This is a genomic window from Brevundimonas sp. (assembly GCF_041648115.1).
Taxonomy (GTDB): domain Bacteria; phylum Pseudomonadota; class Alphaproteobacteria; order Caulobacterales; family Caulobacteraceae; genus Brevundimonas.
This window is the reverse complement of record NZ_JBAZPR010000002.1, coordinates 56,882-171,664: the sequence shown is the minus strand read 5'-3', so window position 1 is coordinate 171,664 and position 114,783 is coordinate 56,882. Positions and strand designations below refer to the sequence as shown.

General features: G+C 64.9%; 99 protein-coding genes, 1 tRNA gene and 1 pseudogene (2 of these 101 only partly in view). 50 read left to right on the top strand and 51 right to left on the bottom strand.

What is annotated here, in order from left to right:
- Positions 1–472: the 3' portion of a DUF1223 domain-containing protein gene (locus tag WC597_RS02315; RefSeq protein ID WP_372691579.1), read on the top strand. 284 nt of this gene lie to the left of the window's left edge; only the last 472 of its 756 coding nucleotides appear in the window; its start codon lies beyond the left edge, outside the window; it ends in the stop codon at positions 470–472.
- Here WC597_RS02315 and WC597_RS02310 read toward each other — a convergent pair.
- On the bottom strand, positions 469–1,545 hold the full coding sequence (locus WC597_RS02310; protein WP_372691578.1) for a phosphotransferase family protein: 1,077 nt from the start codon (positions 1,543–1,545) through the stop codon (positions 469–471). The genes WC597_RS02315 and WC597_RS02310 overlap by 4 nt on opposite strands.
- Before the next feature lie 47 nt (positions 1,546–1,592).
- Positions 1,593–3,116 (bottom strand): glycerol kinase GlpK, encoded by a 1,524-nt coding sequence (gene glpK / locus WC597_RS02305; protein ID WP_372691741.1) that lies wholly within the window; start codon positions 3,114–3,116, stop codon positions 1,593–1,595.
- Between the two features lie 63 nt (positions 3,117–3,179).
- On the opposite strand from glpK, the gene WC597_RS02300 reads away from it, so the two are divergent.
- From WC597_RS02300 to WC597_RS02290, 3 genes are all read left to right on the top strand, one after another.
- Positions 3,180–4,160, top strand: coding sequence for a threonine/serine dehydratase (locus WC597_RS02300; protein WP_372691577.1), 981 nt, complete (start codon positions 3,180–3,182; stop codon positions 4,158–4,160).
- Between the two features lie 62 nt (positions 4,161–4,222).
- Positions 4,223–4,678: a MaoC family dehydratase gene (locus tag WC597_RS02295; RefSeq protein WP_372691576.1), complete on the top strand. Its 456-nt coding sequence runs from the start codon at positions 4,223–4,225 to the stop codon at positions 4,676–4,678.
- 263 nt (positions 4,679–4,941) lie between these two features.
- A complete protein-coding gene (locus WC597_RS02290) occupies positions 4,942–6,099 on the top strand; it encodes an outer membrane beta-barrel protein (protein ID WP_372691739.1) in 1,158 nt (385 codons plus the stop codon).
- Positions 6,100–6,237: 138 nt separating this feature from the next.
- Here the strand turns inward: WC597_RS02290 and WC597_RS02285 are convergent, their stop codons facing one another.
- Entirely contained in the window at positions 6,238–6,411 is a 174-nt protein-coding gene (locus tag WC597_RS02285; protein WP_372691575.1) for a hypothetical protein, read from the bottom strand.
- Between the two features lie 138 nt (positions 6,412–6,549).
- Positions 6,550–7,224 (bottom strand): OmpA family protein, encoded by a 675-nt coding sequence (locus WC597_RS02280; protein WP_372691574.1) that lies wholly within the window; start codon positions 7,222–7,224, stop codon positions 6,550–6,552.
- Between the two features lie 223 nt (positions 7,225–7,447).
- On the opposite strand from WC597_RS02280, the gene WC597_RS02275 reads away from it, so the two are divergent.
- Positions 7,448–8,359, top strand: coding sequence for an isopenicillin N synthase family dioxygenase (locus tag WC597_RS02275; protein WP_372691738.1), 912 nt, complete (start codon positions 7,448–7,450; stop codon positions 8,357–8,359).
- Between the two features lie 4 nt (positions 8,360–8,363).
- On the opposite strand, the gene WC597_RS02270 is transcribed toward WC597_RS02275, so the two are convergent.
- From WC597_RS02270 to WC597_RS02250, 5 genes are all read right to left on the bottom strand, one after another.
- Positions 8,364–10,304 carry a ubiquitin-activating E1 FCCH domain-containing protein gene (locus WC597_RS02270; RefSeq protein WP_372691573.1) on the bottom strand — a complete coding sequence of 647 codons (1,941 nt, stop codon included), beginning with the start codon at positions 10,302–10,304 and terminating at the stop codon, positions 8,364–8,366.
- A gap of 100 nt (positions 10,305–10,404) precedes the next feature.
- Complete coding sequence (mtgA, locus tag WC597_RS02265; RefSeq protein ID WP_372691571.1) at positions 10,405–11,100, bottom strand: monofunctional biosynthetic peptidoglycan transglycosylase; 696 nt, start codon at positions 11,098–11,100, stop codon at positions 10,405–10,407.
- Positions 11,100–12,065: a WD40 repeat domain-containing protein gene (locus WC597_RS02260; RefSeq protein ID WP_372691570.1), complete on the bottom strand. Its 966-nt coding sequence runs from the start codon at positions 12,063–12,065 to the stop codon at positions 11,100–11,102. Before WC597_RS02260 ends, mtgA begins: the two co-directional genes overlap by 1 nt.
- A 240-nt stretch (positions 12,066–12,305) precedes the next feature.
- Complete coding sequence (locus tag WC597_RS02255) at positions 12,306–13,244, bottom strand: pirin family protein (protein WP_372691569.1); 939 nt, start codon at positions 13,242–13,244, stop codon at positions 12,306–12,308.
- 40 nt (positions 13,245–13,284) lie between these two features.
- Entirely contained in the window at positions 13,285–13,773 is a 489-nt protein-coding gene (locus WC597_RS02250) for an Lrp/AsnC family transcriptional regulator (RefSeq protein ID WP_135194232.1), read from the bottom strand.
- A gap of 148 nt (positions 13,774–13,921) precedes the next feature.
- On the opposite strand from WC597_RS02250, the gene WC597_RS02245 reads away from it, so the two are divergent.
- Genes WC597_RS02245 through lpdA form a run of 6 tightly spaced genes read left to right on the top strand, consistent with a single transcriptional unit; the run spans position 13,922 to position 20,032 of the window.
- Positions 13,922–15,169 carry a thiamine pyrophosphate-dependent enzyme gene (locus WC597_RS02245; protein WP_372691568.1) on the top strand — a complete coding sequence of 416 codons (1,248 nt, stop codon included), beginning with the start codon at positions 13,922–13,924 and terminating at the stop codon, positions 15,167–15,169.
- A gap of 59 nt (positions 15,170–15,228) precedes the next feature.
- A complete protein-coding gene (locus tag WC597_RS02240; protein ID WP_372691737.1) occupies positions 15,229–16,296 on the top strand; it encodes an alpha-ketoacid dehydrogenase subunit beta in 1,068 nt (355 codons plus the stop codon).
- 1 nt (position 16,297) lies between these two features.
- Positions 16,298–18,010 (top strand): 2-oxo acid dehydrogenase subunit E2, encoded by a 1,713-nt coding sequence (locus WC597_RS02235; protein ID WP_372691567.1) that lies wholly within the window; start codon positions 16,298–16,300, stop codon positions 18,008–18,010.
- Between the two features lie 44 nt (positions 18,011–18,054).
- Positions 18,055–18,267, top strand: coding sequence for a ribbon-helix-helix protein, CopG family (locus tag WC597_RS02230; RefSeq protein ID WP_135194230.1), 213 nt, complete (start codon positions 18,055–18,057; stop codon positions 18,265–18,267).
- Entirely contained in the window at positions 18,261–18,626 is a 366-nt protein-coding gene (locus tag WC597_RS02225) for a type II toxin-antitoxin system VapC family toxin (RefSeq protein ID WP_372691566.1), read from the top strand. Before WC597_RS02230 ends, WC597_RS02225 begins: the two co-directional genes overlap by 7 nt.
- Before the next feature lie 11 nt (positions 18,627–18,637).
- Positions 18,638–20,032 (top strand): dihydrolipoyl dehydrogenase, encoded by a 1,395-nt coding sequence (gene lpdA / locus WC597_RS02220; RefSeq protein WP_372691565.1) that lies wholly within the window; start codon positions 18,638–18,640, stop codon positions 20,030–20,032.
- 144 nt (positions 20,033–20,176) lie between these two features.
- Here the strand turns inward: lpdA and WC597_RS02215 are convergent, their stop codons facing one another.
- Positions 20,177–20,974: an SDR family NAD(P)-dependent oxidoreductase gene (locus WC597_RS02215; protein WP_372691564.1), complete on the bottom strand. Its 798-nt coding sequence runs from the start codon at positions 20,972–20,974 to the stop codon at positions 20,177–20,179.
- Between the two features lie 7 nt (positions 20,975–20,981).
- A complete protein-coding gene (locus WC597_RS02210; RefSeq protein WP_372691563.1) occupies positions 20,982–21,452 on the bottom strand; it encodes an Rrf2 family transcriptional regulator in 471 nt (156 codons plus the stop codon).
- Between the two features lie 168 nt (positions 21,453–21,620).
- On the opposite strand from WC597_RS02210, the gene WC597_RS02205 reads away from it, so the two are divergent.
- Both WC597_RS02205 and WC597_RS02200 read left to right on the top strand, forming a co-directional pair.
- Positions 21,621–23,597, top strand: coding sequence for a potassium transporter Kup (locus WC597_RS02205; protein WP_372691562.1), 1,977 nt, complete (start codon positions 21,621–21,623; stop codon positions 23,595–23,597).
- Between the two features lie 47 nt (positions 23,598–23,644).
- Complete coding sequence (locus WC597_RS02200; RefSeq protein WP_372691561.1) at positions 23,645–24,994, top strand: RsmB/NOP family class I SAM-dependent RNA methyltransferase; 1,350 nt, start codon at positions 23,645–23,647, stop codon at positions 24,992–24,994.
- Here WC597_RS02200 and rhuM read toward each other — a convergent pair.
- Entirely contained in the window at positions 24,991–26,043 is a 1,053-nt protein-coding gene (rhuM, locus tag WC597_RS02195) for a RhuM family protein (RefSeq protein WP_372691560.1), read from the bottom strand. The two genes, WC597_RS02200 and rhuM, sit on opposite strands and share 4 nt — an antisense overlap.
- Before the next feature lie 102 nt (positions 26,044–26,145).
- On the opposite strand from rhuM, the gene rpe reads away from it, so the two are divergent.
- The 5 genes from rpe to WC597_RS02170 all read left to right on the top strand — a co-directional run bounded on the left by rpe (position 26,146) and on the right by WC597_RS02170 (position 33,734).
- Entirely contained in the window at positions 26,146–26,811 is a 666-nt protein-coding gene (gene rpe, locus WC597_RS02190; protein ID WP_372691558.1) for a ribulose-phosphate 3-epimerase, read from the top strand.
- Positions 26,808–28,646: a heparinase II/III family protein gene (locus WC597_RS02185; RefSeq protein WP_372691556.1), complete on the top strand. Its 1,839-nt coding sequence runs from the start codon at positions 26,808–26,810 to the stop codon at positions 28,644–28,646. The genes rpe and WC597_RS02185 overlap by 4 nt, the downstream gene beginning before the upstream one ends.
- A gap of 80 nt (positions 28,647–28,726) precedes the next feature.
- Positions 28,727–30,331 (top strand): bifunctional phosphoribosylaminoimidazolecarboxamide formyltransferase/IMP cyclohydrolase, encoded by a 1,605-nt coding sequence (gene purH, locus WC597_RS02180; RefSeq protein WP_372691555.1) that lies wholly within the window; start codon positions 28,727–28,729, stop codon positions 30,329–30,331.
- Positions 30,332–30,497: 166 nt separating this feature from the next.
- Positions 30,498–31,397, top strand: coding sequence for a dienelactone hydrolase family protein (locus WC597_RS02175; protein WP_372691554.1), 900 nt, complete (start codon positions 30,498–30,500; stop codon positions 31,395–31,397).
- Positions 31,398–31,649: 252 nt separating this feature from the next.
- Positions 31,650–33,734, top strand: a complete 2,085-nt coding sequence (locus WC597_RS02170) for a S8 family peptidase (protein ID WP_372691552.1) — start codon at positions 31,650–31,652, stop codon at positions 33,732–33,734.
- A 24-nt stretch (positions 33,735–33,758) separates the two neighbouring features.
- On the opposite strand, the gene grpE is transcribed toward WC597_RS02170, so the two are convergent.
- Positions 33,759–34,331, bottom strand: a complete 573-nt coding sequence (grpE, locus tag WC597_RS02165; protein WP_372691736.1) for a nucleotide exchange factor GrpE — start codon at positions 34,329–34,331, stop codon at positions 33,759–33,761.
- Between the two features lie 65 nt (positions 34,332–34,396).
- Positions 34,397–35,491: a heat-inducible transcriptional repressor HrcA gene (gene hrcA, locus WC597_RS02160; RefSeq protein WP_372691735.1), complete on the bottom strand. Its 1,095-nt coding sequence runs from the start codon at positions 35,489–35,491 to the stop codon at positions 34,397–34,399.
- 53 nt (positions 35,492–35,544) lie between these two features.
- On the opposite strand from hrcA, the gene rph reads away from it, so the two are divergent.
- Together rph and WC597_RS02150 are read left to right on the top strand one after the other, a co-directional pair.
- A complete protein-coding gene (rph, locus tag WC597_RS02155; RefSeq protein WP_372691551.1) occupies positions 35,545–36,270 on the top strand; it encodes a ribonuclease PH in 726 nt (241 codons plus the stop codon).
- A 64-nt stretch (positions 36,271–36,334) separates the two neighbouring features.
- The gene (locus WC597_RS02150) at positions 36,335–36,796 is read left to right on the top strand and encodes a hypothetical protein (protein WP_372691549.1); all 462 of its coding nucleotides are present in this window, start codon (positions 36,335–36,337) and stop codon (positions 36,794–36,796) included.
- 10 nt (positions 36,797–36,806) lie between these two features.
- On the opposite strand, the pseudogene WC597_RS02145 reads toward WC597_RS02150, so the two are convergent.
- Positions 36,807–37,046 (bottom strand): annotated as a pseudogene (locus WC597_RS02145) (phosphoglucosamine mutase); the annotation flags it as partial.
- A 224-nt stretch (positions 37,047–37,270) separates the two neighbouring features.
- Between WC597_RS02145 and WC597_RS02140 the strand changes: the two are divergent.
- Complete coding sequence (locus WC597_RS02140) at positions 37,271–39,226, top strand: DUF3363 domain-containing protein (RefSeq protein WP_372691548.1); 1,956 nt, start codon at positions 37,271–37,273, stop codon at positions 39,224–39,226.
- Between the two features lie 102 nt (positions 39,227–39,328).
- Here the strand turns inward: WC597_RS02140 and WC597_RS02135 are convergent, their stop codons facing one another.
- The 3 genes from WC597_RS02135 to glmM form a co-directional block, all read right to left on the bottom strand.
- Positions 39,329–39,805, bottom strand: coding sequence for an RNA polymerase sigma factor (locus tag WC597_RS02135; RefSeq protein WP_372691547.1), 477 nt, complete (start codon positions 39,803–39,805; stop codon positions 39,329–39,331).
- Between the two features lie 859 nt (positions 39,806–40,664).
- Positions 40,665–41,600, bottom strand: a complete 936-nt coding sequence (locus tag WC597_RS02130) for a HEPN domain-containing protein (protein ID WP_372691546.1) — start codon at positions 41,598–41,600, stop codon at positions 40,665–40,667.
- Positions 41,601–41,686: 86 nt separating this feature from the next.
- The gene (gene glmM, locus WC597_RS02125; protein ID WP_372691545.1) at positions 41,687–43,036 is read right to left on the bottom strand and encodes a phosphoglucosamine mutase; all 1,350 of its coding nucleotides are present in this window, start codon (positions 43,034–43,036) and stop codon (positions 41,687–41,689) included.
- Positions 43,037–43,198: 162 nt separating this feature from the next.
- On the opposite strand from glmM, the gene glmS reads away from it, so the two are divergent.
- Complete coding sequence (gene glmS, locus WC597_RS02120; RefSeq protein WP_372691544.1) at positions 43,199–45,013, top strand: glutamine--fructose-6-phosphate transaminase (isomerizing); 1,815 nt, start codon at positions 43,199–43,201, stop codon at positions 45,011–45,013.
- Here glmS and WC597_RS02115 read toward each other — a convergent pair.
- From WC597_RS02115 to WC597_RS02085, 7 genes are all read right to left on the bottom strand, one after another.
- On the bottom strand, positions 44,974–45,642 hold the full coding sequence (locus WC597_RS02115) for a Crp/Fnr family transcriptional regulator (protein ID WP_372691542.1): 669 nt from the start codon (positions 45,640–45,642) through the stop codon (positions 44,974–44,976). The two genes, glmS and WC597_RS02115, sit on opposite strands and share 40 nt — an antisense overlap.
- Positions 45,643–45,694: 52 nt before the next feature.
- Positions 45,695–46,438, bottom strand: a complete 744-nt coding sequence (locus tag WC597_RS02110) for a Crp/Fnr family transcriptional regulator (protein WP_314123269.1) — start codon at positions 46,436–46,438, stop codon at positions 45,695–45,697.
- Positions 46,435–46,698: a hypothetical protein gene (locus WC597_RS02105; RefSeq protein WP_346495564.1), complete on the bottom strand. Its 264-nt coding sequence runs from the start codon at positions 46,696–46,698 to the stop codon at positions 46,435–46,437. The genes WC597_RS02110 and WC597_RS02105 overlap by 4 nt, the downstream gene beginning before the upstream one ends.
- Positions 46,699–46,768: 70 nt before the next feature.
- Positions 46,769–48,268 carry a phosphomannomutase/phosphoglucomutase gene (locus WC597_RS02100; RefSeq protein WP_372691540.1) on the bottom strand — a complete coding sequence of 500 codons (1,500 nt, stop codon included), beginning with the start codon at positions 48,266–48,268 and terminating at the stop codon, positions 46,769–46,771.
- Between the two features lie 38 nt (positions 48,269–48,306).
- The gene (locus WC597_RS02095; protein ID WP_372691539.1) at positions 48,307–49,392 is read right to left on the bottom strand and encodes a glycosyltransferase family 4 protein; all 1,086 of its coding nucleotides are present in this window, start codon (positions 49,390–49,392) and stop codon (positions 48,307–48,309) included.
- A gap of 108 nt (positions 49,393–49,500) precedes the next feature.
- The gene (locus WC597_RS02090; protein ID WP_372691538.1) at positions 49,501–51,567 is read right to left on the bottom strand and encodes a sugar phosphate nucleotidyltransferase; all 2,067 of its coding nucleotides are present in this window, start codon (positions 51,565–51,567) and stop codon (positions 49,501–49,503) included.
- 123 nt (positions 51,568–51,690) lie between these two features.
- Entirely contained in the window at positions 51,691–52,152 is a 462-nt protein-coding gene (locus tag WC597_RS02085) for an Lrp/AsnC ligand binding domain-containing protein (protein WP_372691537.1), read from the bottom strand.
- 109 nt (positions 52,153–52,261) lie between these two features.
- Between WC597_RS02085 and putA the strand changes: the two genes are divergently transcribed.
- Entirely contained in the window at positions 52,262–55,393 is a 3,132-nt protein-coding gene (gene putA, locus WC597_RS02080) for a bifunctional proline dehydrogenase/L-glutamate gamma-semialdehyde dehydrogenase PutA (protein WP_372691536.1), read from the top strand.
- Between the two features lie 228 nt (positions 55,394–55,621).
- Positions 55,622–56,860, top strand: coding sequence for a class I SAM-dependent methyltransferase (locus tag WC597_RS02075; RefSeq protein WP_372691535.1), 1,239 nt, complete (start codon positions 55,622–55,624; stop codon positions 56,858–56,860).
- 15 nt (positions 56,861–56,875) lie between these two features.
- Here WC597_RS02075 and WC597_RS02070 read toward each other — a convergent pair whose 3' ends face one another.
- The gene (locus tag WC597_RS02070; protein WP_372691534.1) at positions 56,876–58,225 is read right to left on the bottom strand and encodes a hypothetical protein; all 1,350 of its coding nucleotides are present in this window, start codon (positions 58,223–58,225) and stop codon (positions 56,876–56,878) included.
- 613 nt (positions 58,226–58,838) lie between these two features.
- Positions 58,839–59,006, bottom strand: a complete 168-nt coding sequence (locus WC597_RS02065) for a hypothetical protein (protein WP_372691533.1) — start codon at positions 59,004–59,006, stop codon at positions 58,839–58,841.
- Between the two features lie 249 nt (positions 59,007–59,255).
- On the opposite strand from WC597_RS02065, the gene WC597_RS02060 reads away from it, so the two are divergent.
- From WC597_RS02060 to WC597_RS02045, 4 genes are read left to right on the top strand one after another with little or no spacing between them, the layout of a single operon-like run.
- The gene (locus WC597_RS02060) at positions 59,256–59,999 is read left to right on the top strand and encodes an ABC transporter permease (protein WP_372691532.1); all 744 of its coding nucleotides are present in this window, start codon (positions 59,256–59,258) and stop codon (positions 59,997–59,999) included.
- 23 nt (positions 60,000–60,022) lie between these two features.
- Positions 60,023–61,186, top strand: coding sequence for a chain-length determining protein (locus tag WC597_RS02055; protein WP_372691531.1), 1,164 nt, complete (start codon positions 60,023–60,025; stop codon positions 61,184–61,186).
- Positions 61,183–61,863: an ABC transporter ATP-binding protein gene (locus WC597_RS02050; RefSeq protein ID WP_313454191.1), complete on the top strand. Its 681-nt coding sequence runs from the start codon at positions 61,183–61,185 to the stop codon at positions 61,861–61,863. The genes WC597_RS02055 and WC597_RS02050 overlap by 4 nt, the downstream gene beginning before the upstream one ends.
- Positions 61,863–62,708: a hypothetical protein gene (locus tag WC597_RS02045; RefSeq protein WP_372691529.1), complete on the top strand. Its 846-nt coding sequence runs from the start codon at positions 61,863–61,865 to the stop codon at positions 62,706–62,708. Before WC597_RS02050 ends, WC597_RS02045 begins: the two co-directional genes overlap by 1 nt.
- A 268-nt stretch (positions 62,709–62,976) precedes the next feature.
- On the opposite strand, the gene WC597_RS02040 is transcribed toward WC597_RS02045, so the two are convergent.
- Positions 62,977–67,272 carry a glycosyltransferase gene (locus tag WC597_RS02040; RefSeq protein ID WP_372691527.1) on the bottom strand — a complete coding sequence of 1,432 codons (4,296 nt, stop codon included), beginning with the start codon at positions 67,270–67,272 and terminating at the stop codon, positions 62,977–62,979.
- Between the two features lie 199 nt (positions 67,273–67,471).
- Here WC597_RS02040 and WC597_RS02035 point away from each other — a divergent pair, with 199 nt between their 5' ends.
- Genes WC597_RS02035 through WC597_RS02020 form a run of 4 tightly spaced genes read left to right on the top strand, consistent with a single transcriptional unit; the run spans position 67,472 to position 71,418 of the window.
- Positions 67,472–68,470, top strand: a complete 999-nt coding sequence (locus tag WC597_RS02035) for an SDR family NAD(P)-dependent oxidoreductase (protein ID WP_372691526.1) — start codon at positions 67,472–67,474, stop codon at positions 68,468–68,470.
- A complete protein-coding gene (locus WC597_RS02030) occupies positions 68,470–69,801 on the top strand; it encodes an HAD-IIIA family hydrolase (protein ID WP_372691525.1) in 1,332 nt (443 codons plus the stop codon). Before WC597_RS02035 ends, WC597_RS02030 begins: the two co-directional genes overlap by 1 nt.
- Positions 69,798–70,781 carry a hypothetical protein gene (locus WC597_RS02025; RefSeq protein WP_372691524.1) on the top strand — a complete coding sequence of 328 codons (984 nt, stop codon included), beginning with the start codon at positions 69,798–69,800 and terminating at the stop codon, positions 70,779–70,781. The genes WC597_RS02030 and WC597_RS02025 overlap by 4 nt, the downstream gene beginning before the upstream one ends.
- Before the next feature lie 10 nt (positions 70,782–70,791).
- On the top strand, positions 70,792–71,418 hold the full coding sequence (locus WC597_RS02020; protein ID WP_035305843.1) for an SIS domain-containing protein: 627 nt from the start codon (positions 70,792–70,794) through the stop codon (positions 71,416–71,418).
- Between the two features lie 98 nt (positions 71,419–71,516).
- Here the strand turns inward: WC597_RS02020 and rfbA are convergent, their stop codons facing one another.
- The 4 genes from rfbA to rfbC are packed head-to-tail and all read right to left on the bottom strand — an operon-like array spanning position 71,517 to position 74,953.
- The gene (gene rfbA / locus WC597_RS02015) at positions 71,517–72,386 is read right to left on the bottom strand and encodes a glucose-1-phosphate thymidylyltransferase RfbA (RefSeq protein ID WP_372691523.1); all 870 of its coding nucleotides are present in this window, start codon (positions 72,384–72,386) and stop codon (positions 71,517–71,519) included.
- Positions 72,383–73,285: a dTDP-4-dehydrorhamnose reductase gene (gene rfbD / locus WC597_RS02010; protein ID WP_372691521.1), complete on the bottom strand. Its 903-nt coding sequence runs from the start codon at positions 73,283–73,285 to the stop codon at positions 72,383–72,385. Before rfbD ends, rfbA begins: the two co-directional genes overlap by 4 nt.
- Positions 73,278–74,333, bottom strand: a complete 1,056-nt coding sequence (rfbB, locus tag WC597_RS02005) for a dTDP-glucose 4,6-dehydratase (RefSeq protein WP_372691520.1) — start codon at positions 74,331–74,333, stop codon at positions 73,278–73,280. Before rfbB ends, rfbD begins: the two co-directional genes overlap by 8 nt.
- A 26-nt stretch (positions 74,334–74,359) precedes the next feature.
- Positions 74,360–74,953, bottom strand: coding sequence for a dTDP-4-dehydrorhamnose 3,5-epimerase (gene rfbC, locus WC597_RS02000; protein WP_372691518.1), 594 nt, complete (start codon positions 74,951–74,953; stop codon positions 74,360–74,362).
- A 386-nt stretch (positions 74,954–75,339) separates the two neighbouring features.
- Between rfbC and WC597_RS01995 the strand changes: the two genes are divergently transcribed.
- Positions 75,340–76,965, top strand: a complete 1,626-nt coding sequence (locus WC597_RS01995; protein ID WP_372691517.1) for a glycosyltransferase family 2 protein — start codon at positions 75,340–75,342, stop codon at positions 76,963–76,965.
- Here the strand turns inward: WC597_RS01995 and WC597_RS01990 are convergent.
- Positions 76,938–78,284 (bottom strand): glycosyltransferase family 4 protein, encoded by a 1,347-nt coding sequence (locus WC597_RS01990; RefSeq protein ID WP_372691516.1) that lies wholly within the window; start codon positions 78,282–78,284, stop codon positions 76,938–76,940. The genes WC597_RS01995 and WC597_RS01990 overlap by 28 nt on opposite strands.
- Positions 78,285–78,439: 155 nt before the next feature.
- Here WC597_RS01990 and argB point away from each other — a divergent pair, with 155 nt between their 5' ends.
- The 3 genes from argB to dapD are packed head-to-tail and all read left to right on the top strand — an operon-like array spanning position 78,440 to position 80,894.
- Positions 78,440–79,369: an acetylglutamate kinase gene (gene argB, locus WC597_RS01985; protein ID WP_135194182.1), complete on the top strand. Its 930-nt coding sequence runs from the start codon at positions 78,440–78,442 to the stop codon at positions 79,367–79,369.
- On the top strand, positions 79,366–80,040 hold the full coding sequence (locus WC597_RS01980) for a pyrimidine 5'-nucleotidase (RefSeq protein WP_372691515.1): 675 nt from the start codon (positions 79,366–79,368) through the stop codon (positions 80,038–80,040). Before argB ends, WC597_RS01980 begins: the two co-directional genes overlap by 4 nt.
- Positions 80,037–80,894 carry a 2,3,4,5-tetrahydropyridine-2,6-dicarboxylate N-succinyltransferase gene (dapD, locus tag WC597_RS01975; RefSeq protein ID WP_372691514.1) on the top strand — a complete coding sequence of 286 codons (858 nt, stop codon included), beginning with the start codon at positions 80,037–80,039 and terminating at the stop codon, positions 80,892–80,894. The genes WC597_RS01980 and dapD overlap by 4 nt, the downstream gene beginning before the upstream one ends.
- Here the strand turns inward: dapD and WC597_RS01970 are convergent, their stop codons facing one another.
- From WC597_RS01970 to WC597_RS01935, 8 genes are all read right to left on the bottom strand, one after another.
- Positions 80,895–82,232, bottom strand: coding sequence for a sensor histidine kinase (locus WC597_RS01970; protein ID WP_372691513.1), 1,338 nt, complete (start codon positions 82,230–82,232; stop codon positions 80,895–80,897).
- A gap of 152 nt (positions 82,233–82,384) precedes the next feature.
- Positions 82,385–82,882: a ferritin-like domain-containing protein gene (locus WC597_RS01965; protein WP_372691512.1), complete on the bottom strand. Its 498-nt coding sequence runs from the start codon at positions 82,880–82,882 to the stop codon at positions 82,385–82,387.
- A gap of 105 nt (positions 82,883–82,987) precedes the next feature.
- Positions 82,988–83,977, bottom strand: a complete 990-nt coding sequence (galE, locus tag WC597_RS01960) for a UDP-glucose 4-epimerase GalE (protein ID WP_372691511.1) — start codon at positions 83,975–83,977, stop codon at positions 82,988–82,990.
- A 96-nt stretch (positions 83,978–84,073) separates the two neighbouring features.
- A complete protein-coding gene (thrS, locus tag WC597_RS01955) occupies positions 84,074–86,011 on the bottom strand; it encodes a threonine--tRNA ligase (protein WP_372691510.1) in 1,938 nt (645 codons plus the stop codon).
- A complete protein-coding gene (gene yidD, locus WC597_RS01950; protein ID WP_372691509.1) occupies positions 86,008–86,259 on the bottom strand; it encodes a membrane protein insertion efficiency factor YidD in 252 nt (83 codons plus the stop codon). Before yidD ends, thrS begins: the two co-directional genes overlap by 4 nt.
- Before the next feature lie 78 nt (positions 86,260–86,337).
- Positions 86,338–86,793, bottom strand: coding sequence for an iron-sulfur cluster assembly scaffold protein (locus tag WC597_RS01945; protein ID WP_372691508.1), 456 nt, complete (start codon positions 86,791–86,793; stop codon positions 86,338–86,340).
- A gap of 83 nt (positions 86,794–86,876) precedes the next feature.
- Positions 86,877–87,536 carry an HAD-IA family hydrolase gene (locus tag WC597_RS01940; protein ID WP_372691507.1) on the bottom strand — a complete coding sequence of 220 codons (660 nt, stop codon included), beginning with the start codon at positions 87,534–87,536 and terminating at the stop codon, positions 86,877–86,879.
- A gap of 42 nt (positions 87,537–87,578) precedes the next feature.
- Positions 87,579–88,415: a tetratricopeptide repeat protein gene (locus WC597_RS01935; protein ID WP_372691506.1), complete on the bottom strand. Its 837-nt coding sequence runs from the start codon at positions 88,413–88,415 to the stop codon at positions 87,579–87,581.
- A gap of 85 nt (positions 88,416–88,500) precedes the next feature.
- Between WC597_RS01935 and WC597_RS01930 the strand changes: the two genes are divergently transcribed.
- Complete coding sequence (locus tag WC597_RS01930; RefSeq protein ID WP_372691505.1) at positions 88,501–89,883, top strand: M17 family metallopeptidase; 1,383 nt, start codon at positions 88,501–88,503, stop codon at positions 89,881–89,883.
- Positions 89,884–89,966: 83 nt separating this feature from the next.
- Positions 89,967–90,752, top strand: a complete 786-nt coding sequence (locus tag WC597_RS01925; protein WP_372691504.1) for an NlpC/P60 family protein — start codon at positions 89,967–89,969, stop codon at positions 90,750–90,752.
- Here WC597_RS01925 and mmcB read toward each other — a convergent pair.
- The 4 genes from mmcB to thpR are packed head-to-tail and all read right to left on the bottom strand — an operon-like array spanning position 90,749 to position 92,953.
- Complete coding sequence (gene mmcB / locus WC597_RS01920; RefSeq protein WP_372691503.1) at positions 90,749–91,192, bottom strand: DNA repair putative endonuclease MmcB; 444 nt, start codon at positions 91,190–91,192, stop codon at positions 90,749–90,751. The genes WC597_RS01925 and mmcB overlap by 4 nt on opposite strands.
- Before the next feature lie 46 nt (positions 91,193–91,238).
- On the bottom strand, positions 91,239–91,763 hold the full coding sequence (locus WC597_RS01915) for a lipocalin family protein (RefSeq protein ID WP_372691502.1): 525 nt from the start codon (positions 91,761–91,763) through the stop codon (positions 91,239–91,241).
- 57 nt (positions 91,764–91,820) lie between these two features.
- Complete coding sequence (locus tag WC597_RS01910; RefSeq protein ID WP_372691501.1) at positions 91,821–92,417, bottom strand: GNAT family N-acetyltransferase; 597 nt, start codon at positions 92,415–92,417, stop codon at positions 91,821–91,823.
- Positions 92,414–92,953, bottom strand: coding sequence for an RNA 2',3'-cyclic phosphodiesterase (thpR, locus tag WC597_RS01905; RefSeq protein ID WP_372691733.1), 540 nt, complete (start codon positions 92,951–92,953; stop codon positions 92,414–92,416). The genes WC597_RS01910 and thpR overlap by 4 nt, the downstream gene beginning before the upstream one ends.
- Before the next feature lie 130 nt (positions 92,954–93,083).
- On the opposite strand from thpR, the gene WC597_RS01900 reads away from it, so the two are divergent.
- The gene (locus WC597_RS01900) at positions 93,084–93,833 is read left to right on the top strand and encodes a Bax inhibitor-1/YccA family protein (RefSeq protein WP_372691500.1); all 750 of its coding nucleotides are present in this window, start codon (positions 93,084–93,086) and stop codon (positions 93,831–93,833) included.
- Positions 93,834–93,888: 55 nt separating this feature from the next.
- Here the strand turns inward: WC597_RS01900 and WC597_RS01895 are convergent, their stop codons facing one another.
- Positions 93,889–94,224 carry a DUF2794 domain-containing protein gene (locus tag WC597_RS01895; protein ID WP_372691499.1) on the bottom strand — a complete coding sequence of 112 codons (336 nt, stop codon included), beginning with the start codon at positions 94,222–94,224 and terminating at the stop codon, positions 93,889–93,891.
- A gap of 333 nt (positions 94,225–94,557) precedes the next feature.
- Positions 94,558–95,907, bottom strand: coding sequence for a trypsin-like peptidase domain-containing protein (locus tag WC597_RS01890; RefSeq protein ID WP_372691498.1), 1,350 nt, complete (start codon positions 95,905–95,907; stop codon positions 94,558–94,560).
- Between the two features lie 171 nt (positions 95,908–96,078).
- Between WC597_RS01890 and WC597_RS01885 the strand changes: the two genes are divergently transcribed.
- The 4 genes from WC597_RS01885 to WC597_RS01870 all read left to right on the top strand — a co-directional run bounded on the left by WC597_RS01885 (position 96,079) and on the right by WC597_RS01870 (position 99,148).
- Positions 96,079–96,378 (top strand): DUF6356 family protein, encoded by a 300-nt coding sequence (locus tag WC597_RS01885; RefSeq protein WP_372691497.1) that lies wholly within the window; start codon positions 96,079–96,081, stop codon positions 96,376–96,378.
- Between the two features lie 81 nt (positions 96,379–96,459).
- Positions 96,460–97,632 (top strand): 23S rRNA (adenine(2503)-C(2))-methyltransferase RlmN, encoded by a 1,173-nt coding sequence (rlmN, locus tag WC597_RS01880; RefSeq protein ID WP_372691496.1) that lies wholly within the window; start codon positions 96,460–96,462, stop codon positions 97,630–97,632.
- 231 nt (positions 97,633–97,863) lie between these two features.
- Positions 97,864–98,304: a DUF350 domain-containing protein gene (locus WC597_RS01875; protein WP_372691495.1), complete on the top strand. Its 441-nt coding sequence runs from the start codon at positions 97,864–97,866 to the stop codon at positions 98,302–98,304.
- Positions 98,305–98,317: 13 nt separating this feature from the next.
- Positions 98,318–99,148 carry a serine protease gene (locus tag WC597_RS01870; RefSeq protein WP_372691494.1) on the top strand — a complete coding sequence of 277 codons (831 nt, stop codon included), beginning with the start codon at positions 98,318–98,320 and terminating at the stop codon, positions 99,146–99,148.
- 365 nt (positions 99,149–99,513) lie between these two features.
- Here WC597_RS01870 and WC597_RS01865 read toward each other — a convergent pair whose 3' ends face one another.
- Entirely contained in the window at positions 99,514–102,375 is a 2,862-nt protein-coding gene (locus WC597_RS01865; RefSeq protein WP_372691493.1) for a M16 family metallopeptidase, read from the bottom strand.
- Positions 102,376–102,623: 248 nt separating this feature from the next.
- On the opposite strand from WC597_RS01865, the gene WC597_RS01860 reads away from it, so the two are divergent.
- Entirely contained in the window at positions 102,624–104,345 is a 1,722-nt protein-coding gene (locus WC597_RS01860; RefSeq protein ID WP_372691492.1) for an ATP-binding protein, read from the top strand.
- A 274-nt stretch (positions 104,346–104,619) separates the two neighbouring features.
- On the opposite strand, the gene WC597_RS01855 is transcribed toward WC597_RS01860, so the two are convergent.
- Positions 104,620–105,489, bottom strand: a complete 870-nt coding sequence (locus WC597_RS01855) for an isoaspartyl peptidase/L-asparaginase family protein (RefSeq protein WP_372691491.1) — start codon at positions 105,487–105,489, stop codon at positions 104,620–104,622.
- A 144-nt stretch (positions 105,490–105,633) separates the two neighbouring features.
- On the opposite strand from WC597_RS01855, the gene WC597_RS01850 reads away from it, so the two are divergent.
- The gene (locus WC597_RS01850; RefSeq protein ID WP_372691490.1) at positions 105,634–106,635 is read left to right on the top strand and encodes an NADPH:quinone oxidoreductase family protein; all 1,002 of its coding nucleotides are present in this window, start codon (positions 105,634–105,636) and stop codon (positions 106,633–106,635) included.
- A gap of 159 nt (positions 106,636–106,794) precedes the next feature.
- On the opposite strand, the gene WC597_RS01845 is transcribed toward WC597_RS01850, so the two are convergent.
- A complete protein-coding gene (locus WC597_RS01845) occupies positions 106,795–107,205 on the bottom strand; it encodes a YkvA family protein (protein ID WP_372691489.1) in 411 nt (136 codons plus the stop codon).
- 56 nt (positions 107,206–107,261) lie between these two features.
- Here WC597_RS01845 and WC597_RS01840 point away from each other — a divergent pair, with 56 nt between their 5' ends.
- Together WC597_RS01840 and WC597_RS01835 are read left to right on the top strand one after the other, a co-directional pair.
- Positions 107,262–108,044: an SDR family NAD(P)-dependent oxidoreductase gene (locus WC597_RS01840; protein WP_372691488.1), complete on the top strand. Its 783-nt coding sequence runs from the start codon at positions 107,262–107,264 to the stop codon at positions 108,042–108,044.
- 198 nt (positions 108,045–108,242) lie between these two features.
- Positions 108,243–108,317, top strand: a tRNA-Gly gene (locus tag WC597_RS01835).
- A gap of 625 nt (positions 108,318–108,942) precedes the next feature.
- Here the strand turns inward: WC597_RS01835 and WC597_RS01830 are convergent.
- On the bottom strand, positions 108,943–109,656 hold the full coding sequence (locus WC597_RS01830) for a TetR/AcrR family transcriptional regulator (protein WP_372691487.1): 714 nt from the start codon (positions 109,654–109,656) through the stop codon (positions 108,943–108,945).
- 215 nt (positions 109,657–109,871) lie between these two features.
- On the opposite strand from WC597_RS01830, the gene WC597_RS01825 reads away from it, so the two are divergent.
- The 3 genes in view from WC597_RS01825 to WC597_RS01815 are tightly spaced (at most 16 nt apart) and all read left to right on the top strand, a layout consistent with a single transcriptional unit that may run on beyond the window.
- Positions 109,872–112,109, top strand: coding sequence for a TonB-dependent receptor (locus WC597_RS01825; protein WP_372691486.1), 2,238 nt, complete (start codon positions 109,872–109,874; stop codon positions 112,107–112,109).
- 16 nt (positions 112,110–112,125) lie between these two features.
- Complete coding sequence (locus WC597_RS01820; RefSeq protein ID WP_372691485.1) at positions 112,126–113,502, top strand: hypothetical protein; 1,377 nt, start codon at positions 112,126–112,128, stop codon at positions 113,500–113,502.
- A 3-nt stretch (positions 113,503–113,505) separates the two neighbouring features.
- On the top strand, positions 113,506–114,783 hold the 5' portion of the coding sequence (locus WC597_RS01815; protein ID WP_372691484.1) for a long-chain-fatty-acid--CoA ligase. Its footprint extends 378 nt past the window's final position; 1,278 of the gene's 1,656 nt are visible here — the first part of the coding sequence; the start codon lies at positions 113,506–113,508; the stop codon falls past the right edge of the window.

Here is a 114,783-nt window from a genome sequence, read left to right as displayed (position 1 = left end):
CCCGGAGTTCGTTCAGCGCCAGCGCGCCTATCGCGCCGCCCTGCGCCAGCGCGGCGTCTCGACGCCCCAGGTGGTGATCGACGGCCGTCGTCAGATGTCGGGCGCCCGCAGCTTTGAGCTTGAAACCGCTATCGGCCAGGAAGCCGTGCGCCAGGCCTGGCCGCCCCAGATCGAGTTCCGCGAGAACGGAAACGGCGTCGGCGTCGGCTCGGGCCGCGCCCCCGTCGGCGGCGCCGAGGTGGTGGCGGTGACCTATACGCCCGGCCCTCAGGTGGTCGAGGTCCGCCAAGGCGAAAATCGCGGCCAGTCGATGCGGCACATGAACGTCGTGCGCGGTGTCACCCGCCTGGGCGAATGGCGCGGCCGACCCATGCTCTATACCCTGCCCCCCTCTCGCTCCGGCGAGGCGGTTGCGGTGCTGGTCCAGGGCAAGACCGACAAGCGCATCCTGGGCGCCGCCGTCAGGGATTAGGCGCCGGCCTTCTTCGCGAAACCCCAGGCCGCGTCGCTGAGCGGACCGACCTGGGCGGCCATGGTCTTGGCGTGGGCGCTGGCGGCAGTGCCGTCGCGGACTCGGCCGGCGATGCCCTGGCAGATGGCCGCCAGGCGGAACAGGTTGTAGGCGTAAAGCCATTCCAGATTGGCGGGCCGCATCCCCGTGGCGGCGGCGTAGCGTTCGACCGTCTCCTCGACAGAGGGGATGCCCAAGGCCTCCAGATCGGCGCCGGCCAGGCCGTTGCGCAAGCTGGCCGGAATGGCCCAGGCGATCAGCAGATAGGAAAAATCGGCCATCGGATCGCCCAGGGTCGACAGCTCCCAGTCCAGCACGGCCCGCACTTCCGCGCGCTCGGGCGCCAGGATCATGTTGTCGAGGCGGAAGTCCCCGTGGACGATGCGGCTCGGCCCCTCGGGCGGCAGGCTGTCGGGCAGGAAGGCGATCAGCCGGTCCATGGCCGGAACAGGCTTGGTTTCCGAGGCGTGATATTGTTTGGTCCAGCGCCCGACCTGGCGGGCGAAATAGTTGCCGGCCTTGCCATAGTCGCCCAGGCCGATGGCGGCGGGGTCGAAGGCGTGCAGACGGGCCAGGGTATCCGTCTGGGCCTCGTAGACGGCGCGGCGTTCTGCGGGCGTCAGGCCGGGCAGTTTCAGGTCCCAGAAGATCCGCCCCTCGACCTTGTCCATCACATAAAAGATCGAGCCGATAACGGCTTCGTCCAGGCACAGGGCGTGGGGTTTCGCCACCGGGAAGCCTTGGGCGGCGAGGGCGGAGATGACCTGGAACTCGCGGTCCACGGCGTGGGCGCTGGGCAACAGGACGCCCGGCGGTTTGCGCCGCAGGACATAGCTCTTGGCGGGCGTGGTCAGCTCATAGGTCGGGTTCGACTGGCCGCCCTTGAACTGGCGCACCGCCAGCGGGCCTGCGTAGCCCGCGACGTGGGCGGCCATCCAGGCGTCCAGCGCCGCCTCGTCCAGCCGGTAGCGGGGATCGACCTCGCGCGTGCCGGAAAAGGCAGTCTGAGCGTCGAGGGAAGAGGCGTCGGTCATGGGCGGCCCGGTCCGTTCTTTGGTGTTTCCTTTGAGCCGCCCGGATCTTAGGCCCGGTCCGGCGCGGCGATGATGGCGGCCTTCACCGCGCGGCGCCAGCCGGAAAGCAGACGCTCGCGCTCGTCAGTCTTCATGCGCGGTTTCCAGCAGGCGGGCGCCTCCGCCGGGCGCGCCTCCAGATCGGGCAGCAGGTCGACGCCCAATGCCGCCAGGCGCGCCGCGCCCAGAGCCGTCATCTCCTGAAACGCCGGCCGCTCGACCTCGACCTCGCAGATGTCTGCGACGAACTGCATGGCGAAACTGTTGGCGGTGACGCCGCCGTCCACCTTCAGCATCTTCAGCGGGGGGGCGCCGTCCTGGGCCAGGGCGTCCAGCAGGTCTCGCGTCTGATAGGCCAGGGCCTCCAGCGCCGCGCGAACGAAATGAGCCGGGCCGGAATCCCGCGTCAGCCCGACGACGGTTCCCCGCGCCTCCGGCTCCCACCACGGCGCACCCAGGCCGGTGAAGCCCGGCACCATATAGACCCCGCCGTTGTCGGGCAGTTCCTGCGCCATCGCCTCCGACTGACGCGACTCGGAGATCAGCTTGACCCCGTCCCTCAGCCACTGGATCGCCGACCCGGCCGAGAAGATCGACCCCTCCAGCGCATAGGCGGTCTCGCCGTCGGCCTGATAGCCCAGCGTGCCCAGCAGCCGCCGGGTCGAGGCCACGGGCTTGGCCCCGACATTGGCGACCAGGAAGGCGCCGGTCCCATAGGTGATCTTGGCGTCGCCGGCCTTCAACGCGCCATGGCCGACCAGGGCCGCCTGCTGGTCGCCCGCCGATCCGGCGATAGGCAGGGGGCGGCCGAACAGCGCCGGATCGGTCTCGCCGATCACGCCCGCACAGGGGACGATGTCGGGCAGAGCTTCGCGCGGCACGTAGAACAGGGCGCACAGGTCGTCGCGCCATTCGACCGTCTTCAGATCCATCAGGGCCGTGCGCGACGCATTGGTCGCATCGGTGGCGTGGACCCGGCCGCCGGTCAGTTTCCAGATCAGCCAGGCGTCGATCGTGCCCAGCTTGACCTCGCCCTTGGCCGCGCGCTCGCGCGATCCCGGCACGGCGTCCAGCAGCCAGGCGAATTTCGTCGCCGAGAAATAAGGGTCGAGGATCAGGCCGGTCGCGGCCTGGACCATGGGCTCATGTCCTTCGGTGGTCAGGCGGGCGGTGACGTCGGCCGTGCGCCGGTCCTGCCAGACGATGGCGCGATGCAAAGGCTCGCCCGTCGCGGCGTCCCAGATCACCGCCGTCTCGCGCTGGTTGGTGATGCCGATGGCGGCGAAACGGGCGACCCCGCCGGCCTTTCGCACCACTTCGCGGCAGGTCTGAAGGGTCGCGGTCCAGATCTCGGCAGCATCGTGTTCGACCCAGCCGGACTTGGGGAAATGCTGGGCCAGTTCGATCTGGCTGACGGCGACGGGGCGCAAATCCCCCATTCTTTCGCCTACCGCGCTTCGCGCTGCTTGAGGCGCGATCTCGAAGGCGATGGCGCGGGTCGAGGTCGTGCCCTGGTCGATGGCGAGGATCAGGCTCAAGACGTTTCTCCCTTGGACGCCTTACGCGGCGCTCGGACCTTGGGCTAAGGGGAGCATATGACGACGCGTCTGCCCAGCTATGAAGGCGTCCTCGACGCCGCCCGCCAGATCGACGGCGTCGCTGTCCGCACGCCGCTGCTCGAAAGCCCCGCCCTGAACGCCGTGGTCGGCGGACGGGTACTGATGAAGGCCGAAAACCTCCAGCGCGCCGGGGCTTTCAAGTTTCGCGGCGCCTACAACCGCATCAGCCGGCTGAGCGCCGAGGAGAAGGCGCGCGGGGTGGTCGCCTTCTCGTCCGGCAACCATGCGCAGGGGGTAGCCGCCGCCGCTGCCCTCGTCGGGATGCCGGCCATCATCGTCATGCCGTCGGATTCCCCCAAGGTTAAGGTCGAGGGGGTGATCGATTTCGGCGGAGAAGTGCGTTTCTACGACCGCTGGACCGAGAGCCGCGAGGCCATCGGCGCGGGCATCGCCGCCGAGCGCGGATCGATACTGGTTCCGCCCTTCGACGATCCCTTCGTAATCGAAGGACAAGGAACGACGGCGCTGGAAATGCTGGATCAGGCCGATGCGCCGTTCGATCAGTTGCTGTGCGGCGCCTCCGGCGGCGGGCTGATGGCGGGGATCAATCTGGTGATGGCCGAGCGCAGTACTTCGACGAAGGTGTTCGTGGTGGAGCCGGAAACGTTCGACGATACGGCGCGGTCGCTGGCGGCGGGCGCGCGGGTCGGGCATCCGCAAGGCGCGCCGTCGATCTGCGATGCGCTTATGTCGCCGATGCCGGGGGTGCTGACCTGGCCGATCAATCAACGGCTGGCCGGCGCGATCACAGTGTCTGACGCAGAGGTCGCGGAGGCGATGCGGTTCGCCTTCCGTCATTTGAAACTGGTGATCGAGCCCGGTGGCGCGGTGTCCCTGGCGGCTCTTTTGGCCGGAAAGATCGGGACGGAAGGGTTGACGACGGCGATCATCCTGTCGGGCGGCAATGTCGATCCGACGCTGTACGCCGACATCATCGAAGGTCGGTTCGGCGGCTGAGGGTCTTTCCTTCATGGCGCCGGTCGGCCAACCTCTTCTCAAAGCAAAAGAGAGAGGGCGCGATGACCAAGGCCAGTGAACTTCAGGGACTGATCGGCCAGGAGGTCGGGGTGTCGAAATGGTTCGACGTCACCCAGGCCCGGATCGACGCCTTCGCCGACTGCACCGAGGATCACCAGTTCATCCATGTCGATCCCGAGGCGGCCAGGGTGACGCCGTTCGGCGGAACCATAGCGCATGGTTTTCTGACACTGAGTCTGGCGTCCGCCATGAGCTACGACGCGGTCGCGCCGTTGGATGGTGTGACGATGGGTGTCAACTACGGCTTCGACAAGCTGAGGTTCCTGGCTCCGGTTCCGGCAGGGGCACGCATTCGTGGCCGGTTCAAGCTATTGGCCGCAGAGGACAAGGGCGGCGGCAGGTGGGTGTTGAAGCACGAGCTGACTGTGGAAATCGAGAGCGCCGACAAGCCTGCCTTGATCGCAGAGTGGCTAGGCATGCAGGTCGTGCAGGAATGAGCGGGCAAACTATGATGTAGCGCCGCCCACCCGGATGAGTTGGCTGTCACGCGTTTTGAGATTGTGACGTTCGCTGGTCCAGCAGTTAACGAAACATCGACAAACTGACAAATTTACCTGTAGCATCAACGCCACGGTGAGCGCTGCACAGTTGATATCGGTCACGTTTCCGCCTCGACCTTCTACAGCAAGGCTGGTAAGACCGGCCTAGGCGGTAGACCCGCCCCTACTATAACAGAGGCGGAGGGCTACCCCCTATGCGTATGAAGACTTTCGTGCTGGCCTCCAGCGCAGCGGCCGCCCTGGCCCTGTCGGCTGGCGCTGCGTCGGCAGAACCGAATGGCTGGTACGGCGCGATCGACGCCGGTTACCACATGATCGACGACATCAACGCCGAGTCGTCGACGACCGGCGCGTCGTGGAACTATGAAGTGAACGACGGCTGGGCGGCGTTCGCCCGTCTCGGCTATCGCTTCAACCCCAACTGGCGCGTTGAACTCGAAGGCGGCTACCGCTCGGGCGACATCGGTCGCGTTCGTGCCGTTTCGGGCACGCAAGGCCTCTGCAATGTGACGCCGGCGACCGGCCCGTGCACCTCGCCTGAAGGTGATATCGAGTCCACCACCCTGATGGCGAACGTCATCTATGACCTCGGTTACGAAGCCTGGGGCATCCGTCCCTTCGTCGGCCTCGGCGCCGGTGTGAACTACGTCAAGACGGACACCAATGGTTTCCTGCGCGCCAACCGCGGCGCGACTTTCACGGCTGACGACGACTCGACCAAGTTCGCCGCTCAAGCGATCGCCGGTCTGGCCTGGGCGGTCACCGATCGCGCCAACATCGACCTGACCTACCGTTACTTGACGGGCGACGCCTCGTTCGCCTCGACCACGGTCGGCACGGGTCCGGGCGCGACGCAGTTCGGCGAATGGGATGGCGACTACGATCAGTCGCACACCGTGACCCTGGGTCTGCGCTACAGCTTCGGTGCGGAAGATGCGCCGCCGCCGCCGCCTCCCCCGCCTCCTCCGCCCCCCCCGCCGCCTCCGCCCCCGCCGCCGGCTCCGGTTGCACCGCCCGCACCGGTCGCTCGCCAGTTCGTGGTCTACTTCGACTGGGATCGCTCGGACCTGACGGCGGAAGCCCGTTCGGTGGTGACGCAGGCCGCCAACTACGCCAAGTCGGGTCGTCCGACGCGCGTCGTGATCGTCGGCTACACCGACACCTCGGGTTCGGCCGCCTATAACCTGGGTCTGTCCAACCGCCGTTCGCGCACCGTCGCGGACTCGCTGGTTGCTGCTGGCGTCAACGGCGGCGTCATCGCCCTCGACGGCAAGGGCGAAACCAACCTGGCCAAGCCGACCGCCGACGGTGTGCGTGAACCGCTCAACCGCCGCGCGACCATCGACATCAACTTCTAAGACCTCTGGGGGGATCGATCCGGACTTCTCTCCGGGTCGATCTTCGGATCTCGAAGTCGTCGAAAGACAGAACGCCGTTTCCGAAAGGAGGCGGCGTTTTTCTTTGCCGGAGAGATCGTCAGAACAAGGGGAGCAGGATCATTCGGCAGGTGCGTGCGAGACGACGGTTGCTTCCAGCCTGATGATCGGTTCGAAGCCGCGCAAGAGCGCCTGGCCGGCGCCGATGACGAGGGTCGCCGTCAAGACGGCGCTGATCACCGCGATGGCGGTCAGCTTCAGGCCTTGCCCGAACTCCCGATCCTCAGGCGTCACTGCGTCGTTCCCATGATCCGATGAGATCGAGAACCATGGTGTGCCAGTGCGCGCAAATCACGAAGCCTGTGATTGAACAAAGAAAGGGCGACGCCTTGCGACGCCGCCCTTCCCCAAGTCTTAAGATGAAGCCGTCGATCAGCCGGTGAACGGACGGATCAGGATTTCCACGCGGCGGTTCTGCGCCTTGCCCTCTGTCGTGGCGTTCGACGCAATCGGATTACGCGCGCTGTTCCCGGCGACATAAAGGCGCTGGGCGATGACGCCGCGACGCACCAGTTCGGACGCGACGCTGCCGGCCCGGCGTTCCGACAAGGGCTGGTTGATCGCATCGCCGCCCGAGGAATCGGTGTGACCGATCACGTCCACCGTCGATTGGTCATACTGCTGCAGCACGCGCGCCACGTCGTCGAGAACGGGCAGGAAGCGTGGATCGATCGAGGACTGGTTGGTGGCGAAGGTCACGTCCGACGGCATGCGCAGGACCAGGACGTCGCCCTGGCGCGCCACGCCGACGCCGGAGCCCGACAGTTCGGCCTCCATGGCGCGCTGCTGGCGGTCCATGTACTGGCCCACGGCCGCGCCGCCCAGGGCGCCGACGCCAGCGCCGATCAGGGCGTTCTTGCGGCCCTGCTCGCCGTTCGAGGTGTTGGTCAGATAGCCCAGAAGCGCGCCGCCCAGAGCGCCGGCGATGGCGCCGGTTCCGGTGTTGTTGCGAACGGGACCCGAGCGATAGGGGTCGGTCGTGGTGCAGGCGGCGGCGCCCAGCAGTGCGGCGATCGAGACGCTGGCGACGATGATCTTGGCGCGCATGGAATGGTCCTTTGGTTAATGAGTTCTGGCGCGGAAACGTATGCTTACTGTGAAGGTTCCAAGCTGTATGGCGCGTGAACGGCCTTGGCGACCCCGTTCGACGATGAACTGACAAGGGCGCGGATTAGGCGTATGGGAACCGCCGCACATTCCCAGATCGAGGACGTCCGTGAGCACGACCCTGAACGACAGCCCCGCCGGCCGCGCCATCACGCCCGTGTCGATGACCCAGTACGACGCCGACTTTCAGGCGTTCAGCGACGCCCTGGGCGCCTCCTTCTCACGATACGGCTTTGCGGTTGTCGCCGATCATGGGCTGGACGAGACGCGCATCACCGCCGCCATCGACGACGCCAAGGCCTTCTTCGCCCTGCCCGAGGACGTGAAGCGCCAGTATCACCAGCCGGGCACCGGCGGAGCGCGCGGCCTGACGCCGTTCGGGGTCGAGGCGGCCAAGGACGCCAAGACGGTCGACTTGAAGGAGTTCTGGCACGTCGGCCGCGAACTCCCCGAAGGGCATCCCTATCGCCGCTACATGCGCGACAACGTCTGGCCGACCGAGGTCGAAGGTTTCAAGCCGCATCTCTATGGCATGTTCGAGGATCTGGACGCCCTGGGCGCCAAGATCCTGCGCGCCATCGCCCGCTATCTGAAGCTGGGCGACGACTTCTTCGCTGACAAGGTCGAGATGGGCAACAGCGTCCTGCGCATGCTGCACTATCCGCCGGTGCCCGCCGATGCGCCGGGCGTCCGCGCCGGCGCCCATGAGGACATCAACGTCATCACCCTGCTGCTGGGCGCCGAGGAAGCCGGCCTGCAGCTGAAGGAGAAAGACGGCAGTTGGCTGGACATCGCGCCCCCGCCTGGCGCTCTGGTCGTCAACATCGGCGACATGCTGCAGCGACTGACCAACCACGTCCTGCCGTCGACGACCCATCGCGTGGTCAATCCTGCGCCCGAGCGTCGCGGTTTCGCCCGCTATTCGACGCCCTTCTTCCTGCACTTCAACCCGGACTTCCCCATCGAGACCCTGCCCAGCGCCATTACGCCGGACAATCCCGACCGCTATGCGGGCAAGACCATCTTGGCCGAGGACTATCTGACCGAGCGCCTGCGGGAAATCCGCCTGCTGTAGGCCGTCAGCGGGAAATCCGCAGCCGGGTGATGTCGCGGCCGATGGCCTGGAAGTTGTTGGACAGGTCCGCGCCCGACTGCGGCAGGAAGGCCTTGTCCTTGTCGGTGGCGCAGGTGCTCAGGATCGTCGCGGCCTCGCTGCCGGGGGTGATCGAGAACCCGACCGTATAGACGATGATGTCCTTGGCCTTCATGCTGGTGCAGAGCTGGGCCGCCTGGTCGAACGGGTCGCCGTTGGTCGCGTCGCAGGCGATCTTGTCGAAGAGATTGCCCGAGCCTGAACCAGCATCGCGAGCGATGACGCCGCCGCAATAAGGAGTGTTGAACTCGCCGTCCGTCATCAGGATCACGGCCTTCAGCACCTTGGTCGGCGCATAGGCGGCGGCCGGGTTCGAAGACCACAGGCTGTTGAACTGGTTCGAGACCGCATACCAGCCCCAGGCCAGACCGATCTGGCCGGATGTAGAGCCCGTGACGGACAGCCCGTTCACCAGGGTCGTCAGGGTGTCGATGTTGGACGTCAGAGGCTGGATCGTGGCCGCTGGGCATGGATTGCCCGCTGATCTGACAGGCGTCGTGCGTTGCGGGGCGGCATAGTTCCGGCCGACGTAGCTGGAACTGCTTGGCGCAGCATCGGTATAGGCCTGCGATCCTGTACGCTCGCTGACGCAAGTGGTGTTGTCGAATGCCGTCAGGCGATTGTATTGCGCATCCCGAAAGACCCGTTTGGCGCATCCGTCGCGGCCGCACTGGACGGTTCCGCCGTTGGTGTAGTCGGCATAGGTCGCGCCGGCGACAGGCAGGACGAAGGCGTCGTTGGATGTCTTCTCGAAGACTTCGTAGAGGCCTTCATTCGTCGTGTTCAGCGCCGTCATGCCGTTGACGCCGGCGATCTGGACGCCCTCGTCCTCGGACAGGCCGTGATTGCGCGAGGTGACGGTGACGAAACAGTCTTCGCGGGTGCATTTGCGGATCTGGCCGCCGGAGCTGTAGCTGCTGTAGCCGCTGTTCGTGTTCAGCGCATACCAGTTGCCACCGGATTGGTATTGCAGCGAGACCTTGTTGGCGTCGATGCGGACCACGCGGTAGGCGCGGTTGTTGATCTGGGTCATGCCGTTGACGCTGCTGATCCATACGTAGTCGTTGCTCGCCAGTCCGTGACCGTTTGCGGTGACGACGCCGGGCGAGGCGCGGGTGATGCCGCCGATCGACTTCGCCGCAGCCGCCGCCCAGGACGCGCCGGTTATATTAGTCGAGGCGACCGGTGCTCCACGTGCGCCGTCGGCCCAGGATCCCACATTGACCCCGATCGAATAGGGGACGATGGCCATGCGTGAATAGTAGGGGGTCTGTTTGGCGGGCGGCTGAACCACCAGCTTGACCAACTGGTTCGCCGCATTCTTCAGGTCGCCGATGCGGTTGTTGCTGGCCATCGAGCCGGTGATGTCGAGAACTAGCGAGACTTCGATGTCCTTGGAAGACCGATTGACCTCGGAATGGACGCTGACCGGCAGGGTGTCGTCCAAGATCTTGCCGTAGGGCGGAAGGAAGACGTTGGCGACCAGCGTCTTCACCTGAACCTGCATGTCGGCGACGATCAGCTGGTCCTTGGTCAGGACGATCTTGACCGCATCGTCGGCGAACGGCTCGACCGAGGCGTTTCGCAGATTGGCCCGCAAGGCCACCACAGCCACGGCCTGCAGGTCATCGGGATCAGTATAGGACGACCGCGCGGCGGCCAGGGCGGCGGCGTCCAGGGCGTCCTGAACGCGGGCCTTGACCGTGGTGATGCGGTTGATGTCGATGCCGCCCAGGGTGACCATCACCAAGGCCGGCATGACCAGGGCGAAGATCATCGCCACATTGCCCGCTCGGTTGGACGACAGGCGCGCCGCCAGATTGCGCAGGCCCTGAACCGCTTTGCCGATCCGTGTGAAAGCCTTCACGATGATCATCCCCGAGGGCGCAGATCGCCCGAATAGCGCTCAATGTGCCATCGGGCGGTTAAGGGAAGCCTCAAGGGGAAGGGTTAACCAGGCTTTGGCGTCAGCCCCGCCCGACGACGCAGGCGTTCAGCCCCTCGTTGCGCACCGTGCCCATCGCGGCCTGGATGCGAGACGCCCTTCGGCGGACATAGGGGCCGGGCGCGGCTGCTTCGTAGCGACGCGGAGCCGGCAGGATGGCGGCCAGGCGTGCGGCCTCGCGTGGGCTAAGATCACGAGCGTCCTTGCCGAACCAGTGGCGCGAGGCGGCCTGGGCGCCATAGACGCCAGGCGCCCATTCCACCACGTTCAGATAGACCTCCATGATCCGGCGCTTGGACCAGACCGCCTCGACCAGGACGGTGTAGCCCGCCTCCAGCCCCTTGCGGATCCAGTCGCGGCCCGGCCAAAGGAAGACGTTCTTGGCCGTCTGCTGGCTGATGGTCGATCCGCCCCGGATACGTCCGCCCTCCGCGTTGTGGTCCAGCGCCTTCTGGATGGCCTCCATGTCGAAGCCGTGGTGGCTGCAGAAACGGGCGTCCTCGGCGGCGATGGCGGCGTTCACAAGATTGGGCGAAATCTGGTTCAGGCCACGCCACTGGTAGTCCATGCCCTCGCCGCGAGCGAGTTGGCGCAGCATCAGTATGGTCGGCGGCGGCGGCGCGACGGCGACGATCAGCACCCCGGCGACCGGGATCAGGGCCAGGATCAGAAGGGCGGTCAGCACGACGCGACGCCAGCTCTTGCGACCCTTCGCCATCAGAGGATGGCGACGCCGGCGGCGCCGTCCTCGTCGGCCCAGGCGACCTTGTCGACGGCGGGGCTGAGCGACAGGGCGACGATGGCCGGCCCCTTCTCGGCCTTGACGAAGTTCAGCCCCTGGGCCGCCGGATGCGCCACCCAGACGCGGCCGTCGGTCAGGCCGGCGGCCAGCAGGCCCTGATCGGCGCGGGCCGAGACCAGATTGACCAGGGTCGTGTCGTCATAGCCGATCTCGGTCGCCTCACGCCCCATCGGCCCGTTCGAGCCGATGAAGGGCCACAGGACCGCGCCTTGCGCGCCCGAGGTCGCCATCAGCTGACCATTGGCCAGGAAGGCCATCGACCGCACCTTGCCCGGATAGCCGCCCATGCGCAGGTTCTTGGCGTCCTTGATGCGCCAGCCGTGCATCTGATTGTCCTGCATCGTCGTGACGACGAAGGCGCCGTCGGGCGAAAAGGCGACGCCGGTGTGCGATCCGGCCCAGGCCAGTTTGACCGGTTGTTGTTTCTCGATCCGCGCATACCACAGCGCCGCCCCGCCATAGGTCGAGGTCGCGATGCGTCGGCCCTTGGGCTCGAAGGCGACGCCCGAGACGGTGCGCTCGTGCTGGAAGTCGCGACGGAAGCCCACCTCGTTGGGATCGATCACCGACAGGGTGCGGCCGAAGGAAAAGGCGATCAGGCCCGAGGCCGGCGAGGCGTCGATGGCGTCGATCCACTGGTTCCTGGCCGTCGCCAGGACGACCGGATCCTCGTCGCGGCGGCTCCAGACGACCTTGCCGTCGTCGCCGCCGGTGACCACGCCGTCGCCGGACGGGTGGACGCAGGCGCACAGCACGGCGCCGTCGTGGGCCTCGACCCGCGTCCGGTCCTCGAACCGGATCGAGCCGTCGCCGAGGGCGAAGACGGCGCCGGAGTTGTCGAACAGGGCGGCGGTGACCTGGGCGTCGAAATCGAAGTTCATGGCGCAGGCGTTAGCGGGTTGCGGGAGCGGGGGCAAATAGAGTGGGGATCGCGCTGGTTTCTCCCTCCCCGTTCGGGGAGGGGCGTCGCGCAGCGACGGGGTGGGGGCGGCCCGGCAGGGACGCACTGGCCTTGAGACAAGAAAGGTCTGTGGGGCGTCGCCCTGCCGCCCCCACCCGGTCTCGCCTTCGGCTCGACCACCCTCCCCCGCAGGGGGAGGGAGAAAGTCAGTGCTTTGCCACTAGACCGGGTCGGTCGGCTTGGGCTCGACCGGCGCCGGGGCGGCCTGGGCCTTGGTCGGCTCGTCGGGCAGGGGGATGAACTCCAGGTCGTCGGCGTGGGGCAGACTCATCCGCCCGGCCTTCCAGTCGGCCTTGGCCTGATCGATCCGAGCCTGGCTGGAGGCGACGAAGTTCCACCAGATCAGCCGCTCGCCCACCGGCTCACCGCCCAGCACCATGACGGTCGACTGGACCAGGGCCTTGACGGTCGGTTCGGCCGTCGGCTCCAGCACGATCATCTGACCCTCGTGGAAGGTGCGGTCGCCGACCTCGATGGAACCCTTGGCCACGTAGAGGGCGCGTTCGCTCATGCCCCCGGCGCCCTTGCCGGACGGCGGGGCGGTGCGGACGCCGGGCTGAAGCTCCCAGTGGATGTAGAACAACGGCGACGACACCGGCACGGCGGCCTTGGCGCCATAGGCCTCGCCCGCCACCAGACGTGCGAACAGGCCGCCGTTCTCGTATGCGGGCTGGGCGTCCTCGCCCAGGTGATGGAAGGCCGGATCGGTCTCTTCGGCCTCGTCGGGCAGGGCGACCCAGGCCTGCATCCCGTGCATCGCCCCGCCGGTGCTCTTTCTCAGCGGATCGGTGCGTTCGGAATGGACGATGCCCTTGCCGGCCGTCATCCAGTTGACCTCGCCCGGCCGGATCGCCTGATCATAGCCGAGGTTGTCGTGGTGCATGATCTCGCCCTCGAACAGATAGGTCAGGGTCGACAGGCCGATATGCGGGTGCGGCCGCACGTCAATGGCCGTGGCTCCGGCTGCGAACTCGGCCGGCCCCATCTGGTCCAGGAAGATGAAGGGCCCGACCATCCGGCGCGAATGGAAGGGCAGGACGCGCCCGACCTCGAACCCGCCCAGGTCCTTGCGGCGCGCGTCGATCACGAGTTCGATCATGGTCTTGGTCCCTTTGGCGAACGTAGTCGCCTGAGACCTCTTATCCGACGTGAGGCGTGATGATGCCAAGAGGCAGGGCGGTCACATTCTTCACGCCGCGCGTGACGATGTGGCTTTCGCAGTCCGAGACGATGCCCAGGGCCAGCAGTTTCTCGCGCAGGAACAGGTCGAAGGCGTGCATGTCAGAGGTGATGATCCGCAGCACATAGTCCTCGCGCCCGGTGATGGTCGCGCACTGGACCACCTCCGGCCATTTGGCCACGGCGGCTTCGAACAGGTTCAGATTGTCGGCCGAGGGCAGCATCAGCTTGACGATGGCGTAGACCTCGAAGTCCAGGCCCAGCAGCTGCGCGTTCAGCAGGGTGACCCGCTTGGTGATCAGGCCGGAATCTTCCAGCCGCTTGATCCGCCGCCAGCAGGGCGAGGCCGACAGTCCGACGCGATCCGCGACCTCCGCGACCGACAGCCCGGCGTCTTGTTGCAGGATATCCAGGATGCGGGCGTCGATGGGGTCGAGTTCGTCGGCCAATGCGTTTCTCCGATTATGATTATCGCGAAATAAAATACCCGATATCGGGATTGTGCAAGGTCAATTTGAGCGAGCACCTGCTTAGGGGCCGTGTTATCACACGTCCAGAGGAAACACGGACGGACCCCGAATGGATATGGACGCCCGCATGAACGACGAAAACGTGAAAAAGAACAGTCAGCCCCTGTCATTGCGCGTGCCGGAACCGTCCGGCCGACCCGGCGATGCGCCGGACTTCAGCCACCTGCTGATGGACCCCGCCGGCGTGGTCGAACGGCCCGAGGTCGGATCGACGCCCTATGAGATGCGCGATCTCGCCTTCCGCCTGATTCGGGTGCTGGACGACGAAGGAAACGCCGTCGGGCCGTGGAACCCGCGTCTAGACGCTGAGACCCTGCGTCGCGGCCTGAAGGCCATGATCCTGACCCGCGCCTTCGACGACCGGATGCACCGGGCCCACCGCCAGGGCAAGACCAGCTTCTATATGAAGTGCACCGGGGAGGAGGCCATCGCGGTTGCCCAGGGCATGATCCTGAGCCGCGAGGACATGGGCTTCCCGACCTATCGCCAGCAGGGGCTTCTGATCGCGCGCGGCTATCCGCTGGTCGAGATGATGAACCAGATCTATTCTAACGCGGCGGACCCGATCAAAGGCCGCCAGCTGCCGATCATGTATTCGGCCAAGGACTATGGCTTCTTCACCATCAGCGGCAATCTGGGCACGCAAGTGCCGCAGGCCGTCGGCTGGGCCATGGCCAGCGCCTATAAGGGCGACGACAAGATCGCCATCAGCTGGATCGGCGACGGGGCCACGGCGGAAGGCGACTTCCACAACGCCCTGACCTTCGCCTCCGTCTATCGCGCCCCGGTCATATTGAACGTCGTCAACAACCAGTGGGCCATCAGCTCCTTCCAGGGCATCGCCGGCGGGCTGGAGACCACTTTCGCCTCCAAGGCCATCGGCTATGGCCTGCCGGCCCTGCGGGTGGACGGAAACGACTTCCTGGCGGTCTGGGCGGCGACCCAGTGGGCCGAGGAGCGCGCCCGTTCGAACCAGGGTGCGACGGTGATCGAACTGTTCACCTATCGCGGCGCCCCGCACTCGACCTCCGATGACCCCAGCCGCTATCGCCCCGGCGACGAGCACGAGAAATGGCCGCTGGGCGATCCGCTCGAACGGCTGCGCCAGCACCTGACCGTCATCGGCGAGTGGGACGACGAACGTCACACGGCCGCCCTGAAGGACGCCGTCGAACAGGTTCGCGCCGCCGGCAAGGAATCCGAAGCCATCGGCACCCTGGGCCAGTCGCGCCCCAGCGTGAAGACGATGTTCGAAGAGGTCTATGCGACCGAGGACTGGCGGCTGATCGAACAGCGCCGCGAGGTGGGGGTCTGACCATGGCTGAGCAAACCACCTTCACCGACGCCGATCGCAACGACGGCGTCGAGCCGGACATGGTCGACCAGAACGCAGCCCCCGCCTCGCAGGCGACGGGCTCGGGCGTCGTGCCGATGAACATGATCCAGGCCCTGAACTCGGCCATCGACGTCAAGATGGCCGAGGACGCCAACGTCCTGTCGTTTGGCGAGGACGCCGGCTATTTCGGCGGGGTCTTTCGCGTCACAGACAAGCTGCAGCAGAAGCACGGCCTGACCCGCAGCTTCGACGCCCCGATTTCGGAATGCGGCATCGTCGCCGCCGCCATCGGCATGGGCGCCTATGGCCTGCGGCCGGTCGTCGAGATCCAGTTCGCCGACTACATCTATCCGGCCTACGACCAGATCGTCTCGGAAGCGGCCAAGATGCGTTACCGCTCGGGCGGTCAGTTCACCAGCCCCATCGTGGTGCGTTCGCCCTACGGTGGCGGCATCTTCGGCGGCCAGACCCACAGCCAGTCGCCGGAAAGCCTGTTCACCCACATCGCAGGCCTGAAGGTCATTATTCCCAGCAATCCCTATGACGCCAAGGGCCTGCTGACGGCGGCCATCGAGGACGACGATCCGGTCGTCTTCTTCGAGCCGAAACGCCTCTACAACGGCCCGTTCGACGGCTGGCACGAGAAGCCGGTCTCGCCGTGGAAAGCCCAGGATCTGGCCCAGGTCCCCACCGGAAAATATGTCGAGCCCATCGGCAAGGCGCGGGTCATGCGCGAGGGGAACGACGTCACCATCCTGGCCTATGGCACCATGGTCTGGGTGGCTTTGGCCGGCGCCGAACACGCCGGCGTGGACGCCGAGGTCATCGACCTGCGCAGCCTGGTGCCGCTGGACATCGAGACCATCGAGGCCAGCGTTAAGAAGACCGGCCGCTGCGTCATCGTGCACGAGGCGCCCAAGACCTCGGGCTTCGGCGGTGAACTGTCGGCCCTGGTTCAGGAGCGTTGCTTCTATTCCCTGGAGGCGCCCATCGCGCGCGTCACGGGCTGGGACACGCCCTATCCCCATGCTTTCGAATGGGAATATTTCCCCGGACCGCAACGGGTCGCAGACGCCTTGAAGAGCGTCATGACGGGAGGTCGTTAAGATGGGTCGTTTCGTCTTCAAACTGCCCGACGTGGGCGAAGGCACCGCCGAGGCCGAACTGGTCGGCTGGCACGTCAAGGTCGGGGACACGGTCGCCGAGGACCAGATCGTCGCCGACATCATGACCGACAAGGCCACGGTCGAGATCACCGCCCCGGTCAGCGGCAAGGTCGTCGCCCTGCACGGTGAGCCCGGCGCCATGGTGCCGGTGCGCGGGCCCCTGGTGGAGTTCGAGGTTGAGGGGACGGGGAATGCGGATGAAGCCCAGAACCCCTCCGTCTCTCCGCTGCGCTCCGAGCCACCTCCCCCCGCTTCGCGCGGGGAGGAGGCAGTGGCGGCATCGTCTCCTCCCCACGTCAGTGGGGAGGGGGACCGCGCGAAGCGGGATGGAGGGGCTCTTGACGCCCCCCAGACCCCGACCGGCAACTACATCTTCAAACTGCCCGACGTCGGCGAAGGCACGGCCGAGGCCGAGCTGGTCGGCTGGCACGTCAAGGTTGGGGATGCGGTCGAGGAAGACCAGATCATCGCCGACATCATGACCGACAAGGCCACCGTCGAGATCACCTCGCCGGTCGCCGGAACGGTCGTCGCCATCTACGGCGAAGCGGGCAAGTCGGTGCCGGTCGGCGGGCCGCTGGTCGCGTTCGATGTCGAGGGTCGGGGCAATGTCTCGACGCCCGTCGCGGCGTCGAAACCGGCTCCAAAACCGGCAGAGAATTCGACGACGGTTTCCGCTGCGACTTCGACGACTGCGCGTGCGATTTCGAAGACTTTGGTGACGACCCCGTCCAAGCCTGTTCCCGCCCTGACCGGCCGCGCGCCGGGTGAACGCCCCTCGGCCTCGCCGGCCGTGCGCAATCGCGCGCGGGATCTGGGCGTGGACCTGACCTTCGTGCCCGGTTCCGGCCCGGCCGGGCGGATCACGCACGAGGATCTGGACGGCTTCATCGCGCGTGGCGGCTCGCAGCCGGCGTCCGCCCCATCCGGCGGCGCCTCGACCTACGCGAAGGCGGAGGGAACCACCGAGGTTCGCATCATCGGCCTGCGCCGAAAGATCGCGGAGAAGATGGCCGAGAGCGTGCGCCGCATTCCCCACATCACCTATGTGGAGGAGATCGATGTCACGGCGCTGGAGGAGCTTCGCGCGCACCTGAATGCGACGAAGCAAAAGGACCAGCCCAAGCTGAACCTGCTGCCCTTCATCGCCCGCGCCATCGTCGTCGTCCTGCGCGACCAGCCGCAGATCAACGCCACCTATGACGACGAGGCCGGCGTCCTGACCCAGCACGCCCCGGTCCATCTGGGCATCGCCGCCCAGACGCCGAACGGCCTGATGGTGCCGGTGGTCCGCCACGCCGAGGCGCGCGACCCCTATGACACGGCGTTGGAGATCGCCCGCGTCTCGGGTGCGGCCAAGGATGGCACGGCCAAGCGCGAGGAACTGTCCGGCTCGACCATCACCATCACCTCCCTGGGCACGCTGGGCGGGGTGGTCCACACCCCGATCATCAACCACCCCGAGGTCGCCATCGTCGGCCCCAACAAGATCGCCGAAAGGGTCGTCGTCCGCGACGGTCAGATGGTCGTGCGCAAGATGATGAATCTGTCCTCCAGCTTCGATCACCGCATCGTCGACGGGCATGATGCGGCGGTCTTCGTGCAGCGGATCAAGGGGCTGCTGGAACATCCCGCGACCTTGTGGATGGGGTAAGGTGCCACATATGATATATACTCAGTATATCATGGAGGCCTAGAATGCGTATTCTAGTGGATGCAAACGAGGCTCAGGTCGCCGCTCTCGACGACCTTGCCAAGCTTGAGCAGCGTCCGCGCGCGGCTGTGATCCGCGCGGCGATTGACGACTATCTGGCCCGTCACCGCCGCAAGGGCGTTCAGGAAGCCTTCGGCTTGTGGGCCGACGGACCGGATGGCCTGGAGTTCCAAGAGAAGCTTCGCAGCGAATGGTAGCCGCGCTTTTCGACTCCAACATCCTCGTGGACCATCTGAGGGGGTTCCCGCAGGCGAAGGCGGAGATCGACCGCTACGAAGATCGCGCCATCAGCATCATCAGCTGGATGGAAGTGATGGTCGGCATTCCCGACCATCTGGCAGAACCGGCTCGCCAATTCCTCGACGAGTTCACCGTGATCGGTCTGAACGGCACGGTGGCGGAGCGCGCCGTTTCACTGCGCAAGACGCAGCGCCTCAAACTGCCCGACGCCATCATTTGGGCTGCGGCGCAAACGACCGGTCGATTGCTGGTCACTCGCAACACCAAGGATTTCCCGACCGACGAGCCGGGCGTCCGCACCCCCTATATTCTGTGACAGGCCTCGCTATGCAGCAGCTCAAGACCAAAGTCCTCATCATCGGCGCGGGCACCGGCGGCTATGTCGCCGGCATCCGGTGCGGCCAGCTGGGGCTGGACACCGTGCTGGTGGACGGCGGCGATGGGCTGGGCGGGACGTGCCTGAATGTCGGCTGTATTCCGTCCAAGGCCATCATCCATGCGGCGGGCAAGTTCGAGACGGTGGCCAAGGCGGCCAGCGGCGGAACGCTGGGCATCACGGCGACGGCGCCGGCCATCGACCTGAAGCAGACGGTCGACTGGAAGGACGGCGTCGTCCGTAAGCTGAACGCCGGGGTCGCGGCCCTGCTGAAGAAGGCCAAGGTCAAGGTGATCAAGGGCTGGGCCGAGTTCGCCGACGCCAAGACCTGCATCGTCCAGACCGACGACGGCGAAATCCGAATCACCGCCGAACACGTCATCCTGGCGACCGGCTCAGAGCCGGTCGAACTGCCCTTCCTGCCGTTCGGCGGGGACGTCATCTCCTCGACCGAGGCGCTGAGCCTGTCGGAGGTGCCCAAGAAGCTGGTCGTGGTCGGCGGCGGCTATATCGGGCTGGAACTGGGCATCGCCTTCAGGAAGCTGGGGGCCGAGGTGGCCATCGTCGAAATGGCCGAGCGGATTCTGCCCCTCTATGACAAGGCCCTGACCGATCCGGTCGCCAAATGGCTGGAGAAGCACGGGGTCGAGCTGCACCTGGGCGCACGCGCCGGAGGGTTTGGCGACGGGAAACTGTCGATTACGACCAGGGACGGCGAGCCGCTGCAACTGGACGCCGACAAGGTGCTGGTCACCGTCGGCCGCCGTCCGCGCACCCAGGGTTGGGGTCTGGACAACATGGGCGTGGCCATGGCGGGGCCGTTCGTGAAGATCGACCAGCGCTGCGCCACCAGCATGAAGAATGTCTGGGCCGTCGGCGACCTGACCGGCGAACCGATGCTGGCCCACAAGGGCTCGGCCCAGGGCGAGGTGGTCGCGGAGATCATCGCCGGCCACGACCGCGTCTTCGATCCGGTCACCATCGCCGCCGTCTGTTTCACCGAGCCGGAGATCGTCTCGGCCGGTCTGGGTCCGAACGATGTCGCGGGCCGCGACGACGTCATCCAGTCGGTCTTCCCCTTCGCCGCCATCGGCCGGGCGCTGGCCATCGAGGCGGGCGAGGACGGCGGCTTCGTCCGTGTGCTCGCATCCAAGGCCGATCATCGCATCCTAGGCATTCAGGCGGTCGGCCAGCACGTGTCGGAACTGTCCAACAGCTTCGCCCAGATGATGGAGATGGGGGCCGTGCTGGAGGATGTGGCGGGAACGATCCACGTCCACCCGACCCTGGGCGAGGCCTTCCACGAGGCGTCGCTGCGAGCGCTCGGGCATGCGATTCATATTTAATATTGATCCGTCACCCTCGGGCTTGTCCCGAGGGCCTACGGCTGACCAGTCACCAGCCGTTATCGCCGTGCGACATTTTCAAAACTGCGGGGCGGATAAGTGGGTCCTCGGGACAAGCCCGAGGATGACGGGGATGGGACGGGGCTAAAGCCGCTCCAGCCGCTTCGCGTGGTTCGCCACCATGCGAAGCGCCAGCCCGTCGGGCAGGAAACGGGCCAGGCCGGCCATGACGTTGTTCATGACGCCCGGCGTGACGCTGGGGCGATTGGCTTCGCAGGCGTCGTAGCCGATCTCCGCCACGCGCGCGGCGTCCATCCACATCCAGGCTGGATAGGCGCTGGACACCTGGTCGCGCGAGCCGTTGACGTCGTGGAACTCGGTCAGGGTGTAGCCGGGGTTCAGGACCGTGACGTGGACGCCGGTCCCCTGCGTCTCCAGATAAAGACCCTGGGACGCCTTGATCAGAAAGCTCTTGATCGGCCCATACAGGGTGTCGCCGCCGGTCGCCGGCATCTGGCCGGCGAGAGACGCCACGTTCAGCACCCGGCCGAAGCCGCGCTGGATCATGCCGGGCAGCAGCAGGCGCGACAGCTCGACCGGCGCGGTCAGCATGACCTGGATCATGGCGCGATGGGCGCTGAGGTCCGTGTCCAGGAAGCCGGTGATGCGGCTGAAGCCCGCGTTGTTGACGAGGCCGTCGACGGTCACGCCGTGGGCGGCGATGGCCGCGACTAGCCGTTCAGGCGCGGCGGGGTCGGACAGGTCTTCGGGGATGACGGTCGCCGTGATGCCGTGGGCGGCGGTTAGTTCTTCGGCCAGAGCCTGAAGCGGACCTTCACGACGTGCCGTCAGGATCAGGTCCCAGCCTTTGGCCGCATAGGTCCGAGCGAGCGCCGCGCCGATGCCGGCCGAGGCGCCGGTGACCAGAACCGTGCGGCTCACAAGCCGGTCAGGCCGCGACGGGGCAAGACTTGTGCGGCGTATAGGCCGCCAGCGAAATCGGATTCTCGGCCAACAGGTCCGCGATGGTGATCTTGGACAAAGCCTCGGTCGCCGCCTCGTCGGCGGCGGTCAGGGCCTTGGCGACCTGGCGCGGGATATGTTCGCTGATGGGGCAGCCCTTGGCCCCGGCCGGGGGCGAGCCGATGTGGGCGCAGCCGTTCACGGCCTTCAGCACTTCGTCCAGCCGGATGTCCTCTGGCCGACGCAGCAACCACGAGCCGCCGGTGGCGCCCGGACGGGTGGCGATCAGCCCGGCCTTGGCCAGCAGAGCCGTCACGCGACGGACCACGACGGGGTTGGTCGGGATCGACGAGGCCAGCACGCCGCTGGGTGCGGCCTGCGCAGGTCCATAGGCGCCCTTGTGGGCCATATAGGCCAAGGCGTGGGCGGCGACGGGAAAGCGCTGGCTGTCTGACATGGTTTTGTTCCTGAGGTGAAAATAGGCGCTCATGGCCCGAATCACAAATCGGTCCGCAGAACGCCGAAACCGAATCCCCTTCGGCACGATTGAAGACCGCGCGGAATGAGCCTAAAGGCTCGCCGCTTTGAAGGGACCGACGCAGCGTCGGAGACCCGGAGGATACGCATGGCCGGGGATACTCCCCACGACGCGAGCGCTCCCTCGCCCGCGTCGAACACGCCGGACACGCCCACCCACGCCACGGGACCCGAGTCCCACGCTCCAGGAGGCCAGGTCGCCAAGCACGGCGGCATGTTCGCCTTGACCCTGGGCGCGATCGGCGTGGTGTTCGGCGACATCGGCACCAGCCCGCTGTACGCCCTGCGCGAAGCGATCGGTCATGCCCAGCGCGGCGTGGGCGGCGACCTGGCCGTGGTCGGCGTGGTGTCGCTGGCCTTCTGGGCGCTGATGGTCGTGGTGACGTTCAAATACGTCTTCTTCCTGATGCGCGCCGACAACAAGGGCGAAGGCGGCACCCTGTCTTTGATGGCCCTGGCCCAGTTCGCGGTCGGTCGACGTAGCGCCTGGATCTTCATCCTGGGCGTCTGCGGCGCGGCGCTGTTTTATGGCGACGGCATCATCACGCCCGCCATTTCGGTGCTGTCGGCGGTCGAGGGGCTACAGGACGCGCCGGGTCTGGCGGGCAAGCTGGACGCATTCATCGTGCCGATCTCGGCCGGCATCCTGATCGCCCTGTTCATGGTCCAGTCGCGCGGCACGGCCAGCCTGGCCAAATATTTCGGCCCGATCACGGCCGTCTGGTTCCTCAGCCTGGGCGCCCTGGGCCTGGTCCACATCTTCGACGACATCAGCATCCTGCGCGCCCTGTCGCCCTATTACGGCGTCAGCCTGCTGCTGCACGACGGCTTTTTGGGCTTCATCATCCTGGGCAGCGTCTTTTTGGCGGTGACGGGGGCCGAGGCCCTCTATGCCGACATGGGCCATTTCGGAAAGGCGCCGATCCGCATGGGTTGGCTGGCCTTCGTCCTGCCGTGCCTGACGCTGAATTATCTGGGACAGGGCGCCCTGATCCTGGATAACCCCGCCGCAGCCGAAAATCCGTTCTGGAACATGGTGCCGCAGTTCGCCTATTGGCCCATGCTAATCCTGGCGACGATCTCGACCGTCGTGGCCTCGCAGGCCGTGATCACCGGCGCCTTCTCGGTGACCCAGCAGGCGGTGCAGCTGGGCCTGCTGCCCCGCATCGACATCAGGAACACATCCGAGACCCAGGCCGGCCAGATCTTCGTGCCGGCGGTGAACACCTTCCTGATGATCGGGGTTCTGGTGCTGCTGTTCGTGTTCCAGAGCTCGCACAACCTCACCGCCGCCTATGGCGTCGCGGTGACGGGGACCATGCTGGTCAATACGCTGATGGCCTATTCCGTCATTCGCAAGGGCTGGAAATGGCCGATGTGGGCGGTGGCCGGGACGCTCATTCCGTTCGCCTTCATCGACAGCGTCTTCCTGACCTCCAACCTGCTGAAGATTCCTGACGGGGCCTGGATGCCGCTGGTGCTGGGCGCCTGTCTGGTCGTCATTATGTGGACCTGGGTGCGCGGCACGCAGATCCTGACCGCCAAGACGCGCAAGGACAGCCTGCCGCTGACCGACCTGATCGAGATGCTTCAGGCCCGTCCGCCGCACCGCGCGCCCGGCATGGCCATCTTCCTGACCAGCGACCCCGATGTCGCCCCCGTCGCCCTGATGCACAATCTCAAGCACAACAAGGTGCTGCACGAGAAGAACGTCATCCTGACCGTGCGCACGTCCGAGCGGCCGCGCGTCAAGGAGGCCGACCGAGTCAAGATGGAGCCGATCAACGACGACTTCAAAAAGGTCACGGTCACCTATGGCTTCATGGAGACGCCGAACGTGCCGCGCGCGCTGGGCCTGTGTCGCAAGCAGGGGCTGAAGTTCGACATCATGTCGACCAGCTTCTTCCTGGGCCGGCGCTCGCTGATCCCGTCGGCGCGACAGGGCATGCCGCTGTGGCAGGACCGGCTGTTCATCTTCCTGATGCGCAACGCCGCCAATCCGACCGACTTCTTCCATATCCCCCCCGGCCGCGTGGTCGAGCTGGGCGCGCAGGTGGCCGTATGAGTGCTGAGGGACGAGGCGGACAGAGTTCGCAGGCGCGCGGACGCCGCATGGCCGTCAAGGGTCGCCCGCGTCCCGCCCCGGCCGTGGATGCCGCCGTCCCGTCCCAGGACGACATCGGCGTCGAGGCCCGTGTCGTCGCCGGCATCCTGCTGAACGCCGCCTTGGAAAAGCGCAACGGCCTGGACGAGGCCTTGTCCCAGCCGGCCGCCCGCGCGCTGGAGCCTGTGGATCGCGCCTTCGCCCGCGCCGTGGCCATGGCCGCCCTGCGCCGCCTGGGCGAAATCGACCAGATCCTGAACCGCCGCCTGAAGAAGTCCCCGCCCGAGGCCGTCCGCACCCTGATGCGCATCGCCCTGGCCCAGACCTTGGTGTTGGAAACTCCCGCCTTCGCCGCTGTTTCCACGGCGGTGAAGCTGGCCGAACGCGATCCCAAGACGCGCCCCTACAAGAATCTGGTCAACGCCGTTCTGCGCGGCGTGGGTCGTGAAGGGCCGGGCCTGACGACGGCCGAGAGCAATCTACCCGACTGGATCGCCGCCCGCTGGAAGGCGACTTATGGCGAGACGGCGCTGGCTGGTCTGGCGCTGGCCGCCCGCGAGGAACCGGCGACCGATCTCAGCCTGAAACCTGGGGTCGATCCCGCCGCCGTGGCCGCCGCCGTCGAGGGCGAAGCCCTGCACTCCGGTCTTGGGGGCGGCACGGTCCGCACCGGCCGTCGCGGCGATGTCGCCTCCTGGCCCGGTTTTGAGGACGGGGACTGGTGGGTGCAGGACGCCGCCGCCGCCGTGCCCGGCCGCCTGCTGGATGTGAAGCCGGGCGAGACCGTTTTAGACATGTGCGCCGCGCCGGGCGGCAAGACCCTGCAACTGGCCGCCGCCGGCGCCTCGGTCGTCGCCCTGGACCGTTCCGCCCCGCGCCTGAAACGCCTGACCCAGAATCTGGAACGCACCGGCCTGACCGCAGAAGTAATCGCCGTCCCGGCGGAAGACTGGGAGGATGACCGCACCTTCGACGCGGTGCTGCTGGACGCGCCCTGCACCGCCACCGGCACCTTCCGCCGCAACCCGGAAGTCCTGCGCGCCACCAAGCCCGCCGAGGTCGCCAAACTGGCTGACGTCCAGCACCGTCTGCTCGACGTCGCCGCCGAACGGGTCAAGCCGGGCGGCCGGATGGTCTATTGCACCTGCTCGCTGGAGCGCGAGGAGGGCGAGACCCAGATCATCGCCTTCCTGCGCCGCAACCCCGCCTTCCGCACCGTCGCCGCCGATCCCGCCGCCCTGGGCGCGCCGCCAGAGGCCCTGACCCCCGAAGGCTGGCTCCGCATCCTGCCCTCGATGTGGGCCGAGCACGGCGGCCTGGACGGCTTCTTCGCCGCCAGGCTGGAACGGATCGCCTAGGTTTTTCGAGGAGCGCGTTTAGACTCAGGCAGGGCGTCGGCGGCCTTCCGCAGGTCGGCGTATTCCTGCTCCACCCGTGCTTTTTCCAGCGCACGCCTCTGGATGTCGAAGGCCTTGTAGGCCGCCTTGGCGTGGCGGTCGGCGTCGTCCTTGGAAACACTTCCGCCGTTGGACAGAACCACGCGGCCCAACCCCTTCAACTGAGCGTCCAGAAGTTCGGAAGCTTGCGCCATCGTCGTCAACCGACCGGTCTCCAACTGGTCCTCGAAGATGGTCAGCAGCAGGTCGGTCAGACGGTTCAGCTCGCGGACTTCCGCCGGCGCCAGGAAGTTCTTGGCCACGGTCACGTCGGCCGAAACTATTCGCTCACCCTTCCAGGACCGAAGGCCCATGTCGGCTTCCGCCGCGTGGGCGCGCGTCATCAGCATCTCGGCGGGCGTGTGACTGGTCACCGCGTAGCAGAGCTTGGCCTGGGTGTTCCGGTAGAAGGTGCGCCAGGCGTCCGACCTGGGATCGTAATCCTGGCACAGGCTGCAGATCTGACGGATTTCCGCATAGAGGTTGGCTTCCTCGCTGCGGATGTCGCGAATGATGTCGCGCAGTTCGCGGATGCGATCCTGCTGGCCGCCCGCCTTCATCCGCTCCACATCGATCACGAAGCCGCGCGTGGCGAACCGGATCAGCACGGCGGTGGCCCAGCGACGAAACAGGGTCGCCTGCGCCGAACTGACCCGGTAGCCGACCGAGATCACCATATCGAGGCTGTAGAGGACGCCTGGCCGGCCCCGACCATTTGTTTGCATTTTCTGCAAAGAAATCGACTCGTCGAGTTCGCCCTCCTCCAGAATGCTGCTGATGTGGCGTGAAATCACTGACAAGTCCCGGCCGAACAGGCTCGCGATCTGCGCCTGGCTCATCCACAGCGCATCGCCGTCGAAGCGGATTTCGACCCTGGCTCCGTCATGGGCGCCATAGATCAGGAAGCGGTCGCCGGAGCCGTCCTCGAACACGCGCACGGGCTCGGCGGCAGACGGGTCTTGCATCGACATCAGGACTTCCTGCGCAAGTTTGGCGTGAACAAGAGTAGAACATGTCGGGGCTTCCTCGCCAAGCCGGTTGCTCCCGTCGGCGCCGCGCCTTATCCCGAGGCCATGGCCCTCACCCCTCTGATCTGCCCGTCGATCCTCGCCAGCGATTTCGCGCGGCTGGGTGAAGAAGTCCGCGCGCTGGAGGCGGCGGGCGCCGACTGGATCCACGTCGATGTGATGGACGGGCATTTCGTGCCGAACATCACCCTGGGCCCCGACATCGTGAAGGCGATCCGGCCGCATACGAGCCTGCCGTTCGACGTGCACCTGATGGTCGCGCCGGTCGATCCGTGGCTGGAGGCGTTCCGCGAAGCCGGCGCCGATGTCCTGACCGTCCATCCCGAGAGTGGGCCGCACCTGCACCGCACACTGGGCCGCATTCGGCAGCTGGGCGCCAAGGCGGGCGTGGTGTTCAATCCGGCGACGCCCCTGTCGATCCTGGAAGAGGTGGTGGACCTGGTCGATCTGGTGCTGATCATGTCGGTCAATCCGGGCTTCGGCGGCCAGAAGTTCATCGACAGTTCGCTGCGCAAGATCGCCGGCGCGCGGGCCATTCTGGACCGGGCCGGTTCGGCGGCGCATCTGCAGGTGGACGGCGGCGTGACCTCGGCCAACGCCGGGGCCTGCGTCGCCGCCGGCGCCGATGCTCTGGTCGCCGGGTCGTTCGTGTTCAAGGGCGATTACGCGACCAATATCGCCGCCCTGAAAGCCGCCCCGGCAGCCGCGTGAGCCCGCTCGGCCCCTTCGCCCCGCGCGGGCCGGAAACCACACTGGACGTCGCCTCGGGCCAGATCCCCGGCCTGCCCGGCGCCCCGGTGCGCACGCCGGTGCGCTCGGGCGACACGATTGCGGGCCCGGGCCTGTGGCCGGCCATCGCCGGGCGGCTGGCGACGCGACAGCTGTGGATCGAGCTCTATGGCCTGCCCGGCTATGGACTGACCTTGGGCGGCGGCAGGGTGACGGCCTTCGCCGCCACGCCGCGCGACTTCCGCCCCCACGATCCGGCGCCGGGCCGCAATGTCCTGGCCGGACGCTTCATGCTGGCGGGGGCTTCGATGGAGGTCGAGGCGCCGGCCGATCCGTGGAACCGGCCCAGCCCCTCGCGGCCGTTCGCGGTCGAGCTTCACGCCTTCGCCTGGCTGCCGGGATTGATGGCCCAGGGCGACCGGGGGGCGCGGGAAGCCTTGCGTCTGACTTTGGCCTGGGCAGACGCCTTCGCCCGCTGGTCGCCCTTCGCCTGGGGACCGGAAATCCTGGGGCGGCGGGTGGTCAATCTGGCGTGCGGCGCGCGTCGGATGGGCGCCGTCGCGACCGAGGCCGAGCGTTTGAAGCTGGCCGACAGCCTGGCGCGCCAGACGCGTCAGCTGCTGCGTCCGCCCGGCGGGCTGGCCAGCCGGGCCGAACGGCTGACGGCGGCGGCCATCGGCGGCTGCGTCCTGGCCGGCGCGCCGGGACAGGCCTTGCGTCGTCGCGCGCTGGGGCGGCTGGACGGCGCCTTGAAGGCCACGGTCCAGGACGACGGCGGTCATGCCACGCGCAGTCCCGAGGCGGGGCTGGAGCTTCTGCTCGACCTGCTGACGCTGGACGACGCCCTGTCGCAACTGTCCGAACCGACGCCGGACGGAGTTTCGGCCGCCATCGCCCGGCTGACGCAGGGCTTGCGCCTGCTGACCCTGCCTGACGGCCGTCTGGCCAGCTTCCAGGGCGGGGGTCCGTCCAGCGCCGAACGGGTCGCGGCGGCCCGCGCCCATGACGACGAGGCCGTCCCGGCCAAGGGCGATCCCGCCCATTCGCCCGCCGGCACGGTCGCCGGCCTGACGCGCATCGCCAGCCCGCTGCTGACCATCATGGCGGATGCTGCGCCGCCGGCCCGAGGGGCCTGGGGCGCGGCCGCCTGCGCCCAGCCGATGGCGCTGGAGATCGCCTGCGGCAAGGACCGACTGGTGACCGGCTCGGGCTGGACCCCGGCCTCGACGGATCGCCAGGCCTTGCGTCTGACGCCGGCCCATTCGACCCTGACCCTGGGCGAGCGGTCATTGAACGAGCCGCTCGGCGGCTGGAAGGGCGACCTGCTGGGCCCGCGCCTGGTCGGGCCGCCGATCCATGTGACGACGGACCTGCGTGACGGGGATGGCGCCGTCTGGCTGGAGATGGAGCATGACGGCTGGAACGAGTTGTTCGGCCTGAACCATCAGCGGCGGCTGTATCTCGACCAGCGGCTGGACGAGCTGCGGGCCGAGGAAAAGCTGTTCCCGACGCCAGGCCGCAAGGAGATGGTGCGCCAGATCGCGGCCCCCTACGCCATCCGTTTCCATCTGGAGCCGGGGGTTCAGGCCTCGCTGGCGCGCGACCGCCGCTCGATTCTGCTGCGCGGCGCCTCGGGCCGGGGCTGGTGGTTCAGGACCGACGGCCCCGACGTGGCCATCGAGCCCAGCGTCCACATCGACGCCGGCCTGACCCGCCGTTCGCTGCAGATCGTGGTGCGCGGCTCGGCCCGCACCGACAGCGAGAGCAAAATCCGCTGGAAGCTGAGCCCGGCCGGCGCGAGCGGTGATCCCACCTGAAACCGTCCGTGGGGTGACGTGACGCCGGTTTGGGTCTAGAGGGCGCGCCATCCTCCCCCAGCCTTCACGGACGCCGCCTCATGCCCGCCGCTCCCGACTTTCCGCCCGCGCCCGATCAGGTGAAGCCGCAACGCGCCCTGATCTCCCTGTCCGACAAGGCTGGGCTGGAAGACGCCGCCCGGACCCTGCATGACCTGGGCGTCGAGCTGGTCTCGACCGGCGGCACCCGCGCGGCGATCGAGAAGCTGGGTCTGCCGGTCAAGGACGTGGCAGACCTGACCGGCTTCCCGGAGATGATGGACGGCCGGGTCAAGACCCTTCACCCCATTGTCCACGGCGGCCTGCTGGGCGTGCGTGACGCCGCCGACCATGCCCAGGCCATGACCGACCATGGCATCGGCGCCATCGATATCGTCTGGATCGACCTCTATCCTTTCGAATCCACTGTTGCTGCGGGCGGCTCGTTCGAGGCGGCGGTCGAGAATATCGACATCGGCGGCCCGGCCATGATCCGTTCGGGATCGAAGAACCACGGCTATGTCGCCGTCGCCGTCGATGGCGAGAGCATCGGCCTGATCCTGGAGGCGCTGAAGGCGGAAGGTTCGACCGATCTGGCCCTGCGCAAACGCCTGGCCGCCCGAGCCTTCGCCCGCACCGCCGCCTATGACGCTGCCGTCTCGGGCTGGTTCGCGAGCCAGGTTGAAGACGTCGCCCCAGTCCGCAAGTCCATCGCCGGCTCGCTGGCCCAGACCCTGCGCTACGGCGAGAACCCGCACCAGACCGGCGCCTTCTATCGCACCGGCGAGCGTCGTCCGGGCGTGGCCTATGCCGAACAGGTGCAGGGCAAGGAGCTGGGCTACAACAATATCGCAGACGCCGACGCCGCCTATGAGTTGGTCGCCGAGTTCGAGGCCCCGGCCGTGGTCATCGTCAAACACGCCAACCCCTGCGGCGTCGCCGTGGGCAAGGACCTGTCGGAAGCCTACGCCCGCGCGCTGGAATGCGACGCCGTCTCCGCTTTTGGGGGCGTGATCGCGGTCAACCGCCCGCTGAACGGCGACGACGCCCGCGCCATCACCGGCATTTTCACCGAAGTGGTCATCGCCCCCGGCGCCGACGACGAGGCCAAGGAAGTCTTTGCTTCGAAGAAGAACCTGCGCCTGCTGATCACCGACGGCCTGCCCGATCCGCACGGGCCGGGCGAGGTGTTCCGCTCGGTCGCCGGCGGCTTCCTGATCCAATCTCGCGACCGTTCGCTGATCAAGCCGTCGGACCTGAAGATCGTCACCAAGCGCCAGCCGACGCCGACCGAGATCCAGGACATGCTGTTCGCCTTCACCGTGGCCAAACACGTCAAGTCCAACGCCATCGTCTACGCCAAGGACGGCCAGACGGCCGGCATCGGCGCCGGCCAGATGAACCGTCGCGACAGCGCGCGCATCGCCGCCATCCGCGCCAAGGAGGCGGGCGAGGCCAAGGGTCTGGCCCAGTCGCTGGCCGAAGGCAGCGCCTGCGCCTCCGAAGCCTTCTTCCCCTTCGCCGACGGCCTGCTGGAAGCGGTCGCGGCCGGGGCCACGGCGGTGATCCAGCCGGGCGGCTCGATGCGCGACGCCGAGGTCGTCGCCGCCGCCGACGAAAAGGGCATCGCCATGGCCTTCACCGGGGTGCGGGTCTTCAGACATTAATCTTGAGAAGAAAGGGCGCTAACGCTCGCGACGCGGTCGCTCGCTGCTTGAGCGCCCTTCTTCTCGTTTGTAGAGGTCGTCTAGACTTCAACAGCGCGCCTTAACGTGACTGGACGCTCGGCGCCGGGCGTGATGCTCTGACCGCTTTCCCGCGTTGGAGCGTCCCATGACCGTCCTGATCCGTCCCGAAGGCCAGACCGCCGACGATCTGAAGCTGAGCCGACGAAGCCTGGGGGCGCTGGGGGGCTTGCTGTTCTCCGGCTATGCCGTCGCGGCCCTGGCGAAGGAGGCCAAGCCGATCACGACCGACGAGGCGGGCCTGGCCACGGAGACCGTGACCTATGCCGCGCCGGACGGGTTCCAGCTTCCGGCCTATGTGGCGCGGCCTGCGGGCGATGGGCCCTTCCCGGTCGTCGTCGTGGTGTCCGAGATCTTCGGCGTCCACGAATATATCCGCGACATCTGCCGCCGCCTGGCAAAGCAGGGCTATGCCGCCATCGCACCCGCCTTCTTCAACCGGGTCGAGGATCCCGCGCCCCTGTCGGACATGCAGCGGATCATGCAGATCGTCGGGGCGGCCAACTATGAGCAGGTGATGGGCGACCTGTCGGCGACGCTGGAATGGGCCAGCCAGCAGTCGTGGGCCAAGGACGGCAAGGTCGGGATCACCGGCTATTGCTGGGGCGGCAAGGTGGTGTGGCAGGCGGCGGCCCGCTTCGCCGCCATCGGCGCCGGCGTGGCCTGGTATGGCCGTCTGGCCCCCGCCGCCGATGCGACACCGGTGCAGATCTCGTCGGGTCAGCCCTGGCCGGTCGATATCGCCGACGACCTCAAGGCGCCGGTGCTGGGCCTTTATGGCGGCAAGGACCAGGGCATTCCGCTGGCCAGCGTGGAGCGGATGCGCGAAGCCCTTGCGCGGGCCGGTCAGACCGGCAGCCAGATCGTCGTCTATCCCGACGCGCAGCACGGTTTCCACGCCGACTACCGCGCCAGCTATTCCGAGACCGACGCCAGGGACGGCTGGTCCAAACTGCTGGCCACCTTCGATAAAGCGTTAAAGAATTAGGGCGTTACTGATGGGAAGGCTGCGGAGGGCGGCCTGAGTGGAGGGTTCGGCATGAACGGATTGCGGCGTCGCGGAGCGGTCGTTCTGGGCCTGGGCCTGTTGTTCCTTCCGCTGGCCGCGTGCGGCGGCGGCGGGGGAGGCGGCGGTGGTGGTGGCGGCGCAATCACGCCCCCTGTTCCACCGCCACCTCCGCCACCCCCGCCTCCTCCTCCGCCACCACCGCCCCCGCCCCCGCCCCCGCCGCCGCCCTCGGTGACATCGAGCGAATATCTGCGGAACTATGGCCTGGCCAATATGAAGGCCCAGGTCGCCTGGCAGGCCGGGGCGACCGGCTCGGGCGTCACCGTCGCCGTCGTCGATTCCGGCATCGCCAACACCCTGCCCGAGCTTGAGGGGCGGATCTCCAGCGCCTCGACCGACGTGGTTTTGGGCCGCAACACCCCCTATGTCGCGTCGAGCAGCCACGGCACACGCGTGTCGGGCGTTATCGCCTCGAACTTCAACGGCTTCGGCACGATCGGCGTAGCCTATCAGTCGACCATCCTGTCGATTCGCACCGACATCTCCGACTGTACCGACAAGAACACCGAGGTCTGTTTCAGCAGTTCGGACCTGGTGCGCGCCCTGGACTATGCCGTCGCCAACGGGGTCAAGATCATCAACATGTCGCTGGGCGGCGACGGGCGGCTGGGCTCGGCGTTTGAGGCGGCGCTGCTGCGGGCCGTGAACTCCGGCGCAGTGATCGTGGCCTCGTCGGGCAATGACGGCGAGGCCAATCCGGGCTGGCCTGCGCGCTACGCCATCGACCCCCGCTTCGCTGGCAGCGTGATCGCCGTCGGTTCGCATGGCGCGACCGATGTCATGTCCAGCTTCTCCAACCGGGCCGGCGACACGGCGGCCGGCTACATCTCTGCGCCCGGCGAAGACGTCATCACCGGCTGCGAAGGCACGTCCTGCTGGCGGGTCAACGGCACCTCGTTTTCGGCGCCGCATGTTTCGGGCGCCCTGGCGCTACTGATGCAGGCCTTCCCCAATCTGAGCGCGCGGGCGGCCTTGGCTATTCTGGTCGATACGGCGCGCGATGCGGGCGACCCGGGAACCGACATCGTCTATGGGCGCGGCCTGCTGGACGTGGCCGGCGCCTTTCGACCTGTCGGCACGACCTCGACCCCGATGGCGGACGGAAGCTCCATCGTGACCCTCAGCGAACCGGGCAGTTTCGTCGGCGCGGCCTTCGGCGACGCCTTCCTGCGTCAGAGCGCGCTGAACACGGTGCTGTACGACGCCTATGACCGGATGTTCGCGGTCCAGCTGGGCGGGGCCTATCCGACGGCGCCCAGCCGATCCTATCAGGCGGCGCCGTTCGAACAGAACACCACCGCCACCACCAGCCTTGCTCTGCCGGGCGGCGGGCGACTGAACCTGATCGCGGCCCAGCCGAGCGCGACGCCCGAACCCGTGGCGCCACGTCACGACCTCTATGATGCGCCGTGGATGGGCGACGAACCGCGCCAGGAGGCCATGCTGGACCTGGAAACCGGCCGGATGAACTTCTCGGTCTGGCAGGGCAAGGGCGGGGCGGCGTCGCCGTTCGAAGGCTCGGCCGGCGACGGGTTCGCGTCCCTGGCCCAGGCCGACCATGCGGTGCGCGGGGCGATGCGGTTCGGCGCCGTGACCGTTTCGGCGGAAAGCGGCGGCGGGGATCGTCGCATGCCGCTGCGCCGCGTCGAGCAGGACGCCTCGACCTATAGCCGGGCCGCGATCGGATGGCGGGGCGCGGAGGGCGGCCTGTCATTCAGCGTCGGCGCCCTGGACGAAAGGCTGGGGCCCTTGGGCGCCTTCCTGCCCGGCGGGTCGGACTTCGCCCTGCCGTCGCGGACCGCCTTCTATGCGCTCGGTGGGGATTGGACCCTGTGGCCCGGTCTGCGCCTGATCGGCGAGGCGGGCATGGGGTCGACGCAGATCGAGGGTCGGTTCCTGTCGATGGATCAGGCGGCGATCAGTTCGAACTGGCGGCTGGGCCTGCTGACCGGCTGTACGATGGTCTGCGACCGGATCAGCTTCACTCTGTCGCAGCCGTTGCGGATCGAGAGCGGGACATTCTCGGCGCTGCTGGCCGATGTGCCGGTCGAGTATTTCGACCCGCTGACCTATTCGCGCCGCAGCTTCTCGGCGTCGCCCAGCGGTCGTCAGATCGATTTCATCCTGGGTGGTGAGCGTCGGCTGTGGGACGGCTCCAGCATGACGTTGCAGGCTGTGGCCAGCCGCGAGCCGCGCCATGTGGCGGATGCGCAGCCGGAGTTTGCGCTGATCGGAGCCTGGCGGCGTCAGTTCTAACCGACGCCGCCTGACGACCCTGGATCAGGCCTTGCCGTCGAAGGCCTGACCCTCGGGCGACTGTGCGGCGCCGTAGGGGTTCTGGGCTTGCGCGCCGGAGCCCTTGGCGGCGACCACGACCATGGCGGGACGGACGGTGCGGCCGAACAGTTCGAAGCCGGACTGCATGGTCTGGAGCACCGATCCGCCGGGTACGGTGTCCGACGGCTGTTCCATCATCGCCTGGTGCAGGTGCGGGTTGAAGGCCTCGCCGGCTTCCGGCGCGACGCGCTTCAGGCCGTTGCTGTCGAAGGCCTGAAGCAGGGCCTTCTGCGTCAGTTCCAGCCCGGTCACCAGGCCGGCGGTGGCGCCCTCGGCGTCCTTGGGCGCGGCCATCAGGGCGCGTTCCAGATTGTCGGCCACGCCCAGCAGATCCTTGGCGAAGCGCTGGATGGCGAAGGCGCGGGCGTCGTTCTGCTGCGTTTCCGAACGGCGCTTCAGGTTCTCCATCTCGGCGGCGACGCGCAGGGCGCGGTCCTTCCACTCGTCGCGCTCGGCGATGACGGCGTCCAGGGGCGTCAGGTCGTCCCCCCGATTTTCAGAAGGATGGGCGTCCAGGCCGTGTTCGGCGTCGGTCTCGGCCGCATCCAGGGCGTCGAATTCGTCGTTAAGGGGTTTGTCGCTCACTTGTCGTTCCCGTCCAGCATCCGGCCCAGCACCCGGGCGGTATAGTCCACCAACGGAATGACACGGGCGTAGTTCAGTCTTGCAGGCCCTATGACGCCGATGGCGCCCAGAACCCTTTGTCGGCCGCTCATATAGGGCGCCGCGATCACGGCGGAACCCGAAAGTGAAAACAACCGTGTTTCCGCGCCGATGAAAATGCGCACGCCCTGGGCCGCATCGACGCCGTCCAGCAGGCCGATCAGCTGTTCCTTCTGCTCCAGATCGTCGAACAGGACGCGCACCCGTTCCAGGTCCGCCAGTCCCTCGCCGTCCTGTAGCAGGTTGGCGCGGCCGCGCACGATCAGGGCGCGCTCGCGGTCGGGTCCGCCGGACCAGGCGGCGAAGCCGTCTTCGACCAGGCGGGCGGCGGTCTGGTCCAGTTCGCGTCGGGCGATTTCCAGTTCGTGCGTCATCTCGCGCTTGGCGTCGGCGAAGGGGCGGCCGCGCAGGCGCGCGTTGAGGAAGTTGGAGGCCTCGACCAGGGTCGAGGGCGTGACGCCCGCCGACAGGGTCATGATCCGGTTCTCGACCGTGCCGTCGTCGGCGACGATGACGGCAAGGGCCTGATCCCCGCCCAGGGCCACGAACTCGACGTGTTTCACGCCCGAGTCCCGTACGGGGCTGGACACCACGCCCGCGCCGCCCGCCAGGCCGGACAAAAGGTTGGACGCCTCGTCCAGGGCGGATTCGAAGTTGCGTCCGCGCCCCGCCAGACGCCCGTCGATCTCGCGCCGCTCCTCCTTGGTCAGGTCGCCGACTTCCAGCAGGCCATCGACGAACAGGCGAAGGCCTGCATGGGTGGGGATTCGCCCCGCCGAGGTGTGGGGCGCGGCCAGCAGCCCGGCCAGGGTCAGATCCTGCATGGTGTTGCGGATCGAGGCCGGTGACAGGGCGATCCCGCCCAGCGATAGGGTCCTGGATCCGACAGGCTCGCCCGTCTCCAGATAGCTCTCGACGATGCGGCGAAAGATGTCGCGGGCGCGTGCGTCCAGCCCCGCCAACCCTGCGAGGGATTGGCCGTTGTCGAACGGCGGGGTTTTGGGGGCATACAGGCTCACGGTTTCAGGATAAGCACCGCCGCCTCGGCTTCCAAGGATTCATCTCAATGCGCCATTCGCAACGCACCGACGACCAACTGCGTCCCGTGACCATCGAGACCGGCGTCAACCGCTATGCCGAGGGTTCGTGCCTGATCACCTTCGGCAACACCAAGGTGCTGGTGACCGCCTCGATCGAGGAGAAGGTGCCGGGCTGGATGCGCAACACGGGCCAGGGCTGGGTGACGGCGGAATACGGCATGCTGCCGCGCGCCACCCACACGCGCGGCCGTCGCGAGGCCGCCGCGGGCAAACAGTCGGGTCGCACGCAAGAGATTCAGCGGCTGATCGGCCGCTCCTTGCGCGCCGTGGTGGACCTCAAGGCGCTGGGCGAACGTCAGGTGCTGATCGACTGCGACGTCATCCAGGCCGACGGCGGCACGCGCACGGCCTCGATCACCGGCGCCTGGGTCGCCATGAGCCTGGCGCTCAACTATCTGCGCGACGAGGGCGTGCTCAAGGCCGATCCGATCACGGATCAGGTGGCGGCCGTTTCGTGCGGCATCTGCAACGGCGTGCCCGTTCTGGACCTGGATTACGAAGAGGACTCGGAGGCGGAAGCCGATTCCAACTTCGTCCTGACCGGCGCGGGCCAGATCGTCGAGGTCCAGGCCACCGGCGAGAAGCGCGGCTTCTCGCGCGCCGAGTTCGACCGGCTGTTCTCACTGGCCGAGGTCGGCTGCACCGAACTGTTCGCCTTGCAGAAGGCGGCGCTGGCGGCGGTGAAGCGATAGGGGGTTTCGCCCTCGGCCGCAGGCGGGCATTCTTGTCCGGTTGGTTCTGACCGGAGACAAGTCGATGCGTCGATCCCAATGGCTTTCGCTGGCCGCCTGCGCCGTGCTGATGGCCGGATGTCAGCCTTCCGGCCCCGGAGCAGCGCCGTCGTCCGGCGATTCGACGTCGAACCCCGACGTGATCGATGCGGTTCCTCTACAGCCGGAAACCGCGCCGGTCGCTCCGCCTGCCAAGGCGGATGCGCCGGCCAAGGAACCGCCAAAGCCCGCCGAGGAGCCCCAGGCCAGCCTCCCCGAGGGGCCGGACATGGCGCCTCAGCCGGTTCCGGTCAGCGAAGTTCCGTGTCGTGAAGCCATCGGGTCCGCCGCCTCGGCCCGCCTGGTCGAGCGCTGCATTCAGGTCAGCCCGGCAACGCGCCCACCTTGCAACGCCGCCAATCCTTGCGACCTGATCCAGGGCGAGATCGATCGGTCCTGCAAACTGTGGGAACGCGACGGCGATCCGCCGGCGGCGTGCAAGCCTTAGAGGCAGGCCATCAGCCGGCGGCGCGCACCGCGCCCGCCACATCGGCCACCACCCGTTTCACCAGCGCCTCGTCGTCGCCCTCGGCCATGACGCGGATCAGCTTCTCGGTGCCCGACGGCCGCACCAGCAGGCGCCCCTGACCGTTCAGCGCCGCTTCGGCTTCGGCAATGGCGGCCTTGACCGTCTCGGTCTCCAGCGGTTTTTCGGCCGTGAAGCGGACGTTATCCAGCTGCACCGGATCGAACTGACGGACGGACAGTCAGCAGCGAAGAGCGTGGGATGGGCGGTCGTCAGAGCGCCCAGGTCTTAAGGCCCGAACACAACCGATCGCGATGCACCCGGATCAAAGGGGATCAAACGTCGTCAATCCGACGGAATAACTCAGGGCGCGACAGGCGCGATTTTGTTCGCAAAACTCCCGGCGACCGGTGGACGGTTCGCGAACAAAGCGGTTGTTGACGACAAGGTTGCCTCATGGCCACGCCTCACGATCCTGAGGATTTTCCATTTCGTCCGTCAATGACGGCGCGCAGAGATCACTATCCCCGCGGGGCCGTCGGCCTGCTTGGTCGTGCGACGGCGTCGATGCCCTTGAGGGCGCGAACACGACACTTTGCCGCCAAGGCGATCGTGAAGCGGGTCCGGCCTGCCTTTCGGGGAGCCGGGCCGTCGCGTCGCGTGTTCGTGAAGGTCAAGGTCGTGATGAGGACACCGAACGCGCGCGCCTCCCTGAAAGCCTGTGTGCGGTACTTCGGACGGGAGGGCGCTGGCGAGGAGGGGGCGAGAGCAGCGTTTTTCGGGCCGCAGGAGGACCGGCCTGACGCCAAGGCGGAGGTCGATCGGTGGGCAGATGACCGCCGTCATTACCGGATCGTCGTTAACCCGGAGGATGGACAAGAGCTCGCGGACGTCAGGCCGTTTGCACGGCGGATGATGAAACAGGTTGAGATCGACACCGGCACGCCGCTCGAATGGCTTGCCGTAGCGCATTATGACACCGGACGGCCCCATCTCCACATCATTTTACGCGGTCTGCGCGACGACGGGCGCGACCTTGTCTTCAGCCGCGGTTATGCAGCACAAGGCCTGCGCAGCCGGTGCGAGGCCCTGGCGACCGAAATCCTGGGTCCGAGGTCCGACCGGACGACTTCCATCCGTGATCTGACGACGGACCGACTGACGGCGATGGATGACACGCTTTTGCGCAGGCAGGGCGACGGCAAGGTCAATATCGAGGGTCTGGAAAGCGGAGAAAGAGCCAACGCCCTCCGCCGTCTGGTCCATCTTGAGCGTCGCGGATGGGCTCAGCGAGATAGCCAAGGCTTTTGGGCCGTCCCTGAAAATCTGCGCGATATCCTGCGGAATCTCGGTGAACAGGAGGCGCGTGAAGCCGCCGCGACGCGCGCCATCTGGGGCGGCTTCTGGGGCGGCTTCTGGGGCGGGCAGACCAATCGCCTCGAACCGCTGAGTCTCTCGGAAGGCGAGGTGGTCGTTGGCGCTTACGCCGGCGTTCAGCCGCTCAAATGGCACAAGAAGGCGGCCCAGTTACTCGTGCTTGAGACCATGGATGGACGTCTGGGGCATGTGCGGCTGGCGTCACTGGATCGCGTCATGATCCTGGATCGCGTGCCCGAGCGGGCCGTTATCGAGTTGCGGGGAAAGCCGTGGAGGGAAAGGGCTTCGGACCAGACCATCGCCCAGATCGCGCGACTGAGGAACGGCGTTTATTCTGAAGCCGATCATCTCGCCGTTCGGCCCGAAGATCGGCCTGGTTTCATAGATCGCCACCTTCGACGGCTCGAAGCGATGAGCCGCGAAGGTGCGGTTGAGCCTCTGCGCCAAGACCGGTTCGCCATTCCATCCGACTACGTCTCGCGGGCGCTGGCGGCGGATCAGGCGCGACACGGTCCCGCCGACGTCGAAGTCCGAGTGCTCGACGTCAGGCCTCTCAACCTGCAGACCTCAGCGCGCGGCGTCACCTGGCTGGACAAGGTTGCTGGCGGATTCGAACCTGATCCCGGCGCGGGCACCATGGCGGATGAAGCCAGAAGGTTGGGACAAGAACGGGCTGAGATTCGAAAGGGGTGGGGGATCGGCGATGGCGATGGCGATGGCTCCAAGCTGACCGACAAGGACATGCTCGCCCTCTGGACGATGGAGATCGAGACCCAGTTCAAGAGGCTTGGAAAGGGCGAGAAACTGGTCGTCAAGGCTGAGGAAGGACAGCCCTTCTCCGGCGTCTACAACGATAGAGTTCACATGGGCGGTCGAACCTATGCGGCGGTCGAGAGCCGCACCGTGGTCACCCTGGCGCCTTGGCGAGCGGGTTTGGAGGCGTGTCGTGGCCAGGGTCTCACCGGGGTTCTGCAGGCAGGGCAGGTGGAGTTTCGGTTCGGAGAGCGTGGCCGTGGCTTGGGACTGGAGCTTTAGGCTATTGTTCTTGGTAGGCGTGGCACGTGAGTTCAACTCTGGAGCTGTCGGATCGCGCTTGCGAAGGATGAGTGTGCGGCCGGAACGCTCCGACCCGCGGCCTCAATCTCGCAACTGTGCAGCACATTGGGCGAGAGCTTTGGTCATGCGCCATTCGACCGTTTTCAGCCGGATTCCGAGGTGATGAGAGATTTCCTGGTTCGTCATGCCGCCGAAGCGGCTGAGCAGGAACACCTCACGGAGCGGTTGCGGAAGGCTCAGCACAATGTCCTGAAGGAGCAGGGATGTATCCTGTGCAGCCGCCTGGCTGAATAGAGGTGACTGCCATGCATCCAGTTCTTCTCGCCGGCGATCGCGGCGATAACGGCTCAAGAACAGGTTTCGGGCGACCTGAAGCAGAAAGGCCTTCGGTTTGACGATTTCGACAGGGTGCTGCTGTCGCAGGATCTTGAGGTAGGTGTCCTGCAGGAGGTCTTCGGCGAGGTCGGCGCCATATCGATGACGCAACGATCCGAGCAACCATGCGCCGTAGGTAGCAAACAGGGTCTCGGCGTCGCTCCCGGTCGAGAGCGCCGGCATAGATTTCGACTGTCGACCACCAGACGCCAAGGGTTCGCCTCCGACCAACGAGACCGACCGTCCGGACTGACGGAAGTCGAGCCACGGTTGAGGCAAGCGCAAAGGCCACGGCGCAGCCGCGCCCATACAGACGTGCAAGCGCGTAATGCGGGTTTCGTCTCAACCGAGGTTCTCACGCCTCGACGCCGCTCTGCGACGCGTCACCAGCATGAATCATTCACTCACAGTTGGCAAGTGTGGCGCGATATCCGCACGACTTTCGCTTGCGCCTTGATCATGCGCCGGCCGTTGAGAACATGGTTGAGCCATGCGCCGCCGCCTTTAGCCGAAGCCTGGACATACGCGGGGGCCGCCCGGGCGTCTGGACGGTAACTTATCCGAACAAACCCATAAACGGAGAACTTGGGATTCTCACTCCGTGCCTTCCGACCAAGCTGCATTCAAATGGGCACGCGCGGCGGCCCTGATGTTCTGCAGGCTTTGTCACAGGCGATCCGCAGGCTTCTGCAGCCCAATCTTGCCTGGATGATGTGGCCGCTTCGAAGGGCAAATAATCAGCGCCGCGCTGAATCCCTATCCCCTGGCCTTCTGCGGGATGCGAGGCTCACGCGATGAACGCCGAGGCTCACTGACCTGCAACCAGGCCCATTCTCGAAGCTGATGTCTCGGATAGTAGGGCCGTCTTCGAAGGTGGACGTAGGGCGGGCCGTCCAACCCCAGACACAGCATTTTCGCTAGCGTAGACGGAGCGAGTTGAATGCCCAAGGCCGCGAGTTCACGCGACGCTTCCTTTCGGTTCAGAAGACGATCTTCGTACTCGGCTGCTGCATTTGCATCTGCGTGTTCCAAGGTTGACGACCTATCCGGCGCTCCCTGCTTTCACCTTAAGTTCCTCGATGCGCGCTTTGCTGAGTTCGGTGACCCGATCGCGCAGACACCGAGCCCGCGCCATGAGCCACTCCAGGTCTTCGGACGAGCCATCATATTGGTCGCTATAGCGCGCTTCGACATAGGCACGTTTCAACAGTTCGAATCGGCGGCGATCAAAGCGGCTTTCACGCGGCCAGGTCTCGACCAGGCTGGTGTTTACGTCCTCGGCTAGCGAGCGGAGGAACTTGATGTTGTGCGAGCGCGGAAAATAGAAGGTGTGGACGAGAAGGAAGCAGGCGTAGGCGGTCTCCACCGCCTGATGCAGGCTGAAGGCGGCTAGCTTGCGGAAGCCTTCGTCCGTGGCAGCCCTTCCAGTTTGGTATTCAGCCGTATCGATCCACCGCCTGAGGTCTGCCGCCTTAGCTTCAAAATGGCGATCTGCCATTTCGGCAGCGGCCTGGGCTGTCATCGGCTGCGGCGTCGGGAAGGGATGGCCGGGGATTTCGTAAAGGGCGATGCCGTCGCGGACGATGTCGGTCCAGAAGTACTCACCACGCCGCAAGGCGGCGTTCACGTCCTGATGATCATGGATTATCAGATTGACGGTGCGGCCGATGGCCGGGTCGCGTAGGATCTGGTCCTCGGAGTTCCACCAGTAGTCGGCGATGTTGGTCAGCTTCTCGTGGTTGACCACGATCAGAAGGTCGAAGTCAGAGAGATAGCCATTCTCCGGCTCGTCGACCCAGTCCGTCCGTGCGTACGATCCGAAGAGGATGATCTTGAGAATCTGGCCGCCGCGTCGCCAACCAGAGTTGGCGCCGCCGCCGCTTGTCCTGGCTGCTTCAAATCCGGCAAGCAAGATGTCGCGAACGCGTCGAAGTTCACGTTGATGACGCTCCGGCAGATGTTCCAGATCGGACCGCATAGGAAGAGTCTACCGTAAACTCAGACGCTGTGAACCGCGAAGTTGCACGCACACGCCGCATAGGTTCGTACATTGTGTTGTGGGTCTCACCCTGCTGTTTTCACAGCCGCTGCAACTTCAGACACCACGCGCTTCACCAAAGCCTCGTCGTCGCCCTCGGCCATGACGCGGATCAGTTTTTCCGTGCCTGACGGCCGCACCAGCAGGCGGCCCTGACCGTTCAGCGCCGCCTCGGCGTCGGCGATGGCGGCCTTGACCGTGTCGGTTTCCAGCGGCTTTTCGGCGGTGAAGCGGACGTTCTCCAGCTTTTGCGGGACTGGATCGAACTGGCGGGCCAGTTCGCTCATCGGCTTGCCGGATTCGACCAGCACCGCCAGCACCTGCAGCGCCGCCATCAGGCCATCGCCGGTGGTGGCGTGGTCGTGCAGGATGATGTGGCCCGACTGTTCGCCGCCGATGTTGAAGCCGCCCTCGCGCATCCGCTCCATCACGTAGCGGTCGCCGACCTTGGTCCGCTCCAGCGTCAGGCCCTCGGCCGTCAGCCGGCGCTCCAGCCCCAGGTTGGACATGACGGTGGCCACCACGCCGCCGCCGGTCAGCAGGCCGCGTTTCGCCCAGTCCAGTCCGACCAGGGCCATGATTTGGTCCCCGTCCACGACCTGGCCCTTCTCGTCGCAGATGATCAGCCGGTCGGCGTCCCCGTCCAGGGCGATGCCGATGTCGGCGCGGTAGCGTTTGACCGCATCGACCAGGGTCGCCGGATGGGTCGAGCCGCACTCGGCGTTGATATTGGTTCCGTTCGGCGTCACGCCGACGGGGAAGACCTCGGCGCCAAGTTCGAACAGGGTGGTGGGCGCGACCTTGTAGCCGGCGCCATTGGCGCAATCGACCGCGATGCGCAGCCCTTGCAGCGTCAGCCGCTTAGGGAAGGCCTGTTTGGCGATCTCGATATAGCGGGCCTGGGCGTCGTCGATCCGCTTGACCCGACCCAGCTTGTTCGACGGCGCCAGACCCTGGTCCAGGCCTTGGTCCATCATGGCCTCGATCTTCAGCTCGATCTCGTCCGACAGCTTGTAGCCGTCCGGCCCGAACAGCTTGATCCCGTTGTCGGCGTAGTCATTGTGCGAGGCCGAGATCATGACTCCCAGGTCGGCGCGCATCGACCGGGTCAGCATGGCCACGCCCGGCGTCGGCACGGGGCCGAAGGTGCGCACGTCCATGCCCACCGAGGCGAAGCCGGCGACTAGGGCCGGCTCGATCGTATAGCCGGACAGGCGGGTGTCCTTGCCGATCACCACCAGATGGCGGCGGTCGTCGTCAGTGCGGAACAGCTTTCCGGCGGCCAGACCCACGCGCAGGGCGACCTCGGCCGTCATCGGATAGGTGTTGGCGCGCCCGCGGATTCCATCGGTGCCGAAGTATTTTCTGTCGCCCAAGGCCTGGTCCTTTGTTTCGGGTAACGTTCCGAAACCCCTTTTTTGATGCGGCCCGCCTTAAGATTGCATAGACGGCCGGTGGGGCTTGATGTGTGGCTTAGCCTCGGATCGCCGCCAGTGCAAAGCGGCGCCCCTTTCCCTGACCTCTCGGAGCCTTCGCTTATGTGCGGCATCATCGGCGTCACCGGCAACGGACCTGTCGTTCCCCGGCTGATCGACAGCCTGAAACGGCTGGAGTACCGCGGCTATGATTCCGCCGGCGTCGCCGCCGTCGTGGACGGCTCGGTCGAGCGCCGCCGCGCTAAGGGCAAGATCCGCAATCTGGAGGCCGTTCTGGCCGAGCAGCCAATGACGGCGACGGTCGGCATCGGCCACACCCGCTGGGCCACGCACGGCGCGCCCACGACGGCCAACGCCCACCCGCACAAGGCCGGCCGCGTCACCCTGGTCCACAACGGCATCATCGAGAATTTCGCCGAGCTGAAGGCCGAACTGGCCGCCGAGGGCCACGTCTTCGAAAGCCAGACCGACACCGAGGTCATCGCCCACCTGCTGGACGCCGAACTGAACACCGGGCGGCCGCCGCTTGAGGCGTTCAAGGTCACGCTGGACCGCCTGACCGGCGCCTATGCCCTGGCGGTGCTGATCGACGGGACGGACGATCTGATCCTGGGCGCACGGCGCGGCAGCCCGTTGGTCGTCGGCTGGGGCGAGGACGAGATGTATCTGGGTTCCGACGCGCTCGCCGTCGGCCCGTTCACCCAGAAGATTTCCTATCTGGAAGAGGGCGATTACGTCGCCGTGACCAAGGCCGGCGCCCAGATGTTCGACGTGGCGGGCAAGCCGGTCGAACGCGCCATCGTTCAGGTCTCGGCGTCCTCGGCCATGGTCGAGAAGGGCGAGTATCGTCACTTCATGGAAAAGGAGATCCATGAACAACCCGACAGCGTCCAGCACACCCTGTCGGAATATCTCGATCTGGTGACCGGCACGGCCAAGACGAACACGGTAGATTTCGCCGCCATCGACCGCATCCAGATCGTGGCCTGCGGCACCGCCTTCTACGCCGGTCAGATCGGCCGTTATGCGTTCGAGAAGCTGGCGGGCCTGCCCTGCGACGTCGAGATCGCCTCCGAGTTCCGCTACCGCTCGCCGGCGGTGTCGCAAAAGACCCTGGCGGTCGCCGTCAGCCAGTCGGGCGAGACCGCCGACACCCTGGCCAGCCTGACCTGGTGCAAGGCGCAAGGGTTGAACACCGCCGCGGTCGTCAACGTCCATTCGTCGTCGATGGCGCGCGAAGCGGCCGTGCTGTGGCCCACCCATGCCGGGCCGGAAATCGGCGTCGCCTCGACCAAGGCCTTCACCGCCCAGGTCGCCGCCCTGCTGGCGCTGGCCGTCGCGGCGGGCGTGGCGCGGGGCCGGATTGAAGCGTCTCAGGAGGCTGAACTGGTCAAGGCCCTGTTCGAAAGCCCGCGCCTGATCGCCGAGGCCCTGACGATGGGCGACAGCATCCGCGCCGTCGTCCAGGATCTGGCCAAGGCCGACGACGTCCTGTTCCTGGGCCGGGGCGCCATGTTCCCACTGGCCATGGAGGGCGCGCTGAAACTGAAGGAGATCAGCTATATCCACGCCGAGGGCTATGCCGCCGGCGAACTGAAGCACGGCCCCATCGCCCTGATCGACGAAGAGACGCCGACCATCGCCCTGGCCCCTCTGGACGAGGTGTTCGAGAAGACCGCGTCGAACCTGCAGGAAGTCGCCGCGCGCGGCGGGCCGGTCATCATGATCGCGCCGGAAAAGGCCCCCGATCCGCACGGCGCCGGCATTCGCCGCATCCATGCGCCTGACTGTCACCCCCTGATCGCGCCCTTGGTCTATGCGGTGCCGGTCCAGCTGCTGGCCTATTACACCGCCGTCCAGAAGGGCACCGACGTCGATCAGCCTCGCAACCTGGCCAAGTCCGTCACGGTGGAGTGAGGCGCAACCGCCGTCTCGCGCAGGGCTTCCATATCGGCGATCTGGATCGCGCCGCGGCGTAGGCGCAGCGCGCCGGCCGCGCACAGTTCGGTGCAGGCGGTCGAGACGCTGGCGCGCCGCACCGCCATCAGGTCCGCCAGGTCGCTCTGGCGCAATGACACTGTATCGCCGCCGCCCTGGTCGTGAACGTCAAGGATGAGGGCGGCTAAGCGTTGGGTCACCTTGAGGTCGGCGTGACGCCCCAGTTCGGCCTGAAGGGCGGCGTTGCGTTGACGAAGGTCGGTCAGGGTCGCTTCAACCAGGGTGTCGCGATCGATGCGCTGGACCAGCCGTCGCGCCGGCACTGTCAGGAACCGTCCCGCCGTCAGCCACAGGGCGACTTCCTTTTCGCCCCGCCCCAGCACCGCGTCGAAGTTGATCAGATCGTCGCTTGAGGCCAGGCCGCGCGACAATGTCTCATCGGGTCCGATACGTGCGGCGACGCCGTCGAGAATGAAGGTCACCAGCGGTTCGCCATCGAGCGTCAGACTGGTGCGCTCGCCCGGCGCGGCGTCGAAGGCGTCGCCTTCATCCAATCCCTGCACCGCTAGCAGGGAAAGCAGGGATCGCGCGAGGTTCGACGTGGACATGCATCGTCTAGACCGCCAAACGGCGTTTTACGCGATAACATGCGTTAAGCGGTCAAACGGGGTCGCTTTGAAGTCTGAGATAGGTCGGATCGAACTCGGCGATCTCGGCCAGGCGGCGCCAGTCGAGGATGTCGATCTGACCGTTCGACCAGTTGATAACGCCTTCGCCGCGCAGCTCCGAGATCAGGCGACTGACATGGACTGTCGACAGGCCCAAAGCGTCGCCCAGGACGGCCTGCGTCAGCGGCAGATCGAACGTCATGTCGCCGGTCTGGCCGACGGCCTGAAGACGCAGATAGAGCTCGCATACCAGATGGGCCAGATGACCCAGGCCGCTGCGCCGACCCATGGCGACAAGCCATTGGCGGTGGACGGCGGCGTCGATGATGGTGTCCAGCCACAGCAGACGCGTCAGGTGCGGATGGCGCTCGGTGATATCGATCAGGCCGCTATGGGGCGCCTCGGCGATGACGCACTCCGTCAGGGCGACGACTCCATGGTCCATCTGCTTCATCAGCAGGCTGTGCAGGTCGATGAAGTCGCCCGACACATTGATCTCGGTGATCTGGCGCGCGCCGTCTTCCAGCGTGGAATAGCGGGCGGAAAAGCCGGATATCAGAAGCGTGCTGTGCAGCGGTCGGCTATGTTCCCGCACGATGTCCGAACCGGCGGCGACCGTCTTGGGCGGCTCCAGCGCCTTCTGCAGAGCCTCGATCTCTTCGGGAGAGATGCGGTCGCGCAGGGATAGTTTCTCGACCAGGGTCGTGATCTTGGGCGTGGCTTGAAGTCTGCTCATTGGGCGCTGTCCACCAGGCTCCACCCGTCAGGCGCATCATCGGAAGCGGCTGCGGTGACGCTGACGACCGTCTGGCCGTCCGCATCCGTGACGATGACGCTGAAGGCGCGGGTCGTCCAGAAGGAAGCCCCACGATAACGCAGGATTTCGCCCAGAACGGCGACGGCCTCCTCTCTGGCGGCGTCGACGCTTTTCAGCTCCTCGCCCTGGTCGTCGCGAATGCAGTCGCCATTTTGGGTATGGAAAAAGTATCGCGGCAATCTTTCCTCCTGGCAGCAGCCGAGGGAGGAAGCGGTCACGGGGCCGATTGGTTCAGCCCTCTGTGATCTTTCAGATTTCCTGGTTGAAGGCGCCGATTTCGGGATAGGCGGCGAGGCGGGGTTTGATCTCCTTGCGGAAGAGATCTCGCATGTCGTCTTCCGACCGCATGCTTTCGACCACGACCACTAGTTCCGGCTTGTTCGACGAGGCGCGGACCAGAACCCACGATCCGTCTTCCAGATGCACCCGCACGCCGTTGACGGTGATGGCCTCAAGGATCTTGCGGCCCAGGATTTCGCCGCCGGCCTCGGCCAGATCGGAATATTCCTTCACGATCCGCTCCAGCACGCCGTATTTCAGTTCGTCGTCACAGTGGGGCGACATGGTCAGGCTGGTCCAGGCGTCCGGCAGGGCAGACTTCAGCTCGCTCAGCTTCTTGCCCGGATTGCGGTCCAGCATGGCCAGGACCGCTCCGGCCGCGACCAAGCCGTCATCGTAGCCATGACCCAGGTCGCCGGCCATGAAGAAATGGCCCGACTTCTCGAACCCGGCCAGGGCGCCCAGTTCGGCAGTCTTGCGCTTGATGTAGGAGTGGCCCGTCTTCCAGTAGACGACCTCGGCGCCGTTGGCCTTGAGGATCTCGTCGGTCTTGTAGAGGCCGGTCGACTTCACATCGACCACGAAGGTGCTGTCAGGATAGACCTTGGACAGGTCGCGGGCCAGCATCAGGCCGATCTTGTCGGCGAAGATTTCCTGGCCCGTGTCGTCCACCACGCCGCAGCGATCACCGTCGCCGTCGAAGCCCAGGGCCAGGTCGGCGCCCGTCTCGCGCACCCGCTGAGCCATCTGAACCAGCATGGCGTGATCTTCCGGGTTCGGATTGTATTTGGGGAAGGTGTAGTCGAGATCCGTGTCCATCTCGATCACCTCGACCCCCATGCGGCGAAGCGCATCGGGGGCGAAGGCGCCGGCCGTGCCGTTGCCGCAGGCGCAGACGACCTTCAACGGCCGCTTGATCTGAACCTTGGAGGCGACGTCGGCGACATAGGTCTCGCGGAAGTCCTCGACCCGGACCAGCTTGCCGCCCGGGCGGGCCACGCCCTCGCCGTTCAGCACGATCTCTTTCAGTCGGCTCATCTCGTCGGGGCCGAAGGTCAGGGGCTTGTTGGCCCCCATCTTCACGCCGGTCCAGCCGTTCTCGTTGTGACTGGCCGTGACCATTGCGACGCACGGCGCGTCCAGTTCGAACTGGCCGAAATAGGCCATGGGTGACAGAGCCAGACCCACGTCCAGAACCTCCATTCCGCCTTCCAGCAGGCCCAGGGTCAGGGCCTGTTTGACGCTGAGGCTGTAGCCGCGGAAGTCATGGCCGGTGACGATCTTCGGCGGCACGCCGATCTCATGGATGTAGGTCGCCAGGCCCAGGCCCAGGGCCTGGATGCCGAGAAGATTTATCTCTTTTTCCAGGATCCACCGCGCGTCGTATTCGCGGAACCCGGTCGGCTTGACCAAGGCCTGAGTCTCATATGCGGCCGTGTTGGGCTTCAGGTCCTGACGGGGCTTAAGCATGGTTAGTCCTTGGTTGTGTTGGTCTGGATGCCGGCCGATCAGGCTGCGGCGCGCTTGCGGATACGGGCGATGCGGCGCAGGCGGCGCCAGAAGCGGCCGCGCTCCGGCTCGGGATAGGGCTGCAGGTTCTCGACGAACTGATCGGCTGAGGCGCGCCAGCTGAACTTTTCCGCATAGGCGCGCACGACCTTGCGGTCGAGTTCGAGGCATTTCAGACAGGCGGTCCTGAGGTCCTTGTCGATCGCCCCGGCCTTCGAGCCGGGAATGATGTCGATGGGGCCGTGGGCCGGATAGGCGGCGACCGGCGTGCCGGCGGCCATGGCTTCCAGGATCACCAGGCCGAAGGTGTCGGTCCAGCTGGGGAAGACGAACACATCGGCGTCGCGGAAGCAGCGCGCCAGCTCGTCGCCGAACCGGGCGCCGAGGAACTTGGCCTCGGGATATTTCTCCTGAAGCTCCGCACGGGCGGGTCCATCGCCGACGACGATCTTGGTGCCGGGCAGATCGAGCTGAAGGAAGGATTCGATGTTCTTCTCGACCGCTACACGGCCCACATTAAGGAAGAAGGGCCGGGGCCAGTCCTTGCCCCCAAGCTCGTCGTAAATCCGTTCCAGCTCGGGGTTGAAAACGTCCGTGTCGACGCCTCGCGACCAGGGTGAAACGTTCTTGAACCCGTGTTCGACCAGTTCGTCGCGCAGGGTCGGGGTCGCCACCATCAGCCGGCCCGACGGCTTGTGGAACCACTTCATATAGGCGTAGCCAACCTGGACCGGTATCGGGAAACGGGCCGAGACATATTCGGGGAACTTGGTGTGGTAGCTGGTCGTGAACGGCAGCTTCCATTCCACGCAGATGCGACGCGTGGCGATGCCGATCGGACCCTCGGTGGCGATATGCACGGCCTCAGGCTCGAAGGCCCGCAGCATCTCGCGGATCTCTTCTTCCGCCCCGAGCGCCAGCCGGATTTCCGGGTAGGTGGGGCAGGGAATGGTCTTGAATAGGCAGGGCTCGATGACCTCGACCTCATGGCCCATGCCACGGCATTCCGCGACCGTGCGGGTCAGGGTGCGGACGACGCCATTGACCTGAGGTTCCCAGGCGTCGGTGGCCAGAACGATGCGCATTGAGGCGGGCGGACCCTGAGCCGTTGAGTAAGGGCGGAACTTCTAGACGGTTCGAATGACGAAGGCGAGACAGCGATTATCATCGTCGAGTCGGGTTGTGGGTGCGGCTCAGGACAGTTGAAGGCTATTGTCCCCATCGTGGGCCAAGGCCCCCAGCGTTTCCCGAAGCTGGATATGAGCCGTCATGATCGAACGGAGCGACAGCGCCGGTGATGGTTCATCAATGAAGTCGCCGTTTTCGAGCATGGCGTCGCGCCAGAGGCCTTGAGGTGTAAGGAAAAGCCATACGGCGCGCAGCGCGGACCCTGCCTGTTCCAGCGAGGCCGCGCATGGGCCGTCGTCGGCCATAGACGCGAGGGTCAGTGACGCCTTGAGCCATTGCGTCTGCGACCAGAGCCGGGCGCGACCACTCTGAAGGAGGCCTTGGTCGCTCACGGCCTCCACGGCGACTCCGCGTTTCAAGTCGATGCCTTGAAGCCCAGCCTTGAAGAACTTGCGGGCGTTCACGAGTGCGGCGGTGTCGGATGTCAATCGGCTGTAGCGGGCCAGCAGCCAGGCCCGATAGAATAGGTCGCCAGGCGACGCCGGATGATCGATGTCTGATGTGTCTTGCATCAGGCTGACGATCTGGTCTGCAGCCCGGCGCCAGCCTGGGTCGGCGCTTATGCCTGCCCAAGCAAGCGCGCCTTCCAGCAGGATGAGAGACTTCGCTTGGTCGGGTGGTTCGTTCTCGTCCCCTAAAAGACGGTCGCGAAGGGTTGTGGCGTCGCGCTCCACCGAGGAGGCGCCTGTCGCTGCGAAAATAGCGGCCAAGGCGACAGGCAAGCAGCTATGATCGCCTTGTTCAGGTTGATCGCCGTCCAATGGCAGGTACGGCAGACCTTTTTCGATCACTGCCCGCCATGGCCCAGGCCAGTCCTGGCGACCGGCTTGGGCGTAGGCTTCTAGCTGGGCCGCCTGAACTTGAAGAAGGTGCGATGTCGCAATGCGACGCCCGCTCGTGCTCAGAAGTGTTTCGAAGGCTCCGGACGTCCCCTGTCCCAACGTGCACCAAACGGGAAGCGCGGACTGACGCAACCATGTCGCCAGCCGCTCAGCGCCGCTTTTCAGCGACTCCGGAGCGGGCGTCGGAAAATCGAGATGCGTCGGTGACAGTTTCCCTAGCCGCTCGACGACTTTCCTGACGTCCTGGCTGCGCCTCAGGTCTGTGACCAGCACGGCATCGCGTTCCACGATGACGCCCACGTCCCGCAGACCGATAACTGCGACCATGACGCCGTCGGATGACCGCACCAGGCACCCCTCGGAGTCTTCCAGAAGATGCAGCCCGACGCTGCCTTCGCCAGAGGCTTGTACGGCGTCCCAAGCCCCGAGGTCGGACCAGGAAAACCGCACGGGCAGGACCGACGCACGGGTTGTCTTTTCCATCACTGCATAGTCGATCGAAATCTTCGGAGCGTTGGAGAACTGCGGCCCAAGCAATCGGTATCGCCCGTTGAATTCCGCATGCTCAAGGGCGTCCCTGGCGGCTGTCATGACTGCGGGCGCCTGTTGGGACAGTTCCTCGATCAGCACATCTGCGCGCACGATGAAGTTGCCGCTGTTCCACAGATAGCCGTTGTGGATGTGGCGTTCCGCCGTGACGGCGTCCGGCTTTTCGACAAAGGCCGCTACGTCCGAGAGGCTGGGGCCAGACGGTGCGATGTAGCCGTAGGCGGAGGACGGTTCTGTGGGCACGACCCCCAGGGTGACGATTCGACCCCTGTCTGCAGCTATGGCGGCTTCCCGCACTGCTGCGTGAAATGCGCCATGGTCGGGAATGTGGTGGTCGGAGGCGACGAAGAGATTGACGGCTTGCGGGTGCTGTTGGGCGGTCCACTGGGCTGCGACAGCCATTGCGGCGGCGGAATCGCGGCCCTCGGGCTCCAGGAAGATGGTGGCCGTAGCGCCGACCTCGTCAAGTTGAGCCAGGATTTCCAGGCGATGTTGTTCTCCCCCCACGACGATCAGTTCGCCGCCCAGCTCCATGAGCGGAAGGGCGCGCTCAATCGCATCTTGGAACAGGGACCGATTGCCGGCCAGCGGAATGAACTGTTTGGGCCGCGAGGGCCGAGAAGCGGGCCAGAGCCGCGTGCCGGCCCCACCGCACATGATAACCGGATAAATCATCGCCATGGTCAAAGCTGCTCCGATTGGATCGTGCAAGTCCAGTAGGACGCGTCTTTAGTTTGCCGAATGGCCCAAATCCATCGTTGTGAAAAGTAGCGCTGAGGTTGCTGCGGGCTCTGTCGATCGCGCTTACAGCGGCAGCACCGTCGTCGACTTCACCTCCTCCAGCACCGCATAGGTCCGCGTCTCCCGCACCCCCGGCATCCGCACCAGCACGTCGCCGAGGAAGGCGCGGTAGGCGTCCATGTCGCCGACGCGGGCCTTGATCAGATAGTCGAAGCCGCCGGCGACCATGTGACACTCCAACACCTCAGGCTGGCTGCGCACGGCGGCGGCGAAGGCTTCGAAGACGTCGCCGGTGGTGCGGTCCAGCAGGACTTCGACGAAGATCAGCAGGTCTCGGCCGACCTGTGTCGGGTCGATCATCGCAGCATAGCCGGTTATGATCTTCTTTTCGCGCAGTCGTTTGACCCGTTCGAAACAGGCGGCGGGCGACAGGTTGCACTGGCGCGCCAACTCGGCGTTGGAGAGGCGGCCGTCGGTCTGGAGCACACGCAGGATACGGCGGTCGACGGCGTCGATGTCGATCATCGGAAATATGGCCCCGACGCCGAACGATCTTCGGCTTGGCTTCGTATCATACGAAGCACCTTCAATGAACTCCGGCATATACGGGTGAAATCCACAGGATTTGCCGCCGATGACCACCCCCGCCTTCACGCCTTCGAGCCTGGCCGCCTGGGACAGTCTGGACGCGCACAAGTTCCGCGATGAGCGCGAGGCCGTGGCCGCCAACCTGGCCCGCATGCCTTTAGACGCCGCCGAGCGCGCCGTCGTGGTGGTGGAGGCGACGGCTCTGGTCGAGCATGCCCGCCGCAGCCAGAAGAAACAGGGGGTGGTCGAAAGCTTCCTGCAGCAGTTTTCGCTGGGCACCCGCGAGGGTCTGGCCCTGATGTGTCTGGCCGAGGCCCTGCTGCGCGTGCCGGACGAGGAGACGCGTGATCGACTGATCGCCGAGAAAATCGGCTCGGCCGATTGGGCCGCTCACCTGGGTCAGTCCGACAGCCTGTTCGTCAACGCCTCGACCTGGGGCCTGATGCTGACCGGCAAGCTGGTCGATGTGGACGACGAGGCGCGCAGCGACCTGCCCGGCTTCCTGAAACGGATCGCCGGGCGACTGGGCGAGCCGGTCATCCGCCAGGCGGTGGCCACCGCCGTCAAGATCATGGGCGAGCAGTTCGTCGTCGGCCGCACCATCCAGGGCGCCTTGAAGCGGTCGAACAAGGAAGGCTGGCTGTGCAGCTTCGACATGCTGGGCGAGGGCGCCCGCACCGTCGCCGACGCTGACCGCTACGAGAAGATCTACGCCGACGCCATCGAGGCCGTCGGCAAGACCTCGAAAGGCCAAGGCCCCGAGCACGGTCACGGCGTGTCGGTGAAACTGTCGGCCCTGTCGCCCCGCTATGAGGCGACGCACGAGGACGACGTGTGGGCGACCCTGTATCCCCGTATCCTGCGCCTGGCCCAGATCGCGGCAAAGTACGACATCAACTATACGATGGACGCCGAGGAGGCGGACCGTCTGGCCCTGTCGCTGAAACTGCTGGACCGGCTGGCGCATGAGCCCAGCCTGGGCGGCTGGACCGGCCTGGGTCTGGCGGTTCAGGCCTATCAGAAGCGCGGTCTGGAGACGATCGAACGGGTTGCCGACCTGGCGCGTCGCTCGGGCCGGCGGCTGATGGTGCGGCTGGTCAAGGGCGCCTATTGGGACACCGAGATCAAGCGCGCCCAAGTGTTCGGGCGCACCGACTATCCGGTATATACGACCAAGGCGGCGACCGACCTGAATTACCTTGTCTGTGCCCGCGCGATGATCGAGGCGGCGCCGGCGATTTATTCCCAGTTCGCCAGCCACAACGCCCACACCCTGGCCGCCGTGCGTCGCATGGCGCGTGACCAGGGCGTGACGGTCGAGCACCAGCGCCTGCACGGCATGGGCGAAGCCCTGTACGACGCCGCACATGAAGCCTGGGCCGATGAAACCGTCATCGTCCGCGCCTATGCCCCCGTCGGCGGACACGAGGAGCTGCTGCCCTATTTGGTCCGGCGCCTGCTGGAAAACGGCGCCAACTCCTCCTTCGTCCACGCCCTGCTGGACGAACGCGTGCCCGCCTCGGCCGTCGCGGCCGATCCCATTTCCCTGGTCGAGCAGGCGCCCGACCGTCACCCCAAGATTCCGGTTCCGAAAGACATGTACGGCGATCGTCAGAACTCCCTCGGCCGCGACTATTCCCAGGCCGCCGACCGTGAAGCCCACGCCAAGGCGCTCGAAGGGGTCGATCGCGAGAAACTGACCTCCGGCCCCATCGTCGGCGGCAAACTGCGCGCCGGCATCGACGCCCAGGACGTGACCAATCCCTTCGATCGATCACAGGTGCTGGGCCATGTGTCGGAAGCCGAGACGGCTGACATCGACGCCGCCGTCCAGGCCGCCGCCGAGGCTCAGGTCAAATGGGACCGTCAGGGCGGCGCCAAGCGCGCCATCGTCCTGCGCGCCATGGCCGATGCGCTGGAGGCCGATCTGGATCGGCTGGTCGCCCTGCTCAGCCGCGAGGCGGGCAAGACCCTGAACGATGGCGTCGCCGAGGTGCGCGAGGCCGCCGACTTCTGCCGTTATTACGCCCTGCTGTCCGAGCGTGACTTCACCGCCCCGGAAACGCTGAAGGGCCCGACCGGCGAGACCAACCAGCTGTTCCTGCACGGACGGGGCGTCTTCGCCTGCATCTCGCCGTGGAACTTCCCCCTGGCCATCTTCACCGGCCAGATCGCCGCCGCCCTCGCCGCCGGCAATGCTGTCCTGGCCAAGCCCGCGGAGCAGACGCCGCTGATCGCCGCCGAGGCCGTGCGCCTATACCATAGGGCTGGTCTGAACCCCGACCTGCTGGCCCTGGTCCCCGGGCGCGGCGAGACGGTCGGCGCGGCCCTGGTCACCCACCCCGGAATCGACGGAGTCGCCTTCACCGGCGGCACCGACACGGCCGCCGCCATCAACCGCTCGATCGCCGCCCGCCCCGGCGCCATCATCCCCTTCATCGCCGAGACCGGCGGCCTGAACGGCATGTTCATCGACACCACGGCGCTGAAGGAACAGGTCATCGACGACGTGATCCAGTCCGCCTTCGGCTCGGCCGGCCAGCGCTGCTCAGCCCTGCGCGTCCTCTATGTGCCCAAGGATTCGGCTGACGCCCTGATCGAGGGCCTGAAGGGCGCCCTGGCAGTCCAGACCGTTGCCGATCCCGCCGATCCCAAGACCGACATCGGCCCCGTCATCGACACCGAGTCCCGCCGCGCCCTGGAGGCCCACGTCGAACGCCTGTCGCGCGACGCCAAGATCATCGCCCGCGCCGACCTGCCGCTGGGCTCGGACAAGGGCGACCTGTTCGCCCCCACCATCGCCGAAATCCCCACGCCCGACTTCCTTGAACGCGAAGTCTTCGGCCCCATCCTGCACATCTACCGCTACGCTCCGTCCGACCTTAAGGCGGTCGCCGGCAAGCTCGCCGCGCGCGGCTACGGCCTGACACTTGGCATCCACAGCCGCATCGAAGCCTTCGCCGCCGAGGTCGTCGACCTGGTCCCCGCCGGCAACGTCTATGTGAACCGCTCGATCACGGGCGCGGTGGTCGGGGTGCAGCCGTTCGGCGGCGAAGGGTTGTCGGGGACTGGACCGAAGGCCGGCGGACCCAACAGCCTGATCCGCTACGCCGCCGAGAAGGCCATCAGCGTCAATATCGCCGCGCAGGGCGGGGATCCGGCGCTGTTGAATCTTTAATGCCTACCGGCCTCCGCGATCAGTTCTCTTTGAAGATAGGCCGGTGAAATTGTTGCGTTTGAGCAAACGAGCGCCCTACATCTGCCAAGCTCTGCAAGCGCGCCTGCCGCATCAAATACGCATCCGTGCACCAAATGTGTATCGAGGCGTGGAGAGGTCCTGTTTTCGCGCATTGCGCGATCATATCTCTCGCCTCTATGTTCGGTGCCTAATAGCTAGGCGCCCTAAATGATGTCACCAGAAACAATCGAAGCGATGCTGCATGATCGGCGCTTCTCGGAAATTGTTGCGCTGACGCCCTCAGAAATTCAGGCAATACCAGCCACGACATTATGCTATTATCGGGGCGTCGCTTTAGTTCATCTCGGCCGAGCGCACGAGGCGCTTTCGGAGCTAACACACGCCGCCACTGACCCGCTGCTTTTCTTCTGGTCACACCATTGGTTAGGGCGAGCTCACGAGGCGATAGACGACCCGTCATCCGCTGCCGCCGCGTTTCTGCAAGCTTCGAGTTACTGGGAAGTAACAGGAAACCTCGCCGCTTTTCGCGGAGCCGCTATTGAAGCCCTAAAACGATCTTCAACAACGGATGTGCGTCGCGCAGAACTTTACGAACAGCTTGAGCAAGTCAGAACAGCCGTGAGTGGAGTCATCGGTGAAATGCATAGCCCTGATGTTGGGGTACGACAAGCTATCGACGGCATGACTGCGTTCTTCAAAGATTTGAGGGAACGTCAAAGAGATATCGACATTCAATTGTCAATTATCGACGACATCTGGCCGGACCCATTTCATCTCGAAACACAGTTTCCGGTCGCTATATTTAGTGATGACCATGTGCATCCGCGAGGAACCGCTCAGGATAATACGCGCTCTCCACGCTTCGTTCGAGCATGTGAACGTCAGTACGGCCATGAACTGAAGGCAATGGATCTTGGCTGTTCTGGTGGCGGACTCGTGCGTGATTTTCTTCTCAGAGGGCATCGAGCCATAGGATTGGAGGGCAGCGACTTCTCACTCAAAAATCAACGTGCGGAGTGGCGGTCTATTCCTAAACATTTAAATACATGCGACATACTCAAGCCGTTCAGCATATTTGACGACGGAACGCAAGTCGCTTCGTTCGATGTTATAACAGCATGGGAAGTTCTCGAACATTTGCCGCGTGAATTGCTTCCCGAATTCTTTCGAAATGTTCGCCGGCACCTTGCGCCGAAAGGCGTCTTTGTCGCATCGGTCGCCTTGTTCGAAGACAAGGACGAACGTACGGGCGCCGTTTGGCATATAACTCTTGAATCTCAAAAGTGGTGGGAAGAACGCTTGGCCGAAGAGGGACTGGCCGTTGTGGAACATACATTCGAAACAGCCGATTTCGTGCGTGGGTCCGGAAATGGTCCGGCCGACTGGAATGCTGTCACCCATCCGGAAATGGGTTTCCATATCGTGGCGGGCCGTCGCGACGCTTGATGACGCCCCCACAGGTCAACTAGTTGGCGCGCGCACCAGGAAACGTTCGATCGTCTGAGCGATCACGATGTTCGGTTTCACCCGCTCCACGTAGTCGAAATCGACTTCTGGACTCCAGATGAAGTGGAATTCGGAGAACCATCGGGACATCCACCAACTGATCCGATTGGCCTCAAAGCCCAACTCAAAGAATGAATTTGCAAACGCAACAACCTTCTTTTGAACCGGCGCGCCAGGGTTCGCGTAAACGATGCGCGTTCCGATCTGCCTAGCGCCCTCGACGAGTTCTATACGCTTAGGATCGACGATGCCGCCTTCCATGTGACCCAAGTCAGGGTAGTAGTCGGCAGAACAAAGATGAGCTGCAGGAAAACGGCTGCCGACATCGCCCATTGCTACAACTCTGCGATTAAATGGCACAGGACCGACAGTCACGCCCAATGATGCCATAATAACCTTATGCGTCAGGTAGCAGCCCATCGGCGAGAAATGCGTATCTACGGTACTATAAGTAAGGGCGCGATCTTCGTGGTCGGTCAGATACTCGCGAACGGGAACGTAGAATTCACCGCCATCAATATCCTTCAACTTCCTCTCAATCGAAGAAAATTGAGCGGTTGGGCCACTTATATCGACAGGATAGAGATCTGATAGAACCGTGCTTTTTTCAGGTATAATGATTTGGCGGAATTCAATCCCTTTTTCCTTCAGAATTTTATTACGCCGAGTCAGACATGCAATCCACTCATTGGCAGTAGATTCGATCTGCGGATCAGCCGCGTCTGCAAGATACTGATCGATCAGATGATTTGTGCCGTCGAGCAGGAATATGTGCCCCCGACGTCCCACCACCGCAAGGTTTCCTGGAGAACGATGTCCAACGGGCATTAAGCAGGTAGATAGCTCATCCCCCTCTACAGTAGGAATTCGCTCTGAAAACGGGTTTGTTGCTGGACGCTTCGAAAATATTTCGCCTAGAAGACTAGAGTATCTTTCCCTATCGAAACCTAAGACGCTGTTAAGAACGTAATTTTGCTGCACTTGCTCTAAAAAGAGGTTGTTTAGTGTGAGCGTTTCGCGCTTACCCTCCGGCAGGTGGGCCTTGACCACGACATTACCGGCAAGAAACGCAGGCGCGCTCGGTAGCGGATCTAGATGAAGCTTGAAGGCTACCTTGCCAGGAAGATCTCCCCTGAACTGATCTGCCAAAGCCGTCCCGATGAGCTTTTTGTCTAGAAAAGCCTCGACAATCACCGGTTGTTGATCGCCGCCAGCGGCGGCCCAGCCGAGCAAATAGTCGCCTTCAAGCGAGTCAACAGAGCCAGAAATTATATCGGAGCCGCCAGGGCCTGACGTGGTGATCATCGGCAACCTCAATTTCAGCCGCAGCGACGCGAGGATTCGCAGTTATTCCGCAATCCCCTAGCAGACTCCACCGCAACCTCCAGCGCGTTTTTATCGAAATTCAGCATGCCCCATACCTACGAATGTCCGCTGCAGGGGCTGACGCTCTGTCGGCGCAAACGCAGGTCGAAGGTCGGACCACGCCGTCGGGTGGAGTGATTGATCTTGTTAGGGATCACCGGTGCCGTGTCCCGTTCGATCAGCAATCGACGCATGGCGTCGCTGTCGTAAGCCCTTATTTTCGAGCATATGCAGGCTGGGTCGTCTGTAGCCGATCAGGTCGTGGGCGGACGCGATGTCGGAGGCCTAACCAGGCGCGATCTGAACGACCCGAGGGTTGCCGGCGTCGTCTGCCAGCATTTGGACCTCGGTCATCCAACTGCCGCGCGACTGGCCAAGGCCTAGAGCGAGCCTCCCATTTTTTGCACCTACGGCCGGGCGTCGCGCCTTGACCGAAGACCAATCGATCATGGCCGTCACCGGCGGGTCAGCCGCCTCTGCGAGCGGGGACAGGATCCGCTGCCACAGACCCGCTTGTTCCCGCGGTTCTAGAGGTTGAACACCGTCGCTAGGGTCAAATACATCTCCAGAAGAGCCCGCCAGCGACACCCCTCACCAAGCCGATGCACGTGCCGGTGATGAGCTGCCGATCATCTGTCCGCCGCTTGCCGGTGTTGAGCTTGGGAATATGCGGCTCGATCACCACCCACAGCGCGTCCGACCACCTGACATGATCGGCCATGATTCAAGCCTCCTCTGACGCTTGAATCGCAACACCCAAATCAACTCAGTTGGGTCCAAGCCCCAGGTAAGCGTTTCAGCGGACGCCGCCGACCCGCGTTTGTTATTTCAGGCTGCGTCAACACTAAGCCCCTGTTTCCCACAAAGGGTTGCCTTCTCGAAGGTGGAGGGTGCAATACGCCTGTGAGATGATCGGAGTCGACCCTGCACAATGCGAACGTTTGCGACCTCGCTGAGCAAGAATTTTCGCGTGACATATGCGTTAATGATGCGCGAAATTGTCACTCGATATGGCCGAGAAGGATTAGGGTTCCTTTGGCTGATCGCCGAACCCCTAATGTTTTGTCTGGGGGTTCTGACCCTATGGACGTTAATGAAGCCAGAGTATGAGCACGGCGTGCGGGTGGCTCCCTTTATCATGACGGGGTATATGTGCCTTCTCCTGCTCAGGCACACAGTATCTTACAGCGTGAACGCCGTGCAAGCGAACGTAGGATTGCTATATCATCGGCAAGTTAGGATACTTCATATATATTTATCTCGATCAATTATGGAATTTGCGGGGGCAAGCGTAGCATTTATAGTAGTTTATACGCTCCTCTTTGTTATGGGATCTGTTGAATTTCCTGACAGCATAGTGACGCTTTATTGTGGGTGGCTTCTACTGGCCTGGTTTTCTACTGGGCTGGCGTTAGTTTTTGCTGGGTTGGCAATGGAGTTTGATGTTATGGAGCGGATCGTCCCCGTTTTCATGTATCTCATGATCCCTCTGTCCGGCGCTTTCATCATGGCCAGCTGGCTCCCCAGCGGCTACCGGGATCTGTACCTTTTGCTGCCGATTCCAAATGCTATCGAAATGGTTCGTGACGGTGTCTTCGGTGATAGCGTACCAACTTTCTATCACGCCTGGTATATGGCGGCCTGGAGTGCAGGCTTGTGCCTCCTGGGCTTGGCTCTTTTGGCACGCAGCCAAAACAAGCTTGAAATCGAATAGCTTTTCCGGAAATCGAATCCGACATGTCAGACTCGCATATCAAGCTCATCGCGCCGCTTAACAAGGCGGCGACGCCAAGAGGCACTGCGGCGACATTCCTTCGTCGGATCCCAATATCCTTCCTGATCGTCGTCGTAGCGCCTGTGCTTGCCGCCAGCTTCTACTTCCTGCTGATCGCGACACCACGTTACGTTGCGGAGGCTAAGTTTGTCGTGCGTTCCGCCACGGAACGACAACCGTCGTCCTTGGGCGTCGCTCTGCAGGGCGTCGGCATCCCTGGCGGTCAAACAGATGCATTCGCCGTGCACGCCTACATAAATTCCCGCGACGGCCTTCGTCAGGTGATGGGCGCTGTTCCAGTAGAAGAAATCTACGGGCCCGGCCGGGCGGATCCGCTGTCGCGTGTTCCTGCTGTTTTCGCTCGCCCTTCGTTCGAATCGCTTTTCAAAGGAACGCGGCGCTATATTTCTGTCGCATATGATTCGACCACAGGCATCAGTACTCTTCGGGTTCAGGCGTTTCGTCCCCGAGACGCGCAGATCGTATCTGAGGCCTTGCTGGCCGGCGGAGAGTCTCTTGTTAACCGCCTGAACCTCCGCGCTGAAGGAGATGCGGTGGCCGAAGGCGAACGCACCGTCGTTGAGGCGCAGGCTCGCGTCGCAAGAGCGCAAGCTGAGCTAGCAGATTTTCGCAATGCCGAGCGTTTTATCGATCCTGAATCGACCGCTACGGCAGGCGGTGAACTTGTCAGTCAGCTCCTCCTAACGATCGCAAATCTGAAAGCCGAGCGTAGTCAGATCGCCGCCGAGGCGCCGCTCAGCCCTCAACTCTCGATCATAGACGGTCGGATACGGGCCTATGAAGATCAGGTCCAACAAGCCCGTGGCGCTATAGCCGGTGGCGCAGATTCGCTCGTTCCCAAGATAAGCCAATATGAGCAGTTGGCTACCGAGCGAGAATTTTCTCAACGGGCGTTGCTGGCTGCAACACAAGCACTCGAAGCGGCTCGCCTCGATAGCCGCCGCCAGAAACTTTATCTCGAACGCATCGTAAATCCCTCCCGGCCGGATGAACCGCTAGAGCCAAAACGATGGCTGTCTATCTTGGCCGTGCTGGCCATAGCTTTGACGGTGTATGGTACTGGCTGGCTGATCGCAGCAGGACTTCGAGAGAGCCGTCAATCGTGACGGCTTCCGGCGTCTCCGAACCTGGCTTGATCGTTCGAAATCTTAGCAAGTCATTCAAAGGCACTCACGGCCACGAGGTTTTCAGCGACCTGTCGTTCGAACTTGGCAAGGGAGGACGCTTGGCTGTGCTTGGGCGAAATGGTCAGGGAAAGTCGACGCTGATTAAGATTCTCGGCGGGGTTCTGCCTCAAACGGAAGGCTCCATTCAATGGAACATGAAGCCGTCGTGGCCGATCGGCTTCGGGGGCGGCTTTCAGGGCAGTCTGACGGGCATCGACAACATACGCTTCATCACCCGCATCTACGGAATGCACTTCAACGACGTATTTGACCGCGTCGAGAATTTCGCTGAACTCGGTCGCGCCATGCAGCAGCCGATCAAGCACTATTCTAGCGGCATGCGCGCTCGCCTAGCGTTTGGTCTATCTTTGGCGATCGAGTTCGAATGCTATTTGATCGACGAACTGGTGTCCGTCGGCGACGCGCGTTTTCAACGCAAATGCCAGGAAGAGTTGTTCGAACGTCGCGCCGGCAGAGCGTTCATGATGGCCTCCCACGATATGAATATCATTGCTGCGCACTGCACCCGCGCCATTATTGTTGAAGGCGGCCGCGCCAAACTCTTCGACGACATCGAAGAAGGCATAGATGTCTACACTTGGCTTCGAGCGGCTTGATGGCACGCCGCATCAATATACTTCAGGTGCCGGGTCCCAATGATGAAGCCTGGCGCCACAGTATCGCGCAACACTGCTATGCCCATGGCTGGCGCTATTACGAGCATTGGGGCAGCGCGAAACTGGATGTCGATCCAGACTTTGATTGTGTCGTAATCGTATGGAGTCGCCCCGACGAGATGAGCGAGGACGCTGAGTGGCTTGTTCAGACCTGCGGTCCCGAAGATGCGATCAGGGCCTTGATCGATCGTTTTGGCGCCGCCGCCGACGAAGCCCCGATCCATGCTTCAAATCGCTATCTCTTCGCAACCGACTTGGCGTTGTCTGGCGCGACTGTAAGCACGCTTTACGACGCCAATATTCAGATTTCCGATCTCGGGTGGATCAGCAATCCGGAGCCTTCCTTTGTTCAGCCGGCTGACGCCGGCGGCTTGCTCAGCCTCTACAAATCCATTCCGCCACCGCCCCATCCAATAAATTGGACCTCCAGCTGCTTGGATTACAGCGAGTCGAATGCCGTTAAAGACATCAACAATGGCGTCCTCGTAACTCTTGCGGGGCGCCGCAGGATACTGACGCAAGGGCCTCACATATCCTTGCCCCGAGGACTCTGGCGCATCGACTTTCAGATCCTACTGGATACGCATGGACCAACCGTTCTTCGATTTGAATGGGGGGACGCCGAAATTGAGCAAACTCTCCAAGATTCCGGAACATATGAAATTTCTCTCACAGGACGTTTAGACGAGCATGTCCTGGCGAACATGAAGACAATGCTGATAGTTCCCAAGTTGGACGGGGAATTAACATTCGGAGACTTGGTCTTGACCCCCGTTGATGGGTAGAAACCACGCCAGAAGCTCTAATTTGACGTCTGCTGAAGCCCGGGTGGCTCTCCCGCTTGTCGATGTCTCCCCGCCAACATTCTGTCGTGTGACGATGCGCGGCATGCGGAGAGCCCAAAAGCGCCGCGCAGCGGTTTAGCCCATGCTCAGATCGCTTCGCCGAACTTTCGACGAGCCCGATCTGCGGTCATGACTCAATCAATGCCGCGAAGGTGACGACCAGCGACCCGGATTGGAGCTGGTCGTCCCGCGCCGATGAGGCGCGCCCTCAAGTGTCGGCCCGCACGGACACGTCACTTAACATTGCGGCTTCCGATATGATCTCGGCGTATCCTTGGACCATCTCTGCGTAACCCGGGCGGCTGCGCAGGACGTAAGGGCTGGCCAAGCCAAATGCGGTTCGTACGGACTTGTTTGTCAGAAGAGTCTTCAAATGGCGAGCCAAGGTCGCGACGTCTGCAGGCTTGTAAAAGAGCGCATTGACGTTATCATCAACCATTTCGGGAATCCCGAAAACGTCCGTAGTGACGATCGGTAGTCCGTGCGCCATGGCCTCCACCAGCACGCGAGGCGCGCTTTCGACTCGTGATGTGCAAACGTAGATGTCCGCAGCGGCGAAATAAACTGTCATGTCGTCGACCGCGCCCTCCACCGTTAACCGCTCGGCCGCAGCGGGCGAAAGTTGGGCGACGGCGCGTTCTAGCTCCGCAACATACTCGGGCTCTCCCGGAGCCCCGGCGATGAAAACTCGAACCGTGTCCGTTAAACTGTTCGGCAACTGCGCCACCGCCTGAACAAGGTCCACCTGGCCCTTACGCGCGCAAACTGTTCCTGCGACGACGACAACCAGTTCGCCTGCGCGCACGCCGAGCTTCTTCCTTGCAGCCGCCGCGCTCCATCGACCGATTTCTTGTTCCATCCGGTCTTCGCGAATTCCGTGGCGAATCACTTGGGCATTGTGTCTGATCCGGACAGGATCCCAGCCACGCCTTGTGGATTCAGCCACGTAGGTTACCCGATAGGCTTGACCGAATGCAGCATAGGCGAAGGCTCTCTGCCCTTCCGAAAGTGCATTATAGTAGGTGTCCCAAGGTTCGCTCTCATGTTGGCACCAGATGCTTGCGATACCGGCGAGAGATGCCGCGTTGATAGACTGGTACATGGTCAGCGTATTAGCAACTACAACTGACACGTTCGCCGCGATCAGCGCATCGGCGATGCTTCGAATGGCAGATTTATAGTCTTCAACTTCAGCTTTTGGAGAAGGCAGATCTAACTTGACGACCTCGACGCCAGCCTCGGCATAGGCCGCCTTGAGCGCGCCTTCTCCAGGAGAAAGAACGATAGGATCGACGAGGCGTGAGCGCTTCAGGCCAACGACCAGATCGAGGAGGGTGTTTGGCGCGCCCTCGCGATTCAAACTATGACAAACAAAGGCGACTCGAATGGGCTGCTGTCCAAGACGCCCACTTCGCCGGGAACACAAAGAAAAATCCTCATGCTCCAAAGTCAGATTTGGATTGTACCAGCGTTCGCGCCAATCACCATAGATCGTCCGTAAAGCAACCACCTCTCTGGGGTTATCGCGCTTTGGACGCGTCTTGCCTTCAAAGTGGAAAAGTTCCGCATCAGAACAGTAAATGTTCGTGTATCCACGATCAACCAAACGGAACCCGTAGTCTACGTCGTTGTACGCGACCGCGAAATTTTCTTCATCGTAACCGCCGATGGATAGGAAAAGTTCCTTGGGCGTAAGGACACAAGCTGCGGTTACGGCAGAGTATTCACGAGGGGTGCGCGCAAATCCCATGTATCCCCAGTCATGAGCAGCTGCGTTACGGAAAGCGTGACCAACGAGGCCATCATTATAGCCTTTGACGATGCCGGCGTGCTGGATCGTATGGTCTCCAAAATACAATTTTGCGCCGACAGAACCGACCCCGTTCATCCGGGCATAGCCAACCATCTGGCTTAGCCATTCTGGATTGATGACCTTTGTGTCGTTGTTTAGAAGAAGGACATACTCTCCTTTAGCAGCGGGAACAGCCTCGTTAAGAAGACGGGCAAAACTGAAGCCGGTAGAAAATTGAGGAATCCGAAGAACTTTGTGCCCGGCGTATGTATTCAGTTGTTTTAAATAAGATCGAGCATCTGGATCGTTGCTTCCGTTGTCCACGATGAGGACATCGAAATTTTGGTAGGTTGTCATCGAGAGAGATTCGACGCAGTCACGCAGCAGTCCGACCTGATTGTATGTTGGGATCACGATTGTGACAGAAGGACCATCGTCGGGGAACCTGATACCGAACATGCCGACCTTGGCGCGTTTCGCCCAATCGGGCCAATAGGCTTCGGCTGCGATTCCTCGTCGATCCAAAGCCTCCTGAACGGCCTTTTGACCACGTTCGAAACTTTCGGGCTTGGCATCTCCTGAAGTGGCGGTAGACCCCTCCGCTGCTCTCCAGTGATAAAGGATGCGCGGAATATGGCCGACGGCTCGCGCCTTTTCGGTTATCCGCAAGAAGAAGTCGTAGTCTTGCGCGCCGTCGAAATCCGACCGAAAGCCTTCAACTTGATCCAGCATGCTGCGACGGAACACGGATAGATGGCTGAGATACATGTAGGAAAGCAGAAGAACAGGCGACCAGTCAGGCTTGAATTGTGGTGCAAAACGGCGGCCGTTATCGTCGATTTTGTCATCATCGGAATAGACGACATCAGTATCAGGATTCTCGCTCAGATAAATGGCTACTTCGGCCAATGCATCTGGTGTCAAGAGGTCGTCATGATCGAGCAGAACGATGAAATCTCCGTCTGCCAAAGCTAGGCCAGCATTGGAAGCGGAACTGATGCCTCCGTTCTTAGGCTGCTTATGAATGCGGATGCGCTCGTCCCGTGCGGCCAATTCTTGCAACAACGGCCACGTCCTCTCATCTGGACTAGCGTCGTCGATCAAGCAGAGTTCCCAATTATTGTAAATTTGTCCGACAACAGATGATACCATATCACGAAGGTGTTGTGGCGGCGTCTTGTAAACAGGGGTTACGATAGAGAACTTTATGTCTTGCTTGGATACAGCAAGACGGCGTGCCAAATCGAGGCGAGCGACATCCGTAAGGCGATTATTGCTTTGCCAGATCTCGAAAATATCTTTCTTGACGAAGTATGGCGCAACGCTGTCATCGACTGTCGACAAAACGCCGGAAAACTGTTGCAGATTTTGCGCGCGTTTCGCTGAGACTCCCAAGCTTCGCAGCCGTTTTCTGATGACACGAAGGGGGCGGGCCGCCCTCCAGAGCGCCAAACGGCGTGATTCCCGGCGGTCCTCGCCGACTTTAGTGATCAGCTGTTCAGGCTTGATCACGTCAAAAGGGTTCGCCAAGCCTATTAGTGCGTCAGATAGTAATGGACGATCGATCAGGTCTCCGCCGCGTTCGATCACTGCATGTGCAATAAAACCAGGCGTACGACCTTCGGCCGCGCCGTGCGCGACAAAGTGGATGTACGGATCGATCCCGGCGGCGGCTACATCCTGATAGATCTGCAGATAAAATGCAGGATCGAATAAGGGGTGCGGTTGATGTGACTGGCTACGACCACGTTCGGCATAATCTACGAGCCCCGCCAGTCCCTGGGACGCCGTTCTATTTCGGTTGCGATACCAAGCGTCGCCGAACCATTTGTTTGGTTTTCTGTTTTCTATGTGCCCGTGGAGCACATAATGAATGAACGCATTCACACCGGCTTCGGCTACGTCGCTGTTCCAGCCCAGATAGTAGGCATTGTCGAACAGCGGCGTCGGACTATAACCGAACAAGCTGGGGTTTACGATATACTCCACCAAATCGAAACGACTGTCCCGTTGGGGGAATGTGGCGTCGATCCAGTTCAGATCAATCAGCGGGTGAGTTGACAAGCCCTCGTGGCGACCGTGAGAAACATAATGGCCAAGAGCAGTTTCTCCGGGATTCAGCGTAATTCCGTTGGTCGATATATAGTGAACCGGGTCGAATAGCGGATGAGCTGCGGCGCTGGCCGCCGCACCATCGACAGCAAATAGTTGCGCCACGGTTCTATCCGCAGCGACAGCGCCAATCAAACGTGCGTGGTTCGTGTTTAATAAGGGATGCGGGTCCGCGCCGAAGCCTTCCGATTCAAGAAAATGCTGCCACGCATCCGTTTCCGGATCGACGCCCGCATGCAGACGATAATATCCCTCCATGAAAAGCCCATCGACTTGAAGTCGTTCAAGCTCAGCGTGAGTCGGCAAACGCTCTGTCCCGGCTTTACGGGCACGACTTGATTTCACCGTCTTGCCCTTGGCGGAGACCGGCGCAATCGAACCCTCCAGCTGCTGGCGCACCTCGTCCGCGATCTGACTGGTGCGGCGAACGCACTCAACCGCCAGAACCTGAGACGGAAGAGCTTCGCGGCCAGCCAAAACAGGCTCCATCAGCTGGAACGCCGCCGTATTTTGCGGACGCGCTGTCTCCGCTAGTTTTGAAAGCGAGAGCAGGGCGTGGGGCATGGCCGACCGCCGCACGCCGTCGAGATCGTGAGTCATTAAAAATCCCACCAGGAAAGGCTTCTCAGAGCGCGAGCACTATCGATGCAAGCTAGACACAACAGGTCCGCATAGCCCGCTAGCATAAGCTTGGGTAGGTTAAAAAGCGTTGCCTTGCGGCGCTTCATGCATTGGAATCAACATACAATCCCGCTATTGCGCTATCGCCCCTGCATCGCCACGCGCTCACTACGAGCAGGTGCATCTGATCGGGCGCGAAGCTTGGATCTGGATTGCCTCAATGACACATCATTTAATTACCGGCGGCGCCGGGTTTATTGGGGCCAATCTGGCGACGTCCCTGCTCAAGGACGGTCACAGGGTTCTAGCCATCGATGACCTCTCGCGAGGCCGTATCGAAACGATCCACCACCTGACCAACAATCCCAACTTCGATTTTCGACAGGCGGATTGCGCCGATAGAGACGCGCTCGATGCGGCGATCGGCGAAGCCGAAGGCATCACCGACGTCTGGCACATGGCTGCAAACTCCGACATTCCCGCAGGTATCGCCGACCCGCGTATCGACCTTCATCAAACATTCATGACCACATTCGCGATTCTTGAGGTCATGAAGGCGCGTGAGATTCCCAACCTTCATTTCGCATCCAGTTCCGCGATCTACGGCGACTTCGGCGAAACCATGATTCACGAGGACATTGGCCCGCTTCTCCCTATCTCAAACTATGGCGCGATGAAACTGGCGTCTGAAGCTCAGATCCGGGCGGCGGTGGAAGCTTTCTTACCGCGAGCAGATATCTTCCGCTTTCCCAACGTCATCGGCGTTCCGGCCACGCACGGCGTAATTCTCGATTTTGTGCACAAGCTTAGAAACGCGCCTGAGGAACTTCAGGTTCTCGGCAACGGGACGCAGCAGAAAGCCTATCTGCATGTCGACGATCTCGTCCGAGCTATGCGGCATATCGCGGAAATCCCAGGGCGTTATCAGCTATTTAACATAGGACCGACCGATGACGGCGTGACCGTCCGCATGATCGCCGAAACGGTCAGAGATGTCGCTTCGCCTAGTGCATCCATCATCTTCGGGGAAGAAAGCCGCGGGTGGGTCGGCGACGTCCCTCGTTTTCGTTACTCCGTAGACCGGCTCATCAACACAGGGTGGGAGCCTTCGCTATCATCGCAAGAGGCCGTTCAGCGTGCGGTCGCTGAGATCGTGGCGCAGGAAATGGGACGCTGATGCAGGCGATTATTCTAGCTGGCGGCAAGGGGACGCGCCTTGCGGAAAGGCTGCATGGCCGACCGAAGCCGTTGATCGACGTCCTGGGCGTGCCGCTACTGGAACGCCAACTTGATGCTTTGGCCGGACAAGGGATAGACAACGTCGTTGTTCTGGTGAACCACGCGGCAGATCAGATCGAAGTTTTTTTCGCGGCTCGCCCGCCCGTTCCGCGGGCCAAGCTGATCGACGACGGCGCTCCCCGGGGCACTGCTGGTGCAGCGTTGGCGTGTCTTGAAGCGCTGGAAGACCGCTTTTTGGTGGTCTATGGGGACACCCTTTTCGACATCGATATCGCAGCGATGATGGCGGAACATGAAGCAAGCAATGCTGATATCAGCCTTCTTCTGCATCCAAATGACCATCCCGCCGATTCCGACTTGGTTGAGATTGACGGAGACGGTTGGGTCACGGCTTTTCACAGCTACCCGCATCCGCCGGAAGCGGACTTACGCAATCTTGTCAACGCGGCGTTCTATATCTGCGAAAGATCAGCGCTACAGCCGTGGCGGGAATCCCCAACGCCTCTGGACTTCGCAAAGGATTTATTTCCGCGCATGCTCGCTCAGGGTGCCCGGATTCGGGGCTATTCGAGTTTTGAATATATAAAAGATTTGGGCACGCCTAAACGATTGGACAAGGTAGAGCGTCACCTTGCCTCCGGCGTTGTCGAACGCGCGCGACTTACTGCAATGCAGCGTGTCGTATTCCTAGATCGTGACGGCGTGATCAATGTCCAGCGAGACTACGTTCGGACGCCGGATGACTTCGAGCTGATACCCGGAGCCGTAGAAGCGATCCGAATGCTAAATGATGCCGAATTCCGCGTCGTTGTGGTCACCAACCAGCCTGTCATCGCTCGCGGCGAAGCGGATTTTGACGCGGTACAGCGGATTCACGCGCGAATGGAAAGTCTTTTGGGCGCAGGCGGCGCCTATATCGACGCTCTTTATCTCTGCCCTCACCATCCTGACGCGGGTTTCAGCGGAGAGGTGGCCGCCCTAAAGGGGCCGTGTGAGTGCCGGAAGCCGGCTACGGGGTTGTTCGAACAAGCGGCGACCGCGATGAAAATCGATTTCGCTGCATCCTGGATGGTAGGCGACAGCACAAGCGACATTGAAGCCGGTCGCCGTATGAATTTGCAGACGGTTCTGGTCGAGACCGGCACAGGCGGTCTCGATAACAAGTGGGCAGTGCAGCCATCGCATCGCGCTGCGAACTTGCTTGCCGCCGCTCGCCTGATCTGCGCATCGGCGATGAAACTCGATATAACGCAAGGCTCCAGCACATGATTATCAGTCGTACACCGCTGCGAATGAGTTTCGTAGGTGGAGGTAGCGATATTTCGTCCTTCTACAGAAGATATGGCGGAGCTGTTCTCAGCACCGCGATCGACAAGTATGTTTATGTCTCTATCAATCGAAAGTTTGATGGGGGGATCCGCCTCGCTTATTCCAAGACCGAGGAAGTTAATTCGCTTGATCAAGTAGAACATCGCTTGGTGAAGGCCACATTCGAGATGTTGGATCTTAAGGGTGGCGTCGAAATCACCACGACTGCGGACATTCCGTCACGAGGGACGGGGCTGGGTTCTTCCAGTTCCTTTACCGTCGGATTGATTCAGGCCGCCTCAGCTTACCAAGGGCGCTACATGTCGGCGCAGGAAATGTCCGAGCGCAGTTGCGAGGTCGAAATCGAACGCTGCGGAGAACCTATAGGAAAGCAGGATCAGTATGCTGCCGCTTATGGCGGTTTTAATCTGATCGAGTTCAACACGGACGATACCGTCAAGGTGTCCCCTGTCATTATGCCTGCCGAAACAAAGCAGCGCATGCAGGACGGAGTGATCACCTTTTATACAGGCGTGACCAGAAGCGCCTCTCATATACTCAAGGAACAAACCGCCGTCTCGGGCTCCAGTACCGCCAAGCAGGACGCCTTGCGGCGGATGGTGGAGCTCGCGTATGTCGCTCGCGACGAGATGGCCAACGGAAACGTCACATCTTTTGGTGAGATTCTGCACGAAAACTGGATGCTAAAACGCTCGCTTACTGCCGACATCAGCAATACTGCGATAGACGGCTGGTATGATGCAGCCATCAACGCTGGAGCCCTGGGCGGAAAACTTCTAGGCGCGGGCGCAGGAGGCTTCATGATGTTTTATGCGGATCCCGAACGACATCAGGCCATTGCTCGCGCCGTAGGCCTGCGCCAAGTCGACTTCAAGTTCGAACCGATGGGTTCTCGTATTTTGTTCTACAATCCGAACTGAGAGGTTTCCGATGACATATTTTCCTGATCGAGTGCACGATACCGGCGGCGCCTACGCTACGCGTTACTTTGAGTTGCTCGCAGACGCTTATAAGACCGTCGATGCTGGGGCTGTTACCGCTGCCGGGCAACTGCTCGTCGATGGAGCCAAAGCAGGGCGAACGATCTTCTCGTGCGGTAATGGAGGATCGGCGGCGATTTCGAACCACCTGGTTTGCGACTGTCTGAAAGGCGTTCGGTCCAATACATCCCTGCGGCCCAAAGTTCACAGCTTGTCGGCCACGGTGGAGTTGGTCACCGCGATCGTCAACGACATCGGCGTTGAGCAAATGTTTTCGTTCCAACTCGAGTCGCTGGCTTCTAGTGGTGATGTCTTGGTCGCCATAAGCTCTTCAGGAGCATCTCCGAACATAATATCGGCGCTTAAAACCGCACGTGAAATGGGCATGAAAACAATCGCCATGACCGGATTTTCTGGAGGGGCGGCGTCTGAGCTTGCCGACGTCTCGCTCTATGTGAAGGCCGAGAACTACGGGATTGTCGAAGATACGCATCAGTCATTGATGCACATTCTGGCGCAATACATGCGTCAGTCGAACATGGACCAGCCTGAGCTTCTCGGTTCGTTGAAGTTCTGATTAGATTGACGGGGTCGTCGATACCGAAGACCCCGTCAATCTAGGGCAGACTACTGATTTTAGCTCGCTTGGTGCTGCCCTCTCTGCGACCAGCGAAGTCAACGGCGGCTTATGATTTCTCTCAGGTAAGCACCGTAGGTGCTTTTTCCAAGTTTGGCCGCCAGCACTTCCAGCTTGGAGGCGTCAATGAAGCCTTTCTCGAAAGCGACCTCTTCCGGGCAGGCGATCTTGAAGCCCTGGCGCTTTTCCAAGACGCGGACAAACTCAGCAGCATCCAGCAGGCTGTCGGGAGTGCCGGTATCCAGCCAAGCGTAGCCGCGCCCCATAATCTCGACGGATAGTTTGCCCTGCTCCAGATAGATGCGGTTAACGTCGGTGATCTCAAGTTCGCCGCGCGCCGACGGCTTCAGATCGCGGGCAATCTCGACCACATCGCTGTCGTAGAAATATAGACCAGTGACGGCCCAGTGCGACTTCGGCGCTTCGGGCTTCTCCTCAATAGACAGCGCGCGGAAACGGTCGTCAAACTCGACCACGCCGTAACGCTCAGGATCGTTTACGTGGTACGCGAATACCGTCGCTCCGTCTGGCCGACCCATGGCGCTGGTGAACAGATCGGTGATGCCGTGGCCGTAATAGATGTTGTCGCCCAGGATCAGGGCCGACGGATTGTCGCCGACGAAGTCCGCGCCGATCACATAGGCCTGGGCCAAGCCGTCGGGGCTGGGCTGGACCGCGTACTGGATCTCCATGCCCCACTGCGAGCCGTCGCCCAGCAAGGCCTGGAAACTGGGCACGTCGCGCGGGGTGGAGATGATCAGCACCTCGCGGATGCCGGCCAGCATCAGGGTCGACAGCGGATAATAGATCATCGGCTTGTCATAGACCGGCATCAGCTGCTTGGAGGTGACCAGGGTCATCGGATGCAGGCGGGTGCCCGATCCTCCGGCCAGGATGATGCCCTTCATGGGTGGGTCCTTTCAGCGTGCAGTTCGGTGACGATTTCGGCGACAGCGGCCTGCCAGGGGCGGGGCGCGACGCCGTAGTCACGGGTCAATTTTTCGGTGGACAGGCGCGAGTTCGACGGGCGCCTGGCCGGGGTCGGGTATTCGGACGCGGGGATGGCCTCGACCGTGGCCGACGGACCGCCGGCGGCGGCGCTGAGGGCGAAGATCTCGCTCGCCAGCCCGGCCCAGGTGGTCTCGCCGGCGTTGACGAACTGATAGACGCCCGCCGGGGCGTCTGCGTCGGCGATCATCTTCAGGGCGATGGTCTTGAGCGCGGCGGCGATGTCGCGCGCCGAGGTGGGGCAGCCGTGCTGGTCGCCCACCACCCGCAACCCCGCCCGGTCGGCGGCGAGCCGCAGCATGGTCTTGAGGAAGTTGGCGCGGTGGACGCTCAACACCCAGGCGGTGCGCAGAACCACCGAGCGCGGATTACCGGCGCGCACCGCCAGTTCGCCCGCCAGTTTTGATGCGCCATAGACGCCCAGCGGTCCGACCGGATCGGTCTCGACATAGAGACCGGCCTTGGACCCGTCGAACACATAGTCGGTCGAGACCTGGATCAGCGGGATCCCGGCCTCGCGTGTCGCGTCGGCCAAGACCGCCGGGCCCATGGCGTTGGCGGCGAAGGCGGCGGCGACCTCCGTCTCGGCCTTGTCCACAGCGGTGTGGGCGCCGGAGTTGATCACGGCGGCGAAGGGGGTGGCGGCGAAGGCGGCCCGGACCGAGGCGGCGTCGCCCAGGTCCAGTTCCGCCCGCGTCGGGGCGTGCAACACGACGCCTTCAGGCCAAGCGGCGGCCTGGAGCTCCAGTCCCACCTGACCGGCCCCGCCCGTGATCAGGATGTGGATCGGATCAGCCATTGGCGACACCCAGACGCTGGGTCGAATAGCGGGCGTCCAGAATGTCCTGCCACCAGGACTGGTTCTCCAGATACCAGGCCACCGTCTGTTCGATGCCCTGTTCGAAGGTCACCGAGGGGGTCCAGTCCAGATCGGAGCGGATCTTGGAGGCGTCGATGGCGTAGCGCTGGTCATGGCCCGGACGGTCGGTCACATAGGTGATCTGGTCGGCGTATTGACCGTCGGCCTTGGGCCGCAGCCGGTCCAGGATCGAACAGATGGCCGTGACCACCTCGATGTTCTTCCGCTCGGCATTGCCCCCGACATTATAGGTCTCGCCGGGCGTGCCGGTCTCGAACACGGCCTGGAGCGCGCGGGCGTGGTCATCGACGAACAGCCAGTCGCGCACGTTCGACCCGTCGCCGTAGACCGGCAGGGGCTCGCCGTTCAGCGCCCGGATGATGATCAGCGGGATCAGCTTCTCAGGGAAATGATAGGGGCCGTAGTTGTTGGAGCAGTTGGTCACCAGCACCGGCAGGCCGTAGGTGTGACCCCAGGCTCGAACCAGATGGTCCGACCCCGCCTTGGACGCCGAATAGGGCGAGCGGGGGTCATAGGGGGTGGTCTCGGTGAAGAAACCGTCCTCGCCCAGCGAACCGAACACCTCGTCGGTCGAGATATGGTGGAAGCGGAAAGCCGATTTGGCGTCCTCGTCCAGCGCGCGCCAATAGCCTAGCGCCTGGTTCAGCATGACGAAGGTGCCGACCATATTGGTCTGGATGAACTCACCCGGCCCGTCGATCGAGCGATCGACATGGCTCTCGGCCGCCAGGTGGGCGACCACATCCGGCTTGAACTCGTGCAATGCTTTTGAAACGGCGTCGGCGTCGCAGATGTCGGCTTGGACGAAGGCGTATCGGTTGCTGGACTCCACAGGCTCCAACGAACTCAACACCCCTGCATAGGTCAGCTTGTCGAACACCAGGACCTCGTGATCCGTGTGTTCGATAAGCCGCCGAACCAAAGCCGAACCGATAAAACCGGCGCCGCCGGTGACCAGGATACGCATTAGGGGTCTCTCCGTCGGGATTCAGATCAGGACGCGGGCAGCGGCTCGAGCGGCCGGCCGTCATATTCGAAGGGGCTGTCAAACTCTGCCAGGGTCGGCAAAACCTTATCCTTGTCGGACAGGACTGCACCCGAAGCCGGCAGTGGCCATTCGATGCTGATCGTCGGGTCGTTCCAAACGATGCCGCCGTCGCAATCCGGCGCGTAAATTCCAGACACCTTGTAGGCGATTTCCACGTTTGGCTCCAGGGTGATGAAGCCATGCGCAAAGCCGACTGGCACGAACAATTGCTCACCGCCATCTGCCGTGAGTTTGGCCGCGACGTATTGCCCATAGGTAGGAGAGCCGCGCCGCACATCGACTGCGTAATCCATGATGGATCCCTTCACACAACGCACCAGTTTGGCTTGAGCGTGCGGCGGGCGTTGGAAGTGCAGCCCCCGGATCGTGCCCTCGGTCGCAGAGAACGACTGGTTGTCCTGCACAAAGCGAACGTCGATCCCAGCGGCCAGGGCGGCAGCCTCAGAGTAGGTCTCCATGAACCAGCCGCGTGGGTCGCCAAATCGGCGAGGGCGTAGCAAGATGGGTTGCGAAGAAACGGCCATGAAATCGAGACTCAAGCGGACCTACTGCCCATTGATAGCGGATGATCTAGACCAGATTTCCTGCGATAGGGAGTGCATTGGTGCAAGGGGCCAAATCTTCCATTTGGATTGTCAGATTGCGACGATTTTTTAAAGCGCTGTCAGATCGTCGGTTGGGCGCAGCGCGAAGGCGCTATGGCGCTGATGAAGGGGACGCTGCTCGACATCACAATCTGTGGAGTGCTGCGGTCGGTCACTACGAACGTTATCTTTCTCGATATCCACACGACATCGGGGTGCGGGTCCGCCTCGCCAACACTCTGAGAGAGTCCGGTGACTTTCCTGCCGCCATTAGGGTCCTTCAGGGGGCTATAGCGGCTCGTCCAACAAAGGTGAGCCTTCAGCTAACGCTAGCGGACATAATGGACGAGGCTGGCCTTGCAGTTGACGTGGAGGATATTCGCAGGCGGCTGCAGCCGACCTTCGCAGAAAGCGCTTCATCAAATCTCTCTGGGTTGGGCGCCGTCCACCGACCTATTGCTCCCATGAGTTCAGCCAAGCGGGTCGAAATTCTGATCGACGCCCGACCCGGCGAAGACCGCACCCTGACCGCGACCTTGGCATCGTTGCGAGGACTGACGTCGGTGGATTGGCGCGCGACGATATCAGGGGGTTTTGATGCGGCGCTCGTCGGGGGCGCGGTCTCAACAGATGTACGTATACGGCTTGCTCCTCTGCAAGGTGCGCTGGCGACCTCCTCAACTCCGGTCTTCCTGATCAGGGCAGGGACCGTGTTGACGCCGGATTGCCTTGGCTGGTTGCTTTGGGCGCTCAACGAGGAAGTGAGCGCTGTGTACTGCGATCATGAAGAGAGGGACGCGAGTGGAGCTACTCGTCCAATCCTCCAGTCGGCCCCGCATCTGCTGGACCTTGCGACCAATCCTACCCCGCCTGCCTTGGTCCTTTATCGCGATTTCGAATATCAGGACCGCGGTCACGACATGCTGGCGACGCTGCAGGATGCGTTTGGCAGAGGGGGCGTCCGGCACGTTCCCTTGGTCCTGGGGTGTGTCCAGACCCCGCATGTTCAAACGGAAATCGACTCTCCGCCGGTTCACCAATCGCAGGTCTGTGGCCGGATACTCGTGGTCATTCCCACGCGTGATGAGGGTGCGGCTCTTAACGTCATGCTGACCTCACTGTCCGACCAAGCATCGGACTTGGGGGAGGTGGATATTGTCGTCGTCGATAATGGAAGTCAGGACGTAAGCACTGTGGAGGTGCTCGACTGTTGGCGAACACGGGGCGTGGAGGTACTGCGCCGCGACGAACCGTTCAACTGGTCAAGCCTAAACAACGCCGCCTGCGAAGGGCGAACACAGCCGATCGTCGTGTTCGCCAACAACGACATGGAAATGCTGTCCGAAAACTGGGATCTGGAGGTTCGCCGACTTCTGTCTGTGGACGGTGTTGGGGTCGTTGGAGCGCGGCTTCTATACCCAAACGATCGAGTTCAGCACGCGGGCATCGTGATGGGCGCGCTCAACGGCGAGCCTTTGCATGAAGGATTGCGAGAAGGCCCGAACGAGCGCGGCCCGCTTGATCGTTGGGTGCGACGCAGGCCGGCGACGGCCGTCACCGGCGCCTTTATGGCGATGCGTCGCTCGGTCTTCGATCAGGTCGGCGGGTTTGACGCCGAAAACTTCGCTGTGTCCTGCAACGATGTGGATTTCTGTCTTCGTGCAGGAGCGGCCGGCTGGACCATCCTCTATGCGCCTGAGCTGGTTTTGCGACATCATGAGTCTTTGAGCCGCGGCCATTCCAACACGGAAGCCAAACGACAGCGCGCCGCAGAAGAAATGGGGCGGTTGCTCGCGCGTTGGGGCGATCGCGCTCTTTTCGACCCGACCCGCAATCCTCAATGGGAAGGGCGCGGCATTCGTCTTTTCGCGGGGATGCGAAGCCTGACGACCGATGAAGTGATGGACTGGGCGATCAATACCGAAAGCCGTCCGTTCGTTCAGGCGGAAACGCCGACCTTTGCGTAAAGCGCTCGCAGCCTTGCGTCATAGGCGTCATCGTTGAAGAGCGCCGCCTGCGTCTTGCCGCGAATGGAAGCGTCGGCGCGCCAGTCGGTGTCGGAGTCGATCATACGGATCGCCTGGGATAGAGCATCGACGTCGTAGGGATCGACTTGCAAGGCGGCGTCGCCTGCTACTTCAGGAAGCGAGCCCTGGTTCGATGTGAGAACGGGCGTTCCCAAGCTCATCGCCTCGAGGACGGGTAGCCCAAATCCCTCATAAAGAGAGGGGAAGAGGACCGCTCTCGCGCCTCGGATCAGGCTGACCAAGGTAGCGAAAGACATGTACTCATAAACATGGATGCGATCTGAGCTTGGACCGCCAAGCGCCTTCACGTGACCTAGAAGCGCAGTCTCTGGTTCGCTCAGCCAACCGCGTCCGCCGACGATCACGAGCGGTGTCGTCACGCCCGACGCCAGATAGGCCTCCACGACGCGGCCAAGGTTCTTTTTCGGTTCGACGGCGCCGAAATGCAGGAAGTAGTCGCCCCAGCCGAGTTGGAAGGTCGCTTCCAGTTCGATGACGACGTCCCGCTCCGGCCTGTCTGTCAATGCCTTGGGCAGACTGACAGCCTGATAGGTGTTGGTGACTCTGTCTTCTGAAACACCCAGCATGCGGATGACATCCTGACGCGTCGCCTCGGAGACGACGGCGATGTGGTCGGCGTGGCGCACGACTTCCCGGCACATGGCCATGAATACAGGCTTGTTGTGCAGCGTCGTGTGCGGAAGGCGCAGGGGTATGAGGTCGTGGATGGTGTAGATGTTCGGCACATTGCGGGCGCGCAGCGGCAACAGGGTCGTCCAGTGCATGACGTTGGGCGCCGGAGCATCGCGCGTATCGAACGTCAAAGGTGTGCCGCGACCGTGTTTCTTGAACGCCCGGCTGGCATGGAAGTAGAGCTTGTCGCTGGCCCAAAATCGGTCCGCCCGGGGTCGAGCGGCGGCGCCGCCCGGCCAGATGACATCCTGGGAGATGGCCACGGGATGCGCGGTCCGGCCTAGCGGGCTCAGGCGTGTCCGAACATCTCGTTCGACTTTCTGCATGAAGCGCAGCGGTGTTGCCGGGCGCTCTGGGTCAAGGATCGCGACCTCGCCGAATGGCTTGACGGACGCCGGCGAAAGCGTGGGTCCGAAAAGAGCCTCTGTCCGAAAGCCAAGTCGGCCTGCGGCTTCAAGCAGGTTTCGACTGTAGGTCGCAATCCCGGTGCCCTGCGATGCTGCGAGGTTGAAGCCGTCGACGCAGATCGAAGGCCGGTCAGATTTCTCGCGAGGCGTTGTGGACATTCGGGTTCATCTCGCGAAGCGGAGGCTTGTGGCGTTTGACCGGCCTAACATACGCTATGATCGAGTAGCCAGCGGCTCATCGCAGGTTGTTCGGAACCCATAGCGGTCCCTTCTCGCGTGACACCGCCCCCATCCCCCGCTATCACGCGCGCGTGATGAACGAAACAGAACGCCAGTCGGAAGAACGCAGCTGGGAGACGGCGAAGACGCTCGCCGAGGCCTTGCCGTATATTCAGGTCTATGACCGCGAGACCGTGGTCATCAAATACGGCGGCCACGCCATGGGCGAGAGCGCCGTGGCGCGTCAGTTCGCGGCCGATGTGGTGCTGCTGAAGCTGATGGGGGTGAACCCGGTCGTGGTGCACGGCGGCGGGCCGCAGATCAGCGCCATGCTGGAAAAGGCGGGGGTGAAGTCCAGCTTCGTCGATGGCTTGCGGGTTACGGATCCGGCGACGATGGAGGTCGCCGAGATGGTGCTGTCGGGCGCGGTGAACAAAGAAATCGCCCACTGGATCACCATGGCCGGCAAGGAGGCGGACGTGCGCGGCGTCGGTCTGTCGGGCAAGGACGCCGGTCTGCTGACGGTCGAGAAGACGCGCCGGACCAAACGCGATCCCGACAGCATGATCGAGCACGAGGTGGACCTGGGCTATGTCGGTGAACCGACCAAGGTCGATCCCAAGCTGATCAAGGGCCTTATCGCGTCGGAGACCGAGGACTGGGTCCCGGTCATCGCTCCGATCGGCGTGGCCGAGGACGGACAGACCTACAACGTCAATGCGGACACGGTGGCGGGCGCCATCGCCGGATCGCTGAACGCCAAGCGGATGCTGCTGCTGACCGACGTGCCGGGGGTCAAGGGCGCGGACGGCGACATCATTCGCCAGATGACGCTGGAGGAGGCGCAGGCCTTGATCGACAGCGGCGTCGCCCACGGCGGCATGATCCCCAAGCTGGAGACGGCCATGGCGGCCGTGCGCGCGGGCGTCGAGGCCGTGGTCATCCTGGACGGTCGTCGGCCCCACGCCATGCTGGTCGAGCTGTTCACCGAATTCGGCGCCGGCACCCTGGTGAAGGCGTCTTGAGCGATCCCCATTCTGCATCCCTTGGGCATGTGCGGGCCTGGGTGTTCGACATGGACGACACCCTGTATCCGCGCGAGCAGGGGCTGATGCGGCTGGTCCAGGCGCGGATCAACGCCTTCGTCGTCGAGGCCGTGGGGCTGGAGCCCGAGGCGGCGGCGGCGATGCAGCGCCAGTTCTTGGACGAGCACGGCACCACCCTGGCCGGTCTGATGGCCAACTATGCGGTCGATACCGAGCGGTTCCTGCATGAGGTGCACGATGTGCCGCTGGATGGGGTCGAACCCAATCCGCGCCTGGCGGAACGGCTGAAAATCCTGCCGGGACGGTCCTATGTCTTCACCAATGGCGCGCGCGACTATGCGCACCGGGTGCTGGAGCGGATCGGGATCGCCGACTGTTTCGCCGACGTCTTCGCCATCGAGGACGGCGACCTGACGCCCAAGCCCAACCCCGCCACCTTCCGCCGGATGCTGGAACGGTTCGACATCGATCCGCACCAGGCCGCCTTCTTCGAGGACACGCCCAAGAACCTGGAGCCGGCCAAGGCTCTGGGCATGGCCACGGTCCTGATCGGTGACGGCCACGGCAAGCCGCTGGGCGACCACATCGACCATGTGGCCCCCGATCTTCTCGACTTCCTCTCCGACCTGACCTTCAAGGACGCCGCATGACCGATCTGTCGCATCTCGAATCCGTCGTCGAGGCCGCCTGGGAACAGCGCGCCGAGGTCTCCGCCGCCACCCACGGCGAGGTCCGCGACGCCGTCGAAACGGCGCTGGCCCTGCTGGATTCCGGCCAGGCGCGCGTCGCCTCGCGCGGCGACGACGGCGTCTGGACCACGCATCAATGGCTGAAGAAGGCGGTGCTGCTGTCCTTCCGCCTGAACGACAACCAGATCATGCGCGCCGGCGACCGCGGCCCGACCAGCCACGCGCCCGGCGTCGGTCCCTATTGGGACAAGGTGCCCAACAAGTTCGGCGACTGGGCCGCCGCCGACTATCAGGCCGCCGGCTTCCGCTCGGTGCCCGGCGCCATCGTCCGCCAAGGCGCCTATATCGCCAAGAATGTCGTGCTGATGCCGTCGTTCGTGAACATTGGCGCCTATGTGGACGAGGGTTCGATGGTCGACGCCTGGGCCACGGTCGGCTCGTGCGCCCAGATCGGCAAGAACGTCCACCTGTCGGGCGGCGCAGGCATCGGCGGCGTGCTGGAGCCGCTGCAGGCCAATCCGACCATCATCGAGGATGGCTGTTTCATCGGCGCTCGGGCCGAGGTCGCCGAGGGCGTGATCGTGCGCGAGGGCGCGGTCCTGGCCATGGGCGTCTATTTGTCCGGTTCGACCAAGATCGTGGACCGGGCGACGGGCGAAGTCTTCCGCGGCGAGGTGCCGGCCTATTCGGTCGTGGTGCCGGGCGCTCTGCCTGATCCCAACGGCGGGCCGTCGCTGTACTGCGCCGTCATCGTCAAGCGGGTGGACGCCCAGACGCGGGCCAAGACCGGCGTCAACGAACTGCTGCGCGACTGATCAGGCGGCGATGCGTGCGGCTTCGATCGGGGCCGCGTCGAAGGTGGCGTGAAGGGTAAAGGTCGATCCCTGGCCGGGGATCGACGTCACTGTGATCTCGCCGTCCATCAGAACGGCCAGGCGCTGGCAGATGCTGAGGCCCAGGCCGGTGCCGCCGAACTTGCGCGTGGACGACCCGTCCACCTGGGAGAAGGGCTGGAACAGGCGCGACAGATCGTCGGCGGCGATGCCGATGCCCGAATCGACGACGCTGATCCCCAGGGCGATGCGGCCGTCGGCGCGGGGTTCGCTTTCGACGACCAGGCGAACCTCGCCTTGCGTCGTGAACTTGATCGCATTGGCCAGAAGATTATGCGTGACCTGGGCCAGGCGCAGCGGGTCCATCTTCAGAAGGGGCGGAAGATCGCCTCGGATCTCGGTCGCGAAAGTCAGGCCGCGCGCCTCGGCCTGGGCCTTGAACGGCCCCGTCAGCCGGGCCATCAGCGTGTCAGTCTCGATATCGTCGATGTCGAGTTCCATCTTGCCGGACTCGATCTTGGTGATGTCCAGGATGTCGTTCAGCAGCACCATCAGCCCCTCGCCCGAAGCGCGGATCACGCCGACGAATTCCTTCTGACGGTCGCTGAGTTCGGACATCTGAAGCAGTTGCGCCGCCCCCAGCACCCCGTTCATCGGCGTGCGCAGCTCGTGCGAGATGACGCCCAGGAAGTTGGACTTGGCGGCGCTGGCGGCGTCGGCGCGATCGCGAGCGATTTCCAGCTCGGCGATCAGTTCGGCCTGCCGACGGTTCACGGCCTCAAGGTCGCCGTCCTTCATCTGGGTGATGACGACCTTGATGAACAAGGCCAGCGCCAGGACGGGGACCATGCCGAGCATGACCCAAAAGCCCGGATCGCCCCATAGGCTGATCAGCAGCAAGACCGTCACGATGGAATAGGGCGCCGAGACGATCACCGCTTCTCGCGGCGCGGCGCGCATCTGGGTGAAGACCAGCACGTAACCCGCCATCAGAAGACCGACGCCCAAAGGCACGCCATAGGCGCCGCCATGAACGAAGGCCAATAGCGGCGCGGCCGCCCAGGCGATGCAGGATACGGTCGCGATCGTCAGCTTGATGCGGTCGTGAAGTCGGCGATCCGATAGCACCAGGCGGCGTTCCACGAAGGTTCGGACCATGCCGATGGACGTGGCGGCGCAAAACCAGGCCAAGGCTTCCCGCCAGCCCGTGACCGTGCCCAAGGCAAGCGCCCAACTGGCGATCAGCAGGTAACGCATATAGCCAGCGGCAATCACGTATTGCAGAACCGGGCGGCCTGCGGCGGATTGGGGCTGGATCATCGGATCGCTCTCCAAGGTCAGAGAGCCAGCTTCGATGACGATCGCCTAACATACGGTGAACACTAGTCTTTATCGCTATTTGTGTCCGGTATCGTATCTTTCGACGCCAAGAGGAAGTGTGGAGGCGGTTGCGAAACCGCCTCCACCGAGGGTCAGGCCGTCTTCATCGCGTCGGCGTTGACCGCGGCGTCGGCGATGCCGGTCAGGTCTTCGTCGGTCTGGGATTCCTCCTGCAGGGTCTCGTCCAGCAGGGCGGCGGCGTCCTTCATGCCCAGCACCAGCGCCCAGCGCTTCAGCGTGCCATAGCGGGTGATCTCATAGTGTTCGACCGCCTGGGCGGCGGCCAGCAGGCCGGCGTCGAGGGCGGGCGTATCCTTGTATTCGTCCATGATCTCCTCGCCCTCGGCCAGGATGCCCTCGATGGCGTCGCAGGTCTTGCCGCGCGCGGGTTTGCCGATCAGTTCGAAGACCTGTTGCAGGCGTTCGATCTGGCCCTCGGTCTGGCCCTTGTGCTTTTCGAATGCGGCCTTCAGCTCGGGCGATTGCGCCGCGCGGGCCATCTTGGGCAGGGACTTCAGGATCTTGCGCTCAGCGTAATAGATGTCCTTGAGCGTGTCGTGGAACAGGGTGTCGAGCGTCTTCTCGGCCATGGTCGTGTCTCGCAATCTGTGATGGGGCGCAGGCGCGCACCCCATCACAAGCGATCCGTTCGGTTTGCGTTCCTCTGTTCGGTTTCGTGCGCAGGCTGCGAAGACCTAGGCCTCAAGCGCCTCCCGCTCGGCGGCATGCCAGCGCCAGGCGGTGCGAACGATGTCGTCCAACGTCCGCATCGGCCGCCAGCCGAGAACCTCGCGCGCACGGCTGTTGTCGGCCACCAGACAGGGGGCGTCGCCGGGACGGCGCGGCGCGGTCTCGACGAGGAAGGGCTGGTTGGTCGTGCGGCGGATGGTGTCGATCAGCTCCCTGACCGTCGTGCCCGTGCCGGTGCCCAGGTTGAAGACCGTCGTCTCGCCGCCGTCGAGCAGATATTTCAACGCCCGCACATGGGCGTCGGCAAGATCCGTGACGTGGACATAGTCACGCACCGCCGTGCCGTCGCGGGTGTCGTAGTCGTCGCCGAACAGCTTGAACCCCTGACGCTGGCCCAGCGCCGTCTGGAGCGCCAGCGGAATGGCGTGGGTTTCAGGGTGGTGGCGCTCACCGATCCGGGCCTCTTCGTCGGCGCCGGCGGCGTTGAAATAGCGCAGGCAGACCGAGCGGAAGCCGGCATAGGTCGAATAGTCGGCCAGGGCCTGTTCGACCATCAGCTTGGAGCGGCCATAGGGGTTCAGCGGCGCCTGGGGATGGGCCTCGTCCATCGGCAGATAGACCGGGTCGCCATAGGTGGCGCAGGTCGAGGAGAAGACCATCGCCCCGATCCCGCCGCGCCGCGCCGCCTCGATCAGGGTCAGGGCCCCGACGACATTGTTGTCGTAGAAGCGGCCCGGCGCCTTGACCGATTCCCCGACCTCGATCAGGGCGGCGAAATGCAGGACCGCGACGGGCCTGTGTCTGGCGATCACGGCATCCAGACGGGCTGCGTCGCGGATGTCGCCGATCTCAAGGTCGCCCCACTGGACGAAGGCCGCATGGCCGTTCGACAGATTGTCATAGACCACCGGCGTGAAGCCGGCCTGGGACAGGGCGAGGCAGGCGTGCGAACCCACATAGCCGGCGCCGCCCGTGACCAGGATGGTGCTGGGCATGCCCGCTCTCCCCTTCGACCCTTGCCGGGACAGACACGGGAGCGTGCTGAGGCCTGACGCCCTATCCTAGGCGACAATCACCGCGAAGGCGCGGCCTCAATCGGCCGCCTGGTCCCGCTTCAGGTCAGGCGGCGTCGCCTCGTCGGTCAGGATGCGGATGGCTTCGTCGATCGTGACCAGGGTCTGGGCTTGCGAGCCCAGGCGGCGGATGGCGACCATGCCTTCTTCGGCCTCCTTGCGGCCGACGACGGCGATGACCGGCACCTTGCCGACCGAGTGTTCGCGGACCTTGTAGCCGACCTTCTCGTTGCGCAGGTCGATCTCGGTGCGCAGGCCGGCGGCCTTGAACTTGGCCATGACGTCGCGGGCGTAGTCGTCGGCGTCCGAGGTGATGGTGGCCACCACGGCCTGGGTCGGGGCCAGCCACAGCGGAAAGGCGCCGGCGTAGTTCTCGATCATGATGCCGATGAACCGCTCGAAGCTGCCCAGGATCGCGCGGTGCAGCATGACCGGACGGTGCTTCTGGCCATCCTCGGCGATGTAGGTGGCGTCCAACCGTTCCGGCAGGACATAGTCCAGCTGGATCGTGCCGCAGGTCCATTCGCGGCCGATGGCATCCTTGACCACGAAGTCCAGCTTGGGCGCGTAAAAGGCGCCGTCGCCGTCGGTGATGACCGGCTCGGTTCCGGCAGCGCGGGCGGCCTCCAGCATTAGGGCCTCGGCCTTGTCCCAGAACTCGTCGGTGCCGGCGCGGTTCTCGGGGCGGGTGCCCAGGCTGATATAGGCGGTCTCCATCCCCAGGTCGGCGTGGACGCTGCGCGCCAGTTTGATGAACTCGGCCGTCTCCTCGACGATCTGGTCCTCGCGGCAGAAGATATGGGCGTCGTCCTGGGTGAAGCCGCGCACCCGCATCAGGCCGTGCAGGGATCCCGACGGCTCATAGCGGTGGCAGGCGCCGAACTCGGCCATGCGCAGCGGCAGTTCGCGATAGGACCGCTGGCCCTGGTCGAAGATCTGCACGTGGCCCGGGCAGTTCATCGGCTTCAGGCTCAGTTCCTCGCCCTCGACCGTCTCGCAGACGAACATATTGGGCCGGTACTTGTCCCAGTGGCCGCTCTGTTCCCAGAATTTGCGGTCCAGAACCTGGGGCGTCTTGACCTCGACATAGCCGGCGGCGTCCAGACGGCGGCGCATATAGGCCTCCAGCACGCGCCACAGGACCCAGCCCTTGGGGTGCCAGAAGACCATGCCCCGGCCCTCTTCCTGCATGTGGAAGAGCTCCATGGCCTTGCCGACCTTGCGGTGGTCGCGCTTCTCGGCCTCTTCAAGACGCAGCAGGTGGGCGTCCAGATCCTCCTTGGTCGCCCAGGCAGTTCCGTAGATGCGCTGCAGCTGCTCGCGCTTGCTGTCGCCCCGCCAATAGGCGCCGGCCAGCTTGGTCAGTTTGAACGCCTTGCCGACGTGGCGGGTCGAGGGGAAGTGCGGGCCCCGGCACAGGTCGATCCAGTCGCCCTGCTTATAGAGGGTGATGGTCTCGGTCCCCGGCAGGTCGCGGATCAGCTCGGCCTTGAACTTCTCGCCGCGCGCCTCGAAGAATTGGATCGCCTCGTCGCGCTCCCAGACCTCGCGCTCGAACTTGGCGTCGCGGTCGACGATCCGCCCCATCTCCTTTTCGATGGCGGCGAAGTCGTCGGTCGAGAAGGGCTCTTCGCGGAAGAAGTCATAGTAGAAGCCGTCCTCGATGGCCGGGCCGATGGTGACCTGGGTGCCGGGGAACAGGGTCTGGACCGCCTCCGCCAGGACGTGGGCCGTGTCGTGACGGATCGTATAGAGGGCGGCGGGATCGTCGCGCATGATCAGGCGGAAGTCGCCGCCCGTCTCCAGCACCCGGCTCATGTCGCGCTGCTCGCCGTTCAGCTCGGCCAGGACCGCCTTCTTGGCCAGCGACGGCGAGATCGAGGTCGCGACGTCGCGCGCCGTGGAGCCTTCGGGATATTGGCGAACCGCGCCGTCGGGGAATTTCAGATCGATCATGTGTCAGTCTTTGCAGGCGGGACCGGGGCAGGCGGGACCGGGTCGTATCCCGACCCGCCGAAGGGATGGCATTTACAGACCCTGCGCACAGTGAGCCATCCCCCCTTGACCGGTCCGTGCTGGATCAGGGCGTCGCGCCCATAGTCCGAACAGGTCGGCAGGAACCGGCACTGCTGGCCGATCAGGGGGGACAGCGTCAGCTTGTAGCCCCGATGGGCCGCGCGCACGCCTCGTTCATAGAGAGACATATGTCCCTTCGCCGGGGGCTGGATGGGTTCGCCGCGCTTATCCCCCGTCATCGCAGGGGGATCAACCGGTCGTGCCCCTCAGGCCGCGCCGGCGAGACGAGTTCGGGCGCTCAGCGCCGCATTCACCGCTTCCACTGTCGCGTCGATGGAGACTAGCGTCGAGGCGTGACGGGCGGGGTAGTCCGCGACCTGTTTCAACAGACGCAGATCCTCGAACCGGCCGGTGGGGCCGTCGCCGCCGGATTTCAGCATGGCGAACATGGCATCGCGGGCATCCCGAAGTTCATCGACCGACACGCCGAGCACGTGCTGGCCCAGCACCCCGGCCGCCGCCTGACCCAGAGCGCAGGCCTTCACGTCCTGGGCGAAGCCGGCGACACGGCCCTGGTCGTCCAGCGTCACATCCACCGTCGCGCGCGATCCACACAGTTTCGCCACCCGCTCGCCGGTGCCTTGCGGCGCAGGCAACCGGCCCGCATGCGGCAGGTTTGCCGCCAGCGTCAGGATGCGCGCGCTGTAGAGGTCGTCGATCATGCGGCGAAGATAGGATGCGTAAGGGCCTGGGGGAAGTCGCAGGAACCCTCTCCCTCCCCGGAACGGGGAGGGAAAATGATGTGTCAGACCTTAAACGTCAGCGTCCCGTCCGCCCCGACCTCAAGCCCGGCATCCGCATAGTTCGCCAGTTTGGGGTGATCCGTCTCAAGCGGATGGGTCCAGGCGGCGGTGACGACAATCACGTCGGCGCCGGCCGCCTCGCCCGCCTTGATCCCCGCCCCGGCGTCCTCGAACACCAGGCAGTCGGCGATGGCGAAGCCCAGGGTGGCGGCGGCCTTCAAGTAGCCGGCGGGGTCGGGCTTGCCGCGTTCGACGTCCTCGGCAGTGATCATGACGGCGGGCGGGGTCACGCCGGCCGCCTTCAGCCGGGCGCGGGCCAGGGAGACGGACGCGGAAGTCACCACGGCCCAGCGGTCGGGCGGAAGGCGTTTGACGAAGTCGATGGCGCCGGCGATCGGGGCGACGCCCTCCACGTCCTCGATCTCGCCCCGCTCGACCCAGGCGACCTCGGCGTCCAGGTCGATGTCGGGCAGGTTCTGGTTGCGGATGGTGTCGATGGCCCGCACCCCGTGCATGACCGACAGCAGGGCCGGAACATCCAGGCCGTGACGTCCGGCCCAGCGGGTCCAGACCCGCTCGGCGGCCAGGGTCGAGGTGATCAGGGTGCCGTCCATGTCGAACAGGAAGGCCTGGTAGGCGGGGGGCGTGGGGAGGGAGGTCATGGCCTCATCCACCACGCGCGCGGCCCGACCGCAACGGGCGGATCAGCCGCCTTGCAGCGAATTCCAGGTGCGGGCCGTGTCGGTCGTCGGCGTGTTCGCCGGTGCGCCGCCGCTGGACGACGCGGCGCCGGCCGTGCCGCGCGCGCGCAGCCATTGCAGGTTCTGCTCGGCCTGTTCGGGCGGCAGTTCGCGGCGCAGGATCTGTTCGGCCTCGCCCATCTTGCCTTGCAGGCCCAGCACCATGGCCAGGTTCTGGCGCACCTTGGCCGAGGCGGTCGGCTGGGCGACGGCGCGGCGCAGCAGGGTCTCGGCGCCCGGCGCATCGCCCTGGGTCAGGGCTGCGGTGGCGGCGTTGGTCAGGACATCGGGGTTGTCGGGCGACAGGGCCAGGGCCTGGTTCCAGGCCGCGCGGGCGTCGTCGGTGCGGCGCACCTGTTCATAGGCCACGCCCAGCAGGGAGTAAGCGCGCCAGTCGCGCGGCGCCTGATTGCGGGCCTGTTCCAACGGGGCCACGCCATAGAAGGCCTGGCCCCGCGCGATATGGGCGCGACCCAGCTCCAGCAGGGCGTCGAGATTGTTCGGCTGGACGGTCAGGGTCGCCTGGGCGGCCTCGGCGGCCTGGTCGTAGCGGCCCAGTTCGCGCAAGGCCTGGGCCAGTTTTACGCCGGCTGTCGCATCGGTCGGATCGGCCTGCTGCTCCGACGCCCAGAAGACTGAGCGCGACAGGGCGTCCATCCGGTCATAGGTGGCCCGAACCGCCGCAGACGACGGCGCGCGCGTCTGGGCCATCGTAGCCGGCGTGGGGTCGGCCGCCAGGGCCGGTCCGCCGGACAGGGCGATCAGGGCGACGGTTGCGAGAAGGGCGGGCATGCGCGACATGGGGCGGGTCCAGGCGGTCCTTGGGTCTTGCCTCTAGGGTCGCCTGTTCACGTCAACTGATGGTTAACTTCGTTTCGAGGGCCGCATGTCCATCTCGCATCCCCTGCTGGTTTCCACCCAAGACGGCGACGGCGCGATCCCGATCCGCTTCGTTCAGCCGGGCGGAGCGCTGGACGGTGCGTCCCGCCGCTGGGGCGAGTTGCACGGGTTCGAGGGCAAGGCGGGTCAGCTTTTGGTCGTGCCAGGCGCGGACGGCGAGGTCGCCCAGGTCTTGGTCGGAGCCGGAACGACTTTCGATCCGATGAGCGTGCGGGGGTTTTCGGCCCGGCTGCCAGGCGGCCTGTATCGGCTTGAGGTGGCGGCTGAGGACGCGGAACTGACGACCCTGGCCTTCCTGCTTGGGGCCTATGTGTTCGACCGCTACAAGGCCCGGCCGGATCGGGCGCCCGTGCGGCTGGTTGCGCCGGACGGGGTGGATGTCGCCGAGATTTCGCGCATCGCCGCCGCCTGCGCCCTGGCGCGCGAGATGGTCGATACGCCGGCTGCCGACATGGGGCCGCTGCAGATCGAAACCATCGCCCGCGAGATCGCCGAAAGCGCCGGGGCCGCCATCGCGGTGACGACCGGCGACGCCCTGCTGGAGGAAAACTATCCGGCCGTTCACGCCGTCGGGCGCGCGGCCGCCCCGCATCGGGCGCCGCGCCTGATCGAGATCGGCTGGAAGCTGGACCGGACCCACCTGCCGCTGGTCGCCCTGGTCGGCAAGGGGGTGGTGTTCGACACGGGCGGCTTGGACCTGAAGCCCGCCGCAGGGATGCGCAACATGAAGAAGGACATGGGCGGCTCCGCCCACGCCCTGGCCCTGGGGCGACTGGTGATGCAGGCGGACATGCCCGTGCGGCTGGTGGTCATTGTGGCGGCGGTCGAGAATGCGGTGTCCGCCGACGCCTTCCGGCCCGGCGACATCCTGAACAGCCGCAAAGGTCTGACGATCGAGATCGGCAATACGGACGCGGAGGGGCGACTGATCCTTGCCGACGCCCTGACCCGGGCTGGCGAGCACCAACCGGACCTGACGCTGGATTTCGCCACCCTGACCGGGGCGGCGCGGGTCGCGCTGGGGCCGGACCTGCCGCCCCTCTACACCGACGACGAGGTCTTGGCCGCCGGTCTGCTGGCCGCGGCGGGGCAGGTGCGCGACCCCCTGTGGCGGATGCCGCTGTGGGCCGGTTATCGCGCAGCTCTGGATACAGAGATCGCCGATCTGAAGAACGATTCCTCCGCCTGGGCCCAGGCCGGATCCGTCACCGCCGCCCTGTTCCTGCAAAAGTTCGCCCCGACCACCGGCGCCTGGGGGCACATGGACATCTTCGCCTGGAACCCCCGCGCCCGACCCGGCTTCCCCGAAGGTGGCGAGGCGCAGGCGTTGAGGGCTTGCTTCCACTATCTGAGAACGCGGTTCTGTTGATTTTCTTTCGCAAAAGCGACGCGCGTTAACGGCCCCTAAGCCATCGGGGGATAAGGCTGTGGGCTCAATCACGCGAGTTCACGTTGACAGACGTTCTCGATCTTCTTCCGCCCGGCGACCGCCTTGCTCGCCCCGACCTCGCCGAACAGGCGCTGGAAGGGCTGGTGCGCGCCGAGGCCTATCGCGCGACCGAGGCCATGCATTGCCGCGTGGCCGTGGCGGACATCCTGTCTGACGACGCCGGACGGATCGACCAGTTGCTGTACGGCGAAATCTTCGACGTTCTGGACCGGTCGAACGGCCGGGCCTGGGGTCGGGCGCGTCGCGACGGCGTGGTCGGCTGGGTCGTGCTGGACAGTCTGTCGAGCGGCGCGCCGCTGGCGACCTATCGCGTCGCCGCCGTGGACGCGGCCCTGCCGCTGAATGCTCTGGTGATCGACGTGAAGGCGGGTCTGGCCGAGGACGCTTTGCGGCCTGTCGGCGATTTCGAGACCGATCTGGTCGCCGTGGCCGCACGGTTGCTGGGTCGCCCGCATGAGTTGGGCGCCCGGTCTTCGATCTCCACCGACTGTTCCGGTCTGGTGCAGCAGGCCTTGTTGGCGTGCGGCCTGCCCGGTCCGCGCCGGTCGGACGCGCAGGCCCAACTCGGACATACGGTGTCGGCCTCCGACGCCCGTCGCGGCGACATCGCCGTGTGGCTGGCGCCGAACGGCGATCACGACTGGACCGGCCATTCGGCCTTGGTGATCGACGGCGAGCGGATCATCCATGCGACGGGCGGCAAGGGGGTGGTCATCGAACCCTTGGCCGAGGTCGAGGCGCAGCTGATCGCCGACGGTTTCGCCGCCGCCGTCTTCCGCCGCCTTTAGTCGCGCATCGTCCGCATCGCGCCCAGACGGGCGAACGCAAGGGTCAGGGCTTTGCGTCGTGCGGGCGCCAGAGCCATCGCCGGCGCCTCGCGCAACACCGCCCCGCCGAAGCCGTCGGCGACGATCAGGCCCGGCTCGTTGGGCAGGATGTCTTGCGGAAACTCGGGCGCGACGGCGAAATAGAAGGCGTCGCAGAACGGCCCGTACTCATGCCATTTGCGATCGACGCGGTAGTCGTCGACGCCCGACTTGACCTCGCAGATGACGATGTCGCCCTTGCGCCCGATGGCCATGACGTCGGCGCGGCGGCCGTTCGGCAGGCAGACTTCCAGCAGCGGCGCATAGCCCATGTCCATCATCAGTCGCGCAGCCCCACGCGTGACCGAGAATGTGGTCTCGGGACGGCTGAAGACGAGTTCGAGATGGGCGACGGCGGACATGCCGACAGCTTATGTTCCGCCTACGTTCCCATCGCAAGCGTCGCCTTTACAGGCCGGTATGGACCAGGCGGCCGGTGCTGAAGCCCAGGGCGCGGACGCGGGCCAGGATGCGGTCCCGCTCCGCCTGCGACGCATTCTGATTGCGGTGCCAGATCCACCAGTTCGACTTGTCCGGCAGGCCCATGATGGCCCAGCTGTAATCCGGCGCGTGGTCGTAGACCCAGTAGTTCTGGCCGGCCAGGCCGCCGAAGCTGAGCAGGCCGGTCAGGCTGAACCTGAACTTGGCGTTGGTGGTGGTGTCGGTGACGCGGGCGTTGGCGCGCAGCACCTCGACCTTGCCGTCGTTGCGGCGGGTGCAGGTCACGTCGATGGCGTAGCGGTCGGCGGCGTCGCGCGGGGTGAAGTCGATCTGGGCGCGGTTGCAGTCCTTCTGGACAGTGTTGTGATTGCGCTCGATCTCGAACCAGCGGCCGTCGAAGCGGTTCAGATCGACGCTTTGCGCCTGGGCGAAAGCCGTGGAGGGCAGGAAGGCCAGGGCGGCGGAGGCGGCGATCAGGCTGGCGCGAAACATGGGCGTATCCTCGTTCGGTTTGCAGGGGATACGACGCATCGGCGCGATCGGTTGCCTTTACCGCTTCAAGCGCGACCGATTGACCGCCCATTCCGCGCGCGTCTGGCCCCACAGATCGACGGCGTGATCCTGAAGCGGTTCGGGCAGAACGCCTGGTCCGCGATTGCGCGATCCCAGCCGCGCCGCCACCGCCGCCGAGGCCAGGTTCTCGGGATCGATGCAGTGGATCACGTCGTCCCAGTCCAGAACGTCGAAGGCGTAATCCATCGTCGCGGCGGCGGCCTCGACCGCATAGCCCTTGCCGGTGGCGTCGCGATGCAGGCTCCAGCCCACTTCGCGGCCGGGCCAGCCATAGGGATGCAGCGGCCCGATCCGGCCCAGCCACAGGCCGGTGGACTTCTCCAGGATGGAGAACATGCCTTCGCCGGTCAGGGCCCACATGCCGGCGACGGTGCAGATCATGCGCCAGACATTGGGTGCGGGCTGGACCCCGCCGATGAAGCGGGCGGTCTCGGGATCGGCCATGAACTCGGCCCAGCGCGGAAAGTCCTCGACCGCCGGCGGTCGCAGGATCAACCGCTCGGTCTCCAGCGTCGGACCCAGAACGACATGGGGCGGGACGGCGTAGGCGGCCCAGTCCTGATTGGGGCTCACAGCAGATACTCCCGCTCCAGCTCATAATGGCTGCCGCTGTCAGTCAGGACGCTGGAATACAGTCCGAAGCGGTCGATGCGGATCGGCGGCGAATGCAGCAGATTGTGCCCGGCCATCCAGGCGCCGATGCGGTCGGGATTGGTCTGGGTCTTCAGATAGGCCAGGGTCACGTGCGGCTTGTAGGTGCGCGCCTCCATCTTGATCCCGGCCCGCTCGCCCGCCGATTTGCAGCGCCCGGCCAGCACCGACAGCCGCTCGTTGGGCGTCTCGACCCCGGCCCACAGCGTATGGCTGCGGTGATCGTCGCCGAAGCAGCCGACGCCCTTCAGCGCGATCTCGAACGGGCCGCCGGTGATACGCGCCAACTCCGACGCCAGGTCGTCGGCGCTGCGTTCGTCGGTCTCGCCATAGAAGCTGAGCGTGACGTGCAGGACGTCCAAGGGCCGCCAGCGCGCGCCGGGCAGGCCGGATTGGCGCCGCTTCAGCGTCTCTCCGACATCGGGCGGCAGGGTCAGGGCGGTGAACAGGCGAAGCATGCGACCGAAGGTAGCGGCAGGAACAACGGCCTCCAAGTCCGGTTTTCCTTGCAGCGGAGCCCTAGGCTCACGATATTCAAACCCTGTGACCGGAGAAGCCTCTCCGGCCAATCGGAGAAAGTTCGTCGCCATGAGCGATTTCAACAACGGCTACGCCCGTCCTCTGCCGCAGACGGCCGACATGTCGGTCGACGCCGGCCTGCGCAGCTTCATGCTGGGCGTCTACAACAAACTGGCCCTGGGCCTGGTGGTCGCCGCCGCCCTGGCCTACGTCACCGGCAATGTGCCGGCCGTGCAGCAACTTCTGTTCGTCCAGACGGCGGACGGCCGGATCGGCCTGACCATGCTGGGCATGATCGTGCAGTTCTCGCCGCTGGTGATGCTGTTCGGTTCGATGTTCTTCATGAAGAACCCGTCGGCCAAGGGCGTGAACCTGCTCTACTGGGCTGTGGTCGCCACCATCGGCGCGGGCCTTGGCATCGTCTTCCTGCGCTACACCGGCGCCTCGCTGGCCTCGACCTTCCTGGTCACGGCGGCGGCTTTCGGCGGTCTCAGCCTGGTGGGTTACACCACCAAGAAGGACCTGACCGGCATGGGCACCTTCCTGATCTTCGGCGTGATCGGCCTGATCATCGCCTCGGTGGTGAACATGTTCCTGCAGTCGGGCACCTTCTACCTGATCATCTCGGGTCTTGGCGTGCTGATCTTCGCGGGCCTGATCGCCTACGACACCCAGCGTCTGAAGATGACCTATTACGCCCTGGGCGGCGACCAGAACGCGATGGGCGTGGCCACGGGTTTCGGCGCGCTGAGCCTGTTCATCAACTTCGTGAACCTGTTCCAATTCCTGCTGGCCTTCATGGGCGGCAACCGGAACTAAGGTCTGTCGCAAGACGGATATGGAAAGGGCCCCTCTCGGGGCCCTTTCTTTTTGCCTAATCCACGACCTGGAACTTGCGGCCGTCGAAGACCCGCAGCACCTGGGCCAGGTCGCGGCCACGGCGCAGGATCTGGCCGCCTTCGCCGATGACGGCCCACTGGCCTTGGCGGCCTTGCAAAGCCGGGCGTTTTTCGATGCGATAGAGCGGGGCGTCGCCGTAGCGGCGGAAGACGGCGAACTCGGCGAAATCCTTGTGACCCACGATGCCGTAGTCGCGCCATTCGCCTTGCGCGACCATGCGGCCATAGACCCGCAGGATCGGGTCCAGTTCGCGGCGATCGAAGAAGACGGGGCCAGCGGTGGGCGCCGCCTCGTGAGGGTTCAGGCTCATGCCCCTCAACTTAAGGACGAGGCGGCCCGGCGCCAGTGGGCGCAAGGAAAACGACGCAGACACGAAATGGCCCCGTTTCGGTCCTTCGCCCGCCCGGTTGGGCGACGAAATATCGATCATCGGCTCGTCGGAGTTCGGAAGCGTCCCGGATCCTGAACAGCCCCCCCAGCTCCCCTGGATGTTTCCACGAAGGGCTCCGGCGGCCGATGCTTCCTCCAAGCGAGCGCCCGCCCTGCCTTTCCCCTCCCCCTCCCTGGCAAGGCGGGCGTTTCGCTGTCTGGACCTCTGCCCGACAGCGTCAGGACGCCCTGACCCGGCCTGGAGTCCCGCCGCCTAGAGCGACAGGGTCAGGTTCAGGTTCAGGGTTTCTCCATTCCTCAGCACGGTCGCCTCGACCGAGCCTGTCGCGCCCTGAAGGGCGGTGGCGGCCGCTTGGGCGTCAGCCACGGCTGCGCCGCCGATGGCGGTGATCAGGTCGCCGGCCGTTAGCTCGGCCTGGGCGGCGGGCGATCCAGCGGTGACGGCGACGACCTGGGCGCCGCCGTCCTGGTTTCGCAGCGTCGCGCCATAGGCCAGCACAGACTGGGCGCCGACGACCACGGGCTGATCCACGGGGTTCTCGACCGACAGGCTGGTCGTGGCGTCGCGGCCGCCGCGCAGATAGGAAACGCTGAGGTCCGAGCCGGGCGCGGCGATGCCGATCGTGGCGTTGACCGAACCGGCGTTGGCGACGGGGCGGCCCTGGATGCGGGTGATGACGTCGTTGTGGCGCAGGCCCGCGTGCTCGGCCGGCGATCCCGGCGCGACATCGGCGACGACTGCGCCGCGCACGATGCCCAGGTGCAGCTCGCGCGCCCGCTCGGCGTTCAGCGAGCCGAAGATGGCGCCCGTCTCGCCGCGCTTGACCTCGCCGTTCTTCTTCAGCTGGTCGGCGACATACAACATGATCCGCGTCGGCACGGCGAAGGCGATGCCGTCGTTGCCGCCGCCCAGACCGCCCGACAGGATGGAGGTGTTGATGCCGATCAGCCGGCCCCGGCTGTCCAGCAGCGGGCCGCCCGAGTTGCCCGAGTTCACGGCCGCGTCGGTCTGGATATAGTCCTCGACCGCGTCGCCAAGGCCGGATCGGTTCAGGCCCGAGATGACGCCCATGGTCAGGGTCTGGTCCAGGCCCAGCGGATAGCCGACCGCAAAGGCCAGGTCGCCGGTGCGCAGGGTGTCGGAATCCACCGTCTGGACCTGTTTCAGGTTCAGCGGCCGGCCGTCGGGCACGATCCGCAGCACGGCGATGTCGGTGGCCTTGTCCGCCCCCACCAGGACGGCGTCGAACAGGCGGCCGTCGGTCAGGTCGACGGTGAACTTGCGCCCGCCCTCGACCACGTGATTGTTGGTGATCAGCAGGCCCTCGGCCGCATCGAGGATGACGCCGGAGCCGGAGGCATAGGGTTTGGGATCGGTCGAATCCGAGCTTGGGCCGCGCGACTGGCCCAGGGTCGTGACCTGCACCACCGCCGGCAGAGAACCCTCCAGCCCCGACGAGAAGGTGAACACGCCGCGCCGCGCATCATAGGGCAAACCCGCAGCGCTCGACTGGGCCAGCACCGGCGCCGCCGAGGCCAGCAGGGCCAGGGCGACGGCTAGGGATGAGACGGCTTGGCGGCGGATCGGGGTGCGGATCGGCATGAGCAATTCCTTGATCGAACCGCGACCCTAAACCGAGTTTTCGCTTCTGACGATGGGTCTGACGGGGGTTGGCGCGCGTTGAACATGCCGAATGAACAGATCGCGATAGGGGTTGCGTCCGGCGCCGTACGGCGTGACCATAGGCGCGACGAAACAGGGAAGGCCGCCGCCATGAGCCAGACGACGATCGACCGCCGCCGTTCGGGCTCGACGCCCTTCGACCGTCTGTTCCGCGACCACCCGCGCGAGGTCGAGGAAACCTATCTGCAGCATATGGTCGCCTCGGCCGGGTTCGGCTTCAAACTGCTGGGTCTGGCCGCCGCCGCATTCGCCCACGCCATCGTGCCGGGCGTCCACAAGGCCACCGTCTCTACGGCCATCCGCGGCATGGCCAAGGACATGGGTGGCCGGGCGGAAGAGGCGCGCGAGACCCGGATGCGCGACGCCGGCGTCTGGGACGTGGGCCTCTAAAGCCGTCGAATCCGCCCCGGCCATGCAATCGCCGGGATACGTGCTATATAGGCCGGCTAAACCTCACGCAGGATCGCCGCCTTGAGCATCACGCTCGACCTTTCGCGCGTCTCGAACGCCCCCGCCGTCAAGGCTCCCGTCAACCTCAGCGGTCTGACGCGCGCGGGCCTGCGCCAGGCCTTGATCGACGCCAACGTCTGTCCGCCTGAAAAGGCCAAGATGCGCGCCAGCCAAGTGTGGGGCTGGATCCACCACTATGGCGTCACTGACTTTGCGGCCATGAGCAATGTGGCCAAGGACATGCAGGCCAAGTTGGCTGAGCATTTCACCCTGGCCCGGCCCGAGATCGTCGAACGCCAGGTGTCCAAGGACGGCACCCGCAAATGGCTGATCCGCACCGCGCCGGGCATCGAGATCGAAACCGTCTACATCCCTGACGTCGGCCGGGCCGGCGCCCTGTGCGTGTCCAGCCAGGTCGGCTGCACCCTGAACTGCACCTTCTGCCACACCGGCACGCAAAAGCTGGTCCGCAACCTGACCGCCGCCGAGATCGTGGCCCAGGTCCAGGTCGCCCGCGACGATCTGGAGGAATGGCCCTCGCCCAAGGAAGACCGCCGCCTGTCGAACATCGTCTTCATGGGCATGGGCGAGCCGCTCTACAATCTGGACCATGTCGCCGACGCCATCGACATCATCTCGGACAATGAGGGCATCGCCCTGTCGCGTCGCCGGATCACGGTCTCGACCAGCGGCGTGGTGCCGCAACTGGACGCCCTGGGCACGCGCACGGCGGCCATGCTGGCCATCAGCCTGCACGCCACCAACGACGCGCTGCGTGACGTGCTGGTGCCGCTGAACAAGAAATACAATCTCGAACAGCTGATGGCGGGCATCCGGGCCTATCCGGGCCTGTCGAACGCGCGGCGGGTGACGTTCGAATACGTCATGCTGAAGGGCGTCAACGACAGCCCGGAAGAGGCGCGGGCCTTGCTGAAGCTGATCGAGGGCATCCCGGCCAAGATCAACCTGATCCCGTTCAACCCCTGGCCGGGCGTCGAATACGAATGCTCGGACTGGAAGACCATCGAGCGTTTCGCCGCCATCCTGAACAAGGCCGGCTACGCCAGCCCGATCCGCACCCCGCGCGGCCGGGACATCCTGGCCGCCTGCGGTCAGTTGAAGTCCGAGAGCGAGAAGGTTCGCGCCAGCACGCTCAGGAAGGCGGAGCAGGCGGCGGGGGCTGAGGCGGCCTGAGCCGTCGTCTCCTCCCCACGCCGTGGGGAGGGGGACCGCGAAGCGGTGGAGGGGCTTTTGAAGTCCCACGGGCGCTGGTGGTGTGTTGAAGAGCCCCTCCGTCTCTCCGCTTCGCTTCGAGCCACCTCCCCATGAAATGGGGAGGAGACACAACCCTCGACACATAATGTCACGCACTGTGTCCCGGCCGCGCTTGCGGATTGGGGCGACAATCGGGCAAGGCGTCTGGGTATGGATCCGTCCCTGTCGAACGTCCTTTCCAGCGCCGAGGTGCAGGCTTTCGCCTCGGGCTTCCCGGTCATGGTCATTCACCTGATCGTCACCCTGCTGCTGCTCGCGGCGGGGGCGACTGTCTATGCCGTGCTGACGCCGTGGAAGGAGGTCGCCCTGATTCGTCAGGGCAATACGGCCGCCGCCATCGCCTTTGCGGGCATCCTGGTGGGTCTGGCCGTGCCGTTGGCGGTGTCGCTGTCGGTCTCGACCTCGGTGCGCGACATCGCCATCTGGGGCGTGGCGACGGTGGTGCTGCAGTTGCTGGCGTTCCGGGTGGTGGACCTGCTGCTGACCGGCCTGCCGCAGCGGATCAAGGACGGCGAGATCGCGGCGGCGGTGGTGCTGCTGGGCGCCAAGCTGGCGACGGCCGTGATCCTGTCCGCCGCGCTGACCGGCTGATCGGCCGGAACCCATGCAGTTTCCCCGCCTGCCGGACTGGGCCATCTACGGAGCGGTGGCGGCCGTGTTTCTGGCGGTGTCGCTGGGTCGACGCGAGAATGCGGATGCGCCGCCCGCGTCGGCGCCGGCCTCCGAGGTCGAAGGGCCGCTCTTGGGACCGATCACCCCGTTCGACGCCGCCGTGACGGTGGATGCAGGCGAGGCGCCGTTCAAGCCGTCGTCGGGCACCGCCTTTTCCATCGCCGGGCGGGGGCGCTGGATCACCGCGCGCCATGTGGTCGAGGGTTGTCGCAGGCCGGCCCTGGTGGTGGGACAGGGCCGGGCGGTGGCGGCCGACGTGCGCCTGGCGCCGCGCGCGGACATCGCCCTGCTGATCACCGACGGGGGGCCGGCGGCGCTGCCGGTCGCGGCCGAGGCGCCGTTGAGGAAGGGGCAGAGGGCCTTTCACCCCGGTTTCCCGCAAGGCCGGCCGGGCGAGGTGACCTCGCGCCTGCTGGGCCGCGAGACGCTGAAGGTGTTCGGACGCGGCGCACGCGACGAGCCGGTCCTGGCCTGGGCCGAGGTCGGGCGCACCAATGGGCTGGAGGGGACGCTGTCGGGCCTGTCGGGTGCGCCGGCGATGGACGGTCAGGGCCGGGTCGTGGGCGTCACCATCGCCGAGGCGCCGCGCCGGGGCCGGATCTATACGACGGCGCCCGAGACCTTCGGCCCGGCGATCCGGGGCGAACAGACGGCGGGCGAGGATGCGCGGGGCCAGGCGGTGACGACCGAGGATTATGGGCGGGTGTCGAACCGGCTGAGGCGCGATCTGCGCGTGGCCCAGGTGGTGTGTCTGTCGGTCTAGGCGGCGAAATTGCACTCGGCGAAAAACAGTGCAACGAAGTGAAATTCTCTGTCAATCAGCTGTAATCGTTGAAAAAAAAGTTGCACTCGAATTGCACTGTGCAATTTGAAGGCGAGTCGAAACTCGAAGTTGGACTCTGAAAAAACAGTCCAAGTCGTCCAACGAGTCCAAGTCGGCGGGATCGCGATGTCAAAGACCGGGGGATGGATCATAACCCCGGTCGGGGCCGCGTATGGGTGAAAGACGCTGCGGGTCTTCAAGGTATTGAAAAGCTTGGGCGGCGCCGGCCGGGTTAGGATGGCTGGCGAGTATGAGACGGCGTCTCTCCCTCCCCTAGCGGGGGAGGGAGAGGGTATTTGCGCGCCCTACTTCAGCGAACCGTTGTTCAGGTTCAGGGCGCCGGCCTCGATGACTTCGAGGTTCGGGTGTTTGGCGCGCAGGGCGTCGAGGAACAGCGAGCCGTCGCCGACGATGACCAGGCTGGCGCGGTTGACCGGCAGGTGTTCGGCGAAGGCGGCCTGGACCTGTTCGGGCGTCACGGCGCGGACCCGGCCGGCGTAGTCGGCGAGATCGCTCATCGGCAGATCATAGAGGGCCAGGTTGGCGACCAGGGTCCCCAGGCCGTCCACCGTCTCCAGCGAGCGACCGAAGCCGCCGATCAGGGTGGCGCGGCGCGGGGCCAGGTCGGCCTGGCTCGGGGTCTTGGCGCCCAGTTTGGCGATCTCGGCCAGGATCAGGTCGGCGACCTCGTCGGCGGTCTCGTTCTTGGTCTGGGTCGCGGCGGTGAAGAGGCCCGCATCCGCCCGCACGCCCAGCGACGACGAGGCGCCGTAGGACAGGCCGCGCTTGATGCGGATTTCCTGGTTCAGTCGCGACGAGAAACCGCCGCCCAGCAAGGAATTGCCGACCGTCAGCGGGAAATAATCGGCGTCGGTGCGCGAGACGCCGCGAACGGCGGCGACCACGGCGGCCTGGCCTGCGCCGGGCTGGTTCACCACGACGATGCGGGGCGCCAGGGGCTGGCCGGCGGGGTTGGCGGTTGCGGCAGGCGCGGCGCCGGCGGGGCGCCAGTCGCCGAACGCCTGCTGCGCCAGGGCGCGGGCGGCGTCGGGCGTGATGTCGCCCGAGAACACCAGGGTCGCGTCCGACGGACGATAGCGGGAGGCGTGGAAGGCGGCGACGTCGGCCGGGGTGATGGCCGGCGCCGTCTGTTGCGTGATCGTCGCGCCATAGGGAGCATCGCCATAGACGACGCGGCCCACGGTCATGCCGGCGATGGCGTTCGGCTGGCTGAGGGCGACGCGCAGGCCGTCCAGGGTCTGGGCCTGCTGACGCTCAAGCTCTTCGGCGGCGAAGGTGGGGTTCTTCACCAGGTCGGCCATCAGGGCGAGCGTCGCCGGGAAGGCGTTGGACGGGGCGTTGGCGGAGACGTTGGAGAAGTCCACGCCGGCGGAGGCGCCGACCGAGGCGCCCAGCTGTTCGATCTGGGTGGCGATTTCGGGGGCCGTCTTGGTCTTGGTGCCCTGGGTCAGCAGGGCGGCGGTCATGGCGGCGATCCCGGCCTTGCCCGTCGGATCGTTTGACGAACCGGCGTCGAAGCTGAGACGGGCCGAGACCAAGGGCACGCCGTCGGTCGGGGCGACCAGGACGCGCAGGCCGTTGTCCAGGCGGAAGTCGGCGACGGTCGGGGTCGTGGGCGCGACCTCGGCGCCCGGCTGGGGCAGGGGGGTGCGCTCGGCCTCGGGCAGGAGGACGGCGGGCGGGCCGGCCGGCGCCAGGTCGGCGACGGTGACGGGGGCGCCGACGTTCATCTTCTGGACCGAGGCGGGGTTGGCGTCATCGGCGGCCAGGAAGGTGATCGTCGATTGGCGCTGAGGCGTCAGATATTTGCGGGCCACGCGCTGGATATCGGCGACGGTGACGGCCTGTATCTGGGCGACCTCTTCGTCGGCGGCGGCGGCCGAGCCGGTGTTGATCAGGGCGAAACCGAGAGCAGTGGCGCGGTCGTCCATCGTCTCGCGGCCGCGCAGGGCGCTGGCGACCAGTTCGTTCTTGGCTTCGGACAGTTCGTCGGCGGTGACGGGGGCGTCGCGCAGCCTGGCGATTTCCGCGTTCAGGGCGGCGACGCCCTCCTCGGCCGTATGGCCCTGGGCCATGATGGCCAGGGCGGACAGGTTGCCGGCCTGTTGCGAGAAGTCGGGGGTTGAGCCGATCTGGGCGGCGATCTGCTTGTCATAAACCAGCGAGCGATACAGGCGGCTCGATTCGCCGGAGGACAGGATGCCGTCCAGCACCGTCAGGGCGGGGCGGTCGGCGTCGGCGTATTTGACGGTCGGCCAAGCCAGGACGGCGGCCGGCAGGGGCACGTTCGGCGCGTAGTAGGTGACGTTCTGGGGCGCCGTCGGCTCGGGCTCGACGACATTGTTGGTCGGAACCGGCGTGGTCGGGTTCTTCAGCGGGCCGAAATACTGGTCGATCCAGCTGTCCAGCTGGGCCTGGTCGAAGTTGCCCGCCACGATCAGATAGGCGGCGTCGGGCCGGTAATAGGTGGCGTGGAAGCGGCGCACGTCGTCCAGCGACGAGGAATCAAGCTCTTCGATCGAGCCGATGCCGGGGCGGCGATAGGGGCTTTCCTTGTAGATGGTCTCGGGCACGAACAGGCCGAACAGGCGGCCGTAGGGGTTGGCCAGGATGCGCTGGCGATACTCCTCCTTCACCACGTCGCGCTCGGCGACGAAGGTCGGCTCGTCCAGGACCAGCGAGCCCATGCGGTCGGCCTCGGCGAACAGCATCCGCTCCAGATGGTTGGCGGGCACGGTCTCGAAATAGGCGGTGGTGTCGTCGGCGGTGAAGGCGTTGTTGGAACCGCCCACGTCCTCGGTCAGCCGGTCGAAGGTCTCGGGCGGCAGGTTCTTGGTGGACTTGAACATCAGGTGTTCGAACAGGTGGGCGAAGCCCGAACGGCCCGCCGGATCGTCCTTGGACCCGACCTTGTACCAGACCTGGACCGTCACATTGGAGGTGTCGGCGTCGCGCGCCGTATAGACCTCAAGTCCGTTCGGCAGGACGCGTTTTGCGAAGCCCAGCGGGGGCACGGTCACGCCCTGGGGCGCCTGAACGACGGCGGCAGGGGCGGCGCCCTCTGCAAAGGCGGGGGCGGCGAGGCCCAGCATCAGGGCCGAGGCGGCTGCCCCGACTTTGAGAGTTGCGGTCAGGCGGAATTTCATGAAGGGCTCCGAAGCCCGGAACGCCGGGCGCGCAGACCGTATCAGTGATTTGCCGACTTGCACCTTACCGAGATGTAATGAACCGGATCCTCGGTCAGGTCGTTCATGGACAAGTTCCCGACGGCGATCTATTGCCGAAAGGTCGCATCCCAGCGACCACCCCATGCCGAGGTTGCGTGCCGAGACGAGCGAAAGCGACTTCTGTCTCAGACGAAAAGATCGCGGTCTGGACCTTCGTCCTCGAAAATATGGTTACCTCGCCTGTCGTTCTGTACGGCAGTTGGGCGGCGGCCGGGCTGATCCTGGCGGCCCTGGGCCAGCCTTGGCTTGGGCTGGGGTTCGCGGCCGTCGGCATGGCGTTCGACGCCTGGGCGCAGCGGCGGGTCAGGCGCTATCAGAACGAGGCGGCGCCGGCGTCGGGCTGGCCTCTCGTGCTGATGAGCATCGTGGCGGTTCGGTTCGGCCTGGGGGTATCGGGGCCGTTGGTCGCCTGGCTGATGAACCCCCGCCCCGACGTGATGCTGGTGGTCGTGCTGATCCAGGTCTGGTCGATCGGGGTGGCCTTCGTCCAGTTCAGCGCGGCGCCGAGGCTGCTGGGTCTGGCGGCGGCGCCGATCTGCGCGACGGTGCTGGTGGTGATCTATCCGTCGCTGGCTGGGCCGCACGGGCTGGCGGTCGGGGCGGCCTTTGTCATGCTGGCGGCGATCCTGGTCATCATCTCGCGCGCGACCCACGCCCTGTGGTGTGACCTGTTCGCCGCCGACCAGCGCAACAAGGCCCTGTTGATCGAAGTCCAGGCGGCGCACGCGGCGGCCGTGGGGGACCGGGACGCCGCCCAGGGCGCGCGGGCTGAGGCGGATGAGGCCAACGCCGCCAAGTCGCGTTTTCTGGCCAATATGAGCCATGAGATCCGCACCCCCCTGAACGGCGTCATCGGCATGGCCCAGATCATGGCGGGCGATGTGCTGGAGGATCGGCAGAAGGGGCGTCTGGAGATCCTGGACCGGTCGGCCCACACCTTGCTGGACCTGATCAACCAGATTCTGGACCTGTCGCGGATCGAGGAGGGGCGGCTGGAGATCGTGCCCCAGGCCATCGACGCCGACGCCCTGATCCATGAAGTGAGCGAGACGCTGAGGCCGCTGGCGGACAGCAAGGGGCTGGCCTTCCATGTGAGGTCGGCGGGCCTGGGCTGGGTCAGCGCCGATCCGGTGCGGCTGCGCCAGATCCTGTTCAACCTGCTGTCCAACGCCATCAAGTTCACGGCCGAGGGCCAGGTGGCGCTGGACGTTGCGCGCACGGAAGCCGGGGTGGTGTTGCGGGTCTCGGACACCGGGCGGGGCATTCCGGCCGACCAGATCGGGCAGCTGTTCACGCGCTTCGCCCAGATCGAGGCGGCGGCCGTTGACCGGCGCGACGGGGCGGGGCTGGGGCTGTCGATCGTGGCGACGCTGGTGGAGCTGCTGGGCGGTCGGATCGACGTGGAGAGCGAGGCCGGCGAAGGGGCGACTTTCGTCGTCACCCTGCCGCTGAAGCGTGCGCAGCCTGTGAAGGTGGACGAGGATGCGCCCGACGCCGAGCCCCAAGAGGCGCTAATGGTCCTGGTCGCCGAGGACCATCCGGTCAATCAGCAGGTGATCCGGGGTCTGCTGGGCCAGGTCGGGATCGAGGTCGAGATCGTCGAGGACGGCCTTCAGGCGGTGAAGGCCACGCAGGCGCGCGCCTGGGACCTGATCCTGATGGACGTGCAGATGCCGAATATGGACGGCCCCACGGCGACGCAGACCATTCGCAAACGCGAGGCCGACACAGGCCTGGCGCGGACGCCGATCATCGCCTTGACGGCCAATGCGATGGTGGAGCAGGTCGAGGCCTATCTGGCGGCGGGTATGGATGCAGTGGTCAGCAAGCCCATCGACCTGAAGGTGCTGCTGACCACGATCTCCGATGTGATGGCCGCCCGGACCTAGAGCAATCGTCGCCTTTGGTCGATGCGAGCCTGAAAGATGTTCATCACAACGGGCACAACGACGTCACGGAGAACACGACGGGACCGAACGCGCGTCGGTTCTGAGTTCCATGTTCGGGCGGCGGATTGATCTTCGGCTTCGCCGCCGCAGGCCATCGAGACGTTCCGAACCGGTACGGCTTCGTCGTGTCGTCGTGACCTCGTCGTGACCGCTGTGATGAACCACTGTCTGAACGGAGCTGAGGGGTCGCCTCGTCCAACTCAGCCGCCCCCACTTAGTCGCGGAAGACCTCGACGCCGATCTCGCCGGCGGGGGTCAGCCAGGCGTGTTTCATGCCCTGGCTGTTGAAGGGGGCGGCGATGTTTCCGGCGGCGTCCAGGGCGATCATGCCGCCGTCGCCGCCCATGGATCCGATCTCGTCGATGACAGCCTGGGTCGCCTCCGCGAGGGTCTGTCCGGCGGCGACGCGCCAAGCGACCTGGGCGGCGGCGGCGACGCGGATGAAATACTCCCCTTGGCCCGTGCAGGAGGTCGCGGCCCTGGCGTCGGCCCAGGTTCCGGCGGCGGGGATGGGGGTGTCGCCCACGCGACCCGGCATCTTGCCGAAGACGCCTGCGGTGGAGGTGGCGGCGGCGAGGCGACCCTGAGCATCCAGCACGCAGACGCCGACGGTGCCGTGGCTGAGGGTTCCGGGCGGGTGGTTGTCTTCGCCCTGGCCGGCGCCGGTGAACCAGGCGGCCTCGTCGGCGATCGGCTCCAGCCCCTGATCATGGGCGAACAGGGCTGCGCCCTCGCCCACCAGCATGACGTGCGGCGTGCGGTCCATCACGGCGCGGGCGGCGACGACGGGGTTTCGGAACGCCTGCAGGGCGGCGACGGCGCCGGCGCGCCTGGTCGAGCCGTCCATGATGCTGGCGTCCAGTTCATAGGCGCCGGCCAGGTTCGGCGAGGCGCCCTTGCCGGCGACATAGAGGCCGGAATCCTCCAGCATGACGATGGCGGCGGTGGCGACATCCAGGGCGCTGTCGCCCGCGTCCAGCCGGACCTTCATGGCCTCGACCACCTGGCGCATATGCACGACCTCGGCGTCATAGTTGCGTTCGCGCCGGGCGCCGGCGCCGCCGTGGAGGATGAGGGCGGTCATGTCGTCTTCCTGAGCCTGGTTTTCGTCGCCTCTTTCAATCGGGCGTGGCGCTCTTTAGCGTCGCGATGAAGGCCGCGCCATGTCGGTCCAGGGAAAACGGCCTCAAGCAGCGCGAAGCGCGATAGGCCAAGAAAGGAAACTTTGATGCGCGCTGTTCTGTCCAAGGCTGCCGGCGGCCCCGAAACCCTGGTGGTCGAGGACATGCTCGATCCGACGCCCAAGGCGGGCGAGGTGATCATCGAGGTCAAGGCGGTGGGGATCAACTATCCTGACACCCTGATCATCGAGGACAAATATCAGTTCCGGCCCGAACGGCCCTTCTCGCCCGGCGCCGAGGTCGCGGGCGTGGTCGAGGCGGTGGGCGAGGGCGTCAAGGGCGTGTTCAAGGGCGACCGCGTCATCGCCGTGCCAGGCTGGGGCGGTCTGGTCGAACGGCTGGCGGTGCGGGCCGAGACGGTCATCCCGATCCCCGAGGCCATGAGCTTCGAGGAGGCGGCGGCCCTCATCATGACCTATGGCACCAGCTATTATGCGCTGAAGGACCGGGCGCAGCTGAAGGCTGGCGAGACCCTGCTCGTGCTGGGCGCGGCCGGGGGCGTGGGCGCTGCCGCCGTCGAACTGGGCAAGGCCATGGGCGCGCGCGTGGTCGCCGCCGCCTCGACCAACGACAAGGTCCAGTTCGCCCTGGACCTAGGGGCCGACAACGGCCTGATCTATCCGTCCGGTCCGATGGATCGGGCGGCGCAGAAGGAACTGTCGGGCGAGTTCAAACTGGCGACGGGCCGGGACGGCGCCGACGTGGTCTATGACGCGGTGGGCGGGGATTATTGCGATCCGGCGCTGCGGGCCATGGACTGGAACGGGCGGTATCTGGTGGTCGGCTTCCCGGCGGGGATTCCGTCATTGCCGCTGAACCTGACCCTGCTGAAGTCGGTGTCGGTGATCGGCGTCTTCTGGGGCGCCGCCGTCGCGCGCGATCCCAAGGGCCACGCCGCCAACATGGCCGAACTGATGCAGATGTACGCTGACGGCAAGATCAAGCCGCGCGTGTCGAAGACCTTCCCGCTGGAGAAGGCCAGCGAGGCGATCAAGGCGCTGGGGGATCGTCAGGCCCTGGGCAAGATCGTGGTGACGGTGGAGAGCTAATCCTCCCCAGCGCAGCGGGGGAGGGGGACCGCGTGTAGCGTGGTGGAGGGGGCGGAAGCGGACTGGATGCGAAACAGTTAGCGCAACGCGCGCCTTCGCCCCCTCCACCGCTTCGCGGTCCCCCTCCCCCGTTCCGCTACGCTTCTCGGGTGAGGATCGTCATTTGTCCTTCAGCCGCTGCACCGCGTCCTCGGCCTTGTCGCGGTGGCGGCGTTTGATGTTGGCGCCGACCATGGCCAGGACGGCGGTGATCACGGCGGCGTCGTCGGTGTAGCCGATGCCCGCGAAGATGTCGGGAATGGCGTCCACGGGCAGGACGAAATAGGCCAGGCCGGCGAAGATCATGCCCTTGGCCGCCATCGGCGTCTCGGGATCGCGCGCGGCGTACCAGGCGGCCAAGGCCTGGTCGGCAAAGGGGATGCGGGCGGCCGTGCGGGTGATCTTGGGCCAGAACCCCTTGGTCACACGCGCCTCGTTGACCTTCACGACGGAAGGGACGAGCGCCTTTTTCGGGTCCAGGACATCGGCAGGATCGGGGGCCGGATCGGCGGGTTTGGCTTTGGCGGTCATGGCCGCTAAATCCTCAAACGAAACTCAGGTTCAAACAATACATAGGAACGACCAGGATGAAACTCGACAACACCATCGCCGCCGTGGTCACCGGCGGCGCCTCGGGCCTGGGTGAAGGCACCGCTCGCGCCATCGCCGCGACGGGCGCACGGGTCGCCCTGTTCGACCTGAACGCCGAACGCGGCGAGGAAATCGCCAGGGAAATCGGCGGCGTCTTCTGCCAGGTGGACGTGACCGACGACGCATCCGTCGCCGCAGCCTTTGCAAAAGCCCGCGCCGCCCACGGACAGGAGCGGCTGACCGTCAACTGCGCCGGCATCGCCACGGGCCAGAAGACCGTGTCGCGCAAGAAGGACACCGGCGAAATCCGCGCCCACGACATGGCGGCGTTCGAGCGCACCGTGCGGGTCAATCTGTTCGGCACCTTCCGGGTTTTGTCGCAATCGGCGGCGGGCATGATCACGCTGGAGCCGATGGCGGACGGCGAACGCGGCCTGATCGTCAATACGGCGTCTGTGGCGGCCCAGGACGGCCAGATCGGCCAGGCGGCCTATTCGGCGTCCAAGGGCGGCGTCTACGCCATGACCCTGCCGGTCGCGCGGGACCTGGCCCAGGAAGGCGTGCGCTGCAACACCATCCTGCCCGGCATCATGTGGACGCCGATGATGGCCGGCATGGACCAGAAAATCCAGGACGCCCTGGCCGCCGCCATCCCCTTCCCCAGCCGCCTGGGCACGCCCGCCGACTATGCGTCCCTGGTGCTGGAGCTGGCCCGCAACGTCTATATCAATGGCGAATGCATCCGCCTGGACGGGGCTATTCGCTTGGCGCCGCGCTGACGCGCGGAAGGGCGCTACGCTCGCGACGCGGTCGCTCGCTGCTTGAGCGCGAAGGCGCTCTGGCGGCGGCCGTTCGGGAGTTTTCGGGGCTCAAGCAGCACGAAGTGCGGTAGCCCCTAAAAAAGGGGTTGCGGCCTGCCGCAACCCTCCGCTATACGCCCCCTCCTCGACGGGGAGCGCACCTAGCTCCTACGGAGTGCGGGCGTAGCTCAGTGGTAGAGCACAACCTTGCCAAGGTTGGGGTCGAGAGTTCGAATCTCTTCGCCCGCTCCAGTCGAGATTGCTAAGGCAATCAATAGGTTAAGGCAGGGCGATCCCAGCGGGATCGCCCACCCTGTTTTCGTCGCCGCTACCACGCCGCTACCAGAATATTTTTGTGGTAGTTTTTCTTGTCGGTCCGTTTCTGGCCGTGCTCGGCTGAAATCGCCTGCAACCTCCTTGAAAAATGTGTGGTCCGGAAGGAGAGCGTCCGCTCATGGCGCTGTCAGGCCTACGGTTGAGGTCGACTTCTCGTTCTTACGCTGGCTGCCTGAAACCGGATGAAGACGCTCGAGGTTCGCCAAATGCTTTCTTTGCTTGGCTGCGCGACCCTTCCGCTTCGTGGTGCCTCCCCTTACATCGAGGGTTTGTCGCCCGCTATCTGGCGTTCCCACTGTGCAGTCGCGTCCAGGATCAAATCTGCCCGCAGCGTGAGCCTCTTCTCGCAACAGTCAGCCCCGCTCTTGCCTGAGGACGGCGGCTCGGCGGCACCGACAAATCCCACTTAGCGAAAGCGTATCGCTGGCACGTGAAGCTTACATGAGCCTCCAAGCGCCGTTCCGAACCGGCCGTTATATCCGCTGAAAAGTTGTCTGTGCGTCGCGTCGATATCGGGATTGCAGCGAAGCGCTCCGACGCCTCAGCGGCCGACTGACCGGAATCCTTCGCTGAACACGGTGATCATGGTTTCCAGGGCGGCCCCCAGATCGGATGATTTGCAAAGCCCGCCCGAAACGTCGTCGATCCGGCCCGTCTGGGCCAAACCGTGGGTCAGGCTGGATGAGACGAGGTCGAAGAACCAGTAAATCCGCTCGGGCGGCGCTTCCGGGGCCAGGGCCCTGAGCATGTCGATGAAGCGCTGGACGATGGGGTCGAAGTTCTCGGCCATGACGTCCTTGCCGCCGAAATGGGAGGCGTTGGCGTGACCGACGATGGCGGCAAAATAGACCCAGCCCTCCCCCTTATCGATGACCATCTCATAGATGGGCCGCAGAAAGATATCGAGGACGCCCTCGATGGTCATGTCTGTGCCAACCTGGGCCTCATAGGCGTCCATGGCCGCAATCCGGGCCGCGTTCACCTCGCCTGAACGACGGGCGAACACCGCACGGAAGACCCGGTCCTTGTCGCCGAAATAGTAATGGATAAGAGCCGTATCGACATTGGCCCCTGTCGCGATCGCCTTGAGGGTGACGCCGTCGCGGCCGTGCAGGGCGAAGAGCTTCTCCGCCGCGTCGAGGATGGTGTTGGTGGCTTCCTCGCGCCGTTCCGACTGGGCGCGCCGGGCTGGACGCTTCCTCTCAGGATGGGCGGCGGATCGTGTATTGGCGGGACGGGCGAGACTGTCGGTCATCAGGGCGCTGCCATCGGTGCCGGCTGAAAACCGGATCTGACCGATTGATAGGAGGAACGGTCGGGCGAGACCAGCCGGTTAAACTTCTTTATTTTGACGCCAATAAAGTTTGTTGACGCCCCAGATGTCCTCGGCTTTAGTCCCGGCGTCCGATCGACGGACATCCAATGAGCCGACGCCAAGCCGGCCGTTCACATAGGGAAAAGGGGACCGCCATGCGGCAGACCATCATGACGGGCGTCAGTGCGCTCGCGTTCGCTCTCGCCGCATCGTCGGCTCTCGCCCAAACGGCGGAGCCACAGGCCGAACCCCAGGCGACGACACTCGACGAAGTCGTCGTCACCGCCCGCCGGACCGAGGAAAACATCCAGGACGTGCCTGTCGCCGTCACCGCCTTCAGCCAGGAAGGCTTGCGCCAGCGCGGCATCGAGACCGGCACGGACCTGCAGAACTTCACCCCGTCGCTCAGTGTTGTCGGCAACACCAACCGCAACCAGGAAAACTACACTATCCGCGGCATCGGCGGGATCGGCAGCCTGGGCACGGGCGGCGGACCGGGCGTGGTCGCCTACTTCGCCGAGGTGCCGTCGACGGCCAGCGGCCCGGGCCTGCTGTTCGACCTGCAGTCCATCCAGGTCCTGAAAGGCCCCCAGGGCACCCTGTTCGGTCGCAACACCACGGGCGGCGCGGTCCTGTTGGACCCGGTCAAGCCTGGCTTCGAGCCGGACGGCTACATCGAAGGGACGGTCGGCAATCTGGATCGCCGATCGGCGCGCGCCGCCGTGACCCTGCCCCTGAGCGACAGCCTGTCGCTGCGCCTGGCCGGCCAGCTCGACCAGCGCGAAGGCTTCGTCACCGACGTCAACACGGGCAAGGACTACAACGACCGCAACAACTTCAGCCTGCGCGGCGGCCTGCTGTTCCAGCCGAACGACCGGATCAGCAGCTATACCGCCGTCAACTATGTCGACATCGACGAGAACGGCCCCGGCACGGTGCTGCTCGCTGTCAACCCGGCAGGCCCGGCGGCGGCCCTGCTCAACCCCCTGCTGGCGGCCCAGCAGGCGCGCGGCAACGACCGGATCGCCTTGAGCGCCGACACCAAGAACGTTAGCCAGACCCTGCTGGCGTTGAACAACACCACCTTCCAGCTGACCGACAACATCACCCTCAAGAACGTCCTCAGCTACACCCGCACCCGCGCCGATTTCGGCTCCGACGGCGACGCCTCGATCCTGGTGATCAACGATCTTAACGGCGCCATTCCGGGCCGCTGGAACGTCGATAACGAGACCTGGACCGAAGAGCTCCAGGCCCGGATCGAACTGGGCCGCCTGACCTTCCAGACGGGCGTCTTCTATTCAGACACCTCGACGGTCACGCCCCTGACCTTCATCCAGCGCGCCAACCTCGGAGCGGTCACCCTGCTGCAGGACAGCGCCCACGCCAATGATACGTCCAAGGCGGTCTACGGCCAGTTCACCTATGCGATCACCGACACCCTGACCGCCAACGCCGGCTATCGCTACACCTGGGACGAGTTCGGCGGCGACATCAGCATCTACATTCCGCAGTTCGGCAACGCCTGCGGCACCAACCCCGGTTTCGCTTTCCCCAACTGCAGCCGCGACTTCGACGGCGAGAGCGACGGCGACACCTGGCAGCTGGGCCTGGACTGGCAGGCGACGCCCGACACCCTGATCTATGGCGTCAGCCGTCACGGCTACAAGAGCGGCGGGATCAACCCTTCGGTCCTGCTGGTCATCGCCACCAGCCCCCTGTTCCGCGTCCGGCCGGAGACCGTCACCGACGGCGAGATCGGCCTGAAGCATGACTGGTCGGCCTCGGGGATCAACGCCCGCACCAACTTCTCGGCCTTCTACATGAAGTATGAGGACATCCAGCGAAGCGACTACGCCCTGATCGGCGGCTTCAACACCCAACTGATTACCAACGCCGCCGAGGCGACGGTTAAAGGCTTCGAGTTCGAAGGCGTGATCCAGCCGATCGCGCCGCTGACGATCACGGCGACCTATTCATACAACGACGCCACCTACGACACATACATCGACGGCCTCGGCGTCGATCGCAGCGGCTTCCCGTTCCAGTACGTCCCTGAGAACAAATACAGCGTCGACGCCAAGCTCTACCTGCCCGTCCCGTCGACGATCGGCGACGTCAGCGTTCGCGCCTCATACGCCTGGCAGGACGACCAGCAGGTGTCTTCGGACCTGCAGCCCTTCGGCGTCATTGCCGCCTATGGCCTGCTCAACGTTCGTCTGGACTGGGAGCATATCGCCGGCTCGGACGTGGCCCTGTCGTTGTACGGGACCAACGTCAATGACGAGGAATACCGCGTCACCTCGAACGCGACCTACAACACCACAGGTCTGGTCGGCGCCGCCTTCGGCGACCCGCGCCAGTACGGCGTGACCCTGCGCTACAGCTGGTAGGAGACCCCTTATGTTGATGAAGCCGCATCCCGGATTCAAGCGAGCGTCTATCGCCGCCCTGGCCGTCGCCGCCGTCCTGTCGGGCGCCGGCTGCAGCACCCCGGCCAATGCCGACCTGCAACCGGCACAGGCTTCCTTCGCGGCGAGGGCCTCGGCCCAGCAGGCGACGGACGTGGAGGTCAAGGCCCGGGAGGATGGCGGCTTCACCGTCAACGGAAAGCTGGAGGGCGACCATTTCGCCATGGCCGTCCCCGCGAACTGGAACGGCCAGGCCCTGGTGTTCGCCCATGGCTATTCGGTGCCCGGCAGCTCGATCGCCGTATCCGAAGACCCGGCGGACAAGGATCCCTCGGGCGGGCTGATGAAGGGCGCCTATGCGCAGGGCTTCGCCATCGCCCACAGCGACTTCGACAAGGCCGGGGTCGGCGTCGAATCCGCCGTAGAGAACACCCTCCGCCTGCGCGCCTTCCTCGGCCGCATGGGCGTGACGGAGGCCTATGTGGCCGGGGGCTCGATGGGCGGCAATATCGTCATGGCCATCATCGAGACCCAGCCGACGGCCTTCAGGGGCGCCCTGTCCGGCTGCGGTCTGGTCGATAACTGGACCGATGAGGTCGGCCTGTTGATCGATCTGCGGGCCCTCTACGCCTACTATACCAGGGACACAGAATACGCCCTCCCCGGCGAGACGGACCTCAATCGTTCGGCCCTGTCCCCGATCGCGCCCAACGCCATCGGCGCGCTCAACGAACCCTTCCGTCTGGTGCAGATGAAGCGGATCGCCGATCCCATCGCCACCCTGTTCAAGGCCGCAAGGGAGACGCCGGGCGGACGCGAGGCGCAGATCATCGACAGGATCGCTTCGATCGCCGGCGTCACGCCCGAACCCGCCTCCTTCATCGTGCCGATCATGACCGTGTCCCTGGGCATGGATGACATGAACGCCACCTTCGGAGGCGGCGTCTACGACAGCTCGACCAAGGTCTACGTCAGCCCCCTGCTGACCGCCGAAGAGGCTGCAGCCCTCAACCGCGACATCGGCCGTGTCCGCGCCACCCCCTCGGCAGTGGCCTATGCGGATCACTGGCGACGTTCGACGGGCCGGTTCTCCATCCCCCTCGTCGCCATTCACAACCGCATCGACTCCCTCGTTCCCTACAGCCAGTTCGAGGGCCTGATCCGCAAGGTCGAAGCCGCCGGCAACGCCGATCGCCTGCTGGCCATCACCGTCCCCGAGATCACCATGCCCCTCACCGGCACGGGACTGGACGGCCTGGCCCATTGCGGCTTCACCCCGGGTCAGCTCGGCGCCGCCTTCGACGCCCTTCAGACCTGGACGACCACGGGCCAGCGGCCGACCCCGGTCATGCCGGCTGCGGCGCCGGCGCCCTAATCCATGGCGCTTCGCTTCGCGGATCCGGCGCCGGACGCCTATGCCTATCCCCTGCTGATCCGGCATCTGCTGCAGAGCGCCCTGGACGCCCGCAGTGGGCGGGAGATCGTCGGATCCGATGGCCGGCGTCACGACTATCAAACGCTGAACCACCGCATCGGGCGGTTGGCCGCCGTGCTCTCCGCCCACGGGGTGGAACAGGGCGACGTCGTCGCGGTGATGGACTGGGACAGTCATCGCTATCTGGAGGCCTATTTCGCCATCCCGATGATGGGGGCGGTGTTGCAGACCGTGAACGTGCGGATGTCCCGGGATCAGATAGCCTACGTCCTCAAGGACACACGTCCGCGCGCAATCATCGTCCATTCGGATTTCGCGGACGATCTCGCGGCGCTGCGGCCGACCCTTCAACCGGGCTGCGTCATCATAACCTGCCACGACGGCGTCGCCGTCGAGGTCGAGGTCGAGACCAGAGTCGGCGACTATGAGGCCCTGCTGTCAGCCAGCGATGCGATCTTTTCCTTCGTCGATTTCGACGAGAACGCCCTGGCCACGACCTTCCACACCACGGGCACCACGGGCCTGCCCAAGGCCGTGACCTTCAGCCACCGCCAGCTCGTGCTTCACACGCTGGCGGTGGGTCTTGCCATGGGGCAGCAGCCGGTCGAACAGGGGCTGTGGCGTGAGTCGGTCTACATGCCGGTGACGCCGATGTTCCATGTCCACGCCTGGGGTCTGCCCTATGTGGCGACCCTGCTGGGGCTTAAACAGGTCTATCCGGGACGCTACGTTCCCGCCCGCCTGCTGGCGCTGAAGCGGGACGAGGCTGTCACCTATTCCCACTGCGTGCCGACGATCCTGCAGATGATGCTGGATGAAGCGGGGCCCGACGCCCGGCTCGGGCCATGGACCATCATCATCGGCGGATCGGCCCTGCCTGAGTCCCTGATGCGCGCCGCCGCCGCCGCCGGGATCACCGCCGTGGCCGGCTACGGAATGTCGGAGACGTGCCCAGTGCTGACCCTGTCGCGGCATGACCTGGAGGATGTCCGGCCACCGGAAACGGTTCGCCGTTGGGCCGGCCGTCCGATTCCCCTGGTGCAAATCCGGCTGCACGACGAGAGCGGCGAGGATGTTTCCGGCGTGGCGAATGGACAGGGCGAGATCGTCGTACGCGCGCCCTGGCTGACACAGTCCTACCCCAACAGCGCCCAAGCCGGCAAGGCTCTGTGGTCCGGCGGCTGGCTGCATACCCAGGATGTGGCCACACGTGAGCCGCAG

What these genes read in the sequence shown, in the direction of transcription:
- rfbA (WP_372691523.1), bottom strand. Translation starts at nt 72,386, where the DNA reads ATGAAGGGCATCATCCTGGCCGGAGGATCGGGCACCCGCCTGCATCCG.
- WC597_RS02275 (WP_372691738.1), top strand. Translation starts at nt 7,448, where the DNA reads ATGACCCAGTACGACGCCGACTTTCAGGCGTTCAGCGACGCCCTGGGC.
- WC597_RS01865 (WP_372691493.1), bottom strand. Translation starts at nt 102,375, where the DNA reads ATGAAATTCCGCCTGACCGCAACTCTCAAAGTCGGGGCAGCCGCCTCG.
- WC597_RS02240 (WP_372691737.1), top strand. Translation starts at nt 15,229, where the DNA reads ATGGTCGACCAGAACGCAGCCCCCGCCTCGCAGGCGACGGGCTCGGGC.
- WC597_RS02150 (WP_372691549.1), top strand. Translation starts at nt 36,335, where the DNA reads ATGCGTCGATCCCAATGGCTTTCGCTGGCCGCCTGCGCCGTGCTGATG.
- WC597_RS02020 (WP_035305843.1), top strand. Translation starts at nt 70,792, where the DNA reads ATGACATATTTTCCTGATCGAGTGCACGATACCGGCGGCGCCTACGCT.
- WC597_RS02280 (WP_372691574.1), bottom strand. Translation starts at nt 7,224, where the DNA reads ATGCGCGCCAAGATCATCGTCGCCAGCGTCTCGATCGCCGCACTGCTG.
- WC597_RS02095 (WP_372691539.1), bottom strand. Translation starts at nt 49,392, where the DNA reads ATGCGCATCGTTCTGGCCACCGACGCCTGGGAACCTCAGGTCAATGGC.
- WC597_RS02295 (WP_372691576.1), top strand. Translation starts at nt 4,223, where the DNA reads ATGACCAAGGCCAGTGAACTTCAGGGACTGATCGGCCAGGAGGTCGGG.
- WC597_RS01995 (WP_372691517.1), top strand. Translation starts at nt 75,340, where the DNA reads ATGGACGAGGCTGGCCTTGCAGTTGACGTGGAGGATATTCGCAGGCGG.
- WC597_RS02030 (WP_372691525.1), top strand. Translation starts at nt 68,470, where the DNA reads ATGCAGGCGATTATTCTAGCTGGCGGCAAGGGGACGCGCCTTGCGGAA.
- WC597_RS01935 (WP_372691506.1), bottom strand. Translation starts at nt 88,415, where the DNA reads ATGTCGCGCATGCCCGCCCTTCTCGCAACCGTCGCCCTGATCGCCCTG.
- rfbD (WP_372691521.1), bottom strand. Translation starts at nt 73,285, where the DNA reads ATGGCTGATCCGATCCACATCCTGATCACGGGCGGGGCCGGTCAGGTG.
- WC597_RS02230 (WP_135194230.1), top strand. Translation starts at nt 18,055, where the DNA reads ATGCGTATTCTAGTGGATGCAAACGAGGCTCAGGTCGCCGCTCTCGAC.
- WC597_RS01890 (WP_372691498.1), bottom strand. Translation starts at nt 95,907, where the DNA reads ATGCCGATCCGCACCCCGATCCGCCGCCAAGCCGTCTCATCCCTAGCC.
- galE (WP_372691511.1), bottom strand. Translation starts at nt 83,977, where the DNA reads ATGCCCAGCACCATCCTGGTCACGGGCGGCGCCGGCTATGTGGGTTCG.
- WC597_RS02200 (WP_372691561.1), top strand. Translation starts at nt 23,645, where the DNA reads ATGGCCGTCAAGGGTCGCCCGCGTCCCGCCCCGGCCGTGGATGCCGCC.
- WC597_RS01945 (WP_372691508.1), bottom strand. Translation starts at nt 86,793, where the DNA reads ATGATCGACGACCTCTACAGCGCGCGCATCCTGACGCTGGCGGCAAAC.
- WC597_RS02255 (WP_372691569.1), bottom strand. Translation starts at nt 13,244, where the DNA reads ATGATCGAACTCGTGATCGACGCGCGCCGCAAGGACCTGGGCGGGTTC.
- thpR (WP_372691733.1), bottom strand. Translation starts at nt 92,953, where the DNA reads ATGCTTCGCCTGTTCACCGCCCTGACCCTGCCGCCCGATGTCGGAGAG.
- mtgA (WP_372691571.1), bottom strand. Translation starts at nt 11,100, where the DNA reads ATGGCGAAGGGTCGCAAGAGCTGGCGTCGCGTCGTGCTGACCGCCCTT.
- WC597_RS01830 (WP_372691487.1), bottom strand. Translation starts at nt 109,656, where the DNA reads ATGACCGACAGTCTCGCCCGTCCCGCCAATACACGATCCGCCGCCCAT.
- WC597_RS02070 (WP_372691534.1), bottom strand. Translation starts at nt 58,225, where the DNA reads ATGATCACCACGTCAGGCCCTGGCGGCTCCGATATAATTTCTGGCTCT.
- WC597_RS02130 (WP_372691546.1), bottom strand. Translation starts at nt 41,600, where the DNA reads ATGCGGTCCGATCTGGAACATCTGCCGGAGCGTCATCAACGTGAACTT.
- WC597_RS01915 (WP_372691502.1), bottom strand. Translation starts at nt 91,763, where the DNA reads ATGTTTCGCGCCAGCCTGATCGCCGCCTCCGCCGCCCTGGCCTTCCTG.
- argB (WP_135194182.1), top strand. Translation starts at nt 78,440, where the DNA reads ATGAACGAAACAGAACGCCAGTCGGAAGAACGCAGCTGGGAGACGGCG.
- WC597_RS02245 (WP_372691568.1), top strand. Translation starts at nt 13,922, where the DNA reads ATGAACGACGAAAACGTGAAAAAGAACAGTCAGCCCCTGTCATTGCGC.
- WC597_RS02085 (WP_372691537.1), bottom strand. Translation starts at nt 52,152, where the DNA reads ATGATCGACATCGACGCCGTCGACCGCCGTATCCTGCGTGTGCTCCAG.
- lpdA (WP_372691565.1), top strand. Translation starts at nt 18,638, where the DNA reads ATGCAGCAGCTCAAGACCAAAGTCCTCATCATCGGCGCGGGCACCGGC.
- yidD (WP_372691509.1), bottom strand. Translation starts at nt 86,259, where the DNA reads ATGTCTCTCTATGAACGAGGCGTGCGCGCGGCCCATCGGGGCTACAAG.
- WC597_RS02090 (WP_372691538.1), bottom strand. Translation starts at nt 51,567, where the DNA reads ATGGCGATGATTTATCCGGTTATCATGTGCGGTGGGGCCGGCACGCGG.
- WC597_RS02225 (WP_372691566.1), top strand. Translation starts at nt 18,261, where the DNA reads ATGGTAGCCGCGCTTTTCGACTCCAACATCCTCGTGGACCATCTGAGG.
- WC597_RS02065 (WP_372691533.1), bottom strand. Translation starts at nt 59,006, where the DNA reads ATGGCCGATCATGTCAGGTGGTCGGACGCGCTGTGGGTGGTGATCGAG.
- WC597_RS02135 (WP_372691547.1), bottom strand. Translation starts at nt 39,805, where the DNA reads ATGCCGGCGCTCTCGACCGGGAGCGACGCCGAGACCCTGTTTGCTACC.
- glmS (WP_372691544.1), top strand. Translation starts at nt 43,199, where the DNA reads ATGTGCGGCATCATCGGCGTCACCGGCAACGGACCTGTCGTTCCCCGG.
- WC597_RS02205 (WP_372691562.1), top strand. Translation starts at nt 21,621, where the DNA reads ATGGCCGGGGATACTCCCCACGACGCGAGCGCTCCCTCGCCCGCGTCG.
- WC597_RS01875 (WP_372691495.1), top strand. Translation starts at nt 97,864, where the DNA reads ATGGATCCGTCCCTGTCGAACGTCCTTTCCAGCGCCGAGGTGCAGGCT.
- WC597_RS01840 (WP_372691488.1), top strand. Translation starts at nt 107,262, where the DNA reads ATGAAACTCGACAACACCATCGCCGCCGTGGTCACCGGCGGCGCCTCG.
- WC597_RS02210 (WP_372691563.1), bottom strand. Translation starts at nt 21,452, where the DNA reads ATGTCAGACAGCCAGCGCTTTCCCGTCGCCGCCCACGCCTTGGCCTAT.
- WC597_RS01845 (WP_372691489.1), bottom strand. Translation starts at nt 107,205, where the DNA reads ATGACCGCCAAAGCCAAACCCGCCGATCCGGCCCCCGATCCTGCCGAT.
- thrS (WP_372691510.1), bottom strand. Translation starts at nt 86,011, where the DNA reads ATGATCGATCTGAAATTCCCCGACGGCGCGGTTCGCCAATATCCCGAA.
- WC597_RS02300 (WP_372691577.1), top strand. Translation starts at nt 3,180, where the DNA reads ATGACGACGCGTCTGCCCAGCTATGAAGGCGTCCTCGACGCCGCCCGC.
- WC597_RS02110 (WP_314123269.1), bottom strand. Translation starts at nt 46,438, where the DNA reads ATGAGCAGACTTCAAGCCACGCCCAAGATCACGACCCTGGTCGAGAAA.
- WC597_RS01990 (WP_372691516.1), bottom strand. Translation starts at nt 78,284, where the DNA reads ATGTCCACAACGCCTCGCGAGAAATCTGACCGGCCTTCGATCTGCGTC.
- WC597_RS01870 (WP_372691494.1), top strand. Translation starts at nt 98,318, where the DNA reads ATGCAGTTTCCCCGCCTGCCGGACTGGGCCATCTACGGAGCGGTGGCG.
- WC597_RS02235 (WP_372691567.1), top strand. Translation starts at nt 16,298, where the DNA reads ATGGGTCGTTTCGTCTTCAAACTGCCCGACGTGGGCGAAGGCACCGCC.
- WC597_RS01895 (WP_372691499.1), bottom strand. Translation starts at nt 94,224, where the DNA reads ATGAGCCTGAACCCTCACGAGGCGGCGCCCACCGCTGGCCCCGTCTTC.
- WC597_RS02075 (WP_372691535.1), top strand. Translation starts at nt 55,622, where the DNA reads ATGATGTCACCAGAAACAATCGAAGCGATGCTGCATGATCGGCGCTTC.
- dapD (WP_372691514.1), top strand. Translation starts at nt 80,037, where the DNA reads ATGACCGATCTGTCGCATCTCGAATCCGTCGTCGAGGCCGCCTGGGAA.
- rpe (WP_372691558.1), top strand. Translation starts at nt 26,146, where the DNA reads ATGGCCCTCACCCCTCTGATCTGCCCGTCGATCCTCGCCAGCGATTTC.
- WC597_RS02100 (WP_372691540.1), bottom strand. Translation starts at nt 48,268, where the DNA reads ATGCTTAAGCCCCGTCAGGACCTGAAGCCCAACACGGCCGCATATGAG.
- WC597_RS01855 (WP_372691491.1), bottom strand. Translation starts at nt 105,489, where the DNA reads ATGACCGCCCTCATCCTCCACGGCGGCGCCGGCGCCCGGCGCGAACGC.
- WC597_RS02055 (WP_372691531.1), top strand. Translation starts at nt 60,023, where the DNA reads ATGTCAGACTCGCATATCAAGCTCATCGCGCCGCTTAACAAGGCGGCG.
- WC597_RS02290 (WP_372691739.1), top strand. Translation starts at nt 4,942, where the DNA reads ATGAAGACTTTCGTGCTGGCCTCCAGCGCAGCGGCCGCCCTGGCCCTG.
- WC597_RS02175 (WP_372691554.1), top strand. Translation starts at nt 30,498, where the DNA reads ATGACCGTCCTGATCCGTCCCGAAGGCCAGACCGCCGACGATCTGAAG.
- WC597_RS02040 (WP_372691527.1), bottom strand. Translation starts at nt 67,272, where the DNA reads ATGACTCACGATCTCGACGGCGTGCGGCGGTCGGCCATGCCCCACGCC.
- WC597_RS02310 (WP_372691578.1), bottom strand. Translation starts at nt 1,545, where the DNA reads ATGACCGACGCCTCTTCCCTCGACGCTCAGACTGCCTTTTCCGGCACG.
- WC597_RS01965 (WP_372691512.1), bottom strand. Translation starts at nt 82,882, where the DNA reads ATGGCCGAGAAGACGCTCGACACCCTGTTCCACGACACGCTCAAGGAC.
- WC597_RS01900 (WP_372691500.1), top strand. Translation starts at nt 93,084, where the DNA reads ATGAGCGATTTCAACAACGGCTACGCCCGTCCTCTGCCGCAGACGGCC.
- rhuM (WP_372691560.1), bottom strand. Translation starts at nt 26,043, where the DNA reads ATGTCGATGCAAGACCCGTCTGCCGCCGAGCCCGTGCGCGTGTTCGAG.
- purH (WP_372691555.1), top strand. Translation starts at nt 28,727, where the DNA reads ATGCCCGCCGCTCCCGACTTTCCGCCCGCGCCCGATCAGGTGAAGCCG.
- WC597_RS01930 (WP_372691505.1), top strand. Translation starts at nt 88,501, where the DNA reads ATGTCCATCTCGCATCCCCTGCTGGTTTCCACCCAAGACGGCGACGGC.
- WC597_RS01850 (WP_372691490.1), top strand. Translation starts at nt 105,634, where the DNA reads ATGCGCGCTGTTCTGTCCAAGGCTGCCGGCGGCCCCGAAACCCTGGTG.
- WC597_RS02025 (WP_372691524.1), top strand. Translation starts at nt 69,798, where the DNA reads ATGATTATCAGTCGTACACCGCTGCGAATGAGTTTCGTAGGTGGAGGT.
- WC597_RS01970 (WP_372691513.1), bottom strand. Translation starts at nt 82,232, where the DNA reads ATGATCCAGCCCCAATCCGCCGCAGGCCGCCCGGTTCTGCAATACGTG.
- WC597_RS02140 (WP_372691548.1), top strand. Translation starts at nt 37,271, where the DNA reads ATGGCCACGCCTCACGATCCTGAGGATTTTCCATTTCGTCCGTCAATG.
- WC597_RS01940 (WP_372691507.1), bottom strand. Translation starts at nt 87,536, where the DNA reads ATGACCTCCCTCCCCACGCCCCCCGCCTACCAGGCCTTCCTGTTCGAC.
- WC597_RS01885 (WP_372691497.1), top strand. Translation starts at nt 96,079, where the DNA reads ATGAGCCAGACGACGATCGACCGCCGCCGTTCGGGCTCGACGCCCTTC.
- rfbB (WP_372691520.1), bottom strand. Translation starts at nt 74,333, where the DNA reads ATGCGTATCCTGGTCACCGGCGGCGCCGGTTTTATCGGTTCGGCTTTG.
- putA (WP_372691536.1), top strand. Translation starts at nt 52,262, where the DNA reads ATGACCACCCCCGCCTTCACGCCTTCGAGCCTGGCCGCCTGGGACAGT.
- WC597_RS01825 (WP_372691486.1), top strand. Translation starts at nt 109,872, where the DNA reads ATGCGGCAGACCATCATGACGGGCGTCAGTGCGCTCGCGTTCGCTCTC.
- WC597_RS02115 (WP_372691542.1), bottom strand. Translation starts at nt 45,642, where the DNA reads ATGTCCACGTCGAACCTCGCGCGATCCCTGCTTTCCCTGCTAGCGGTG.
- WC597_RS01860 (WP_372691492.1), top strand. Translation starts at nt 102,624, where the DNA reads ATGGTTACCTCGCCTGTCGTTCTGTACGGCAGTTGGGCGGCGGCCGGG.
- WC597_RS02260 (WP_372691570.1), bottom strand. Translation starts at nt 12,065, where the DNA reads ATGAACTTCGATTTCGACGCCCAGGTCACCGCCGCCCTGTTCGACAAC.
- mmcB (WP_372691503.1), bottom strand. Translation starts at nt 91,192, where the DNA reads ATGTCCGCCGTCGCCCATCTCGAACTCGTCTTCAGCCGTCCCGAGACC.
- rph (WP_372691551.1), top strand. Translation starts at nt 35,545, where the DNA reads ATGCGCCATTCGCAACGCACCGACGACCAACTGCGTCCCGTGACCATC.
- WC597_RS02045 (WP_372691529.1), top strand. Translation starts at nt 61,863, where the DNA reads ATGGCACGCCGCATCAATATACTTCAGGTGCCGGGTCCCAATGATGAA.
- WC597_RS01820 (WP_372691485.1), top strand. Translation starts at nt 112,126, where the DNA reads ATGAAGCCGCATCCCGGATTCAAGCGAGCGTCTATCGCCGCCCTGGCC.